Below are 115,343 nucleotides of genomic sequence, written 5' to 3'. Positions count from 1 at the left end.
AATCTCGGTGTCACTCCACTTCGAAAGCTGCTGCTGGGTAACGGTTTTGCCCGACCCGAAAGGTCCCGGAATTGCAGCAGTACCTCCCTTTGCGACAGGGAAAAGTCCGTCGAGGATTCTCTGTCCTGTGACCAGAGGCTTTTCAGGAGTAAGTTTTCTCTTTACCGGCCTTGGTCTCCTTACCGGCCATCTGTGCATCATTTGCAGTTCTGTCCCATCAGTTAAGGTACAGACGGTCTCCAAGACAGTGAAGTTTCCGCTCTTTATATCGGCGACTGTGCCCGACTTGTCAGGGGGCATCATGACCTTGTGTTCGAGGTTTACTGTTTCCTGAACAACACCAAGCACTTCTCCGCCTTTTACGAAATCTCCCTTTTTGGCAACAGGTTTGAATTCCCATAGTTTTTCGTGGTCAAGCCCATCTGCAGTGACACCTCTCTGGATGAACCCACCCGTCTTTTCAAGCAGGACATGAAGTGGCCTCTGAACCCCATCATAAATACTAGAAAGAAGACCTGGGCCAAGCTCTACTGCCAGAGACATACCTGTAGTTACACAGGGCTCTCCTGGTTTGACGCCTCCTGTCTCCTCGTAAACCTGGATGATGGTCTTGCCACCTACTATCTGGATGACTTCACCCATCAGCCCTTCGTTACCGACTTTGCAAAGGTCATACATCTTTGCATCCAAGCCGATAGCGGTGACGACAGGCCCAGCCACACGATAAATTTCACCTTTTACTTCCACAGATCAACACCTACCGCTTGTTTTATTTTATCTCTTAAACTCATTGAGCCTTCCCCAGTTCCTCCGAGGGCTACTACTGTTGGTTGGACAGACTCATTCAAGTTTCTCCTTAAAATTTCCGGCAGATTACTAATGTCATCATTATGCATTACAAGAATCCCGATACTCTTATCTTCAAGCACCGATTTTACCGCGGACTCACTGGATGGGACATCAACGATTTCATAAACTTTTCTGATACCCGCCAGCCTGAACCCCGTGACAAACTCGCTCTTTCCGATCACTGCCAACTCCATTAGATAACCACCAACTGGTCTTTAATTAGTGTATCACTGAGGTCAGCCTCCTTACCTCTGAAAATAATCCGGAGGTTGTTGACCTCGTTATTTTTATGGATAATATATTCCATAATAGGTACAATTGAGATCGGAGATACATGCGAATAAGTGGTTGCAGATTCAAGATAGTACCTTATGAGCCTGCTTTCAACGATAGTCAAAGAAGCTGTCTCCAGACCCGTTACAGTAGCAATTGCATCCCAGTACTGAGTTTTCCGAAGTTCATCGATAAACTGTTCGTAAGGGAGCGTTGCCAGTTTCTCGGGCTTAAGCTCAAGACCGCCTTCGATCATGAGAGGCATGATCTCATCAGATTTCTCGACTCCTGCTTTTTTCAGCCTGAAGAGGGTACCTAGGTTCTTGACATCGACTTCGAGTTTGATGAACCTTGCAAAGAGCTTACGGTCCTTGGACCTGGGTTTTCCAATTGCGGCAAACAGGCTTGAATAGTACATCTTGTCAAGCTCGTTTTCTATGTATGCCAGGTTATTTCCGTCAAACTCCTGCAGCAGGGGATAATAATCGGTCTCTTTCAGGGCATCAATGATTTCCTGATATGTGGCCTTGGCTGCAAGTTCTGACAGGAAGGTATAGGTAAACTCCCCGGCAGAAATCAGAGACTCCAGGATATCCTCAACGGATGCATTGTACAGTTTACCGCGGAGAAGCGTTTTTACATTCCAGATGTCATATCTTAAAAGATATGCCGCGATCAGGTAGTTTAATTCTCCTGAGGTGATCCTGAGCAACTTGTCATAGGTGAGCGCAAGATTCCTATTTAATGCGTGTTCTGCCAGATCGCCACCGCTGTATTTCATTGCCAGTTCGTCAACGTCGTTTTTGTATTCAGACTCTTGGATAAAGCGGGTGATTTCATCGATCCCCATGTTGAGAAGCCGCGGATACGTTTCTTTTGGAAGCAGCTTACTCTTCATCGCACGGACACGGGTTACGGCATAAGCATAGTTAGAAGTGCCTTTTTTCTTCTTATCGGATTTTCGTGAGGGTTTTTTCCCCCAGAGTCTCTCCAAAAGCCGCATCGAACATCACCCGTATAATATATCAGATATCTGCTTCAATGAACGCTCATACACGTTTTTCAGGATTGAATCGTATGTGTAATCTAACCTGACTGTCCCGTCTTCGTTTTCCAGAACAACGCCGCCGATACAGTCAATATTACCAGCATAAGTTAACGAAGATAATTTCCTGACGGTCTCTTCTGAAGCCTTAGAAGAATAAATTTTATCACCGCTAGCCTCATATTTGTCGATAATGTGCTTCAGTAACTTTTCATTTTTGGACGCCGGCATTGACTTGATGGACTCAACTGTCTGGCTATAAACATTATCTAGAAGTTCCTTGCGCTTGTTCAGCGTAATTCTTTTTACTTCCAGGTTTGCACTTGATATAACCTGCTGGTGCAGCTTTTGGAGGTCCTCTTCCACCTTAGCAAGGCTGTCCCCGAGCATCTTCTTCTGTACTTCTTTAGCCTCATTTGTGATCTCGGAGGCCTTTGCATCGGCTTCGGTATTTATACGGGAAACCTCAGCTCTCGCACCCTCCTGGATGTCTTTTATAACGATCTCTAGTCCCATGCTTACACCTCCAAATAAATTTAGAGCAAAAAAGTGCTCTAAAGCTTAGAGCAAAACTCTAAGCTGCTTAGAGTGCAACGATACCTAAGGGGAACTTAGAGCATATAAACACTCCAACTCCGCCTGGTAAGGGAAAAAAACACCCAGAGAAGCTAAGAGTAATGCTCTAAGAAATTTAAGAGCGGGTTACGCTCTTAAATTTAAGCAGAATTGATAAGCAATGCAACGACAAGACCGAAGATAACGATGGTTTCAGGAATGACAGTAAGGATAAGACCCTTACCGAATAACCCTTCGTTTTCTGCCATAGCGCCGATTGCTGCGGTACCGATTTCTTTTTCAGCCCATGCAGATGCAAGCCCAGTTACTGTGATTGCGAGTGCTGCACCGAGTGCCTTCATTCCGTCTGCGTCCAGGAAAGGTCCACTTATTAATTCTTCTCCTACCATGTTTTTATTCCTCCGTGTATTTTCTTATGTATCCGAATGGGTTGTATTTTCTGCCCCCACCTTCGTAGAATTTTCCGAAGAATTCTACATACTGCAACCTGAGTGCATGCAGTCCGGGAGCGATGATACTCAAGACAGTGTTAAGTGCGTGTCCGAGTATAAACACAAGTATTGCAGCTATTGCTACGAAACCGATCTTGGAGTGATCAGCCCAGATCATTTCAAAAGCAATATCATTGACCGTTGAAGCGATGTAAATCGAAGACAGACCGACTGCAATAATACGGGCATACGACAACGCATTACCCATAAGAGATGGCAATTCAATCGGACCTTTGATACCTTCACCCATGGTGAGCATCACAATTCCGAGAACAAGAACTACAGCACCGACATAAGCCAGTCCTGTGCCGCCAAGGTAGCCGATGGCTGCAAGAAGTACACCGAGTTCAATAACAAGCCAACTGCCTTTTTCAAGAACTGCATGCTTTACTCCGTGGTGCTTGGAGATGTTTGCAAATCCTAGCAGGAACCCGAGATTCAGTTGAAGCAGTCCTATCAGGACAGTTACTGCAATCATAGTCATTACCATGTGAGTTCTGTGAATCGGGAATGTAAATTCCTCGCCTCCGAGCCCTTCAAACAGAACAATAGTTTCCCAGCCCGGAATCAGGCCTGGGACCGATCCATGTTCCGTATGTAAACTCGCAAGAGAGAATCCCAAGAACTCGCCATAAATAATTCCGAATATAAATGTTGATATCTGACAATAGATCAGAATATTCATGAGATCGCCAACTGCATCTGACTTTATTGCTTTTTTGACAGCCAGTGCAATTGCTCCCAGTATCAGTGCATATCCGATGTCTCCGAGAATCAGCCCATACATCAGTGGGAAAGTGATTAGGATCACTGAGGATGGATCGAGTTCAGTATACTTGGGCCTGGAGTACAGGTCCATAATCTGCTGCATCGGCGCTGCAACTTTTGAGTTGTTGTACTCAACAGGGACATGCTCTTCTTCTTCCTCTTCTATCTCGAGGCTTGAGACATATGCCTTGCCGTTGGTGGCACTGTTGACCGCACTGACAACTTTATCATAATTCTCGGTGGGGGTCCAGCCTTCTATTATGAATGCGTTTGCAGATGTAGCTATTCTCAGAGGCAGTTCTGCCTTCTGACTCTCGATGCTCAAGATCTCGTCGCTGGCAAGGATGAAATCGGCATACTTGGTTTTCAAGGATTCGATTTCATTTCTTAAGGACTCGATCTTCCTGGTGACTTCGGCTTCTTTCTGTTCGATAAATCTTAACAGCTCGCTTGGGACACCACCTCTTTCCGGAACTCTGAGTTCTCTGAATCCAATGCCCTGAAGTAATTCGTAGACTTTGTCGGCATCGCTTTTGGCTACGAACAGTACAATAGCCTTTGATTGAGGGTCAAAGTATAGCTCGTAAGCTTTGGTGATGCTTGAAATCTGACTTCCATCCAGGTTTCCTTTTACCATGCCTGCGAAAACCTTAAGGCTCTCGTAACCACGGTAGTCATCAAAGTCCAGATTGATGGCAAGATAAGGCATGAGCTCCCTTTTCTGGGAATCCAGGTCTTTCAGCTCATTTTCAAGCTGGGCAATTGCATCGGTTTTGGTCGCAATTGCTCTGTCCAGTTCATCCAGCTTTGAATCAAGGTCGCGCAGAACAGAGTCAGTTTTCTGAACTACCGGTTCTTTGTGTACAATCCCCAAATAATTGGCGATAGAACGGATCTTCACAAGCTTTTTCGAGACTTCTTCTGCGTTTTTCAATGGCTTGCTGATCTTAAAACCAGACTCGTCTTCGACAAAATCTTCGATATGAAAGAGATTCGTATCATACAGTGAATCGATGGTTTGTTTCAATATGCTTTTATGCCCGACAATTACGGCCCTTGTCATTTCTTTAGGTCTACTCATTAAGGACCGCCCTCTCAAACTCCTGTACAAGGTAATTGACGGATTTGTCGATATTAGCTTGAGCTTTTTGGGACATGGCTAATGCGTTTTTTTCACCATCGTTGACGATCTTATCTCTTTCCTCCAGGATCTTTTCTTCACCTACTTTAAAAGAGTCTTGTGCAGCTTTATGTGCATCGATTTCGGCCTGTCGCAGGATTTCCCTGGCTTCGGCCCGGGCATCGGAAATGCGCTTGTTTTTGGAATCAATGGCTTCATCAACCATTGCTTTAGCGCTCTCTTCCGCCTTTTTTATTTCGGATAAGATTTCATTTTTAGCCATGTGAATCTCCGTCTCTCAAAATTTAATATATAAATTAATAATTAAAAATCCCTACTCCAATGGAGGTAGTTAACAAATCCTTTGCGAAAGAACTATATAACAGCTTCGGTTTTATCGAAGAGGACATTAATAATTATCACGATCAATCATTATGTACTGAATGTGCAGGAAATTTTTAAGAATTTTAAAAATATAAATATCAAAATATATGGTTAAAATCCAAAAGATTAAATAGAACAGTAAAAAATAATTAAATAGAAACAGTTGAATATAATTAATTGATAAAAAATGCCGAGTCCTGCCCGCATAAAGAAGGGCAAAGCCATGAAAGAACTTTTTTGAATTAATGTTTTAATAGGGGATTTTGAGTTCAGTCAAAAATAAATGTGAATTTACATCCTGAATTTAAGACTTTGTAAAATATATCCAATGTGTGTATTTAGCCTTAAAACGCACATATTCCCCTTTTTCACAGTTAAGATATTTAAAGTGATTTTAAATATGAAAAAAATGAATTTATTAAGTATGAGATATATAACTATATTTTAAAATATATACTGTACTTCTCCGATGATGTAAGTCTTTTCTCCCAACAATAGGTTATTTTTTGAGAGATACGGGTTTTTTAATGTTATATATTTTAATTCGTTATATATATACAAAAATCATAGAATGGAAATTCCTGTTCAAGCTCCTCTTTTACTTGTGAATATGTCCAGATAAGATTCCAGTATAATATTTCTGGTTCCATTTACTATTTTAAACAGAAATTGGAAAAATAAGGATAAAAATCTCTCCTGACACTCTAAACTTCAAAAAAATATTATAGAAGGATGTGCAGGGAAAAAGAGATAAAACTGAAGATTGTCAGGTAAGATAAAAAGCTGGAAAATGAATCCTGAATATACGAAAACTCCTTAAATACACTGAAAAATACAAAAAACCGAAATAATAAATCTCTTATAATGTTAAAAAAGATGAAAGAACCTGATAAAGGCAAAAAAACCAGAAATAAGGTCCCCTTTTGAGAGTATTAAAATAGAATTATTTAAGCCGGTAAGGAATTTTTGCTCCTTTGGGAATGGTATGTATGTACTCCTTCCGGAATTCCGGGTTTCGCATCATGCAATAGGCTGCGTCATCCTTTTTGTAAGCATTATGTTTCCCCATGCGCCTCCAGATGGTCTCCAGGGGCTCTTCGGAGACATTGCCAAAAGATAGTGGAGTATACGCACAGGGCATTACCTCTCCGTCCGAAGCGACATGCATCCAGCGCCTGCCAGCAAAGCATCCGAAAAGTTCAGGTCCCATAAAATAGGGAAAAGCCGTAACCCTCGGACCTTCAGGTTTGCTATTCGTGGATTTCTGGAAACTCTGAAGCCTCGAGACGTCCTTTTCGCTTATTACCTCGTCCTCGTGCTCAAGCCAGCGCCCTACCGCAATGATCTCATAAATTGACATTTCCTTCATTTCCAAATCGGCTGCAAGGGAGTAAAACTCCTCAAGGTCATCGATGTTATGCGGTGATACAACGACAAACATGTCAGTAAGGATTCCTGCAGCATTTGCATTCTTTATCCCGTCAATTGCATCTTTGTATGCCCCGGTTCGGCCTCTGATGCGGTCATGCTCGGCTTCAAAAGGACTATCAAGGCTAATCCTTGTGGCATACAGCCCTGCAACCTTAAGGGCCTTCGCTCTTTCTTCGGAGAGCTTGAAGCCTGAAGTAAAACATGTGGCAATTGCTCTTGTCTTGTTTACCCTGGCAACCATCTCAACGAGGTCATTTCTGAGCATCGTCTCCCCGCCATCAAAGGAAACCAGATAGGCTCCAAGGTCAAGGCTCTGGTCAATAGCGGAACAGATTTCATCCAGAGTCAGTTCCTTTTCAGGTTTTATGTCGGCTGCCCCGCAATGAATACACCTGTTTGGACAGCGAGCGGTAATCCCTATTGAAAATTGATCCGGAACGCGCTTCTTCCTTATGGCGGCAATTTCAGCACTTATAACCCTGCTGAAAACAGGGCCCGGGATAGGGGGAATCCAGGTAGAAAATATAATCTCTTCTTCGCTTATTGAAATTGGTTTTTCTTCCGCAAAGATGTTATTTATACGTTTCAGAAAGGGTTTTGCAAGGTGGGAAAGAGGGCCTTCTGCATCGAGCACCATCTTTTCATTTTCCGTGCTGGCGTTTACCTTAATCACCGGGCTATCATATACTCGCATGGATACACCTGATAAAGTTAGTGTCAAAAGCTGAAAACTTTAAGGGTTTAAGTAAGAAACTAAATGGTATCATTTGTGGCATTTTAGATCCAGGAATTTGACAGAGTTAATTCATTTTTCAGGATGAGCGGGACTAAATCAGATATTCTCAAGCATGTCTACAGTTATATAATCCGTTATCTGGAAAAGTTTATTCCTTGCCGAACATGCTCTGAATGTTCCCAGGGTTTCTTTTGCGGCACTAACGTGCTGCTTTACAGAACCTATGGACTTTTCTAAGGCTTCTTCCTTTGACATCTTCCTCATGTAAATGTGCGGCAAGGTTTCAGACGTGAATTTGGACTCCTTGCCCTCAACAACTTCTAAAAATTCAAGGATGTCATCAACAATCTGGTATGCAGTTCCCAGGGAATTTCCAAAGAAGCTAAAACGCTCCGCAAGAGCCTCATCAGCTCCTCCGGTATATGCTCCAATGGATGCACTGATTGCGAATAGAGAAGCTGTCTTTTTATATATGCATTTAAAATAATCGTCTTCTCCGAACTTATCGTCATCAAGCCTCAGGTCAAGAACTTCTCCTTCCGCCATATCCATTCCGGCTTTTCCGAAGTCCCTAATGACTTTTTCCCCATAAGGAGATATAAAAGCAATTGATTTTGCAATGAGATAGTCCCCACAGAGCAGGGCTCTGGAAGGCCCGAATTTTTCGGGGGCAGAGGGCAGGTTCCTTCGGATAAGTCCCTGATCAAGCAGGTCATCATGAATTAAAGAAGCCGAATGCATCATTTCAACAGCAAGGGCAGCATCAAGGCTCCGGGAATACGAGCCTGAACAGATCTCACTGGCCAGAAGCAGGATAATTGGCCTAATTCGTTTTCCACCGAAATGACAGACATGTTCAACCATTTTTTTTAAGCTGGAGTCCTCTATCCGGGCAATTGAGTCCTCGATCCCGGCTTCAACATATCTGTATTCTTCCCACTCTTCAATATTCATCAATATTACTCCGTATACTTTGACGGGCATCCGGTAATGATCTTATTTGCCTCAAACGTAGATTCGGAAATCATTGTTCCGCTGACGGTTACCTGTTTTCCTTCGGCAAGATTAGAAGGGAGGTCTCCTACATAGTTCACATGTATCTTAAGGTTTTCATCATTTTCGTCTTCCAGTTCAAATGATGTCACACCAGGAGCCTTTTCAAGGCTTCCTGCTTCTACGATTCCTACGGCATTCACATTCTTCCCGGTATAGCCCTGAGGGTCAGAGAGCAGCTCAGATACTGCAAGGTATCCTTCTGAAGAGTCGACTCCGTATAACCCTATAAGGAACACACCAGCAATAAAAGCAACTGCAAGCAGTGATTTCTTTTTTTTATTCATTTTAAAACCCCGTATGGCTCGATCATTACATTAATCTTTTGTTGAACTCCGCATACGTCTTGAGTAGTGAAAGGAGGTAGGCAAATATGAGTATCCAGCTGATTGCAAACGCCAGAATAAAAGGTTCCATTCTTATCACATCTCTTTGCTATCAGTTTCTTCATCCTGATTTTGAATCCAGGGCAAGGTAGAGAAGAAAGCTGGTTTTGAAATCTTGTGTCTAGCTCTATATAAGAGTATATATTCCTTCTCAGAGAAATAAGATTCCCGGGAAAGCAGGGAAAATTCTAATTTTATTCTCCACATTAAAAATAATAATAGTTATTTTTATCCTAAGTTTGAAATATTATTTCCAATGTATTATATTATCTTTCCTATATTTATAATGTCAGAAACTTTTCAAAGTAGATGCCCGAAGGAGAAGCGCTTTTCTTTTAAAAAGTAGCAAAAAACGATTAGTTTGCCTGGAATGTTCGCTTCAAACCTAATCAAATTTATCTCATTGTTCTACCTGTATTTTGTGAGTTTTACTCTAAAATATTCCTGTTAAAAAACCCATTTTTCAGGCTAGCAGGGTTAACAATAAAATAAAATGGCTCGTATAAAATTTGACTATACATCTCACGATATTTATCGTGACAATCGTGATAATTCGACTGATGCTTTCAATTCTTTTCTAAATGTTTCTTTTACACGGTTCAATAGTGTTAAAGGTTCAATAGTGTTAATTTTATTCAGCTTCAAGGCTCCTTTTGGCCACCAGTTAATCAGTTAGTCCTTATTTATATGTCCATTTATTTTATCCGAGAAGATCGCCCTCTAGGACTGTAAGAACACATTCTTATATTTGGATTTGAAAATACATATAAAAAGTCTCATATCTGCGTATAAATCCAGATTCTTTTCTTACCGGTGACAGGTGGCTTAGATCCCAGCACCGCGGGGGAGAAACCCGAAAAGTCATTTTCAGTTGTTCTGAATAATATTTATCAGCTGATTAATCAGACTATTGAGAATTAAGAAAGAAAATGGTAAGGGTTAATCCGGAAAGTTTTGAATTAAGAGAGGGATAATTAGGATTAAACCCGGGAGAATTTCATAAAAATGAGGCAAATTATGGTGAGTTATGGTGAGGGGAAAGAGAGATTTGCTGTACTTATTCTTAAGTGTGTGAAAAAAATGTATTATGTCAAGCGAAAACATTATATTTAACAAATACCTCTAAAGGTGTTGCAGTTTGCGTTGATGGTCTAGCGGCTATGACTTGGGCCTTCCAAGCCCAAAACCCGGGTTCGAATCCCGGTCGGCGCATTTAACCTTTTTCAATAGTTTTAAAGTTTCTTTTTTCTTATTTTACCACAACCAGAGACATTTTAGTGCGAGGGTTGCCCAGCTAGGTCAAAGGCGATGGGCTTAGGACCCATTTTCGTAGGAATTCGTGCGTTCGAATCGCACCCCTCGCATTTTCTTTTACTTGGATTTTTTCCTTAGATTGTTTTCCATTTAGATTGTTTTCCATTTAGATTGTTTTCCATTTAGATTGTTTTCTATTTACACTGATCCGTTTTTATTTCTTCCGATAAGGTTGAACATTCGGATTTCCAGACAATATCAGGGCTGCTGAAGAGTTTGATCTAAAGCCCTGTCTTCACTTTCCTGCCGGGGTTCCGGAGTTACCTAAAAGCCCGTACTTTGTCAGCATCTTTTCGACATAAAGCCAGAATATTCCGGCCAGGCAGCCGATAAATGCACCTACGATCACATCCGAAGGGTAATGAACTCCTATAAATATCCGACTCAAACTTACTGTAATGGCAAAAACCCAGACTAAAAGTTTGTATTTTCCTGCCCTCGGATGTAAAAATATAGCCAGAGCAAAGGACATGAGAGAATGCCCGCTCGGCATGGAGTATCCCGTGGTGCAGGTCACAAAGCGGACGTCTTCAGGTCTTGGGACTTCAAAAACAGGCTTCAAAGCCAGAGCCAGAGCCCAGGCCGATACGAGTAAGGCAAGGAAAAGGATCGTTTGCTCCCTCCCTTTATAATAGTAGAGTATAGCAATAATCAGGAAAAGAAAATAATCGAATTTAAGGCTTACAAATAACATGAAAGGGTCTAGAAAGGAAAAAGAGTTTAGAAACATCAGGACATAATAATCGAACTGAGAAAACATTGACAAGCAGGATCACTTCTTAGCTTTGCCGAATACCAGGGCTAAAACGGGTTATCTTAATTTAATTTGTTTATTTTCGGATTTCAACCTATCTATTTTCTAAAGAGCTAATTTTCTGCCTATGCTTTTCTCTTACATTTTCCTCTTACTTTCTACGGAGTTTTTCTTGCAAGGTATCTCTCTGAACCGGAATGTTCGACAAGCTTTCCGCCTTCAAGTTCGGATACTGATCCATGTCCGCAGCAGATGAGGCATTTCTTGCCTTTCTTTGAAAGCTCGCTTTCAAGTTCAAGTATCAGGGACATGAGGGCGTTTCGTTCTTCTCTTGCAAGGGTGCTGTCTACATTTACCGATGTCATGAGGTAATCGGCAAGGATATTGTACTCCGTCCTCTCCTGGCTCAGGCTCCTGAAGTTAATCACCGCGTCCTGGGGGAAGATAAGCCCTTCTTCAGGGCACAGGTAAAAGATTTCCCCATGCATGTGTCCTCCCAGACCCTGAAGGGCTTCAAACTCAAGGTCTCCTATCCTGAAGCGAGCAATAAGCGGAAAAGCTCCCCTTTTCTCGACTTCTTCGGCCTGAACCGGGATCTCGGGGAAAAGAATTACATTTGAAGGAGGGGTGAACCTTGAAAAGAGATTAATCATTTTTGTGTAGATCTCTTCTAAGATGCAGCCCTGGTTGCTGGATCCGTAAGCTCTACTGGTTTCCCGCGTGATTTTCAGGGTTTCCTTATTGAGGTAAGAAGGGGCGGCAAAATAGCCTGCAGCTCCGCAGTGGTCCGCGTCTGCATGGGTAATGTAGATCCTTTTAAGGAGGCTCAGGTCTCCAAGCCCGTAGTGCTGGAGCGCATTCACTACATCCGGCTGGTATATCCCGTATCCCGTATCGATCATGACCCTTTCGTCAGGAGTATCGAAAAGATAGATGTTTCCTCCGCAGGGCAGCTGGAAGCAGAAAAGTTCAATTCCGTCCTTTATCCTGACCCTTTGCACATCGGCATAAAAGCCTTCCCCTGAAGTCCGGCTGAGGGTTTCCCCGACTTTGAGGATGTTTTCAAAGACCTCAACAGGGTCTTTCCGCAGGTTTGAGAGCTCCTGGGCGATGTGGTTGATGTCGTGCAGAAATTTCATTAAAAAAGCATCTTCTGCGTTTCCGACATAGTTCCTTAATTTCTGGGCAAGTCGGAGGTAAAAAACAGTGTCATCGAGCTTTTCTCCTGTGGTGTCATACTCAACGATCTCAAGCCTGTACTTTGATTTGAGCCGGTTCAGGAGTGCATCTATAAGGCTGGCATCTTCGATGTTCAGGCTCACGACAAGCCTTTCGGGGTGCTGCCCCTGGTCATCAAAGTCGAGAAAAGTGATATTTGCCCCTGAAGAAGTAGTATGATTCAGGAAATCGAATAATGCTCCGGGGCAGTTCGGGAGATAGACATTGAATTTCAGAAACGCCACAGGTTGCAGGGAGGTTTGGAGGTACCCTATTCTTTCCAGCTCCTCAAGGATTTTCCGATAAGCCCGGGAAGCTGCCGTCACCTCGAAAAAAACGGTGTTCCTGTCGATCCTCCGGTCATACTGTATCCGGTTGATGTTTCCTTCATACCGCGTGATTATCTCGGCTGCTCTGTGCAGGGCTCCGGGCTTATCGGGCATGCAGGCGATAAAAGAGAAGTGTTCCATGAAACATCCCCTGATCAGGTAAAAACCGTTTTTCTGGTTAATTTAGATAAAATCCTGCCTTACTTTAAACTTTCCCGTTTCTGTAAAAAAGAAGGACTAAAGAAAAATAATAATTCGTTACTCAATAATAATTCATCATTCAATAATAGTTCAATGCTCAATAATAATAACGTCATTCAATAATAGTTCAGCACTCAATAATAATAACGTCGTTCAATTATAGTTCAGCACTCAAGCACAACAGCCCGGAGCCCAAGCGCTTCAAAAATCCCTTTGACCTCTGAAAGAGGGTTATCTTTCCTGTAAAAAAGATGGGATTTGCAGGCACAGTCCGTGCACCCGAAGCCCTGAACCGAATCTCCTCCGAGTCCGCGGGCAAGTTCGCACTCAAGCCGGGCAGAAGTGGCGGCACAAACTGCCCATGTCAGTCTGAATGAAGAATTCAGGTGTAGATAATCGACATGCCATCTGGGTTTTTTATCCTTCTTTAAAGAAAGGTCGATATGCCTTTTGACCCGCTTCATGCCTCCGGGTCCGAGCGCCGAGCCTGTGTAGATATGAAAACCTTCAGAAAACGAAAAAAAGCCTTTTTTCCCTACTTTAATTACGCAATCCAGGTTTTCGAATACCAGGCAGTAAACTCCTTTTTCGGAAAAATCCATTTTCGAAAAATCCATTTTCAAAGACCTCTGGTTTTAAGATCTCACTTCATCCCTGAAACCTGAAAATACTTTTCAAGCAGAGGCATAACCATTCCTTCTAGTTTCTCTTTTTCCTTCAAGGCTTTAACCCAGGAGGTCGGAACTGCTTCGATTCCGAGTCTTGCCCCGAGAATTCCGCCTGCAACACTACCCACTGAATCCGAGTCTCCGGTTATGTTCACCGCAGTCTGAACGGCTTTTTTGTAATCATCAGGATATCTCAGGATGCAGAAATAGGAAAGTGCAAAGGTTTCATCTGCATACCAGCCCTGACCGATTTTCTGGAGAGCCTCTTCGTCGCTTAAATTACTGTGAGCAATCTCATAAGAGCCTTTGAAGGCTTCCGTAAACTCGTCAGAAATGCCTTCTATTACCTTGAGAAGGGGTAAAAACATATCTTCAGGGGCCACCCCATCAAGAGCCAGTTTTACTGCATATGCTCCTGCAATGGATGCGGCGTCTGCGGTTGGATGGGAGTGAGTAATTCTGCCGGAAAGAGAGGCGGCTTTAATCAATTTTTCCGGATCATTCTGGAAAATGAAGCCAAGAATCCCTACCCTCATAAGGCTTCCACACGTTTTTGAATTTATTCCTGACATGCTCCAGGGAATCCCGTCCCTGAGATTGAGGGCTGCACCTCTGGTCGTCGCTCCTGCACCAAGGTCGGGTTCATCCAGCCACAGGATAAGTTCTTCTGCAATCTTATCCATAAGTCTGGGAAGTTCGAGTTCTGCTCCATTCAGAAGGCCACGGGCAAGCACAAGCATTAACTGAGTATCATCAGTCCAGGGGGACTCAGGAGGAAACTCAAGGATTCCATCTTCTCCGTATTTCCCCCTTATTTGTTCAAGGGTCAGGCGTTCTACGGGGCGGCCGAGGGCATCGGCACAGGCTGTGCCGAAGAGGTAGCCTCGGAGTTTGTTTTCGATATTCAGAGCGTCTTCCATATTTCTGATTATCATTGTGTCTATCAATACATAGTTGATGTTTTTATAATTAAGTTTCTAATGTAGCAAATGTTTACTTTTCTATAGACTGAAGTATATCTGCTCTAACTAATATCACTGAATTACCGAAAAGTTCGAGAGAAATCACTAAGGTTCTATCCGAAAAGTCAAAAGTGGCACGTTGTAAAAGTTACAATAGATCTAAATATCCGGGAATCTATTTCAGTTTTGCATATTGTATATTGTAAAAGTTATAGCAGATAACCACTTTTCGAATAGCCCCTAATCTAGTATATCGATTCCGAATTAATTGCATATTTGTTTCATATTGCAATTCCACCGGGAATCCTGTCTTCTCCTTCAACTTTATATTTCCACACAAATACCACAGGTTCCTCATTGAGTAAATTTATGTATTGATCGATCCTGTTCTTTAATTCCATTATTGATTTTACTCTTATTGCCTTTAAAAAGCCTCTACTCATTTTGCTTGTGAAACTTTCAATAATATTCAACCATGATGCATGTTTTAGGCCAATGCTCTCTCGTTATTATTCAACCCGCCCTGACCAGAACTGTGTTTCTGATGAAGGGAGGGGTGTTTGATGTTCGTTCCTGGAATAATGAGCTGCAGCTCTATCAGGAAATGCAGGTTCTTTAGAAGGCAAGGGTCCAATTGTTTTTGTCAGCTTGCAGGAAAACCGCTCAGGTATATCCGCAGATGCCCGATACGCCAGGACAGCCCCCAGGATCCGGAGGGCATGAACAAATCTTTCAAGCCATCCGTCAAAGCCTGCAAAGGCTGTGGAAACTTAATCTGGACTTTTCTTCTAGGAAGGGGCCGGCATATCTGCTCTGTCTCTGACAAGACCCCAGGAAACATGGCAGAATGCCCCCTTCAGGCATCTGAACGAAGACTGGATCAACTGAACCCAATTAGAGAAAATCTGCAAGAAATGGAAAAGGTGATGGAAAAAGCCTGTAGGGTCAGCCCTGAGAATTCAAGAAAAAATGATCCAATCGCGAACTTTGTAGATGATCTAATACTTTTTGGAGGTCTGAATGTTTCGTTCACCTCCCCGCAGGCAAGAAAAGATCGGGAAGAATATCAGGAAATTGTCAGCTGCATTGTGAAGGCTGCCAGGAAGCACGGCTATGAGATCCCGGAGGAAGAGGCATGAGTACCCCCGTGGTAATTTCCCGAAAAAAGATGGGGGAGGCTGTAATAAGAGATGTTCCCTGCTGTCCGGAGTGCAAAAGAACGAGTATACATAGAAGGATAAAATCAAAAATCTGGATCTGTGATAAATGCGGCTGGTCCGGGAAAAAACCTGGGAAAAAACCTTCAATCTATGTTGTGAATTTGCCGAAGGCCTTGAAGGAAAGGTTTGCTCGAGAAACAGAGCAAAAAGAGCAAAAAAACCCTGAGGGGGCAGAGGCATGAACGCCCGTGATGTCCTCCTGTCCCCTGTCTACATCACTGGAATGCTCCTTGCAATCCTCGCTTGTGGATTGGTGTACCTGTTCTTTGACTTAACGGAGGTAGAAGCATGAGCAGGAAACCCCATTATCCCAGGATCTGCAGGTCCGGAATAGATTCCCAAATCAGATTCAAGAGTTTATCAAATCCTGATACCAGGAGGGCTTTAAGGGGGAAATCTTATGTCTGCTAACAATCCTTGGGAGTCCTCAAAAACCATAAAAATATTTTCATGCCTGATATTGTTTTCAGGGTTGATATTTGGAATATCGTTATCAATGGCTGGATATTCCTATATTTTTTCAATTTTCTTGTCGGTTCTCACAATAGGTTCTGCTGTAACTCTGCCTGCTTGTCTGCTTTCAGGAGGGAGAGTATGAACTTCCTATATAGAGAATATACAGGGACTAATGCTTCCATAATTGGGTTCCTGGCTTTAGGGGGCTGTGCTGCAAGTCTGGTTCTTGCATTATATCCCTTCTCTCGTGAAATGCGTATAGGTTTGGCATTTGCGTATCTACTTTTGTTTTTTATTTGCGCAAAGATAGACGAGCATTTCCGGAAAAAACAATTTTCAGACCTTAAGCAGGGGGTGGGCCAGTGACCCTCAGCATAGACGACGAAAAACGTTTCTGGGAATTGCATAAAAAAGTATGTGGTTTTGAAGGGGAATTTGAAAAACACATATGTTTAGGCTCGGAAACATACTACTGTCCCAAATGCAATTCTCAATATTACATTGACGGGGGCTGTTTCTTTGGGGATGTAGTAACATCCATTGAAGCCGAAATAGAGGAGGACTCTCCAGAGTTTGCAATATTGCAGGAATTAAGGCCTGAAATCCTTGAGTTTGCCCTTGCAATAGAGCAGGTTCTGAAGGAAAAAGACGATTCCTGGAAGACAAAAAACATATATGGTCTTATTCTCGAATTACGCGCGGAACTTAAAGAAGTTTATGGCATTACAACGGAACTGGCTTTTGCTAATGAGGGTTTTCCTGATGTCTTAAACCGATTACAGGGTAAATTAGAGGAACTAGGGACATTTGCCGTGATGCTCTGGCACAGGACCAAGGAGGCACAGCAATGAACCAGCAAAAGGAATTTAGGGTATGCTGCAAAACCTGCCGGAACTATGCCTGTAACTCTAGAAATCATGGTGTGGGCTGCTGGGGCTGCCATAAATCCACTCATGATGAGGATAGCCAGGACTGCAGGACCTGTACAGACCTGTACAGAAAAATGTCCTCAATATGTTCCAGGGGGCTTCTGATGGTCAGCAGCCAGTTTGTAGCCTCAAAAAACGGAGAGTATTTTGAAAACTTTGTTGGAATTATGGTCCCAGGTCTTGAACTCACCAGAGGGGACATAGATGCAAAGCTGGATGATACTGATATTGAAATAAAAAGCTGTCAGTTCGAAGTCATCGACAACAGCCATAATTGCAGGTCCAGATCCGGCAGGTTCATGTTTAGAGACCACCAGCACGAGTTATTGAAGGAAAAATCAGGAGACTATATTTTTATAGTTCATCGAAATGGGAAGCCTCTATTATTTATCCAGGCCCCAGCTGCAGCTGTAAATCTTCCTCAATTTACCGGGACTAAAAGTCTCTCCTGGAGGACGCTATTCATGCAACTTGCCAGGAGGATCTAATATGTATCATTACGAAACCCTCCGGGCCCGGATCTGGGAGTTTATTGACCTGATTGAGCCCAAGAAAAAAACGGAGGGGGAGTAAATGATAGAAGAAAACGACAATGAAAAAGGGCTCACATTCAGAGATGAGATCCTCAGCAAATACCACAAAATACCGTTTGACCCGGAAATGGACCCCAAGGACCTGAATGAAGAATTAGCAGATATCCTGATCATGCATGCCGAGATCAGAGATATACTGAAGAAAAAACCGAATAAATGGAAAGTGGAAGACTTCAAGAAAGCAGCTGAAATCCTTGGAAAATATTTCGCAGATTGGGAACTAAATAAGATCCTTGAGGCCTGTGCTCAAGAGTCCTGGAAAAACCTGGATGAATCATTAAAATCAGAACCATGCGTCTTCGGTTAAGTGAGGAATCATGATAAATTGCCTCCATTTTCGTAACAGTTCTCAAAAACTGTATCCCATTGAGAGTTGGAACTGGGTATCGATTTCATGTAAAAAGGACAAAATTTAAGGCGACTTTTGGTGCAAAATCGATATCCTTCAGGCAAGAAAATTCCTTAACCGATGACCAATGAAATCAGAACTAAAAGAAAAATACTATTCAAGAGAAGAACAGTCTTCAGAATATGATTTCACTATAGATTTTGATATACATCCCTTCAGGATCTCAAAAACCGGCATAGAAAAATACTACAAATACGACAGGAAGGATGGCCAAGAGGTCGAAGGCTGGGAGATGGTAACCTGTACGCCCATAATCATTCACTCGATAGGTGAATGTGTGGATGATGAAGCTTACATGTACCAGATAAAATACAGGACCGTAATAGGCCAGGAGTTTTCGAAATGGGTAACTCCTGAAGTCCTGCTCACGTCAAGCATGAAAGAGCTGGTAAATTTAGGTCTTCAGTTTGTGGATGCTGATCAGAAAAATCTGAAATACTACTTTAAGCAGCTTTTAGGGTATGCCTACCAGATCCCAACAGAATTCACTGCTAGGACAAACGGCTGGAAAAAAGAAAACTCTATTTTTATCACAGGGTCCTATGCGCATATGGCACAAGGAAGAAAAGAAATCCTTGCTCTTACCGAAGAGATAGCAAGCGCATATGAAATTAAAGGAAATAAAAAAGAATGGATAGAAAACCTTACCCCTCTTCTCGAATATGACCTTATCCGGCTGAAGTGCTATGCAACCGTAGCAGCCATGCTTATCCGGTTCATTGGCGTGAAATCCTTCATAGTCCATAATTACTATGAGAGTAGCGGGCTTAAGTCCGTCTCCATGCAGCTGGCCAGCTCCCTGGTAGGCAACCCCCTTGAACTCATCAAGGATGCAGACAGCACCAAAGTAGGCATAGAAAAAACCCTGGAGTACAACACCGATACCCCTATCTATTTTGATGAAACCAGCAATAACGAAAAGTTCCGAGAAGCAATTTACATGATAGGGAATGAGCAGGGAAAAGGAAGGGGAAATAAGGAAGGAGGAATCGACAAAACTGGAAAATGGAAAACAGTGGTACAGACAACAGGAGAACAGCCTTTAACAAAAGCCAACAGCACTAACACAGGACAACAAATAAGAGTGCTGGAAATCTTCGAAGGAATTCCACGCCTAGACTCGGATTACATAGAGACGGTAAAGGATACGCTGGAAAATAATTACGGGTTATTTCTGGATGAAATAGTCCAGACTATTTTTAAAAGAAAGGACAAATTAAAACAGGTATATAAAAACCTGACTATGTTCTTTGATAAGTCAAATACCGTATTTGCCGACCGGTCCAAAACATATTTTGTTGCCCTTGCTGTAGGCGGTTTCATCCTGGAAGAAATCTTCGAGAAAAACGGGATCCCCACAAAAGACCCTCATAAGGTATGCAACAAGTACTATCAGAGAGTTGTAATTGAGGATCGCACAATACCATATTATTTGAGGGCACTTGACACAACTTATTCCTGGCACCTGAGAAACAAGAAGTTCTTTGAATACTCAAAGGAGCTGGACCCGGAAGAGATCTTTACCTATACAAGGGGATCTATAGAACTTTTTGGCTGGATTACAAAAGATGCCATATACTATGATCCGGACAAGTTGCATGATTATCTGGTATCCAAAGGTTTCAATTTTGAAAGGGTAATCCAGGACTGGAAAAACAATAATGTCTTAGAGCCCACAATGATGAAAACAGATACAGGCGAACTTAGATATAAGTCCTGGAAAAAATATACGGTAATAAACGGACAAAGAGTAAAAGGCGTAAAGATTCCATTTACCAGGTTACAGGAAGTTCTGGAAATAAGAGATGGTGAAATTTACGACATAAAGAACAGTGACGAAGTGAAGATAGAAGAGATTCATGTTTCATTGATAGAAGCTTGCAGTAAGTACTTAGCAGAGAATCAAAAATTTAAAAATGTATCATACTCTCCTGAAGACGTTGCAGACATGTTCATAAGATCGGAGGACAGAACAGAATTATTAATGTATGGAAGAGATAATATAGTAAAAGCCTTTAGAACCTGTAAAAACCGAAAATAAACTATTTTCTTTTTCATTTTTTCCTATTTTTCTTTTTTCTTGTTTTTTTCTTAATTTTAGAGACTTTTTATTATTTTCTGGTTTTTCGTTTTCCCTCTATATCGTGCAAAACAATAAAATTTTAATTATATTGATATATTTTTTCTATTTATGGGAAAAGGAAACATTGCAATAGATAAATCAATGATAAAAACGATAGTTGACGGCAAAATAATAATTCCTTTGCCAAAAGTTTTGGTTGGAAATCGATACTATCCCATGTTCTCTATATTCTCCCCTACTCAGTGTGATAGTTGTGGAAGTAAATTACATGTTAACTCTCATCACACTCGTTTTATTATATCACGTTACGGCACTATATCTCTGAGTCTTTTTAATTTTTTCTGGTTTTTCTTCAATCTCAAGACAACCACAAAATTTTATCCCAATTTGAGCAAATCAATTCACTCATTAAAAAATGTTGATTCATTCACACAAGCATCCACCAAAATTTTCCAAATTGTGGAACTATTTTTGTGGGAATTTCCGACAGCTACAGCTATAAGCCATCAAGTTTAAGAACTAATTATTCTCCAATTCTAGCATTATCCATATTGGAATCTTGCTCTCATTAAAGGTGAGAAACCTTTCCATTTTCCAGTGCTGAAACACCGTTTGTTGAAAAAAGTAAATAGATTGTAACAAAAATTAGTTAGTCCATTATCGGTTTTGAATGACCTCGCTTTGTCTACTATATCACATATCAAAGAAAATATCTGTTCCATTGTATTATCTTTCTCAGGTGTAAAACCTTTTTTCAAGAAGCTCACATTCTTGCTGAAAATCTCTTCGGCATAAGAAATCGCTTTATGAGACGCTTCAGAAAGTTCAAGATCAGAGTTAAATTCTCGTATCTTCTGAATATGCGCAACAGCACTGATAACCGTATCAGACAGTATCAATTGAGATATCTCATTGTAGGTAATCTTATCGTTATCTGGAATCTCTTCAATAGAACTGAATTCCTCATAATACCTCTTACTAACGTTTTTTAATTGATGAAACACACAAAAAGAATGAGTCACTTCAGGAAAGACCATTTTTACGGCTCCAATGATCGCTTTATCCTCATCAGAAACAATCTTTTTGATTTTATCTTCAGGAAATCGGTTCTTTATTCGTATAAAAAGAGGCATCAGAGCCTCAATTGTTGGTAACCTCTCAGTTACTTCAAAATCTAAAATGACCTTCTCTTTGGTAGCAACAACGTAAACAGATTTATATCGCATTTTTTTCCATTCTTTCTTTGTGAGTTTCGTTCCAATAAATTCTTCAAGCTTTTTTTTCCATCCATTCTTGATCCAATTCCCATCAACATACAATGTTTCTTCAAAGCTAACTCCTTGGTTCAAAAGTTCTTGCTTTGAAAGTTTTGCTAGTTTCTGTTCATATAACCACAATGAAGTGGGACAAGGAGCTCTTCCACAGACATTTATTACTCCTTCTGTATATGTTTCCCCAATTCGCCGAGAATTGTGCAGACTGCATCGTCCATCGTATCTGACATTTATTTGTGTATCATAATATTCAGAACTGTAATTTGCAGAACCCTGAACACCAATAACCTGATCATGATAATGTTTCTTACAAGTGGGACAAAGCCAGTATGTAACATTGAGAGATATAGTGCCGTAACGTGATATAATAAAACGAGTGTGATGAGAGTTAACATGTAATTTACTTCCACAACTATCACACTGAGTAGGGGAGAATATAGAGAACATAGGATAGTATCGATTTTCAACCAAAACTTTTGGCAAAGGAATTATTATTTTGCCGTCAACTATTGTTTTTATCATTGATTTATCTATTGCAATGTTTCCTTTTCCCATAAATAGAAAAAATATATCAATATAATTAAAATTTTATTGTTTTGCACGATATAGAGGGAAAACGAAAAACCAGAAAATAATAAAAAGTCTCTATAATTAAGGTATGATTAAACCTAATCATACCCTAATCATACCCTAATCACCCCTATTAAACGTTATCAGTTGACATGATTTTACCTAATCGTACCAAATTGAAGATATCAGAAAATATTTTTTGAAAAAACGTTTTTAGAACTATGCTCTATTCTTGAAATTTTAGAAAGATACTCTCATTTTTAGAGATAAATTCATCCAGGACTAGGACCTCAAGGTCTGGATCTGAAGGAAAATCTTCCTAGCCCGGGGTAAATTCTTCCTTGCAGCTGCACATAAAAACAGCATAAGTAACAGTTATACTCGTGAACCTAAGAAAGGCCTTCGAGGACCTGAAGCATCAGTACCAGGAAATTGAAGGAAAAAAAGGACAGCAAGAGATACTATAATATTAAAATTGAATAAAAATAAAAATATACTAGTACATCGATTCCAAATTATGGGAAGAATTGGACTTTGAAATCAGCACTGGTCAATGTTTTTTCTATGAGAAAACCACAAGCGGACAAGAATAAACACGAATTGAAAATATTTGTGTTCACTTGTTTTTATTCATGGTTTATTGAGGATATATGGAATCGATGTACTAGCATTACCTTAAAAAGAAATAATATAATATATATGTAAGTAATATTCATATATAGAGTAAGAACACAAGAATATATATATATACAGAAATTCATATTTTTTAGTATGCTCCAACTCGATAAAGAATCAAAGGCACTTGTGATCTGTATAATTGTACTCATTATATACACATTATTCAAGGGATATTCTGTAGGATTTATACAGTTGGGCTGAAAAACAATTTCGTTAAACCTTCCATTGTCTAATAAAAAAGGAAAAAGAAATTAGAGCTCAGGAATCTTGCGACGCAGGTTATAATATTTCTTGTCAGAAAAACCCGCGAGCTTGCAGGCTTCTTTCAAATTAATTCTTTCACGGTCCCGGATCTCATGAACAAGATTAACCAGTTCACGAGCCTTTTGAATCTCCGGGTCTTCGCTATCCGTATTTTTTTGAAGTATCACAGACGTATCACAGCTTTCCTGTATCACACCAGTATCATAGTTTTCCTGTATCACATCAGTACTCTGGATCTAGACCTCGACTTGGCTCCCGGGAAAGTCCTGGTCTTGTCAGTCTAAGTGCCGTTGGAATGGAAGCTCCGTTGGAAATGGAAGGAAAGTCCTGGTCCTGGCCTGCAGACCGGGAAAGTGGGCAAGGAAAGTGAAGTGGAAGTGAAGCTTCCTTGGAAGGCCTTCCTCCGGATCCAAGACTACAGCTGCAAGGTAGAGTTCCTTCCAGTGTCAAGGGCGGTTAACTTTTTTCCATTTTGGGCGGTTTAGAATTTGCCAACCTTTTAATATAAATTTTACTCAATTTTTCATAAACTTTTAGAAATTACTGGCATATATTTCCTGTTTTTATTCCCTGTTTCTTCCTTTCTTTCAGCCTGTAACTTTCCCCTTTGATGTTAATCGTAGTTGAATGGTGGAGAATCCTATCAAGTACAGCAGCCGCTATTACATGGTCCTTGAATATCTCTCCCCATTCTCCATATGATTTATTTGATGTCAAGATCGTTGAACTCTTTTCATACCGTCTTGAGATCAGCTGAAATAGGCAGTGAGCTCCTTCTTCGTCAAATGGGAGATACCCTATTTCGTCAATTATCAGCACTTTATATTTCATCAAGTCCCTTAGTTTCTTTTCAAGCATTCCTTCTCGATTTGCTATTTTCAACTTCTCGATAAGGTTTCCTGTATTGGTAAAGTAAACCGAAATCCCTGCTTTTGCTACTTCAATCCCAAGAGCGATTGCAAGATGAGACTTTCCAACTCCGGGAGGACCAAGGAAAACGACATTCTCTGAATTATGAACAAATCTCAAGGTTGCAAGGTCTTCGATTGCTTTTTTATCAATGGATTTCTGAAATTCAAAATCGAATTCCTCAAGAGTCTTTTTAACGGGAAAAACTGCACTTTTCATCCTTCTCTCAATTGCAACAGCTTCTCTGTGTTTCTTTTCCTGTTCAAACAAGTAATCAAGGACTTCCATTGTTGTCTTGTTGTCCCTTGCAGCAATTTCAAGGTAGTTATCCAGAAGCTCTTCGATAGAATTAAGTTTCAGGTATTGCAGGTTATTGTGAAGTCTCTCATAGGTGAAGTTGTTCATTCAAAACCACCTTCACTAAATATTTCATAGACATCAAGAGACCTTTTTTCAACTTCGGGATCTGAGAACTTCAACGGGATCTGTGAATCTTTTTTGCATTTTGAGTTCTCTTTAAGAATCTCACTCAGGAGACCCTGGAAATGTTCCTTTTTCCTTGAAACTCTGCAGTTTCCAGGAAGGATTTCATGTTCACAGACTTTCTCATAATCAACATAGACCTCGAATATTCCTTCAAGGATCTGAAGCTCTGCAGTTCTCCCTGCAAACCTGTAAGGAACAGAATACTTATTTCCAAGGAACGAAATATAACAGTCTCTGGAGACCTTTCTGGTCTCCTTATGGACAACTTTGTAAGGAGGAACCTGATCCAGAGGGCTCAGTTTCTCCTCCTTAAAGCGTTCAAGAGGGATTTGATAGGTTGTTCCGTGGACAGTTGAATTTACCCTTTCCAACCATCTGTGAACTTGGGCGTTCAGGTCTTCGAGAGAGGTAAACCTTCTTCCAAGGAAGAAATCCCTCTTGACGAAACCGACTGTATTTTCAATTTTCCCTTTTGTCTGAGGCCTGTAAGGCCTGCATAACCGTGGAATAAAACCAAAGCATTTGAAGAACTCCTCAAACTGTGGGTTCCATTCGGAATCTGATGATTTTAAGGCTCTTTTGATAACAACCTGTTTCATGTTATCATAGAGGATCTCCTGTGTAAATCCTCCAAAGTACTCAAAAGCGTTCAGATGACACTGAATAAGAGTGGGAGTGTCTATGCTCAGTGTAAATTCAACATATCTCATTCTGGAATATCCAAGAATCATGTTGAAGCAAAAGAGTTTCTTTACCTTTCCATCAACCTCAACTGTTCCCATCTCTGCCCAGTCAACCTGAGCCTGTACACCTGGTTTTGTTTCATAGCGGAGTACAGCAGGGACTCCCTGTTTAGGTCGGACTTCTCTTACGAAGTCCTTGACTATGGTTTTTCCTCCATCAAAACCCATTTCTTTGATTTCCCTATAAAGGCGAACAGCAGTATAAGGACCTTCTTTGAGTTTTTCTTGTATGTAAGGTTTGAAAGGATCAAGTTTACTCGGTTTTGGCGGACGTTTCTGAGGTTCTGGGGCAGTTTTCTTTTTAAGATATTTCCTCACAGTTTCCCTAGCATAACCTGTTCTTCTAGAGATCTCACTGATGCTGAAGCCTTGTGAATACAAATCTCGTATCAATAGCCATTCCTCCGTTTTCAGCATTATCTACAATCCTCGAACTTTTCACAAGGATTGAGAATTGGAAGTTTTTAAACCGCCGAAATTGGAAGATTCTTAACCGCCCTTGACATCCAGGAATTTCTTTCAGGAAGAAATGCATAGATAGTAAGACGATTGCACGCAAAAAAACATAAAAAATAAGATCAGTTACACTAATTTTAGATTAAAATGGGGCTTGAATCCCGGAGTACCTCGTTTTATCCTATGTGTCAGAAAACATGATCGTTCTATCTCATATAAGAATAAACTTGTTTCCTCCTGCTGGTAGCAGGATGAATGCAAAAAAACATAAAGAAACACATATGCACGTTTTAAGAGTGTCTATTGATAGTGTTTTTTAAGGAAATTTTTGAAAGGCTATTTTCCGGAAAATAATGTTAAATGTAGATTTTTCATAGATCAAATAATCTTAGAAGAAGTATAAGCCCAACAGCTGCTATATTTATTTGAAAAATCAATTTATAAGGAATGGTTTCCTTTGGAAAAAATCCCCGCAAAACCGATGACAATAAGCGATATGTCAAAATTAAACCATTTGACACAAAATAGTTGAACTGGATCTTCTATTACTTTTTATCGCTTTAGCTTGATACTGGGTTTATTAAGTGGTGCTTAAAAGAACAAATCGTTACCAAACCCCAACGTTTTATCTATCAATAGATCACCTAAGCTCATTAATAATGACCATTTTTAATGCTAGAAATATATTTTCCAATTTAACATAGCCGTTATCATGATCTTGTTTACAATCAATGAATTTTTGTTTTGTTCTATCGCAGTAAATTGGATCACTATGGAAACAACCTCCACGATGAGCTGTGCAATTTCTACGCCTGTACCAAATGCTTACACTCCCATCTTGCAGTATATTGGCTAAATTGCTAAAGTTATAAGAGATATAGGTTTGTCTAATAAGTTCAGTAACTAATTCTTCAGCGTCATCTCGAATAAATCTTGGCTTACCTTTCCTATTCTCAATTTGGTTACCATGAATATCAAGCAATGGTTGTCCTATATAATTTTTTGAGCGTGCAATCGTTTCTAAAAGGTTCCAACATCTGAAAATCTGAAAATCTGGTCTTTCTTCACGCAAAATATCAGTATAAAGTGACAGATATAATTGATATTGGGAATTGTTTCTAATTTTATTCATTCGCTGTCTAATTTGTTGAGGAATTTCACCAGATAGCATTCCGCCTACTAAGTTACCTCTATATGAGGGAATTGGGATAGTGGAAAGAGTTTTACCCTCTGCCAAATCTATGACTATTATACCGAAAATTGAACCATAGCTTGAACGTTGAATTGACAATAAATCCGATAAAGACTTAACTTCTTGTCCTATTAGCTTGGTAGCTTCCTCAATCGAAGGAGCAATAACCTTGGGAAAATCAGCGACAAAAACTGGCTGAGCGTTCAGAAATTGATCCTTTTTAGTCTTATCACACAAATGTTCTAAATTTAAATTAATCCCTTTAATAGATGAAAGAATTTTGTTGATTTCATCAAAATATGGTAAATAACCTGATGGAATAATTTGATAACGATCAAGTTTCATTTGTGTTTTAAGTAAACAGTCTTTAACAAAAACAAGGCCTCTGTATTCTTTCATGCCTTCTTCCTGTGACGAACATCCAAAACCACTTAAGAACTCTTCATTTCTTTTTTTAATTATTTCATTATATTTTATGGATAATTCTTGAGGTGTATGAGGAGTTTCATCGACTACTCTTATCTCAAATAATACAAGATCAAAATCATTAACGTTAGTATACATTGGATAAGAAATTGGTTGAGTCATAGGGTTATAAAATTTTAATTGACTAAGACCGTAAAATCCCTTTTTTAGAGAATTTTTTAAGTTGCATTTAAATTTAACAATGTTATCTTCTTGTGAAATTCTACTATCCTCTGTAAAATACCAATTTGTGTAATCGTCATCTATCTTAAATATGCTATATCTGACATTCGTGCAATCGTTAGGATTAAAATCACGTATAATAATTTCTAGATATTCTCCATCAACAATTGAACAACTAAAGGCCATTATATTTAATTTTGAAATCGAAATATTATCAGTGTACTCGTCCATAAATACCCCATCCTCTTTTAAACGTATTAGCCTATCAATTCAACCAGATCTTACTATGTTAGGACTTACGTGGTTGAACTGAGAAATCAATAGCATTAAACCCTTAACTGTATAAAACACAAATTTAACCATGAAGCCTATTGAATTTGATTTTGTACCTCAAATGCGTAAATCCTATATGTATAAGAACTCTATATAGCTTTCTTATTTTTTCGATAAGATCTTATGAATAACTAAAAGCCTCTTTGATGAAGCATAGGTAGAGTACCTTGGTCTCTGTAAATTTGCTCTGTGGATTATGCACAGGTTTTACCTTAAAACCTGTGTATGTAGGAAAGAGAAAAAGGAAGGAAGCATCTGTATTCACTCATTAGCCATTCCTCCATTTATTGAAAAATTCTTCCCACGAAAGAACCGGAGCAGATTTTAAAGCCCGTTCCGCTAAGGTACTCTAAGGGCTGTCTGCCTTTGGAGTCTTCCGGGGCCTGGGCCTGCAGGGATCTTCCCGGAAAGACTGCTGAAGCTGCCGATTGGAAGGCCTTCCTCCAGATCCAGGAAAAGAAAGTAGGAAGGCAAAGGAAGTGAAGCTTCCCTGGAAGGCCTTCCTCCGGATCCAGACCTGCAAGTTTCATTTTCAAGGGCTGTTTATCCTCTCTTTGTCCTTCTCTTATGCCCTCCGATATATCCGGCTTTACTTTTCTTCATCCGTTCTTTTTCGTCATTACAAGGGTTTTCTTGAGTTCCAGGGACGTTTATTTTTTTCCAGTTTATTGCCATTTTCTATCCCCGTCATATGTAATAATAAAAATATGCACTCATAAACAGCATGCCTAACAAAAAACTGAACCCTATAGACCATATCTGAAAAGTACTGATGCCTGCAATATAATGAGGCCAGGTCTTTTGTTTCGGGGCTGTTAATTTCCGGATCCTGGCATCCAGGCTAGAAATTAACCTATCCTTTTCCTCAATCCAGCTTGAGAGCTCTGAGATCTGCCTTACCTTTGCTTCTGTCCTGCTATTTGCAGCTAATATTTTATTTTCCATTTGTTTTATCTGCTCATCAAAGTTGGAGTCTCCATCTTCTTCCAGCAGTTTTTCAAAACCCTTAACTATCGCCTCAGTTGTCTTGTATCCTGTAGCTTCGATTTTCTGATACAAATTCATTGGAATTTCCGCATTGATCCGCTTTTTTTCATCGATAACGGTTGACATCTCTGTACTCATGTAACCTCTTTATGTATTTGGTCTGTATGGTCGATAGATATTGATTTTTCTATGTATGAAATGTTAAAGTCTGTAATTGATATACAACGTCAACCGATTCAGATTTCCGGTTATACAAAAAAACCACTTTTCCTGATATCGATTTCCTCATATCTCATATAAATATTGCCAGAATTAAAGACAATTAGGTATTCTCAAATCGTTGTCGGCTTCTTCCTTGTCCTCGGTTGATTAAGAGCCGGGGGGTTTGCCGTCGCGAGCGAATTTTTTTGTTTGCTTTAGTTGTCTTGTTTATTTTTGTCCTTGCCTTCTTTGCTTGTTTGACTGCTTCAGCATTCACTTTTTTTTGGTTTGAAGATATTCCAGCTGCTTGCAGTCTGTCTCTTGATACCTATTAGTCCGCCTATATCATTTTGGCTTAAACCCTGGTCCTGCAGGCTTTGGTATGGTCTTTGCAGCAATAGGGTTTTCGAGCTACATCTATATGCATTTGTAAATTATTATATGTATAGTGGTTCTCTATGACTTTGCACAGTAGAAAATGTAAGTTATATATATTACACCTAATACATATATAAAATATGTCAAGTATTTATCTAGATCAAGAATCTCTCAAACTGCTTGACTCGGTTACTGGACCGTTCAAACAGTTTAAAAGTAATTCAGAAGCCATAAGATTTGCTATAAAAAAGATGTATGGAGTTTCTCAAAATGAACCTAATTGAAGAAATTAAAGCAAGTGATAAAACAATGCTTATACTCGCGCTTTCTGCATTAGCTGGATTTGCAATAATGAAGGTATCTGCCGGATTCGACACAGGTGTATATATCGGTCTTGGAATTGCCCTTACCTCCGCAGCGTTGGCAGTTTATCACAGGACGAAAAATAAAAAAGTTAAAGCCGACCTTCAGCAAAGTGATATAAAGCCAGTGAAAATTAGCTAATCTGCTATCTTTATCTTATCTTTTTTTAAAAACATATCCTGAGAGCAATATTTAGAGACCTGATATAAACCTGCAAATTTACACGTATATTCTCTTTATTTTTAACCGTCATTTTTTATTTTAGTTAATAGCGTAATATTTGAAATATTTGTTTTACTATTTTTGATTCATTATGTCTTCAGAAATACTATCATCTTTTTCTTTAGATTGTAGTTGTAGGGGTTTTTCTTCCAGAACTGTAGATTATTATGTTAGCTGTATTCGGTATTTTTTGGAATTGCATTCTATAGATTCTGATTATGATGATTTGAAACGTTTTCTTGTTCATATCAGGGATGAAAAAAAGTATAGTGCTTCTACATGTAATGGGTATTTTTCGAGTTTGAATACTTTTTATGATTATCTGGTTTTCGAGGGTAGGATTGATAAAAATCTTGTTCCTTCATTTCGAAAGCGCTATATGCGTACTTATAAGAAGTTTTATGAAAGTGAATCTAGAAAATTGATTTCTGTTGAGGATATGGCTCTTCTTGTAGATGAGCCGGATGAACTTGTTTATAGGACCATTATTCTCTTCCTGGCTAAAACTGGCCTCCGGAGAAATGAGCTTATTACTCTGGACCGTGAGGACTTGGATCTTGACGGGTTGACAGTTTACCTTAAGCCTACGGCTAAAAGGTCTAACAGGACAGTGTTCTTTGACCTTGAGACTAAGGCCTTTTTAGAAGCTTATCTTAGTGAAAGGTCAGATAATGAAAAAGCTCTGTTTGTAGGGCTTCAGAATGGCTGTAGAATCAATAGAAATGTTATCTATAATGTTATTACCAGATCTGCTGAAAAAAACGGCCTTCATGTTCCTGGTGGTCATCTGGATCAGAAGTTTACTACCCACTGTACAAGACATTGGTTTACTACCTGGTTGAGGCGTTCAGGTATGGATATTTCCTTTATCAAAAAGTTACGCGGTGATTCGATGAATGAAGCTGTCGATATTTATAATCACATCGAATTGGATGAATTGAAGGCAGATTATTTAAAATGTATTCCGCAACTTGGAGTTAAACCTTAGCCTTTTTGTGTATCCTCTTCAAATTCAGGGGTAGCAACGTGAATTCCACGGGTTTGAGCGAAATTAAATTAATTGGATGAGATGTGGAATCACGTGTATGCACCCTATTTAAGCCGCAAACTTTACGAATTTATCGTTTAAGTATTTGTTCGGCTGGAAAATTTACCGCTAATTTTGAAGAGGATACGAAATCTTTGTATCCGGGGTTGTGATGCCCTAACTTTTTTATTTTTTAGAAAAGAATAAGTCTATTTATCAATTCAATCCATTCATTCCGTGTAATTTTTGCATCTTTTATTATTTTATTGATCATTCCACTTCCGATTTTTTCTGTCGGGTGCATTGGGACTATAGTGGTCCTTCCATCTGGATGCCGTAAAAATAAGTGACTACCCTTCTGCCTTATCTGCTCGAAACCTATATTTTCAAGTGCTTTTACAACTTTTTTTGCAGGAAGAGGTAATATTTTACTCATTCAAACCTCAACTTTAACTTTCTGTATTCCGATGAAATCAAGATGACTTTCTTCCTCTTTCTCGGCTTCAACTTCAAGGTAAAGTTCTATTGCCTCTTTTATTCTTCTGTTTAATTCGTCAAGCGTTTCAGCTTGTGTATGGCATCCTGGAAGTTCTGGAACTGAAGCCACGTAAATTCCATTTTCGTCCTGTTCGATTAAGACGGTAAACTCTTTCATTAGGTTTTGCCCCTTTTGGTTTTTAACTTTTTTATTAGATATATTTCAATGACTTTATTTATAGCTGTGTAGCATTCTCTTTCTACAGCAGACTTGGTTAATCTGGATCTTCAAGGCTTTCCTTTGGTTAGAGAATATAACTGTTAATGTTAGAGAATATAACTGTTAATGATACTGTTTTTATGTGCATCTGTTCAGGTAATGAAAAAGCTTTGTTTGTAGGGCTTCAGAATGGTCGTAGAATCAATAGAAATGTTATCTATACTGTTATTACCAGGTCTGCTGAAAAAAACGGCCTTCATGTTCCTGGTGGTCATCTGGATCAGAAGTTTACTACCCGCTGTACAAGACATTGGTTTACTACCTGGTTGAGGCGTTCAGGTATGGATATTTCCTTTATCAAAAAGTTACGCGGTGATTCGATGAATGAAGCTGTCGATATTTATAATCACATCGAATTGGATGAGTTGAAGGCAGCTTATTTAAAATGTATTCCCCAACTTGGAGTTAAACCTTAGCCCTTTTGTGTTAAAAAATTGGCTCCTGCAGCTGCCAGATGCTAGAGTTAAATTTATATAAAAAAAATATTTTCGGCATCTAAAGGATTATCCTTTTTGAGAAAAAAAGGTATGTATGCTCCGATGGGGATTTGAACCCCAGTCGCAGGAGTGAGAGTCCTGAATGATTGGCCGAGCTACACTATCGGAGCCTTTCGTTATTATATAAAACATTACTATTATGCTTTGCCTCTCAGGCAGCATATCTTCAAGTAATTTATAAAATATAAACCTTTCGACTGCTTTTTAAAAAAATTTGAAGCAACCGGGAGGGTGTTTACCTTTCCCGGCAGAGAACTATAGGATAAATTCCTTCTGTTCAATGGTTGCTTGCTTATCGTTTTTAGTTTGGCAGACCAGGTGATGACAGTTTCAAAAGCTACTTCTAAATGGTGATTATACGAACATGGCCTGAGGAATGGTGGGTTCCTGCACGTTTACGACCTTTTCGTAAGCTTTCATGAAGTCCGCCATGGTAATCTCTTTGCCGCGCCTGCGCAGGACAAAGATCCCGGCTTCTTTGACAATTACGCTGATCTCTGCTCCGCTCTTTCCTGTCAGAACCTTTGCAAGCTTCTCAAAGTCCACATCATCGGCAAGTTTCATCTTACGGGTGTGGATCTTCAGGATCTCAACCCTGCCCTTCTCGTCAGGAAGTGGGACTTCAATCGACCTGTCAAACCTGCCGGGCCTGAGAAGGGCGGGGTCAAGCAAGTCAATCCTGTTGGTTGCCGCAACTACTTTTACATTGCCTTTCGGGTCAAAGCCGTCCATCTCGGCAAGGAGCTGAAGCATTGTCCTGTTTACCTCGGCTGAACCGCTGGTCCCGTCATATGTTCTCATACTGCCTACTGCATCGATTTCGTCTATGAAGAGGATGCTTGGGGACTTGTCCCTTGCAAGCTGGAAGATGTCCTTGACGAGCCTTGAGCCTTCTCCGACGAACTTCTGGACGAGATCGGAACCTGACATCCGGATGAAGGTGGCTTTTGCCTGAGAGGCTATGGCTTTTGCAATCAGGGTCTTTCCCGTACCCGGAGCGCCGTGGAGCAGGACACCGGAAGGTGGTTCGATTCCCAGATCCTCGAAAAGCTCGGGTTCGGTAAGCGGGAGTTCCACGCTTTCCCGGACTTCCTGGAGCACGTCATCAAGCCCGCCAATCATGCTGTAGTCCACACCTGGGGAGTTGATCAGCTCCATAACCTGGGCTCTCACATCGGCAGCCCTGCTTACTATGGAGATAATCGAGTAAGCTCCGTTTACGGCAACCCTCATTCCGGGCTCTATTTTTCCGAGGCACTCTTCCGGGATCTGCGTGAGGACTTCCTGGTTGTTGCCGTGCTGCCTGATAAGGGCAATTTCCCCGTTTACCTCAAGGATGGTGGCAATGAAAAGTGGAGGTTCGGTAAGCTGTTCCAGGTGAGCTTTTAATTTATGAGACTTTTTATTATTTTCTGGTTTTTCGTTTTCCCTCTATATCGTGCAAAACAATAAAATTTTAATTATATTGATATATTTTTTCTATTTATGGGAAAAGGAAACATTGCAATAGATAAATCAATGATAAAAACGATAGTTGACGGCAAAATAATAATTCCTTTGCCAAAAGTTTTGGTTGGAAATCGATACTATCCCATGTTCTCTATATTCTCCCCTACTCAGTGTGATAGTTGTGGAAGTAAATTACATGTTAACTCTCATCACACTCGTTTTATTATATCACGTTACGGCACTATATCTCTCAATGTTACATACTGGCTTTGTCCCACTTGTAAGAAACATTATCATGATCAGGTTATTGGTGTTCAGGGTTCTGCAAATTACAGTTCTGAATATTATGATACACAAATAAATGTCAGATACGATGGACGATGCAGTCTGCACAATTCTCGGCGAATTGGGGAAACATATACAGAAGGAGTAATAAATGTCTGTGGAAGAGCTCCTTGTCCCACTTCATTGTGGTTATATGAACAGAAACTAGCAAAACTTTCAAAGCAAGAACTTTTGAACCAAGGAGTTAGCTTTGAAGAAACATTGTATGTTGATGGGAATTGGATCAAGAATGGATGGAAAAAAAAGCTTGAAGAATTTATTGGAACGAAACTCACAAAGAAAGAATGGAAAAAAATGCGATATAAATCTGTTTACGTTGTTGCTACCAAAGAGAAGGTCATTTTAGATTTTGAAGTAACTGAGAGGTTACCAACAATTGAGGCTCTGATGCCTCTTTTTATACGAATAAAGAACCGATTTCCTGAAGATAAAATCAAAAAGATTGTTTCTGATGAGGATAAAGCGATCATTGGAGCCGTAAAAATGGTCTTTCCTGAAGTGACTCATTCTTTTTGTGTGTTTCATCAATTAAAAAACGTTAGTAAGAGGTATTATGAGGAATTCAGTTCTATTGAAGAGATTCCAGATAACGATAAGATTACCTACAATGAGATATCTCAATTGATACTTTCTGATACGGTTATCAGTGCTGTTGCGCATATTCAGAAGATACGAGAATTTAACTCTGATCTTGAACTTTCTGAAGCGTCTCATAAAGCGATTTCTTATGCCGAAGAGATTTTCAGCAAGAATGTGAGCTTCTTGAAAAAAGGTTTTACACCTGAGACAGATAATACAATGGAACAGATATTTTCTTTGATATGTGATATAGTAGACAAAGCGAGGTCATTCAAAACCAATAATGGACTAACTAATTTTTGTTACAATCTATTTACTTTTTTCAACAAACGGTGTTTCAGCACTGGAAAATGGAAAGGTTTCTCACCTTTAATGAGAGCAAGATTCCAATATGGATAATGCTAGAATTGGAGAATAATTAGTTCTTAAACTTGATGGCTTATAGCTGTAGCTGTCGGAAATTCCCACAAAAATAGTTCCACAATTTGGAAAATTTTGGTGGATGCTTGTGTGAATGAATCAACATTTTTAAATGAGTGAATTGATTTGCTCAAATTGGGATAAAATTTTGTGGTTGTCTTGAGATTGAAGAAAAACCAGAAAAAATTAAAAAGACTCTAATTTATTGATCTCCTGAAGGTGCCTGCCCGTGGCTACGCTGGCTTCAAGGAGTCGTGCCTTCATGTTTTCGTTCTGGACTTTAAGTATCTCGATTTCGGTTAAGAGGGATTTCACATCCTCTGGACTGATCTCCCCGCACTCAAGCTGAAATTCCACCTTGGACTTGATATCTTCCAAGGAAGATCTTATAGCACTGTCGTCTGACATTTGAAACACCTGTTTTGTCAATAAAATTGATCTGGATATCCTGTTTTCAGGGTAATTGGGTTCTAAATATGTATTATATGGTTGTTGGGTTCTAAACGTGTAATATATAGTTGATTTGAAGGTGGAAGGTTACAGATTAATTCGGTTTACAGGTACGGGCTGCAACTGCAGAGTTCTGATAATTGCCCTGCAGACTTCTGTCCTGATCATACAATTCTTCAGGGATCTGCTTCTGCTCTTTCAGGGCTTTTACAAAAAAGCAAAAGCCTGAAAAAAGACGCCAGGAACAGAACATACTTTGTGACCATTGTCCTTCGGAGGGCAATTGCATGCTACCTTTACAGGACTTCATATATATGCCTTTTACAGGACAGCGTGCACACATCAAGGGTTAAAATGCAATTGAAGAGGTTCTTATCGTATTCACAGTATATATAAGATGCCGGGAATTATATCTAATGCCGGAAATAATTATGTTTACTTAAATATAAAAAGGATATATATAAGTTCCTGCAATACTTGCAGCCCATTGACGGCCCCTTTTAATTACTGTCTAATACTCACTTAACATACATCAGCTTTTTTGTTTCTTTCAGACTCTTTATTTTTTCCTTCCTCGTTATACCTGTTTGTCACTTTCGATGTCCCCGCATCTCTCCCTGATGAAACCCTGATTCAAGACGTAGAGGCTGAAAATTCCGCCACTTTTATATTTCTCTGCCCCATGAAAAAAGTACTATAATAACCTTTCGTTAGAAAGTTGAAGTATTCAGGGCTGAAAAGAGACAAACCGGCATAAATAGTTAAAACCAGTCCCTCACTTCATCACATTATAGATAATTTATCCGTTCTTCATTTCTAATCCTCCGTTCCAGATTATAAAAAGCATAAACTCGGCGACATGCCTAAAAAATTCAAAGGATAGATTTAATAATAAAAGCATAATATCATTCCACATGCGTGCATCAGAAGATTTTCTAAGAGTAGGTGCAACAGTTACATTTGTTGGCTTTATCATAGTATTGTTAGGAATTGCTCTCACAATGTTACAGCATCCCGCAAGCACTCAAATGGGCGGCCTTATTATGCTCGGTCCCATCCCGATAGTATTTGGCTCTGCTCCTGAAATTACAACAAATATGCTTGGACTTGGGTTATTGATAATGATTCTTTATCTATTCCTGTGGAAGACGAAACGTTGATCGGAAACTTACTTGTTTTGACTGGAATTTTCATAATACTCTTCGGGTTTTTAATGCTTATAATCGGAACAGCCATAGGCATGCGCGAGAATTCCGAACCTGGAAATGGATATTCAAATAGAAGGGACCGGTTCGGAATGGAAGCTGATTCGGGAAGTTCTTTCGGTTTTGAAGGCTCCGATAAAAAAGCTCATCATGCAGAAAAAGCTGAATCAAGGATAAAGGGTGGAGGAGTAATTATGCTCGGCCCGATCCCTATAATCTTCGGAAGCGATGGAGATAGTGCAAAGACAGCAATATTCCTTGCGATAATCCTGATGATTCTCAGTCTGCTTATTTTCAGAGGTATGATCTTCTAAATGATTATAGTCTAAACTAAACGATTCCAAATTTGTTTAACTCTACATTCGATTACTCATTTACTCTGTTATTCGTTTACTCTGTTATTCATTTACTCTGTTTTCAGTGGCAAAGAATCGAAACTGCCTGTTCCTTTCTACTACTTTCTATTATTATTTCGGGTAGCCTGGCTGCTACCTCTTGAAATGTACTGCTTAGTGAAATGTGCTACTAAATGTATTACCTCATGACTGTTATTGTTTCATGGCATGTTATTGGTGTATAGCACGTCATTGCTTCTTCTATCCCTGCCTACCTGTACCAAGCATTGCCTCTCCGTACCAGTCGTCTATTCTTTTGAAAAATGAGACCTTGAAGGATTCAGGGTGAAGAATCTCCGGGAGTAGGCAAATAAAGCGGACAAAACCTTATTAAGGTTAAGCCCGATTCAGGGCTTATGTTTACGATAATCACAGGCGCGCAGTTCGGTGACGAGGGAAAAGGCAAGATTGTCGACCTTCTTGCAAAAGACTATGACATTGTTGCCCGTTTCCAGGGTGGGAACAACGCAGGCCATACAGTCAGGGTAGGAGATGAGGTCTACAAACTGCACCTGATCCCCTCAGGCATCCTGCTTGATGCCAGGGTCCTTATCGGGCCTGGGGTTGTCCTGAACCCTGAAGTTTTAGCCGAAGAAACCGCAATGTTTGAGAAGCACGGGATAAAAGTAGATGCGGAGAAACTAGGGGTAGATGCAAAGACAAGCATCATTATGCCCTACCACATAGAAATGGACGGACTCAGGGAAGCCGCAAGGAAAACGAAAATAGGGACCACAAAGCGCGGAATCGGCTATGCGTATATCGACAAGGTAGCAAGGGACGAGATCCGCATGGCTGAACTTGTGGACAAAGAGCGTTTCCTTAAAAGACTTGAAGAACTTGCTCCTCAGAAAGAAAAAGAAATCGAGGCAATGGGGGGAGACCCGAAGATCGTCAGAGACCCGTTCCTCATTCAAAAATACCTGGAACTGGGTGAACAGTTTGCTTCTTATGTTACGGATGTTTCCAGGGAAATCAATCAGGCTCTTGACGAAGGAAAGCATGTCATGGCTGAAGCTGCCCAGGGTACTCATCTTGATGTGATACACGGGACCCAGAAATTCGTAACTTCTTCTTCAACAATTGCAGGTTCCGCATGCGCCAACCTCGGAGTGGGTCCGACAAGGGTGGGCAATGTTATTGCCATAGTAAAAGCCTATATCACGAGAGTAGGAGAAGGTCCCCTTCCAACAGAGCTTAGTGGAGAATTGGGAGAGAAGATACAGAAAGCCGGTGGAGAGTTCGGGACAACCACAGGCAGAGGCAGAAGATGTGGCTGGTTTGATCTTCCACTTCTTAAAAAGGCTATTGCACTTAACGGATATACGGAAATTTCCCTTACCAAGCTGGATGTGCTGACAGGGCTTGAACCTCTCAGGATCTGTGTCGGATACAAATATAAGGGAGAAGACCTGGACTATCCCCCGGAACTTACCGAAGACCTCTGGGAATGCAGTCCGGTCTATGAAGACCTTCCGGGCTGGGAAACTGATCTTACGGAAGTAAAAGCCTATAGTGAGCTCCCGGAAAATGCCCAAAACTATATCAAAAGGCTTGAAGAGCTTATGAAAGTCCCTATCAATTATATCTCTGTGGGGCCAGGAAGGGAACAAACCTTTAAAAAAGAATAATACCATCTAGTAAACCTTCCCGGCAGATTACCGAAAAATGTATATATTAACCAATAAATTTATCAACCCCATTTTCCAGTTTAGACTAAAATCATATTAACCGGCATTATCGGGCCTTCTGGCCCAAATTTTAAGAGTCCGTAGCCAGCTTAAAAACCAGCAATGGACCTCTCGGGAGAGCATAAGAGTTACCTCTTTTCGAGAATAAGAGTTACATTCCTGACAGATTCGGGGGAAGAATCGGCACTATCGCCCGAATCTGCGAGACTAATGGAATTCGCATAAGGAGGAGAGTATGACAACAGTATTTGATGTCCCTGCAACGGAAATGATCGAAAAGCTTGCAGGTATTCTTAAAGAAGATGATAAGATCGTTCCCCCTGAATGGGCAGGGAACGTGAAAACCGGGGTTCACAAAGAACTTCCCCCTACCAATGATGACTGGTGGTACATCAGGTGCGCAGCAGTCCTGAGAAAGATCTATACCGACGGACCAATCGGGATAGAGAGACTTCGTTCCGTATATGGAGGTAAGAAGGATAACGGTTCCAAGCCTTTCCACAAGGCAAAAGGCAGTGGTTCTGTTGCAAGAAAGACCGTACAGCAGCTTGAAGCTGCAGGCTTCCTGCAGAAAGTAAAGGACGGAAGAACAGTATCTGCAAAGGGACGTTCCATGATGGACAATGCAGCCCACGAACTTAAGCTTGAGCTGCTCGAAAAGATTCCGGAACTTGCAAAATACTGAGAATGAAGATCCTTCGGAAAGGGACCTGAATATTCGGATCCCCTTTCATATATATTATTAACAATAATTCCAGAAAACCGGTTTTTTCGGTGATTGCCATGTCTAATATGGATGACGAACTCGAAGAAATCCGAAAGAGACGACTTGCAGAAATCCAGAGACAGCAGGCACAGCAACAGCCTTCCGACGTACAGGCAGCTTATCAGCAGGAGCAGGCAAGGGCTGAAATGGAAGCTCAGAAACAAGCTATCCTGAGGCAGATCCTGACTCCTGAAGCAAGGGAACGCCTGACAACTCTTAAGATGTCAAGGCCGGCCCTTGGGGAACAGCTTGAGATGCAGCTTATTTCGCTTGCCCAGAGTGGAAGGCTCAAGGCTCAGATCGATGATGAGCAGCTGAAAACGCTCCTTATGCGGATGCAGCCTAAGAAACGCAAGACGTCCATAACCCGGGTTTAAACACAATGAAAGTCTCAGTCCTCTTTAGTGGAGGAAAGGACAGTTCACTCTCTGCCCTTTTGTTGGAACCGTTTTTTGAGGTCGAACTCGTAACATGTAATTTCGGATTGCTTCCGACAGGAGAAATCGCAGCAAAAACTGCTGAGGAGTTACATTTTCCTCACAGGGTTCTTTCTCTTGATCGAGAGATTCTGGAAAAGGCATATGAGCTGGTACTAAATGAAGGGTTTCCGAGAGGAGCTATTAATTATATTCATGGAAGAGCTGTCGAAACACTTGCTCTGGACCCGGCAGTTAAACTGATTGCCGACGGAACCAGGCGGGATGACAGAGTTCCGATGCTTTCGATCTCACAGGTGAGGAGCATTGAAGATCGACTGGGAGTACAGTATTTTTGCCCCCTTAAAGGCTGCGGCAAAAAGATTGTGGATTCTCTCGTCGGAGCTTACCTGAATATCGAACAGGGGCCGAGTGAGAGCACCCAGAAAGCAGATTACGAAACCGAACTCAGGGAGTTAATCCGACAAAGACAGGGAGAAGCTGCAATAAAAGAACTGTTTCCAGTTCATTTCCAGTCCCATGTGTTTTCCAGGAAGAAATTTCCTTAAAAAGGAAAGCAGGTGCGCTTGAAAACTGGAGGCTTCCCTGAAGGGGAATATTCTGGAATAAAGATTTATAGAATAATCGAGTTATATTCAACCCTCTATACTGCTGCAGATTAACTATCGACCATCATAGAATTTACAGGATATGGTTTAACTGACCTGCCGATTCGTTCAGGCATGGTAGAGCCGCAATTACGTAAGGGTTTAAATCACAATCAGCTAATTATCGGATATAACTGTAAATTAACATAACTGTAAATTAACATAATTAGATTACTTACAGGTCAACAGGTGTGATCCACTTGAGTCATAACATGAAAGGACAGAAGAAGCGTCTTGCAAAGGCGCACAAACAGAATACGCGAGTCCCGGTGTGGGTTATTGTGAAAACTAACCGGAAGGTAGTGAGTCATCCCAGGCGCAGACACTGGAGAAGAAGAAGCCTGGATGTGAAATAAGCGAGGATGGTGGGAAAAAATGGCAGACGACATGGTCAAAGAACAGATATATACTATTCCCCTCAGAGAGGTAAGGAAAGTCCCTGCATGGAAAAGAGCCAACAGGGCAGTTATTGAAGTAAGGGGTTTTCTCGTAAGACACATGAAAACCGAATCCGTGCAGGTTAAGCTGGACAAGTCCATCAATGAACATCTCTGGGAAAAGGGTTGTGAAAAGCCGCCTCTCTCAATCCGGGTACGGGCTGTGAAATTCGCAGATGGTGAAGTACAGGCAGAACTTGCCCAGTAAATATACCAGAGTAAGCGAAAAGTCAAAGAATATGATTCGAACAGTGGATATCTACGATACCTCGATCATCGGGGTATTTGCAACCTGTACCGAAGATGTTGTTCTCGTTCCCCCTCTGACAAAGCCAGAGGTCTGCGCCCTACTCGAAGAGGTGCTGGATGTAAGAGTCATTGAGACCCTTGTAAATGGAAGCATTGTAGTGGGAGCCCTTTCCAGGGGCAACTCGAACGGCTTTATGCTTCCATACGGAGCTAGGGCTGAGATGCAGAGGTTCACCGACATTCCCGTGGGCATCCTTCCGGACAGGCTAAATGCAGTCGGAAACATTGTGTTTGCAAACGATTCAGCAGCCCTTGTGCACCCTGACCTGTCAGATAAAGCTCTGGAAGCCATTGCCAGGACTCTTAAAGTGGATGTTTACAGGGGAACGATTGCCGGGATTAAAAATGTAGGTATGGCAGGAGTCGTTACGAACAAAGGGCTTCTGGTACACCCTAAAGTGACAGCTTCTGAAAGAGAGGTTCTGGAAAAGATCTTCGGATTTCCGGTAAACATAGGGACTACTAACTTTGGAACCCAGATGCTTGGTTCGGGTCTGCTTGCAAACTCAAAAAACTTTGTGGCAGGCTCTGAAACAACAGGCCCTGAACTCGGGAGAATTGAAGAAGCCCTTGGGTTCCTGGAGTAAGCATCATATCATCCATCTGTTCCAGAACTAAGTTACAGCAAGAGAGTGGTAATGATGAAGAGTTTTATTGTTAAAGGTAAATTTAAAGCAGGAAGTACCTGGGAAAAATTCACAAAGAAGATCGAAAGTCAGAACGAAAAGAATGCAACTGATAAGACATACTCGATCTTCGGAAGCAAGCACGGCGTTAAAAGAAGCCAGGTACAGATCGAAAGCGTTGCTGAGGAGTGAAGGATATGGCAGAAGTCAGTGAAGAGATTAGAAATCTGGCAGCCAGGCATCAGGAATTACAGAGGCAGGCTGAAGCGCTCAGGCAGGAGATGGGCATGATACAGACTTCCATCTCCAGCTGCGACCAGACCATTGTGACGATAAATGAGCTGAAAGCAGCCTCAGAAGCAGGCAAGCCTGCAGAAACAATGGTTCCGGTAGGTTTTGGTTCTTACGTTTATGCTGAAGTAAAAAATCCAGATCGAATTATTGTCAATCTCGGAGCAGAATTTAGCGCTGAGGAAACTGCAGAAGAAGCAATCGAAACTCTGAACCGCCGCAAAGAGCAGCTTACGAAAATTCTTGAACAGATGAATGCTTCACTGACTAGACTCACACAGGGAATGCAGACCCTTGAAGCAGAAGCTGCAAAACTTCAACCTGGCCAGGCCTGAAAAAAAGCTCTGGCTCAGGCATATAACTTATTCGGGAAACAACGGATTTGAGGATCTCGAAGATTTAATTGGGAGAATCAAAGCTTGTATTTGAGAATCGAATAATATCATTAACTTTAATTATTCCATCAACTCTAATTACCTAACTGATCTTAATTACTTTATTAAACCTTAATTCCTATTTTTTACTGAATTTTTCCGGGATGGATCCTGTGTTCAACAAATTTAAAGAGAAACTTGGGAGTTTTAAGAAAGCGCTCAGCAAAACGATTGATGAAAAGGCAGTAGAAGTCGAACCGGTAGTCGTTGAGCAGATGCCTCAAAGTGAAGAAAGCCTCGAAGAGGAAATTGAGCCGATAGTTGAGGAAGAGGCCCTTGAGGCTGCCCTGGAAGCAGAAAGTTCCGAAGCTGAAACGGAAGCCGCTTCTCCGGCTATTGCTCACGTTCCGATAGAGGATCTGAAGAAGGCTGAATACAGGAAAAAGCTTAAAGACCTGAAGAAGGTCGGAGAGAAAAAAGTAGAGGAAGAAAAGCCTCCTGAAGAGAAAAAGTCTTTTTTCAAAAAGGTCGTTCCGAAAGTCGGGTTTGCCCAGAAAGCTAAAGCCCTTGTATTTAACAGGGAAGTGTATCTGGACAATAAAGACCTGGAAGAGCCTCTCTGGGAGCTTGAAATGGGCCTCCTTGAAAGTGACCTTGCTCTCTCGGTTTCCGAAGCTATTGTCGAGTCCGTGAAAAACCAGCTCACAGGTACCACAAAACGGATCGGGAGCAATACAGGGGAGATAGTTGAGGCTGCCCTGAAGAAAGCAATCCTTGAAGTCGTATCTGCCAATACCTTTGATTTTGATGAATATGTGAAAAACAGGGAAAAACCAGTCCATATCGTTTTTGTAGGGATTAACGGGACCGGAAAAACCACTTCTATCTCAAAGATAACCAACAGGCTGCTTAAATCGGGATATTCCGTAGTTCTTGCTGCAGGAGATACATTCCGGGCAGGTGCTATTGACCAGCTTGGGATTCATGCAAACCGGCTCGGGGTAAAGATGATCAAACATCAGGCCGGAGCTGACCCCGCAGCTGTTATTTATGATGCAGTCCAGTATGCAAAAGCACATAAAATCGACTTTGTGCTTTCCGATACTGCAGGCCGTATGCACACGAACATGAACCTTATGGCCCAGATGGAGAAGATTTGTAGGGTAAGCACTCCGGACCTTATCATCTTCGTGGACGAAGCCGTAGCCGGAAACGATGCGGTAGAAAGGGCTGCCCAGTTTAATGAAGCTGTCCCTATTGACGGGTCCATCCTGACAAAAATCGATGCCGATGCCAAGGGAGGAGCTGCCATCTCCATTGCTTACATTACCGGGAAGCCGATCCTCTTTTTTGGAATCGGACAGGGATATGAAGATTTGAAAAAGTTCGATCCCGAATGGTTTGTGGACCAGCTTTTCAATCAGTGAACATTAAGGAGCAGCAGCTCTCAGTAATCCGAAAAATTCCCGGAAATGAAATTGCAGAAACAGAAATAGACCTTGCATTTAGAGTGCGCTTACATTTAAAGCGCACTTAAATTTGCAGGCATTGGTAGTTAATTATAGTTATATATTATGAAAACCTATATTTCTGCATGAACTGCCCAAGATGCAAAAGTTCCAATCACACAAAAAACGGTATAGTTTGTGGACGTCAACGCTACAAATGCCACGATTGTGGATATAACTATTCAGTCGAGCTAAAATCAACTGCTAGTTCTCCTTTAGTTAAGAGACAGGCTTTGCAACTTTATCTTGAAGGATTAGGATTTCGCTCAATAGGACGATTTTTAGGGGTAAGTCATGTTTCTGTCCAAAAATGGATAAAGAAATTTGGTCAGGAGATAGAGGAGCTAAAAAGCGAAAATGAGATCTCTATTGTTGAACTGGATGAGATGCACACTTACATCGGTAACAAAAAAAATATTGCTGGATCTGGATTGCTGTTGATAGAGTTGGGAAAAAGTTCATCAACTGCTCTTTTGGTAGCAGAGGAACGAAAACTGGACAACTACTCTGGGAAAAATTAAAGAAGAAAGAGATTGGAGAGGTGATGACTGATCACTGGAGGGCATATGCAGAGTTTATTCCTGAAAATATTCATACTCAATCCAAAGCAGAAACGTATACAGTTGAAGGATATAACGGCATATTAAGGCACTTTCTGGCAAGGTTGAGACGAAAGACAAAGTGTTATACGAAGAGTCTTGAAATGCTAAAGTACTCTGTTCTTCTATTGATGAAACACAGAAATAAAGAGTTATCTATATTTAATTAACAATACCAATTTGCAGTTAGTTCAGAACGTTTTTCGGGAATTCAACTACAAAAGCGGGTATTTTTAAGGCTCTTCGGGAATTATAATCCAGGCTATAATATAACCAGGTATTCCAATTCCTTCCAGAGCAAGGAGCACCCATAAAAGCCGGATAAGCGTAGGGTCCACATCAAGGTATTCGCCTATGCCTCCACATACTCCGGCAATGATCCTGTCCTTTTTTGATCTGTATAGTTTCTTCATATGACTACCTCTAGTTCAGGAAATCATTTTAAGTTCCCTGAAAAATATTCTTTTTCTAATTATACCGGGTTTTTCCTGATTTTTTCCCTTATTATGAATTGTCTATATGAGATTTATAAATGACTCCCTTAAGAACTCTCTTTTTTCTGAGTTTGCCGAAGTCCCTCTAAATTTCAGGTTTTAAACTTAATCTCCGAATCTGGACTGAGTATTTATTTCTCTAAATTAAAATGGGCTTTCTTTCAAAATGAGCTTTCTTTCAAAATGAGCTTTCTTTCAAAATGAGCTTTCTTTCAAAATGAGCTTTCTTTCAATCTCTGAATCAAACTGAATTTTTTATCTCTCTTTGATCAGGACTGACTTTTTTATCAGATACTTACCCATTCACTCATTATCTCTTCCTTAAACAGGTTTTCCCCGAGAGCCCGCACATACACCCTGAAAGTCTTGTCTCCGGGAACTCTAAGCCCTGTTGCAGTAAACTGGTAAGCTTCTTCCGGTTCTATATCTACGGGATCGCTTTCTACCTGGTCCCAAATCACACTTTCATCATCAGCCTGAAGGGCTACATAAATAGTGGTATTTTCAGCCATTTCGGAACCCACATTTCTGAGAGTTACATTAACGTCCACCCATCCTCCTTTTTTCGAGTACTCGCACTGAGCACTAAAATCCAGGTTAATAAGGGGTCTTCTGTACACAGGGATGACCTGGACGGGCTCATCCTTATATTCCTCAGGCATCTCCCCTATCTGCCAGTTGCTTCCTGTGGTTTCCAGATAGTAATAGTGATTGTTCTTATATTCAAAACTCCTGCCTTCTGTTTCAGGGTCGCACTTTATTCCGAGCGCCATATGCTCCGGGAGTTCGAGGAGAACGACATCGTAGCCCATCTCCTGCAGGATCGCTACGGAAAGGATGGAGGTGTCCTCACAGTCTCCTCCGTTATCATAGAGAGTCTCATATGGGAAACGGGGGTACTGGTCATATCCTGAACTTGCAAAGTCCGAAGTGTAGTTCAGGGACTGGATAAAAGAAACACAAAGTCCGGGTACCTTGTTTTCTTCAAGCCCGTACTCTTTTGAAAGGGAAAGAAGGGTATCTGCAATATTTTTGATCAGCCAGTCGTCATAGGGATCCGAAGCAAAAAGGTCATACTCCCTTTTGCGCGTCCTTGACTTATAAGCGTCATATAGCTTGTCGTCAAGCAGTAAACTAAGGCTCCACCTGTAGCCTTCATAGTTCCATGAGTAAGTTCGGGAAGATTTTCCTGGCGCTACGGCTTCTTCCGAGACTAGGCTGCTGGAAGGCTCAAGGTTTTCATCCGCTACTCCCTGCAGGTTATTCTGTATCCCTTTGTCGCCAGAATCTCCGGACCCCTCGGAAAAAGGCCAGAAGAAGTAAATCCCGACCAGATAAACGAGTAAGAAAAGAAAAATCAGTTTAATTCTAGCTTTTATGATCAACACCCACCCGGATATAACTCAATCAAACCTCATTTCCAGAGATCCTCTCTTAAGTGAGACTCTGCAGGATTCAATTCTATCAAATCTTCGGGATACGGTTCGAAAAAAGTCTGATGCATAAGGTAGTCGTTTTCAAACCGTACGATCCATGACCTGATTGTATTTATTGCAGGACAGAGGGTAGCCTTTCCTTCCCTGTACTTCTGGACCCAGTCAAGAAACAGGGTCTTCTCGCGGCTCGAAAGTTTATCTGAAAAATACCCCAATACATGCATCAACACATTGATTGTTGAGGTATATTTCGGGGCACTGGAAAGAGCATTGTACAGGTGTATCTCATATCCGGAAGCCAGCTCTTTGAAAGGCTTAGCTTCTCTGTTTGCGGCAATTTCTCCCAATTTACGGAGCTCTGCCTGGCTGTAAGCCATAAGAAGAAGTTTGTTCTCAGTGTGGAAGTCTATAAGATCCTTCATACTACCTTCAGTCTTAACTTCTCGAAAAGCTGCAAATATAAAAAGTTTTGTCAGGAAATGCTCTTTTATCCGGGAATTTCGTAATCTGCCTTCATCTTCAACAGGGAGGAAAGAGTATCTTTCCAGAACCGCACCTCCGAAGTATCCCGAAGTTTTCCCAACGACTCCTTTTCCATCTGCGGACGGGTAAACCTTTACGTCCTTGAACCCACAGGAAGGAGACCTGAATTTCAGGATGAAGCCGTCCACATTTTCTATAGAGTCAAGGAAACGAGTACAGAAAGTTTTCATATCCTCAGTGACATCCTTCCCGCTCGAAGGCTGAATAAGCCTGTGTTCGCTTCTCTCCAGGACTATTCTTACCGGGTTTCTTGGAACTCCAAGCCCGATCTCTACTTCTGGACAGACCGGCAGGAAATCAACATATTCCTTAAGCTTTGCCACTACATGACTCCTTATCATATCTCCATTATATCGGCAGTGGTCGAACTCAAGGCACCTGCTAACAACAACCTTCGGTCGAGAAAACTCTCTCATTTAACCCCCATACAAAAAGGAATTACTTGCATAAATTGCTTTTCAGGCAAAAAAGAGCATGAGGCTTATTCAAAAGAGTTGCGAGGTTATAATAGGGGTTATAAATACAGTATTTCCAAAAAGGGGGGATTTTTTCCGTTATCAGCAAGAGATATATAACAATGGGGTGAATAATTAGATAGTTTTTGGGGACGATTAAAGGGAATGAGTAGTGCTTTTCAGGATTTAATACCATTAACCTGAAATCGTGCTTCCGATAACGGAAAATTGTTGTATCCTAGAATATGAGGTGAGAACATAACAGAAACAGAATCCGAACAGATACGTATGCCTCTCATTGGAGATGATGCCCCTTCATTCACCGCAGTGACCACACAGGGAATGATCAATTTCCCTGAGGATTATAAAGGAAAGTGGGTCATCCTGTTCAGCCACCCTGCAGACTTCACGCCCGTATGTACTACGGAATTCATGACTTTTGCCAGTATGCAGGAAGAGTTCAGGGAAATGAACACTGAATTGATAGGACTCTCCATAGACAGCGTATTTTCTCATATTGCCTGGCTTAGGCGGATCGAAGAGAAAATCGAATACAAAGGAATGAAAAATCTCGAGGTCAAATTCCCGGTGATAGAAGACCTGAAAATGGAGGTAGCAAAAAAATATGGTATGCTCCAGCCAAAAACTTCGACCACACAGGCTGTAAGAGCCGTATTCATCATAGACCCCGAGGCCAAAATCAGGACAATACTCTACTATCCGCAGTCAACTGGCAGGAATATGCAGGAAATCAAGAGAATCGTAATTGCCCTGCAGAAGAATTCAGCCGAAAAAGTTGCAACCCCAGCTAACTGGCAGCCCGGCGACGATGTTATCATTCCGCCTCCCAATTCAATGGAAGCCGTAAAAGAAAGGCTTGGAACGGAAGAGGAAGGAAAGTGTTGCCTTGACTGGTTCCTCTGCCTGAAAAAAGATAGCAAAAAATAAGCTAAAAAATATTTTACTTTTTTTGATGAGAGTTCCCCAGAGATATGAATTTCCGCGGGGACTGAAAATAAAAGAACAATTTGGGGAGGAACCTCTTTCCCCCATAAGAGATTCCTCCTGGCGAACGGAGAAGTTCAGGAACTCCGCTTCACCATAATTTATTGTAATTTTTTCATCTTTACTGTTTATCTCAGCTTTTCGTTTACTTTTCGTCTATCGTGATTTCTCAGTTCGATGACGAATGTCGCTGGAAGATAAATTCGCAGCTGGGAAGAATACGGATAGACTACTCCAAGTTCGAATATTGTCACAACTGAAAGCTGGACACGAGATATGAAGTATGACCCCCGTTGACTCCAATCTTACATGTTCAGCTTAATTATTTGACTAAAATAATATTGAATACGCTGATATATAATATTTACTCATATTTATCATTAACATTCGTTATCTTTTCTAGATCCTTAAACTAGATGAACAGGATAAAGTCAAAGGCAGAGTAAAGTCAAAGGCAGAGTAAAGTCAAAGGCAGAGTAAAGTCAAACCTATATTCGGCAGGTCGACATTAGATTTTAAGTATTTATAATGATGGCGTTTTTCAAACATTATGTGCATATATGTCGGGTTCGAAACTGGTTAACATATGGCCCAAATCTCACGACATATATAAACAATGAGCCGTTTTTGCAATAATGTCTAGTATCAGGAATAATGTGTTTTCTAGCAAAAACGCTATCAGTAAAAATATTACGAGAAAAACAAGTTACCTGCCGAAAGCAGGGTCAAAGGCAGAGTAAAGTCAAAGGCAGGGTAAAGTCAAAAGGCAAAAACGAAGCCTTAAAACCAAATTTTATCTGAATGAATTTACGTTTCGAAATTTTCTGATGAAGATGCCGAATTAAAAAAGAAGGATGAATGATAGAAAAGTAAAGAGATAGAAAAGTAAAGAGAAGGAATCGGATTTATTTCTTTCCGAGTTCCTTTGAGCGTTCACTTGCTCTTATTACTGCATTCATAAAGGCAGCCCGGATTCCGGCTTCTTCAAGGGAGTGAATCCCCTGGATGGTAGTTCCGGCGGGAGATGTGACCATATCTTTGAGTTCTCCGGGGTGCATGCCTGTTTCAAGCGCCATTTTTGCGGCTCCGAGCACAGTCTGGGCTGCAAGAGTGAGGGCGCTTTTCCTATCCATCCCTTCAAGGACAGCCCCGTCAGCCATTGCTTCAATAACCGGGAAAATAAACGCAGGTCCACTGCCCGAAAGCCCTGTAACGGCATCCATCAGGGACTCCGGCACCTGGACTGCTGTGCCGACTGCAGAAAAGATCTCGAGGGCAGCTTTCAGGTCCTCAGGAGTTGCATTCTTTCCGGGAGCAATCCCTGAAGCAGCTTCAGAAACTGTGGCTGCTATGTTTGGCATTACACGCACAACCCTGGTACCTTCAAGGAGAGCGTCCTCGTATGTGGAAAGGGGCACTCCTGCAGCAATTGAGATCACGAGTTTTTCCGAAGTGATTTCATTCTTCAGATTTGAAAGCACCGAACTCAGGGTCTGGGGCTTTACTGCAAGGATAAGAATGTCCGATTCTCGGACGATAACAGCGTTGTCGGTTGACACCCGGATTCCCAGTTTTGCCTGCAGGTCTTTCAAAAAGGGCTCGTATACATCACTTGCACCTATATTTTCAGGTGTTACGATTCCTGCTTTTATGGTGCCCTGCATGAGAGCAGAGCCCATTTTTCCTGCCCCTATAAATCCTATTTTTTGATTTTCCATGTACGAAATCTCCTTATTTCCAGAAAATGATTGTATATTAACTGTAAATTTGAAAAGGACTATTTTTGAAACTCATCTGCGGAATGCTAATTTCAACGCACAACTGCATTTATTACCTGTTAAGGTTTCGAAAATTCATATCCTGTTAGAGTTGGAAACTCAATATTACCTGTTAAAGTTTCGGAAACTCAATAGCCCGGTTGAACTCTCTGGATAGATTACTGTTTTCCGGGATCAGACGAGATTCGGAAAATTTTCCTGAGCCCGATGAATTTAGTTTATCCCTTCCAGTATACCGATATTTTCTTTCTTAATTACATTATCATAATTATTATAGCCCAGAATATTGTCGATTTGATTTGTCTGGGCTCCTTTGATTTTAATCAGTTCTTTGGAAGTGTAGTTCGTGATTCCCTTTGCAAAGACCTTGCCTTCACATTCGAGCTTCACGACGTCTCCCCTGTCAAAAGTTCCCTCAATATCCACAATACCTGCCGGAAGGAGGCTGTTTTTTCCCAGCACCGCAGCTTTTGCTCCGGCGTCCACGCGGACAGTCCCTGAGGCTCTGGCAAGAATTATCCAGCGAGCGCGGTTTTTCTGAATATGCCTCTCTGCAAGGAAGAGCGTTCCGATCTCTTCTCCGGAAAGGATCTTAGTAACCACATCCTCTATTTCACTGTTTGCGATTACGACATAGCAGCCTGCCATGCTGCAGATTTTTGCAGCTTTTATCTTGGTTCGCATCCCCCCCACACCCTTGAAGTTTGTGGGGTCTCCCCCGTAGCTCTCGATTTCAGGTGTGATCTTTTTTATAAGGGTCAGCAGTTTTGCATCACTGTGCGTCTTTGGGTTCCTGTCAAAGAGCCCGTCAATGTCTGAAAGGATGATCAGGAGGTCAGCATCAATTTTGCTTGCAACCATTGCAGAGAGCTTGTCATTGTCCCCGAAGATTGCTTCAATCTCGTTTGTACATGTACAGTCGTTTTCGTTTATTATCGGGACGACTTCATACTCCAGAAGGGTTGAAATGCTGTTCCTCAGGTTAAGGTAGGTTACGCGATCGGAATAGAATTCATAGGTAAGAAGAATCTGGGCTACCTTCATCCCGTATTTGGAAAAAGCCCTGCTCCAGTCCTGCATCAGTATGCTCTGCCCAACAGCTGCGGCTGCCTGCCTAATGGGGATCTCGCGGGGTTTGGGGGCTATGCCCAGCTCGTTAAGCCCCACGCCTATTGCTCCCGAACTTACAAGAATTACTTCTTTTCCATGTTTTCGAAGTTCGTAGACCTGAGCTGCGATGCTTTCCATAAAGGCAGGGTCAATATTGCAGTTTTCTTTAGTGTGGTCGCAACCCTTTCTGGTTATCGAAGAAGTTCCAATCTTAATAACGATTTTATTAACATCACGGAAGAATTGTTCTCTATCTGTCAATGGAAGTGCCTCTGAAGGTTATTTGGAAGATGGCTGCAAGTAATCTCGATCGCAGCCAGGATTTCCAGTTTTTGCACTTAACCTGCGCTGGTATTTCAATTCAAGTATATAAACATATCATAAATATTCAGGGATGTGTTAATTCACATCCGCAAACTTAAGGTCAAGCTTCCTGTGAGTATAGGGTTTTGCGTTTTCTCCTGCATAGTCGGCAACGACTTGCCCTTTACCCATAAGGATATACTTGTAAATCAGCAGCCCTTCCATGCCAACAGGTCCACGGGAATGGATCTTATTCGTACTGATCCCTACTTCGGCACCTTTTCCGTAGCGGTAGCCGTCCGCAAACCGTGTAGAGGCATTTACCATTACGCTTGAGGAGTCAACTAGCCCTATGAATTCTTTTCTCCGAGAAGCATTTTCCGTTATTATCCCGTCTGTGTGGTGGGAGCCGAAGGTGTTTATGTGGGCAATTGCTTCTTTTATAGTATCTACGAGTTTTATCGAAAGGATAAGGTCGTTATATTCGAGGCTCCAGTCCTCTTCTGTAGCCTTTGAGAGGGGAGAGAGCCCTTTTTCTGCGAGCAGGATATAGCTATCTTTGTCACAGCGCAGTTCCACTCCTGCTTTTATGTACATCTCTGCCATTTTCGGCAGGAAAGCTTCCGCAATTTTGCGGTTTACCAGCAGGGTTTCAATGGCGTTGCATACTGCAGGGTACTGGACCTTGGCATCGAAACAAACTTTCCAGGCAGTATCCGGGTCTGCAAACTCATCTACATAGATATGGCAAATCCCGCTTGTGTGCCCGAGTACCGGGATTTTTGTATTGTCCTGAATGAACTTGACAAACTCATTAGAGCCTCTGGGGATCAGGAGGTCGACATACGCATCAAGGCTCAGAAGGCTCATGATCTCTTCTCTTGTTTCCATTAGCTGGAAGGCTCCTTTCGGCATTCCCTCGGTGGATTCTATGGCTTTGACAAGAATTTCGAAAATTGTGCGGTTCGACTCTCTGGCTTCGCTTCCGCCTTTGAAAATGGTTGCGTTTCCGCTCTTCAGACAGAGGGACATTACCTGAGGCACAACGTCAGGCCGGGATTCAAAAATCACTCCTATCAGGCCTATGGGGCAGCTAATCTGATAGAGGATCAGATCGTTGTCAAGCTCGAGTGTGGAAAGAGTCTCCCCAACAGGATCTTTGAGCTTTATTACATCCATGATTCCTGCGATCATCCCGTCAATCTTTGAGTCCGTGACCTTGAGCCTGTCCACAAGGGCCTGGGTAAGCTTCCCGACTTTTTTCAGTTCGGATGCATATTCAAGGTCTTTTGAGTTTGCTTCAAGAATAGCTTTTCTTTCTCTGTCCAGGGATTCTGCCATAGCCTCAAGCGCCCTATTTTTTACCTCTTCGCTTACACTGGAAAGCTCAATTGAAGCTTTTTTTGCCTTAACAACTTTAGTTTCAATATCTTCAGCCATATATTCACCGTCTTTATGTAATGACCCTAATCGAGATTATAAAATATAATTGAGATTATAAGATGTAATTGATTGAGATTTATAAGAGGAAGAACTCAGTCCATAGAATACTTGGGTTTTTTCATGCACGGAGATGAAAACAGAACACAGAGAGTTCTATGATAAATATTTTTGTATACTGTCTCGGTATATGATATGGCAAGGTTCTAAATAAAAGATCCCATTTAACGAAGTTATTTTTGCCCAATATGGCAGAATCAAATGAGTAAGTTTATATTATACTATTTTTATTTAATGTAAAATGATATTTTAAGTGAATATATATATTCATTTAAAGTCTTGATATCCCCTTATTTCAAAAAAAACCTGGAGAAAGGGCTCCATTCATACTTAATCCGGGAATCAAAAAATGAAGTTTACGAAATCTAATAATAAAATATTATATTGCTTGGCCAATAAAAAACTTCTCTTAAAAACTCAACTAAGGTGGATTTTAAGTAAAGTTCCCCTGTTGGTAAAATATTATTTCAAAACGAATATATATACGATGCATATAAGTATAGCATATGCGACTCTATTTCATGGGAGCGCATACTAAATCTTGAAAAAAGAGCTTGTGAAATACCCCTGTAATTTTTGAACATATTTTGCAATAAGGCGAAAGGCGGACAAAATATTAAGGCCACGGAAATGGCAATTTTTAACAGTCTCGATCTAATGAGGGTGCTGCATTCGGCTGGGAATTTATGGTCGTCCACTAAGCCGTTTCATACACAAAGTTTATTATAGGGGTAAATCCATATCGAAATGGGGATAACTTCTGTAGATTGGTGGTGTGTAAAAAATGAAATCATTTGCGTTAGTCCGGGCAGACGACTCGGATAAAGTAAAAATAGCATTACATGATCTAGAACGATACGGGCATATTCAATTTTCAGCGACTCCTAAATGTATAGAACCTAATTATGCTGATGAGCTTCTTGTAAGTGTAATGGGCGTATCACTGAGGTCAAAATGCAACTCTGCAGCCCTTGTTGAGTTGAATAATCACGCTGGAGCGGCTATTAGCAGGTTGAAGAAGATTCACCCCCCTGCACATATAATTATTATTAGTCCAAGGCATAAAATGTTTGAAGAACTGGCTGGCAAATTCCAAAAATATCCTGAATTCGATAGAACCTTCAATCATCAAAAGAGTTCACAAAGTATGGATATGATTCAGGAGAAAGGGGAATCATCCAATCCGATGCATAAAGAGTAATACTTTCTCTTTTCAGGCGAAAGTTACAATTACCTTTTATTTCTCTTTTTCTGAAATTTGTAGAGGAAAAGAGAACTCTCTTTTTTAGTTTACTAACCTTTCTTAGATACGGACTTTTAGCTATGGACTTTTTAGATAACGGATTTCTTAAATATATGAATTTTTAGCCTAATTTTTGTCTGGACTCGATCCAAATTTATGTAAGCTTCATCCGGTTTAAAAGCATCTTTCAATCCTGAATTCCATCTTTTTAAGCGCATATATGCCTTTCCCCAAATCTGAGAGGTCAGATAATTGTGATTTAATATATTACCTTGCATCTTATGTGCTTATGTTTAAGCGCATGAGTCGACATCAAGCGACATTTATGCGCTTAAAAATGCGGAACTAAGGTTCAATATTAGGTTCCGGGTCTTAGGTTGAATCTTTCTGAGTCTCATATATTATCTTCCTGATCGAAAGATACACCTGTCTTTGACCTTAGTTTGGAAACGTAAGTATACAGGCTTTCAACATCTTTAATTTCTTTTTGTGTTATTAGCCTCAGTTTATTCCGGATCTGGAGTTCAGGCTTTATTCCAAAGTTCCCAAAGTATTCCGAAAGTTTGGTGGCAAGTATGTCCCCTCTTCTATCCCAGTCCGTGAGTATAATAACCTCGCAGCCGAGTTTCGCTATCCTCTCTGAAAAATTAAAAAGAGAGTGGCGGGTTGCAAGCTCAAAGTTGCCATCAATGCCGAGCCGCTTCATGGAAAGAATGTCTCTTTTCCCTTCAACGATAATCACTGCTCCCTTTTTTGAGTATTCCGAAAGTTCCAGAAGCAGTTCTTCAATTCTTTCCAGCCTTTTTCTGTATATTTCAATATCAGTCACGTTATTTGCAACCTTTTAGTTTCATAGGAGATTCGCTAAACAGGGGATTCGCTAAAAGGGGATTAGTTAAACAGGAGATTAGTTAAACAGGAGATTAGTTAAACAGGAGATTTATGTAAAAACCTGCCTTGCAATTCTTTTTTCATTCCTTTAAACGGGCTCCCAGAACCGATACTGCCTGTTGATATGAGATTCCTTTTATCAGTAAAGACTTCTTGCTGCTTGTAGCTCCGCTGTTTATCAGGATTTCCGAACTGCTGATCCCGAAAAGTTCGGCAAGGCTCTCAATAAGCTGTTCATTTGCCTTTCCTTTCTGGGCGTTTTTAGTCAGTTTTACTGCAATCCTCTTTCGCCATTCATTATAGCCGCTGGGAACGGAAAGTGACCTGGAGCCTGGGGTAACTTCAATTTCAATAATTATGCCGGAGTCCAGAGTTTTTATTGCCTCTTCGAAGGACATATATGTCATCATTTTGAAAGTAAATATATAAATGAGTAACTGGTATCCCGACAAATTAGGGGAATAATGTTCGATCCTTAAAAATAGCCCGAAAATAATCTAGTAAACTTTTTCGAAGTAAGCTATAAAAACAGATTTATGTAAAATAGTGCTGTAGCCCGAGCGCACTAACTCCGAAAGTTCATCCTCTGGTTTTCCGCAGTCCCTTTCAGTTACCCTCGTGTCGGGCAGTGTCACACTATCGATGTACCGCATTGGGGTTGTCTGTACACTCACAGTCAGGATTTTCCATTCTCTTATGCAAGGACCTATACAATGCGACAGGCGGTTATATATATTTACTAACTTATATATGTGCCGGTAAAATCGAACCCCGGCATGGGCATCTCTGATTGGGCAACTTCTTAAAACATAAGAGAAACTATTCTGATAAGTTCCGACAAGGGAAAAATTTCCGGGCAACATTAAACGGGCTTAAGGAAAAGTTATATATGATGTATAATGTTTGGTCTTCCACTAACTGAGCACAGGCGTTTGATGAGCAGCAGAGGTGCGTATATATGTACGGCACTGAACAGGTAATTTCCGGAACAATTATCGCAGGCCCCGAACTGGACCCCATAGAGGGGTATATCTGTGTAAAAAACGGGATTATAACGGAAATTGGGGAAGAGCATACATATTCTGCAAATATAATAGCTCCCTGTTTTGTCAATGCCCATACCCATCTTGGAGATTCAGTTTGTAAAGACCCTCCTCTGGGAAAAACCTCCGGTTTTCGGGTCCAGAAAGATCTTGACTCCCTGGTAAAGCCGCCAGACGGATTGAAACACAGAATTCTCAGGGACACTTCTTATAAAACACTCATTCAGTACATTAGAAAGTCTCTTCTGGATATGATTGAGACCGGAACCTGTGCTTTTGCAGATTTTAGAGAAGGAGGGGTCGTAGGGCTTGCAGCCCTTAATAAAGCCCTTGAAGGGCTGAACCTGCATTCCCTTATATTTGGCAGACCCACAGAACCCCAGCTTCCTCTGGAAGTGGTGCTTGCCGAAGTAAGAAGGGTTTTATCGCACTCTGACGGGCTTGGAATGAGTGGAGCAAATGATCTCGACATGGAACTCTTGCAGGAGATGACAACCTGCACAAGGGATCGGAAAAAACTTTTTGCAATCCATGCAGGGGAAAAGAACAGAAGTGACATTGAAAAAGCCCTGTCCCTGGAGCCCGACCTGTTGATTCATCTAACACACGCCACAAAAAAAGACCTTGAGGATGTAGCTCAGACAGGAGCTCCGGTTGTTGTCTGCCCGAGGTCGAACTTCGTGACAGGATCAGGGATGGCGCCGATAGCTGAAATGCTTGAGGCTGAAATCCGTGTAGCAGCAGGAACAGATAATGTAATGCTGAACTCTGTAAATATGTTTGCTGAAATGGAATTCATGTCCAAGGTCTTTTCGATCGAGGATAGGCAAGTATTTAAAATTTGCACACTTAATGGTTCTTTTGTAATGGGGCCTGATTCTACGGGTTCTATAGAAAAGGGGAATAAAGCGAATTTAATGATCCTGAATGGAAGTTCAAACAATCTGGCAGGAATAAAAGACCCTATTAGTGGAATCACAAAGAGGGCAAGGCCCGACGATATATTAGCGGTGCTTCATTCGTAAAGCAAATGGAGAACGAGATATGACGAGCGAATTTTACCGGAACATAGTAATTGCAACAGACGGATCTGAGAATACCCAGAGAGCAATTTCTTACGGAATTGAGATTGCAAAACTCAGCGGCGCCACAGTCCACGCACTTTATGTAGTGGACACATCTTCTTTTTCGTCGATACCCATGAGCTCGGACGGCGGCTGGGAAGCAATGTTCGAAATCCTGAGAAAAGAGGGCCAGAGCGCAGTCTCTGCCGTCAAGCAGCAAGGAAAGGCTGCAGGGGTAGAAGACATAAGAGAAATTGTCTGGGAAGGGAATCCGAGTTCTGCGATTCTCGAGTTCGCAGAGAAAAACAATGTTGACCTGATAGTCATGGGAACGCTTGGAAAAACCGGACTTGACAGATTCCTCATGGGAAGTGTTGCAGAAAAGGTAGTCAGAAGTTCAGATGTTCCGGTAATGGTCGTCCGGAGTGGAGAAACAGGCTGATATTGCTATTGACTGGAAGCCTTTTGAAGAGAAACGATTGATCAAAAAATCCAGGATTCAGAGGACAATACAGGTGTAGATCAATATGCCAAAAAACATCTTCATAGAAGATATCATGGTAAGGGACGTTGCATGTGCGACCCTGCCAGGTTCCAGGGACGAGGTTCTTAAAATTCTTAAGAACAAACATATCTCGGGAGTCCCGGTACTCAAGGATTCCAAAGTAGTAGGAATAGTAACCCGGACAAACCTGTTACAAAACCCTGAAGAGGAACAGCTGGCCCTCCTTATGACACGAGACCCGATAACCATATCCCCTGGATCGGACCTGCAGACTGCTGCACGCCTGCTTCTGCAGCACGGTATCAGAAGGCTTCCGGTTGTCGATGACGGAAAACTTGTGGGGCTTGTCACGGTTGCAGATGTAGTGGGCACAATTGCGGATATGAATATCGATATTCCTATCAAGGACTATGTGGAAAAGGAAGTAGTTGCAATCTACAACGAGACCCCCTTGCCTGTTGTAGCCAGGATCATGGAACTTGCCGGGGTCAAGGCTGTGCCCGTACTTGATGCAGCTCTTGAACTCATAGGGATCATCTCGGACCGAGACGTAATCGCCGCGAGCGTTATTGAAGACAGCGTGGAAATGTCGGATATGTCCGCAGGGCAGGATGACGATGCCTGGACATGGGAGTCCATGAGGGATACCATGAGCATCTACTATAGCGTGTCAAGGATTAAGGTCCCTAACCTGATCGGAAACGATGTCATGATCCGGGAACCGATCACAGCTACCTACATTGCATCTGTCAGCGACTGCGCAAGAAAAATGAAACGTAATAGGATTGACCAGATACCGATTATTAATTCAAACCGCAAGCTTCAGGGCCTCTTAAGAGACCACGACCTTCTTAAGCCTCTGGTAGAATCGGAATAAGCCAGGCTAAATGCGGGTTGAATACAGTTTTGAGCCGGGTTAAAAATAGTTTAAACCCCAGCTCAAACTTATTTCAGTCTAAAAATAAAAACAGATCAAAAAACCGGAAAAACTCTCACTTTAAACCTGGTTTATTTCAGAATTCTAATGTGTAACGGTGATTTTTATACAAAGTATCTTTTTATTTAATACTTTTTTCCGGAGCCATAACATGGACAGGCCCTTTATTTTTATAAACTCCGCTATGTCAGCCGACGGCAAACTCTCAACAAAAGAGAGAAAACAGGTAAAGATCTCAGGAAAACTCGATTTTGAGAGGATGGATGAACTGCGGGCTCAGGCAGATGCAATCATGGTTGGGATAGGCACCGTACTTGCCGATGACCCCAGCCTGACGGTAAAATCTCCTGAAAGGAAAGCCGCCCGAAAAGCCGCCGGAAAAAGTGAAAATCCGGTAAGGATTATTATTGATAGTGCCGCAAGAACTCCTCTTGATGCCGATATCTTCAAAAAAGGTGAGGGGCTCAGGATAATTGCCGTTTCAAATTCAGCTCCCGCAGAGAAAATCAAAAGCCTGGAAGAAAAAGCTCGAGTCATTAAAACCGGAGACTTTAAAGTTAACCTTCCAGAACTTGCGGTACTATTAAAGGAAATGGGTATAAACACTTTAATGGTCGAAGGAGGTGCTACTCTGAACTGGGGAATGCTCTCCGCAGGCCTTGTTGATGAGGTCTATACTTTTGTTGGAAACCTCATTATCGGAGGAAAAACAGCCCCGACTTTCACGGACGGAGAAGGGTTCACGGAAGCCGAACTCCTCGGACTTGAACTGCTTTCGGCTGAAAAAATTGAGGATGGAATACTTCTTAAGTGGAAGATCAAAGGGAAAAAATAAGATTATTTCTTAACTTCTTTTTGACTTCGCTTGTGAAATCCACGTCATGTCGTTTTCAGTCCCGACAACGGCGGTTGGAAAAATCAATTATTCTCATTGAAATTGATAATAAGTTCACAAACATTATCGCCGCAACTTCTTCTTTTAGTATATGCGTGTTCCGAATGCGGAAGTATTCCTTCAATCAACCCTGCCTCATAGTTATCTATAGATAAGCAGGTCCTGTCATTCCATTTTGTTATATGTCCCCCCAACGACACTTCCGAGCATGAATTATTACTTTGTTCTTATCTTTCTGTACTATTTTACTTTTGATTCCGAAAATCCGGTGAACTGCCAGCAACACATAGGCACACCCTTCCAGATCTTTTTTTAAATCCAGCATCTCAAGAATTTCGGTTGACTGTCCAAGCCCAATATTGTACATAACTTCATTTAAGTTGTTTACACTATCGTTTCCACATTTTCCTGCATCACTTCAAGAGTGTTCGCATATATCGTTCCAATGCCACTGACGGATTTTTTCCATCTCAGGTGATAGGGGATGCCATCCAAATCAATCAATCTCTTCAGCAGGAAACTTTTAAAAGACATGCTGTTCTCTCCAGTTTGGGCCTTGAAATCCTTCTACAGGAAAAATGAAGTTATTTTTTAGTTCTATTAATAATGGGATTCAAGGAGCAAAGTTTTGGGATGAGTTCGTTAATTAATCAGTTCCGGGCTGAAGATTATGTTTCTCAAACCCTTTCTCAGTGTATACAAATACTTCAATCTTGCATTCCCCTTTAAGGAATTCCCTCATTTTACGGTCATAGGTCCTCTGGACATGTTTTAAGTTGTTCTTCCGGAAGTGAGCCTCCAAAGCTTCGAGAAACCCGATCATCTGCACCAGATAGGTTTCTTCATAAGCCTTTGTCTCCTGTGCAATTGCTTCACACGTAGAGTCATCGAGTTCCGAATGATAGCTCCCGTGTTCGTTTAAGCCGCTTATCTGCCGCCAGTCTACTTTTCCAGTTTCGTCGGCTTCCCTGTGCAGCATGTGGGGATACACCCTGCAGATTGAGGGGCGGCTTTCGTAAATCCTGCATCTCTTATTTTCCAGGAAAATGCAGGAACCGTCAGGTTTTGTTTTCAGGGCATAGCCGGAGACATAGAACCTTCCGTTCTGGTCGCAAAACTCGTAATACGGGGCAGGAGTGACGGCATACGGGTCGATTTGTTTTATTATTTCCAGATCCGAATCGAGAAGAAATACGTGGTCGTTAAACTCTTTAGTGCAGCAGCGGGCACAGAGTTCACACCTGAATCCCAGTTCTTTGATTATGCCGACAAATTTTGAGTCCGGAAAGTTCTTTAAGTCCCGCAGTTCTTCTCGCACTTCGGTAAGTCTGGTTTCAATTGGATTATTTTTTACGGAAATCACCTTTTAAGAAAAGAATTCTGAAACATTTGTTCTGCTATTTGCCAGTCCCTTTATCCCTTTTCTTGCTGTTCATCCTTTATCTGGCATCATTTGAGTGCCTTATCATCCGAGTACGGTACCATCGGAATATCGCATCACTTGGGTACCTTAATGTCTGAGTACAGCCCCAGCTGGGTGTCATATCACTTGCGTGCCTGTAAAGCTTAGAGGGATCTATATGCATCTTCCCTTGAAAGAATTATTTATATCTTGCGTATGTTTCCTATATTTTTGTGCCCGGATTCAGGGCAATGTCCGTAACATTTAATTACTAGCATTTCTCTTTATGATAAACTCAAGGCTTGATGAAACTCATATCTCTTACTTTCAGGCTTCAAGGAATCTCGGTATTCCAATTAAGATCATTGAAAGATTATCGATTTGACAGATCATCGAATCAAATACCTATGTTGCGGGATCGCTGCTGATGGGTAAATCCGCGGCAAACAGCAGTGGCCGGCGATAAAGCAGACATGGTATGTGAATAAAGTTAAAACAAATACAGACTAAATCCAGATCAAAATTAACGAGGAATGATAATGGGCAAAACCGGTAGCATTGATTGGGTAAAGGTAAAAGGCAGAAAAGGCAGAGTAATCAAGATCCAGAAATCGAAATCGCAGAAAGCACACCCTGGACCTGCACAGCGCTTCACATCTTCGGGTCACAAGAGGCGCTTCATTAGAAGATCTGCAAAAGCCCTCGTAAAATAACCTCAGGGCTTTCCCATTTTACCATTTTTAGTTCTATTTTTTAAGTTACTGACGGTCTTTTTTACACTAATTCTCAAAAAATTAATTTCTCTATAGGTTTCTCTATCTTTATCCGGAGCTTCGTTTTTTGATAGAGATGCACCACATGAATCCGTACTTCTTTTTGACGAACTACCGGGCCGGCTGGTGGAGGCTTTTGTGTTTTTTTCATGAATTGAGAAGCGGTCCCCGGAGTTAAGGAAGTATCTCTCTGGCTGTCGGGCCTGTTCCCTCACCGTGCGGCGCAGGAGAAATAAGTGATTCTCCCATGGGTTTCGGAATGGACCTACAAATTAATCTGAAACTATTATGACCGACGCTTCAATACAAATAAATTCAGAACCGACAGGATGCCTTAGTACTACTAAACAGTTTTTTAACCTGGTCTGGGTACCTGCTTGGGGGATTTATTCAAAATCAAAGCATGAGGGCAAGATATGCGATGCTTACTCCCAGGAGGCAGAGCATGACATTCAGAAAGATATTGAGGAAAAATGAAATGTTTTGCCCGTCCTCAAGCAGCCTGAAAGTTTCATAGGCAAAGGTAGAGAAAGTTGTAAAGGAGCCAAGCATTCCTATGTTTACCAGATAGACCACGGATTCCGGTTCCGAAGAAAAAGTTAAGAGTGCGAGCACTATGCTGCCCAGAAGGTTTACCGTAAGGGTTCCTGCCGGAATATTCTGGATTTTTGGCACGCGGCTTGAAATCGTATAACGGAGGGATGCCCCTATGAAACCACCCGTGCCTATCAAAAAAAGTTCTCCTATGCCTGAAGTAGGGAACATATCTCAGATCTCCCTGCTTGAGAGGGCTTTTATGACACTCCTGCCGAAGAACACGCCTGTAAGGGTAAGAAAGATATTTGCACTGATATTCCCGAGAGCCGGGATGAAAGGCAGGCTGAACGACTGGACTGCAAAAGTGGAAAAGGTCGTAAACGCTCCCATAAAGCCTGTCCCGAACGCAATTTTTCCTTTAGGGCCTATGAAGCCAAGGTATTCGGTATCGTACATTATCATGCCCAGCATGAAGCTCCCAATTACGTTTACGGACAGGATTCCAAGTTGCCCTTCCACAAGCTCACAGAGCAAAAATCGGCAAACTGCTCCTAGAAAGCCGCCGGCTCCTATTAAAAAAATCTTATCTATCTCTTTATCTTGGGAGGGCATTTTTTTCACTTTATATTACTGAAAATTGGAGTAAAGGACGGTTACGTCCTTCCCATTACCTCCTGTTAGTATAAAATTTTATTCATTTCATATAGCGAAGTAGTAAAAGAAGCCACCCGTATCTGTTTACATACCAGCTTCTTGATTCCAAGTTTACTCGATCAGAAAGACGTCCACTTCCTGTCCTTCTTCATAGCCTTCCAGGTTCTCAGGCACGAGAACATAGCCGTCAGCCTTTGCAACCGAACTCAGGACTCCTGCTCCTGCTCCCATAATTGGGCGTGCCCTGTCTCCTTCAAAGACAACGCGGATGAAATTAACGTATCCGATTTTTGAACTTATTTTTGCAGCCAGGCGCTTTCTAAGGACAATTCCCGGTACTTCAGGGATCGAACCCAGTTTCCGAATCCCGGGGCGGACAAAGAAATACAGGGCAACAAGCCCGGCAACCGGATATCCCGGAAGGCAAACTACGGGAACTTTTCCTATGACCCCAAGAGCTACAGGCTTTCCGGGACTGAGCGCGACCCCGTGCACAAGCAGTTCTCCCATAGACGTTACAACCTCCGGGGCATGGTCTCTTTTCCCGACTGAAGTCCCACCTGAAAGGAGGATAATATCGGCGTCCAGGTTAGATTCCATTGCTTCTTTTAAACTCTCCGGGCGGTCAGGCACAATCTCCGTGCATCGTGAAATCCCCCCCCACTTTTCCGCATAAAGGGCGGCCATCAGCCCGTTGGTCTCAAGCACCATTCCGGGAGGGGGGATCTCTCCGGCTCTTTTGCGGCTTATCAGTTCGTCTCCTGTGGGGATGACTGCGACCAGAGGTTTTCGGAAAACCTTCACCCTGTCGAGTCCGAGGGAGGCGAGTACGGCAGCGTCACAGGGGCGGAGGAGATGCCCCTCCTTAAAAACCAGCTCTTCTTTTCTTATATCCTCTCCAATCTGCCCCACGTTCCTCCCCGGATAGACCTGAGCCCTGATTTCAACCATGTCCCCGACAGTCACGGTGTCTTCAACCATTACGACCGCATCGGCACCTTCCGGGAGGGCGGCTCCGGTATGGACCCACATGGAGGTCCCTTCCTCAATGCTGTCCGACAGCTGTAAAAGCACGGGATTTGCGGGAGATGCACCCGGCGTATCAGCTGCCCTGACAGCGTATCCGTCCATCGCAGCCCGCCTGTAATGAGGTATATCTCTTCCGGAAACTACGGTTTCTGCAAGTACCCTGCCTGTACAGGCTTCAAGGGGCACTTCTTCTGCATGCCTTAGCGGGGAGATGTTTTCAAGGAAAAGCTGCAGAGCTTCATCAACGGAAGTACGTTCTTTAAATATCCTTCCCATACTCCTGCCCCCTGGAAAAAATCATCCCCCGGAAACAGGGGGCAGAATCCCGATTTCATCCGAGTCCTTAAGGAGAGTCTCAAGCCCTTCCAGGTGCCGGATATTGTTTCCGTTAATCAGAATATTTATTGAACCGCAAAGTATCAGAATCTCGCTTTTTTCATCGCCTTTTTCAAAAATAACATATTTTAAAGCGGGATATTTGTCGGTGAGGGATAAAAGGACATCAATAACCTTTTCTCCGGAAAGCGGGAGTTCCGGGGTGCCTGCGGCCTCACGTAGATTTGCAAATAACTTCACTTTTACTTCAGCCATGAGGAAGACTATTTCATCCTACTCCTTAAATATACCTATGCCTTATAAGAAGCAGCCATCACCTTAAGGTTTGGGAAACAATGCAGCAAAATCCATACAATGACTCGAATAACTCCGTAAACTCATCGAGGCTGTCCGTAAATTCATCAGGGCTCTCCGACACAAAGTACAGGCTTCTTGGGCTTCTGATCGTTTTCTTTGCCCTGGCCCTCAGGCTCTTTGAGCTTGGAGAGAGGGTTTTCCACCATGATGAGAGCGTACATGGCAGTTTCACTCTCAAGTTGCTCGAACAGGGTGAATATAGTTATAATCCTGCCTATCACGGCCCCTTTCTTTACCATTCTACTGCAGCCGTCTTTCACTTCCTTGGAATAAACGATGCAACAGCTCGCCTGATCCCTGTTTTTTTCGGAGTGGCAACTATTCTACTGCTCTTTTTGCTGAAAAAAGAACTGGGAAAGAACGGCGTGCTCTGGTCGATGTTTCTGCTTGCATTTTCTCCAAGTATGGTGTACTTTTCAAGGTTCTTCAGAAACGATATGATAATTGTGTTCTGCACCCTGGCGGCTGTTGCGGGCGCTTTCCGTTATCTCGACAACATCCACAGCTTCAAGCGCTTCCCTTACCTTTTCCTGACAGCGTCGTCCCTTGCCCTTGCCGTGACTGCAAAGGAAAACGCCTATGTAATCATACTTATATTCGGAGCTTATGCCGGGATGGGTTTACTATACTGGATTTATTCCGACTGGAAGAGAGAAAACCTGGGTTTGCAAAAGACCCTCCTCCGCAAAGTTTCGACTCTTTTACGCTTCCTCCCTGAAATTCTTCTCTCGGGAGCAGTTGCCATTTTCATTATAATGTTTTTTTATACCAGCCTTTTCAGGAACGACATTTCCCTTTTTTCAATCGTAGAAAGGGCTTTTCATCACTGGCTGGCAATGCACAGGATGGAGAGGATAGGAGGCCCCTTTTACTATTATATCCCAATTCTCCTGCGGTATGAGCTTCCGGTTGTAATCTTCGGGCTGGCAGGTTTTTCCTATTTCCTGAAAAGTAAAAGGGAGAATGCTTCATTTTTCTTTTTTCTCTGCTACTGGGCCTTTAGCAGCCTGCTGCTCTATTCCTATCTTCAGGAAAAAGTCCCCTGGCTCGTTGTGCATATCGTCCTGCCCTTCGGGATCCTGGCAGGAACTTATCTGGGAGAAACATTTCTCCGGAAGCCTGAATCAATTCCACAGGAACAGGAACTTCCGGAAGAACAGGCGTTTCCGAAAGGAGATCGGAGTCCTCTGACAGGTTCAACCTCTTTTCGGAAAAAACACTCCAGAAAAGTTTTCAATTTAACTGCAGGAATTCTGGCTCTTTCCCTGCTAATCTCTCTTGGTCAGTGTATCTCGGTAAATTACTACAGGAGTATGGATCCTGCAGAGCTGATGACTTATACACAGGCTTCTCTGGATATCCGGGAGCTTATGGAGAAGATAGAGGGATTCGACCGAAGGCCTGAGACCCTGAGGCTTTACGTGGTTGACCCGAATAAGCTTTACTGGCCCCTGCCCTGGTACCTGCGGGACTACAATAAAGTAGGATATGCTTCAAAACCCCCGTCCAGCAGTAAATACGAGGCCATTATTGTGCCCTCATCCTATGATATGTACAGGGAAATCTCAGCAGAAGAGTATTCCTCTTATAAGTTTACTCTGCGTCCGGGGAGAAATTTCACCCTCTATTACAAGAAGAAATTTGAAATGGGCGGATAAGCCCAGATTTTCTTTTCTAAATCTCTTTTTCCACGAGTTAAAAAACAGTCTTGAGTCAGGAAAATATTCTCTCAGCCGGGGAACATTTCTTCAGCATATTCCCTCTTCTACCCATTGCATTGTTTTTCTTGTTGTTTTTTCTCTGGATGACGGGTTGTTTCCGATCACGTGAGGTTCAGGAAGAAATATCTGAGAGCTTTATTCCTGGATTCGAAACAGGTCAACTGATTTCCCCGGCCAATCGGAATAGGGAGAAAAACAGATGAAAAAACCCGGAAAAAAGCGAAAAAAATACCGAAGAACACAAATAATATGTAAAAAGGGGAGAATTCTTAAATGGAGCTATTTATGGGCAAAATATTCTCTCTAACAAATAATCTTGCAGGAAGAAACTTCTCTCAAGGAAACAGCTATGAAGAGGAGGAAGAAAAGGAAAATGGAAATGAGAGGCATCCGGAAAAGGTTCCAGAAAGGGAAGAAGAATTATCCGATACTTTTGAAGAGTTTCTGGAAGACTTTATGCCATCCGAGAAGGAAGGCGAGAGATTTGAGAGTTGCCTCTGGATGACAATTGAAGACTTAATGACCAGAAATGTTGTCACAATAAAAGAAAATGCTCCTCTGGAAGAAGTCTTTTCGCTTTTTGGGAAATTCCCCTACCATACTTTTCCCGTAGTGAATGCGAATAATGAGCTTGTGGGGATCATTGACCTTGATGTTGTTCTAGAAATCTTGCTCTTGTGCCTGGTCCCCAGATCAAAACATACCCCCCTTACGGCTATAAGGTCTCTTGGTGGAAAAGCCAGAGATATAATGATCACACATCCGGTGACAATTTCTCTTGATGCTACACTCAAAGACGCTTCGGACCTGATGATGAAGCACAGGTTTGACCGCGTATGTGTCAGCAATAATGGAAAACTGGCAGGAATTATCTCCAAGAAAGATCTCGTAAAAGAGATTTGCAGGAGAAGAAAAAAGGTGAGCTTGGGCTAAAGCAAGAGAGGACAGTGGGGGACTAACAGCAGTGAGTGCTCTGTTTCAGATACTATTTCTTATTTTCAGTGTGAAAATCCTGGGGGAAGCGTCAGAAAGAGCAGGATTCCCTTCAATCATGGGGGAAATTCTTGCAGGTATCTTACTCGGAGTACTTTTTCTTGATGTAGAAACCGTGGTAATCGCTTTCTTTGCTCAGCTCGGGGCTATTTTCCTGCTTTTTACTGCAGGATATAAAGAAGTGAGCTTAAGGGAACTGAAACCCGCAGCATTAGTTGCTTTTGTCCCTACATTTTCTCAGATATTTTTTGCCTTTGTTTTCGGTTTCATGCTTGGAGAGATCTTTAATTTCAGTTTTCTTCAAAGCCTCTTCATAGCAGTTGCTTTTAGTCCGACAAGCATAGGAACAGTGCTCAATACTCTTATAGACCTGAACTATCTTTCCAGCAGACCCGGGACAATAATGCTTTTTTCGGCAATCCTTGACGATATTATAGGGATATCCCTGCTTTCTATCTTGATTACTTTTACCCGTTTCAATCTCATGCCTTCGGCTCTGGGCGTTCTTACAATTGCAGGAAAAATCCTGCTCTTTCTGCTGATCATGTACATCCTTGGAAAGTACTTTTTCCCCAGGATTTTTGTTTATGCCCAGAAAATGCACGAAAAAGAAGCAGTATTTTCCGTTGTGGTTATGGTAGCTCTTTTTTCTGCCTACCTTGCAGAGTTTTTCGACCTTCATGCAACAATAGGGGCATTTATCGGAGGGGTCTTAATTTCGGAAATTCCTCTTGCCAAAATTCAGGACGTACAGAGCAAAGTAGAAGGGCTGGCTTACGGGATCCTGGTCCCTCTTTTTTTTGCTTTTATAGGTTTTTCAATTGACCTTCAAGACCTGGTAAATGCAGGTATTTTTGTCCCCCTGGTTGTCCTCCTGGCCCTCTCCGGAAAACTGATAGGAGGCTTTATAGGGTCAAAAGCGATAGGGTTCGATTTTTATGAAAGCCTTATCTTCGGGATAGGGGTTATGCCGAGAGCAGGGATAGAACTTGTGGTGTTGAGCATAGGCAGGAGCGCAGGGATCATCGGACTGGAAGTATTCTCAGCGATGGTTTTTATGGTAATTATATCCCTCCTGGTTTCACCTCCGCTTCTAAAGTTTGCGATTCGAAATGAAAGAAAAAACAAAGCCGATAATGGGACCATAGAATGACAGTTTAGATCCGGAAAAAGATCAGAGCTCTCCCCTCTTTTTTAAAGCCAAGACCCGGATGAGCTTAGATAACCTTCCGATCAGTAATACTTCCTTGCATTCAGGTACTTTACAATCTCCATTGAGATGAGGGTGGTGGAAGCTAAAGCCGTTATGATTCCCAGCTCAGAAAGGGAAAGAGGGACTGTCCTGAAAGCAAATTGCAGGAAAGGGGTGTAAACCACCAGCAACTGCAGGATTACTGTGGTCAGGACTGCATAGACCAGAGCTTTGTTTGTAAAGAGCCCGAGAGAAAAAATCGAATACCTGTCAGAACGCCAGTTGAAAGCGTTGAACATCTCTGAAAAGACTACAAGTGTGAAGATCATGGTCTGTAGTTTCGGAATGGGAAAACCGCTGTTCAGAGCCCAGACTAAAACTATCAGGGCCTGAGTGGCAATAAGCCCTCCAATCCCAAGCCCGGCAGCAATTTCACGGCGGGTGATAAGTCCTTCTTCAACATCCCTTGGTTTCTGCCTCATAAGCCCCCTGTCAGGAGGTTCAACAGAAAGAGCCATGGGAGGGAGCCCGTCCGTAATCAGGTTGATCCAGAGGATCTGTACTGCAATCAAAGGTAGGATCTGCCAGCCCAGAATTGCTGTGAGGACGATCAGGACTTCTCCGATATGGGCTGTAAGTCCGTAGGCTATGAAGTTTTTGATGTTTTTAAATATGTTTCTTCCTTCTTCAACTGCCGAGACAATGGACGCAAAATTATCATCTGTCAGGATCATGCTGGAAGCTTCTTTGCTGACATCAGTGCCCGTAATGCCCATTGCTATGCCCATATCCGCAGCCTTCAGGGCAGGAGCATCGTTAACTCCGTCCCCGGTCATTGCCACAACATAGCCTTTCTTCTTTAGGGCTTCTACCACTCTCAGTTTATGAGTAGGGTAGACCCGCGCGTAAACCGAAACCTTTTCAACTTTCTCCTCAAACTCAATCTCGTCAAGGTTGTCAAGTTCCGAACCCGTAAGAGTGAGGTCGTTTTCCTTTAAAATCCCGAGTTCTCTTGCAATTGCAGCCGCTGTGATCTTATGATCCCCGGTTATCATTACTGTCTTGATGCCCGCCTCTTCACAGGTTTTGATAGCAGCTTTTACTTCTTCCCTCGGGGGATCTCTCATACCTATTAGCCCTGAAAAGATCATGTCCTTTTCAATTTCTTCTGCAGGGATTTCCCCGGAAGTAACTTTTTCGGGGGAGAAACCCTCTTCAAGCGGGCGGAAAGAAAGAGCCATAACTCTCAGGGCCTGATCAGCAAGTTCTTTAACCTGCTCGGAGATCTCCTGTATCTGCTCCTGAGTTAAAACTTTCGTTTCGCCGTCAAGCAAAATCTTCGTACAGGAGGCAAGGATTACCTCCGGAGCTCCTTTCGAAAAAGCCACAAGTTCGGAATCAAGAATGCTTCCGGGGCCGTCTTCCAGTTTGTTGAAGGTGGTCATTCTCTTAGTTTCGGAAGAAAAGGGTATTTCTGCAAGTCGCGGGTATTTTCGTTCTAGTTCGGAGTTTTCAAACCCTGCCTTTGCCGCAGCGACCACAAGAGCTGCTTCTGTCGGGTCTCCTGTAATTTTCCACACGTCTTCTTCTTTATGAAGGTTTGAATCGTTGCAAAGGGCAGCCCCAAGCAAAAGAGTCCGAAGATGTAAATCGTCCTCAGAGACCTCAGGGTCTTCTTTATCCGAGTCCTCTTTTAAAAATTTTCCTTCAGGATTATACCCGTTTCCCGTGACTTTGAGGTTCTGTTTATTAACATATATCTTTTCAACTGTCATTTTGTTCTGTGTAAGCGTGCCTGTCTTGTCAGAACAAATTACATCAGTAGCCCCGAGCGTTTCTACCGAAGGAAGTTTTCTCACAAGAGCATGTCTTTTGACCATACGCCTTACTCCAAGCCCCAGCCCTACTGTCACAACCGCAGGAAGGGCTTCAGGGATAGCGGCAACTGCAAGTGCAACACCCCAGAGAAACATGTCCAGCGGAGGGAAGCCGGAAAAAACCCCTAGCACTGCAACAAAAGCTACAATTACGAGAGTTGCCCCGCCAATCCATCTCCCGAATTTATCGAGGCTTTCTTGCAGAGGGGTTCTGGACCTTTCTATTGTCCCGAGAAGTCCGGCAAGTTCCCCAAAAGATGTTTTCATGCCTGTTGCCGTGACGACCCCCTTTCCTCTTCCGTAAGCAACTGAAGTCCCTGCATAGACCATGTTCTTCCTGTCAGCTTTGGAAGTGCTTGCGGGCAGAGCATCGGTAATTTTCTGGACAGGCACGGACTCACCGGTGAGCGAGGACTCGTCAACTTTAAGGTTGAACTCTTTAATTATCCTGGCATCAGCGGGGATGCGGTCTCCGGTCTGAAGCAGAATTATGTCTCCCGGGATTAGTTCGGTTGAAGGGATCTTTTTTTCAGCCCCGTTTCTTATTACGGTTGCCTCGGGAGACGTCAGGGACTTAAGGAGTTCAATTGCTTTTTCAGCTCTATACTCCTGTACAAAACCAAGAACTCCGGCAAGAAAAACAGTAAATAAAATCACCACCGAGTCAATGGTTTCCCCGAGTAAAGCCGAAACAATGGAAGCAACTATCAGGATGAAAATTAAGATACTTTTGAATTGTGAGAGAAAGAGTCGCAAGACCGAGACTTTTTCTTTTTCTTTAAGTTCGTTTTTCCCATACTCTTCCAGCCTTTTTTCAGCTTCTTCGGAGCTCAATCCTTCCTCTGAAGTCTTCAGCTCCTCAAGAACCGAGCTAATTTCCCGATCGTAGTACAAACCCTGACCCTCGTCTTTTTGTAACCCGATAGCTCTGTACTCGGTATGTACCGCGCTATAATATAAATGAGTTTAATGTATATATAGCGGTTAGACATATCGATATGCAAAGGGTTTTTTTGTAATATTTATAGTTCTACAAGACCTTTTCCTGTAAAAAAAGATTTGGAATCTATCTGTTTTTCCATATGGAAATTACAGGGTTTTAAAGCCCAATTCTCAAAAATTAGCTTAAAAATTAATGAATAGAGGGAAAAAATATCCATGAAGATAGTAATAATCGGAAGCGGACTTGCCGGTTTATCCGCAGGTTACAGGCTATGTAAATCTAACGAAGTAACCGTTTTTGAAAAAGATCCAGATATCGGGGGGATGGCAGCAAGTTACTGTCTGGAACAATCCGGGAAAAAATACTTTATTGAAAGGTACTACCACCATATATTCAGGACCGATTCGGAACTCCTTGCCCTCATAAGGGAACTCGGGCTTGAAAAGCAGATGCTGTGGCTGGAAGCAAAAGATGCCTATTTCGTGGATGGTAAGAACTATCCTATGAACACTCCTCTTGAGATCTTACACTTTAGCCCTCTATCCATTCTTGACCTGGCAAAACTTGGTCTGCTGGTTTTCAGGATCAGACTGATAAAAGACACGGTGCCCTATGACCAGATAAAGGCAAAGGACTGGATTCTCGATACTGCGGGAAAGTCGGTGTATGAAAACTTTTTTGCCCCTCTTATGAAAAGCAAATTCGGAGATAACGCCGAAAACGTTTCTGCCGCCTGGTTAATCGGGAGGGTGAAAATAAGGTCGGATAGGGGAAAAGAAGGGGAGAAACTGGGGTACATGAGAGGCGGCTTTAACTCTCTTCTGGAAGCCCTGGAAGGGGAAATAACTGCAAATGGGGGAGAGATTCGGACAAATAAGGAAGTAACTGAACTTGTGATCAAAAACAATGCCGTACAGGGAGTGGTGGTGGACGGGGAGTTTATAGCTTGCGATGCGGTTATTTCGACTGCAGAACCCGCGGTACTTGATGCGATCACCGGAGGCAAGCTAGAACTCCTGCATGATTCTTTAAAAAATATCCATTATCAAGGGACTGCGTGTGCTTTGATCGGGCTTGATAGGCCGCTTATGGAAGACGGGAATTACTGGATGAACATAAAAGCCGATGTGCCTTTTGGAGCCGTGATCGAACACACCAATTATATGCCTTTTGAAGACTATGGGGAACATCTGGTCTATGTGACTGCTTATTTTCAGGACGAAAAGAGTGCTCTCTGGACGCAAAAGGAAGAAAATGTCCTTGATTCTTACCTTCAAGGGCTTGAAAAAATGTTTCCCGGATTCTCAAGAACAAAGGTTCGCTGGACGAAGCTCTACCGCAGAATAGATACCGCCCCCGTATACGAGCAGGGCTATCTCAAAAATGTGCTTCCTTTTACTGCAGGCCCTTCTGGGCTTTATCTTGCAGGTATGTTCTCTTCAACCAATTATCCGGAAAGGAGTCTGAACGGTTCGGTAAAAGCCGGGTTTGAATCCGCAGAGCTGCTGATGAAAGAAAAAGGAAATTAAATTCCGGAAAAAGTGAGTTAAGAAATCCCGCAGGCATAGAATATATGGCATAGAATATATATTTCTATCCCGGAAGTTATGGTTCCGTGCTGGAAGTTATGGTTCCGTGTCGAAGTTTTGGTTCCATCAAGAAGGTTTGGTCTTCCACCCTTGTATGGTTGATATTGTGAGGAAAAAGAGAACGAAAATCTCTTACCTTTTCAACTATATTTGTTATTCGGTGTGAGTATTCTTTCAAATATTCCAAGATAAATATAATATCTAAAAAATAAAGTTTTGTGTATTAATGTGGATATTTAACTTTAAACAATCCCTCAGGACGAACTATTATATAGCCTAAGGGATAATATTGTTCTGTTTATGCCTGCAGAACTTCTTTCTGCATGGGCTCTGTCTTGCCGGATTTGTCACTCAAGGGGATTTGAGAGGGGCAGATGGGGGAGACAGGATCACTTAAAAAATGTTCTGAATTTCTGCCGCAAATCGGCTTTTGGGGGCACACAGGTCATGCCTGTAAGGGGCTGACAGAGGGGAACGGATGTTTTCCATTAAGGCTCTCAAATAAGAACCCGGATGCTGAATAGGGGCTGCCTGAGCTTCCGGGCAGGGGTATGGGCGGCATAACAGAGTAAAAGGAGTGGTAAAAGATGTTATTCATGGACGTTAGTACCTGGGACCCTTCGAATCGCGACAAGATCCTTGAACACTTCAAGAAACTGGAAATTCCAGATGGAATCGATATTATCAACCAGTGGGTTGACCTTTCCGGAAACCGCTATTATATCCTTTACGAAGCAGAAAGTGCTGAGGCTTACGGAGCCTTCAACCTGCCCTGGTCCGACATCTGCGTGATTGACAGTGTCCCGGTGATGGAAGCTTCTGAATTTATGCAGCTTCTGCCCAAGTACAAAAAGTAAGTTGAAAAGACCGGAATTCAGTTTGACCGACTTCAGTTTACCTAAAAGAATTCGGTGAGCCGGTTGATGATGGCTCACTGAAGATCTTTATTTCCTATTTTCAAACACGACTCCTCCAATAATTAGCTGGCTTTTTAACAGTTAACTTTACATCTGCCTTAACCTTCAGATTTTTCTACATCCAGATTTTAGCACCCAGGCTTTAACATTCAGATTTTTAGCATTATGGTTTTTGTTTCCAGATATTCGGAGAGGGATTCGGGTCCGTTTTCTCTTCCGAACCCACTTTCCTTAACTCCTCCGAAAGGAACTTCGGGGGCTACCTTCAGGTGTTGATTGATCCATATGATCCCTGCATTCAACTGTTCACATCCTTTCCGTGCCCTGTCTATATTTTTTGTCCAGATGGATGCCCCAAGCCCGTAACAGGTGCTGTTTGCTCCCACTATTGCCTCATCAAGGTTTTTTACAGTTACCACGGGGAGCAAAGGTCCAAAAACCTCTTCTTTCAAAAGCCTGGAGTCTCCGGGTACATCTGAAACAAGAGTGGGTTCAAAGAAGTACCCTTTCTCGGAATCTTTGAACTCAGGTACTTTCCCTCCGGTAATTATCCTGCCTGCATCTTTTTCCTCAATTTCGGCCGCAAGCTCTTTTATGTATTCCCACTGGGTGCGGTTGTTAAGCGGGCCCATACTGATATTTTTGTCCATCCCGTTTCCGAGCCTTAAGCTCTTTATTCCCGTTTCAAGTTTTTTTATGAACTCTTCGGCTACGGATTCGAAAACATACAGCCTCTTGACAGCAGTACAGGTCTGGCCGCAGTTATAAAACCTCCCTCTCAGGGCTCCGGCAGCAGCACTTTCAAGGTCAGCATCGTCACACACAAGCATAGGGTCACTTCCTCCCAGCTCCAGGGTAATCCTTTTCATCCCGCAGGCTGCAAGTTCAGCTACCCTTTTTCCGGTTCTGGCTTCTCCAGTAAAAGAAATTTTTCTTACCTCAGGACTGCGAACAAGGCTTTCCCCTACGGTCTCCCCAGGTCCTGTTACCACATTCAGCACACCTGCCGGCAGTCCGGCTTCCACAAAGATAGAAGCAAGAGTCAGGTTTGTAAGAGGGGTGTTACTTGCCGGCTTCAGTACCAGAGTATTTCCGGAAATCAAAACAGGGGCAATTTTCCAGCCCATAATCAGGGCAGGCATGTTCCAGGGAATTATGGCTGCACAGACCCCAAGAGGTTTTTTTACGGTAAATGCATACCCATTTCCCGGAACCGGAATGAAGTCACCTCGCTGGCTACCTGAAAGCCCGCAGTAATACTCAAGAACATGGGCAAAACCTTCGATTTCATTTCGGGCTTCTACAATAGGCTTTCCCTGTTCCTGTGTCAGCAGGGAAGCAAGCTCGTCTTTCCTCTGTCGGACAATTTCCGCAGCCCTGTAAAGCACTTCTCCTCTCTGCTGTGGAGATGCGGAAGCCCAGCCTGTGAAAGCGGACGAAGCAGCTTCGACCGCAACAGCCACGTCTTCTTCTGTACCCCGGGGGACCTGCTCGATAAGTTCTCCTGTTGCAGGGTTTTTAATCCCGAAGACCTCTCCTCCACATGCTTCTACAGCTTTTCCGTTGATCTGCATTTTCATAGCTACCACTATTTACAAAGCCCTATTTTAAGCTAACAAAGTGTTTTACAATTTTAGATTTAACGGTTTTAAAGATAAGTGCAACAGTATAGTGAGTAAAAAAATAACTTCCTTTTCGACAGGCATATAAGTATATTTACAAATTACATGGTTAACAGGATACAATGTACCAATAAGGATATAATGTGCCAATAAGGATACAATGTACCAATAAGGATATAATGTGCCAATAAGGATACAATGTACCAATAAGGATATAATGTGCCAATAAGGATACAATGTACCAATAAGGATACAATGTATCAGCAAGAATATAATGTACCATAAGGATGCAAGGTACCAATACAAAATCACTGGAAGAAGCAGAAAAATATTTGTATGGTTCCGATTTTAAAAGTCTCAGGGGGTTTAGAGACTTAAAATCTCTGATAAGGCTGGCCTCTGGATATAGGATTTGGACTCCAGATGTGCTTTTATCTGTAGATTAAGATATTTCAGGAATGTTATTTCGCAGGATCTAAGTAAGAAGTTTGCTTTGCAAACCGTATGTTTTCGGCAGCTAAACGAATGAATTTCACAGGCAGGTACAGAAAAAGTGTCAGATTACCTTCAAGTAATTTTATGGTTTTTTCTTATAGAGCTCCTGGGCTTGCTTTCTATTCCACTTGCTGAAAATGCCGGGAACAGACTGGCTGACGGAGGTATTTCGGCAGCAAAAACTCTGGGAATTCTGCTTGTAGCTTATTTTTCCTGGATATTTTCTTACATCTGGGGCTTTAACCGTGTTACAATTCTGATCTCTGTTCTTGTTCTTTGCCTACTGTCAATTGGCCTTTATCGGAAAAAGAGAATTTTCCCCGAGAGAAAGATTCTGCTAGTCAATGAACTCGTGTTCCTCACAGCGTTCTTTTTTTTCTTAATTATACGCGTTCATCTCCCGGAAATATATATGCATGAGAAATTTATGGATTCTGCCTTTTTAAATGCGGTAATAAGGACTTCCTCTTTTCCTCCTGCCGATCCCTGGTTTGCAGGCGGGTCTCTGGATTTTTACTATTATTTTGGGTACCTTTCCGTGGGTGTTCCGGGAGTACTCTGTGCTGTCAAACCTTCCATCCTTTTTAACCTGGCAGTTGCCCTTACTTTTGCTCTTTCCTTCAACCTCTTTTTTGGCATTGGGTATAACCTTACTCATGGGAAAATCCGATATGGGCTCCTTACGGCAGGGTTCGGGATGCTGCTTGGAAATTTGCAGGGACTTTTTGAATTCGTATCCATGTATGTCCTCAAGGAGCAGGTTTCAAGTATGTACTACTGGAGCAGTTCAAGGGTTATTCCTTTTACGATAAACGAGTTTCCATATTTCACTTTCATACATGGAGACCTGCACTCTCATATGCTTGCAATCCCGTTTCAGTTACTTGTGCTGGGGTTTCTCCTGAATATATATTTCAGGAAAAATGAACACTCAATTTTTGAAAATAGCCTGTCTTTTTTTACATTTTCAATAGCCCTGGGTTTTCTGTTCCCATCCAATTCCTGGGACTTTCCTGTGTATTTCGGCCTGACCCTTTTTGTTATCTTCGCATTCTATTACGGGCATTATATTCAAAAGAAAAATACTTCCTATTCCATTTCAGGTTTTTTCAGCACATTCATTCTTGTTTCGGTCTTCAGCTTCTTGCCGTACCTGCCTTTTTACCTTTCCTTCAGTCCTCAGGCAGCAGAGGGCTTCGATTTCGTTTTGCCGGAATCAAGGACAACGATTGATAAATTCCTTATCCTTTTCGGACTTTTCCTGTTTTTGGCTTTCTCTTTTCTTGTAATCCGTCTTGACTCTGGAAGAAAAATCGGATTTTTCATCCTTTTGATCGGAGGCTCAATCCTGCTTTCTATGGCATGGGCTATTCCCCTGCTTGCAGTCCTTCTGCCCTTGCTCACCCTTTCTCTGTTTATATTCCTGAAGGATCTTCCGGAAAGAAGTGCAACAGGTTTTGTATCTCTGCTAATCGCGACAGCCGCCTTCCTTGGTCTTCTCTGCGAAGTTGTTTTCCTTGACGACCCGATCTCAGGTGAATTTGCCCGCATGAACACGGTTTTCAAGTTCTATATTCATTTATGGATTTTCCTTGCTATTGCAGCCTCCTATTCTTATTATGCACTTCGTTCCTTTTCCTGGGGAGAGTCCGGGAATAGAGGGCTTTTGAAGGGGGCTTATGTAAAAAGAACGTGGGCAGCTGTACTTGTGCTGCTGGTTATTTCCTGTTCTTTTTTTCCTGTAGTCTCAACCTGTACAAGAATAAAAGAGATGAATGCCGAGCCTTCCCTTGATGGAATGGAATACATGAAGGAGCTGGACATGGGAGATTACAATGCCATAAATTGGATGCAGGAAAATATTACAGGATCTCCGGTAATTCTCGAAGCTGCTGCAGATGATGGTGGTTATGGTTATACGTCCAGGGTTTCTGCAAATACCGGGCTCCCTACAGTCATCGGGTGGGCAAGGCACGAAAGGTTCTGGGGAAGAGACCACAGAGAAGTGAAACAGAGGATAAAAGATGTCCGTTCTATTTATTCAACTGGCAATGAAAAGAAAGCTCTGGAGCTTATGGATAAATATAACGTAAGCTATGTGTATATCGGTAATCTTGAACGGCAGACGTATTCCGTAAAACTGGATAAATTCGAGGATGAAACCTGTTTTGAACCGGTTTACATGGGTACAGTCACAATATATAAATTAAAAGAGATATGTAAAAGATAAAATTCAAAAAAGAAGGTACGTAAAAGGTAAATTCAAGAAATGTACGTAAAGGGTAAATTCAAGAAATGTACGTAAAAAGGATATTATAATTATCTGTTTTCAGAGAAAACTGGCTAAGGAAAATAATCACGGTTTAGGTCCATTATCTAATTTATTTAATTATCTAAACATTGTTTCATAAATACTTTTCATAAATACGCTTCAAAACGGATTTTGCAAATTCATTACAAATACGGGATTTATTCGAGTATATGGAATTTGATGTAAAATCGAAGTCAACATAAAAGCCCGATTATTATCACAAACACTCAGAGGTTGTTCGTATAACCAGCGTCTCAGTAGTTCTACCCGCTTACAATGAAGCCGCCAGAATAGAAAATACGGTCTCGATAACAGCAGAGACTCTTTCAAAGATAACCGACTCTTTTGAGATCATCATAGCAGAGGATGGGAGCACGGACGGTACGGACCGGATAGCTTCCCGGCTTTCGGAACAGTACTCTTATGTCAAACACCTTCATTCCGATGAACGGCAGGGCAGGGGAAGAGCCCTGAACAGGGCTTTTAAGGCTGCCTCAGGAGAGGTACTCTGTTACATTGATGTGGATCTTGCAACAGATATGAGCTATCTGGAAAAACTGATCCGAGCTGTAAGTACGGAAGGCTATGACTTTGCCACCGGTTCGAGGATAATGCCCGAAAGTGATGCAAAAAGACCTTTCAAGCGGGAGTTTGCTAGCAGAGGGTACAACTCCCTCGTGCGGCTTTTTTTGCACTCAAAACTCTATGACCACCAGTGCGGATTTAAGGCTTTCAGAAGAGACGCCCTCTTTGAACTGCTCGACGAAATCGATAACCAGCACTGGTTCTGGGACACCGAACTCCTGGTCAGGGCTCAGTACCGGGGATACAGGGTTCTGGAGTTCCCCGTCTACTGGAGACACGGTGGGTCAAGCAAGGTCAATTTCGTAAAGGATATTCTTGGAATGGGGTCTGAGGTTTTCCGCCTCTGGTGGGAACTCTTTTTTCCGGGGCTTTTTTCTGGGAAAGGAAAGCTTTTTTTGGCAGCTTCTCTTGCCCTTCTGATCCTCGCCCTTGTTGCAACCTTTCTCGGGGCTTCCGATGTTCTGGATAATATAAAGCAGGTGTCTCTGAGCACCCTGGTTCTTGCTTCCCTTGTTTATTGCATTTCCTGGCCTCTCCGGGGGATTCGTTTCCAGCAGATCCTTAACAGGCTTGGAAACCACTACGGGCTTGGCTTTCTTACGGGAAGCATTTTCATCAGTCAGTCTGCAAATGTGATCCTTCCTGCCCGAATAGGAGACCTGAGCAGGATGTATATCCTGAAAAAGAGTAAGGACCTTGCCTTTACGACGAGTCTTTCCTCTCTGACCGTAGAAAGGGTCTTTGACATAATTGCAATTACCTCTATTGCCGCACTTGCCTCTTCAGGGGTAGCTTCCAGATTTGAACTTGCCGCCTGGATGGAGTCCCTTATCAGATTTTCAGGGTTTGCCATCCTCATTTTCTTTGTGGGTCTCTTTTCCTTGTCTTTCAGGGAAGGTCGCATAGCAAAGAGAGGAGGGAAAAAGGTTTCTGCAATTTCTTCTGGCGAACCTCTCCATAAAATAAAAGAGTTTATATCCGCTTTCATCCATCAGATGAGCATTGTTGCCGTCCGTCCCGGTGCCTTTCTTGCAGTGGTTGCTTCTTCCCTTTTTATATGGGGAATGGATATCTTTACCTGCTATCTGGTCCTGAAAGCCTTTCCGACAGCCGGGGTAGATATGTCTTCAGGATTCACGATCTCCCTTATCTTTCTGGCAGTAGCCCTCGGAAATATTGCAAAAACTTTTCCTGTTACTCCCGGGGCTATAGGGACGTATGAGGTAGCCCTTACCGCAGTTTTCGGGCTTGGAGGGATTAGACCGGAACTCGGGTTTACGGTCGCTGTGCTTGACCACATAATAAAGAACTCGGTAACATTGCTTGGAGGTGGAATTGCTCTTTCCGGGCTCGGCCTCCGGTGGAGAGAGGTCCTTTCAACGAGTCCCGATACACTGAAAGGAATGTGAAACCTTGAAGAAAAACCGGTAAAAAAGCGGTCGGTAATGTTCTTCCGGATCGGAATATCAGGAAAAGTAAACTTCTGTTTGGAAAGGCAACAATAAACGTGGGCAACAATAAACGTGGGCAACAACAAATATAAGGTAATTTAAAAATGAAAAGAAGTTACTTTAAGTTGGGAGAAATTACTGTAATTCCAGTGAAAGGAATAAACATAATTTTCATTTGAAAAAACAACTGGCAGCCTTAATCCTGGAATTGAACCAATGGCCGCATTTTTGCTTTAATAATTGGTTAAGTGCAAAAGTCTGAGTGGAAAAAATGTCCGAGAAAAAAATAATAGAAGTTCGGGATGCTTATTCTCTTCCTGAAGATGTACTCGAAACTGTTCACAAAGCCCTGCATGAAGATGTTGAAGAGATTGTCGGCTTATTCAAGGTTCTTGCAGATCCGACCCGTCTGAGAATTCTCAAAGCCCTCGAAGTCCAGAGCCTCTGCGTCTGCGTGCTTGTTGAAGCTACGGACCAGAAGCACTCTGCACTTTCTTATCACCTCAAACTCTTAAAGGAAGCAGGGCTCGTGGATTCGAGGAGAGAACGCAGTTTCCAGATCTACGACCTTACGGAGTTCGGAAACCTGCTCTTGAAGTACATCGAAAAGCACTTTGAAAAAAATTAAATTAAGAGATTGAGGGATTTTTTGCTGTTTAATAAGCTGGCACCCTTCAATACTCTCGAGTAATCACGCCTGTACGTGGATTCGCACGCCGGCAGGTAAAATTAGATTTTTTCGTTTGAAGCTACCGTGGTAAGTTTTGAGAATTTAACTCCCTTAAGGGCCATTATAGCTTCAGCGAGCTCTTTAATTTCTTCGCCGTCTCCATCCAGAACGATTACTTCAAAACAGTTGTCGTGGTCGAGGTGGATGTGTACGGAAGACTTTATCAGGTGAGAGTAGTGGTGCTGGATATCGGCAAGGGCGTTTGATAGTCCGCGTTTTGTGTGGTCGTATATGACAGCAACCGTCCCTACACGATGACCTTTTATGTCACCCATCCACTCATAGTAAGAAATATAACTCCTGATGGCGTCTCTTATGCCTTCCGAACGGGAAGAGTATCCTCTTTTTTCGATAATCTCATCAAATTTGCTAAGAAGGGTGTCTGGAAGGGAGACCCCTATCCTCATAAGTTCTGTTTCCATCGTATCACCAGGTAATTTGCAATTTATCCGAATGATAATACATTAAGTTAATGTAAGTATTACTATATATGTTTTATTCACTTGATCATTAATATAAAAGAGTAGTGCTCATATGTTATTTCGCTCCGCAGTATATTAATGTTTGGGAACTATAAAACTTAGAATATATGAAATGGGGGGGGCGTCCATATATTAATAAAAGAGACAAAAATAAATAAAAAATAAAAACAAAAGGAAAAGAATTCGCAAAAAATAAATACACAATACAATTTAAATAAAATAGGTAAGTCTGGGGAGAATGGATAAAATGTAAATCCTTTTTTCCTCTGTCCACCTTTCCCGATTATCGCCTGTCCACAAGCCTCTTTGGCCTTCCCTTGATTTTATACAACTCAAGCTCTCCCGGTCCCGTAAAGTTGAAAAGGATCTTGAAAGTGCCGTCTTCATAAGCCCTGGCAAGGGGAGGTTTGTACCTAAAAAATGAGTGGAGGAAGTTTTCCTTCACAATAGTACGGTCACAGGTCTCGGGGTTTTCGCATTCCAGACTTACCCTGAGTGCGTTTTCTCCTTCATCTTCTCCCCCGTAGAGAAAAGCTTCATACTCTCCTGTCAGGTAGTCCATGTTTCCACTCTGGAAGACGCCCCTTTCCACATCAACGCGGTTAAAAGGAGTTCCTTCAACCCAGGAGGTTTCTGCCTCTCGCTGGGGAGTGAGGATTTTCATGTGGGTCCTGCCACAGGAGCACGTTTTGCGCGTAAGGACGACAGTCGTGTCATCGGTATCGTAGTTTAAGAGCAGGTTCCCTGCCTTTGCCCCGACAGGCAAGAGAGTGCTCAGGATAACCCTTCCACAGTCTCCATCAGGTACGAAATTCTCCAGGCGCGGGTCGTAAACATCAAGATGGACAAAGTCCTCGGGAACATGCAGCCCCGTAATTTCGCTACATTCTCCGCACATAGTCCCTTCCGTGCTCCCGTAGGTATTATACACAGGGCAGCCCCAGATTTCCGAGAGATGGTTCCTTGACTCCTCAGCAAAGGCTTCGCCTCCGACGACCAGTTTGTTTACGCCTGACTGCTCTGGATCGATACCTTCAGCCTGCATTCTGCGGGCAAGGTTCAGGAGCTTGAATACACTGCCCACTATGCCTGTGGGCCTGTAGGCTTCAATAACACGCAGGGGGAAAGTGCACTTGCCCTCAGGGATAATGCTCATTCCAAGCTGCCTGGCAGCAAGGGTCATGGTGTTTGCCCCCACATTCATGCCGTAGGAGGCACAGACAACAACCCTGTCTCCGGGCCCGAAGCCCTGGGACCTGAAAATCCGGGCATATTTTTCTGCGTAGCGCTCCCAGTCCTCCCAGGTAAGGAAAAAGCTCTTTGGGGTTCCGCTCGTGCCGCTGGTCTCGTGAATGGTGAAAACATCTTCCCAGCCCACGCTCCTGAACATGAAATCCTTCCTCTCAGGAGGCTGGTTTTCCCGGATAGTTTTTCCGGAGATAATTGGAAGTTCAAGGAGGTCCTCATGGGCTTTGATATCTCCAGGGTTTACCCTGTGTTTTTCAAACCATTTCCTGTAAAAAGGAGAATTTTCTGCCGCATATTTTACCGTATACCGCACCCTTTCCTCTATGAGAGCATCTAGTTCTCCCCGGTACATGGTCTCGATTTCCGGATTAAAGTAAGATTTTGAGTTTTCCAATTTAAAACACCCCGGCTGCAACCCTTAACCATACAAAAAGTTATATACTGTATAAATCCCTGCTATTTCTGGTTTCAAATATGAATTTGGGCTTCAATTATGAAACAGTTTTGGGCAGGCATACAGCCGTGAGCAGGTCTTGAGCTTCGCTTCGGGAAAGTCCGTGGAAGCTTCTACTCATCCGGAAAGAAAAAAAGAAGAATTCACGTTTTTTAATCTATCAGGCTTCAAATGGTACAAGATACGCCATCGTCTCTTTTTTGGCCTTTTACCAGCTCACAATGTCTCAGGAGAGCAAACTGGTTTTCGGCTTCGCGGGAGGATATCTCGAATTTTTTGGCAATTTCTTCCTTTTTTACTCCTCCCCTGGAGACGATGAATTCATAAATGGCTTTTTGCAGTTCAGTCAGGCCTTCAGTCCCCTCAAGTCCGGCTTCTTCCCTGAAAATCTTTTTCGAACGGACAGCCCAGGGGTCACATGCCTGGATTTTATGGCGGCTCTCTATATAACAGTCCTCACAAAGGACCTTGCCATTTTCTTCGTAAATGTCTTCTCCTTCCAGTTTACATCCGCAGACCGAACACTCGGTTTTTTCTTCCGTAATCTTTTATCACTCTGAAGTTTAAATATCCATTTCATCCAGAATTTTGAGGACAACCAGTGATCCGTAAGCTACTGAAGGCCCTCCCCCCATCACTATTGCAGTGCTGACAGCCTCCAGAATCTCTTCCCGGGTCGCTCCAAGGTTTACGGCTTCGGGAACATGCTTCCAGAGGCAGGGCTCACAGCGCAGGGCAACTGCAATCCCTACCATCATCAGCTCTTTTGTCCGGGCACTTAAAGCTCCGTCTTTGACGACTTCGGAATGAAGCCCCATCATAGTTTTCATCACACCCGGGAGTTCCCCGGCCATTTCTTTCATCCTTTCGTTCATCTCGGTAATATCCATCAACCTCTCACCTCAGAATGCTTCAGAGTACATATCTAAACTCTATCTTAAATTTAAGAGTCAAAAGGCACCATATACGAGTCAAAAGGCACCATATACATTTCTTCTCTCATTTTTCTCTACTTCAAAAGTTCGCAGTGCCGCAGTATTGCAAGCTGGTTCCTGGTCTCCTGCAGAGTGAGCTTGAAAAGCTTCGAGATCTTTTCGGGGGTTGCTCCTCCTTTCTCCAGGATAAAGCCATAGATCTCTTTTTGCAGTTCGGTCAGGCCGTCGGTCCCTTCAAACCCGTGCTGTTTTCTGAAGAGTTTTTTAGAACGCACTGCCACAGGGTCTGCAAACTTTATTTTCTGGTGTCCTTCCAGGTAACAGTCCTCACATACCGTTTTTCCGTTCTCTTTGACGTATTCGCTTCCCGGTATTTCCTTTCCGCACCCCAGACATGTTACAAAATAAGCTACTGACTCGTCAATTTCTCTGTTCCCGGCTTTATTCATCTTTATATGGCCATGGAATTCCAAATAACCCACAATTTCGTAAACTGTTGACCTTGAGGTCCCATATTCGGCTTTTACTTTCTTTATAACGTCTCGAATATGAAATCTCTCGTCTATATGGGCTTCTTTTCTGCATTCAAGAATCCATAATTCTTCTTCATCCAACACAAGAGTCATTGACATTGAAGTCCCTTAGATTCTTATCCGGTCCAGAGTAATATTTTGAATATACACCGTTTTGATGCCTTACTTTTCCACTCTTTTACTCTTCTTCCATAGCTCATTAACAGCTTTTCTAATTAGATCCGTTTTGTCTCTCTATATTTCTACTCTAATTATATTAAAAGATATCGATAATTATATATATTATATCTCGAAAAATCCGCTGTTTGATAAATATTAAAAAAGTCCCAAATAAAGTTGAGATGTCCCTCGAAGAAGTCCAAAATTTACGGGTTTTATATAGATGGCTTGTTTGTTTTCTGAAGCTTACGTTCAAACCCGGCATTCGCACCCTCTTTCTTTGAGGATCCGGACCTGTTTTTCATAGGAATCAACAAATTCATCCTGCACGGCTTTTCCTGTAGCAAGGGCAGGGTCAAGAGGAGTATGGTGATTATATCCTCTTCTTCCCATTTCTTCCACAAGAGCCTCATGCCTCAGGTAGAGGGCCTTTAACTTTCCTTTCCAACGCAGTGTTTCTGGATGGTGGGCATAAGCTTTCTTGTCATTGGTAATTATGGACCACAGGGCGTGCAATTCGCGGTGTTCTCCGAGAAGGTGCTGCCTGCACATATTTTCAGGAGAGATGTCCCAGATTCTCATATGATGAACTTGAACGCATTTCAGAAAGGTCTTTCGGCAGGAAATTTTAATTTTTTTAAGCTTGAACTTATTAGGCCTAAGCGACTGTTTCTTATGCTAGATTCTGATACCTATTTACTTGCAGCAGGCAAAATCTGGTCTATGAAACGGTGGATATTGAGATATTCTGCCCTATTATTTGTTCTAGTGGCACTAATATGTTTTTTTCTGATACCTGTGTTTGCTCATGTTCCTACCTTTGGAGAGGGAGGCAAAAGCCCTGAAACCGCAACTCGAATCGAAAACCCTGCCAAGTCCAGAGTCCTTTACGGGCAGCTTTCAGAAGGAAACCTTCAGTACTACAGTTTTGAGGTAGAAGAAGGAGAAAGGATAGTAATTGGACTGATTGTCCCTGCTGTGGAGGAAAGCCGGACTTTTACTCCGGTTCTGATCTTTATGGGTCCCGGGCTTGCGGAGGAAGGAGAAGTACCGGAGACCTTAGAATTGCCTGAAGGATACGGGGGGAAGGTCTTTTCGGGAGAGATGCCTGAAAGCGCAACATACGAAGGTTTTACTCCAGCTGCCTTCTACTCCCTTGCCCGGGCAGACCTTCAGGCCCCGGAAAGCGGCACATACTATGTAGCAGTGAGTTCCATCAAGGAGGGAAGCAATTATGGGGTTATTCTGGGATACAAAGAACATTTTTCCCTTCTCGAGTGGTTGTTAATTCCTCTAACCCAGATCAAGACTTACCTCTGGGAAGGACAGAGCCTGCCTTTTATTTTCTTTCCACTGGGATTAACGCTTGCGGCAGGGATTCTGGTAATTTTACTTAAAAAAGAAGCTGCAGCCGGGTTTAATCCGGCACGTTGGGCAGGAATATTTGCAGGACTTTTCTTTCTGGGCACAGGCTTATCCTTCATATTCCAGATGTTTTTTTCACTGAGCAGGAGCTCGTATTCTCCCGAAGTAATCATTACGGTCTTTCTGGCTCTTGCCAGTATTTGGCTTGGGCTTACAGCCCTTATTCTTAGTCTGAAAGATGAAAAGTACGGTATAAAGTCGACCCGAAAACAGTTTTACTTTTTCGGGCTTGGGCTTGCAGGGCTTTTACTCTGGGCCGGCTGGTTTATAGGGCCTGTTCTGGCGTTTGAAGCGGCAGTTCTGCCCTGGAGGAGAAAAAGCTGAAATGAGGGCAGAGGCAACAAAAGCTATAATATAACCAAAGTACGAATAATAATACGTAGAAAATATAACCTGTGGATCAGATTAGGTTCCATAATTTTTAAAAATTTATTCAGTAACCGCATATAAGCGGCACCGGCTTATCAGGGGGAAAAAATATGGCAAAAACATCACTGGAATCAGGGCAACCTGCACCTGATTTTTGCCTTCCGGATCAGGAAGGGAATCGGACCTGTCTTGAAAAACTCAGAGGTAAATGGGTAGTCCTGTACTTTTATCCTAGGGACAACACTCCGGGCTGCAGTCTGGAAGCCAAAAATTTCAGCTGCCTGAAAAAAGATTTCGAAGCTGAAAATGCGGTTATTCTGGGGGTCAGCAGGGATAGTGAGGAATCTCACAGGAAATTTATAGAAAAAAAAGAACTCAAAATAAAACTGCTTTCTGACGAACATGCGGAAGTCCACGGAAAATATGATGTCCTGCACCCCAAACACTTCAGGGGCAAGGATGTTATAAGCGCTGTTCGGACAACTTTCCTTATCAACCCCGAAGGGATAATTTTAAAGGTCTGGGACAATGTTAAAGCCTCAGGACATGCCGAAAAGGTGCTTTCTGAACTACAAAAATTAAAAGAGACATGAAATAGGAATAAGTTATAAAGTAAATATCAGTAAAATTACATGCATCAAAAAAGTAAATATCAGTAAAATTACATGCATCAAAATTTGTTAATACGTGGTAAAAACCTGAGATTTAGTTCTAATCGAAAAATTAGATTAAAAATAAAGATAAAAGAAATAAGAATAGAATTTTTAAGAAGAAAAAATAACATTATCTTACTTTTATATCATCCAGCCTTTTAAAATAATTATAGCTGGTTAGGGCCCTTTCACAGTATTATACTGGAAAGGAGCTTTTCCAATCTTTTTTACTTAGTGACGTACTGCGGTCTCATGAGTCTGATACGTTTCGGCTCTTACAGTGAAATAGATCATATAAAGCGCTGCAAGCCCAACAAGTATGTAGATAATTCTCGAAAGAGTACTTCCTACCCCGAAAATAGCATCTACAAGGTTATATTCAAAGAGTCCTACAAGCCCCCAGTTTAATCCGCCCACTATAACAAGTATAAGGGCGATCAAGTCTACTGGATTCCTTACTGCCATAAGTATCACTCCCCTTTTACTTTATTTCCTGTTATTCCACGATGGGAAAAATATAAAAATCCCAATATTAAAATTGGATGTACCTGTATTTATATGTGACTAATTTTAAAATTGGAGCCTTTTAGAGAAGAAAATAAAAAATAAAATCATAATAGTTATTTTGGAACAGGGATTTTTTTATTTTTAGGGCCCTTTTCTAACCGGATATTATAAAAAGCAGCTTTGGATTTTAAATACTTTGTTAAAAAATAATTAATTATATGCCTGTCCTCTCGTCGAATCTGGTGGGCGGTTTTTTCACCTCCCGCCCAGGGTAAATAATCTTTCATGAAAGAATAATCCCTTCACGAAAGCCTACGGGCGAGTGTCAGAGAGCATCAAACACACCGGATACTAAATATATAGAAATTACATAAAAAATTAAGTTTACAAATACTTTACCAGCTTTATAGTCAGAATTTGCTTGATATTCATTTTCATATAGCTCAACGTATAATCTGTAAGCTATTGACTTTCGATTCCAGTTATCAATTAACACACAAAATGCTCCTACTAACATAATAAGAAAACTAGCTTTTGTTGCTAAATTAACAACCGCTGGATAACTCTTTATTATTAAGAAAGGAAGTATAATGCCGTCAAGACCTATGAAATACTTATAGTAATTATCCAAGGAAAAGTAATTCTGATTCATTATTGTACACCGTATAAAATCCTTTGATAAAATAAAAACATTAAGATAAATATTAATTTAATGCTTTTATGCGAATTCTGTTTACCCGCTGATTGTTAGGTTTAAAGGGCAGTCTCTGTAAAGAAATAGGTTTGTTTTAAGTCATATTTCCGGTAGCATGTGAAGCAGTTCTATTATCTGAGACAAACCCTAATTTAAACCTTAATAAGCCTGCATACATATCGATAAAAGTCAAAATTTTGGTATACAATATATACGAAAAAATGGTAGAATTCATCTGGATAAAATTGAGGGTTTCTACAGAGCTGAATATTTTGCAATATATAATTTGACGTTGAATTTCCTTTTGCAGCCCTCGTAACTCATATATCGGATTTTTCCTGTTACTTCTCTTTCCCTCCAGGCCCGGTCATGAAGGCCTCCGATACTCCAGGCAATTCCGGCATAACCATTGGGATCCCTTCCGTCCAGCTCATATCTGTCGTTCAGGCAGATTGCAACTTCAAGGGCTTTTTCGGGAGATTCGCTCCATTCAAGAATCTTTTTTGCCCAGTACATCCGCATATAGCTGTGCATCTTCCCGGTACGGAGCAATTCAATCTGGCTTGCATTCCAGAGGGGATCATGCGTCTTTCCGGCCTCGAATTCCTCAAATGTATAAATATACTTTCTCCGATCATTCCGGTGTGCATTCAGGGACTTCTTTGCCCAGTCGGGAAAACTCTCAAAGCTGTCATACCCAGGGTTGTAATAACAGAAGTTGTCTGCAATCTCCTTCCATACAAGGATCTCGTCCAGGAAAGCTTTCTTTGATTCGGGGTCACTTTTTGCTTTTTCCACCTCAAGCACGACCCTCTGCGCCGAGATCTGCCCAAAATGAAGGTAAGGGGAGAGGTTTGAGAGTGCATTCTTTGTCGGGTCGTTCCGTAACGTGTTATAAGAATCAAGCCTCGCTGCAAGAAAACTCTCCATTTCCTTCCTTGCAGCTTTTTCTCCGGGTTCGAAATGCTCGGGCTCAAAGAGCAAATCCTTATTTTCGTCGGAGATTTCCTCCGGAAACAGGGCCTTGATTTCGGTTTCTCGTGTCCTGAATAAAATTCCCGGCATACCGGTGCCTGATCGAATTTTCAAAGATTCGGAGTTCGGCTCAAGTTCCGGAAATTCTTCAAGAAACTCGGAGAGGTGTCCATAGAGTTTCGGGCGAAAAGTATGTGCAGCATACTCCTGTTTTGGAGAAGCTTCCCAGCAGGGCACTACATTGTGGGCATCAACCTCAAAAAACGGAATTTCTATTGCAGAAATAATTTTTCCTACCCATTCAGCCTTTATGCGAAGAGGGCTGAAATCAGTAATAAGAGTCCCTACCTCATACTCTTTCACAAATTCAGGAATTTTTTGTCCCGGGTCTCCTCGCAAAAAGTAGAAGGGAATCTTTTTCCGGGAAAGGGCTTCCTCAAGTTCCTGCAGCCCTTTGAGCATGAATTCATAATGTCTTCTCCCAGCTCCCAGAAACCCTTCAATCAGACAAAAAACCACAACAACAGGGACGTTCGCCTCCTGTGCTATTACCTGCGCAAAGAGCAGGGCCCAGTTGTCCTCAACCCTCTGGTCGCGGCTCATCCAGTAAGCAACAGACCCGTCCCCTGATTTCCCTGGTTTTAGAGTCCGGATGCGTTTAGGGTTCATAAGCAGTTTTGGAGTTCCGGGATATATAGAACTAACATTAGAATAATGAAAATGGAAATTATGCCCGGAAAGAGGTTCTGTTTTGTTATAAGTAGACAGCGCCTCAATGAGTGAAACAACTCAATAAGTTTAAAACTGTCTTGTTGTGACTAAAATTCAGTTCCAAAAAGATTGAAAATCAGATTCAAATAGATTAAAACTCAAAGACCTGCCCGTCATACCCCAGGGGCAAAAACATCGATTCGATGTGGTGCGGGCGGAAGAGGTGACTGAGGTGGGTCAAGACTACTTTTTTTGCGTCGAGCTTTTGAGCAAGAGCCATAGCCTCTTCCGAATTCATATGCTTTTTAATATGGATGTGCGGAGGAACTATTGCATCTGCGATAAGAAGATCCGGGTCTTTCATCAATTCCAGGCTTTTTTCAGGAATATCCGGGTTCGTATCCCCGGTGATCACAACCTTTGTACCCCCCTCACGGATAACAACGCCGGCAGGGTTTTCTACCGGAGGGTGGGAAACCTTAAAAAGAGTGAACTCAAGGCCGATTAAGTCGAATGGCTCATAGAGTTTTACATAGTGGTACCTGGGTTTCAGGAAAGAAACATACCGATCTATGTAGTCCAGGGTTTCTTGAATTCCATAGACGTCAACTTTATTCTGAACCCTATAAAACTCCCCGAAGCCTGCGTAGTGGTCGTAATGCCCATGTGTCCAGATCACCCCGTCTATACCCGAAAGTCTTTGCCTGAGGAACTGCTGCCTGAGGTCCGGACTGGTATCAATGAGAATTTTGCCCTGATCGGATTCCACGAGGATCGAAAAACGAAGACGCTGGCTCTTTCCGCCTTTACGGGCGTCTGCACATGCCGGGCAGTTGCAGCCAATTTTCGGAGTCCCAACAGCGTCCCCGGTCCCGAGCAGCGTTAGCCTCATGAAGAATTCTTCCCTCTGTATTCGTCGGATTTGAGGTCTGCTCTTTCATCAAAAGACTTTACGGCTTCCAGCAGGTCCTGCTGGGTGAGTATCTTGCGTTCTTCCAGAAGAGCGCTCAGGACAGCTTCCCTGATAACCATGCGCAGGTCGGAACCCGAATAACCTTCTGTCAATTCCGCAATCTCTTTCGTATCAAGGTCTCCCTCTATATGTCGGGTCACAATGTCCAGGATATTTTTACGCATCTCAAGGTCAGGCAGGGGGAAATGAACAATTTCGTCAAAACGCCTCCATGCCGCACTGTCAAGCATCCTGGGGTGGTTTGTTGCAGCAATCAGAAGGACTCCGTGCTCTACAAGGCTGATTTCGTCTATAGCTTTCAGGAGCGTATTGACCGCCCTCTTGATTGCGGCGTTTTCGTCTGAAGTCCTGGCTTTTGCAACAAAGTCCAGTTCATCTATGAAAAGAATACAGGGATTCAGTTTTTTGGCAAGCAGGAAAACCCGGTCTATGTTTTTTGCGGTCTCGCCGAGGTACTGGTCCGTAATCATTGAGAGCTTGACCTCTACAAAGGGTATGGAGAGCTGTTCGGAAAGGGCACGGGCAACTGAGGTTTTTCCGGTGCCCGGAGGTCCTACAAACAGGAGTTTTCCTATATCGTGCAACCCGATTTCCCACAGGTATTCCCTGTGCTGGATGGCTTTCATTATTTTTTCAATTTCGTCCTGCTGCTCTTCGGTGAGCACAAGGTCCCTGACTTTCTGTTTGACATCTTCAGGAGCGATAATGACAACGAGCTTGAGCATTTCTTCGCTCTTGTCCTCTTTCCTGATTTCAGCTATCAGGGATTCTATCCATTCCCTGTCGACTTCCTTCGGCCTGATCTTCGCTTTTGCGGCTGCATAGTTTGCAGCCTCAACCTTTCTGATTTCTCCGAAATAATAAGCAAGGACAGGATTGTTTTCAATTCTCTCCTGGTAGCCTTCCTGTTTTTCAAACCATTCTGCAGCAAGTTCAAATGCACTCAGACGAAGTTCAAAGTGAGCCCTATCAATGGTTATGAAAGGTACATTCCTTACACTTTTTTCGATATCTTTAATCCCATACAGTTTTTCGAGCCTGACAAATGAAGCTATTATGGGTTTGGGAACCGTTTTTTCTGTGCTGCTCCAGTAACTTTTCCGAATGTTCTTGGGAAGGTCGTTCACGTCCAGTTCTGGATAGCGGTTATAGATCTCTGCGGTCAAAAGCAGCTCTACTATGTCTAGTATAATCCCTGACATGTTTTTTTACCCGTTACGTATTGAGATGGACCCATTAGTATGTGGTGGGTGGTCAAGTCCTGTAATTTCCTTAATTCTTTGTTTAAGTTGCTAAAAATATTAATTGATTTTCTTCAAAGATATAATTTACGAAGCAGGCGACAGATCTTGTTGAGGGACAGAACGCCGACAGGAGGTGATAACTTTATCTATTAGAAAGGCTTTATCATTTACTCCGTCTCTTCATGAAATCGAGAGTATAATTTCAGAATACATCTCTACAAATCTGCAAGCATCTCGAGTTTCAGGGAGTATCTTCGGGAAGTGATTCGATCATTCCCATAAAGCAATCCAGTTCCGGTACATATTCCATATCCGCTTCTGAAATGCCAAGGCGTTATTAGAGAACTCATATATTAAATTTACTATTGTTCCGGGATAATATTTCCGGAAAATCTCTCTATCTAAGGAAATCCAGAATTATCCCTAGAGAGGACTACTGCATGAAAAGAGAACAGCTCTATTCAGGGAAAGCAAAGACCATCTATGCTACAGATAATCCCGACACCTTAATCGCCGAATTCCGAAACAGTCTGACCGCGTTCAACGGGGAGAAGAAAGGCGAGATGGAAAAGAAGGGTTACTACAATGCCCAGATCTCGAAAAAGATATTTGAGATGCTGGAAGCCAGCGGGATAAAAACACATTTTGTCAGCATGCTTTCTGACATTGAAATGCTTGTAAAGAAAGTTGAAATCATAAAGATCGAGGTCATCGTCAGAAACATTGCCGCGGGCTCCATTACAAAAAAATACCCGATGAAAGAAGGTACTATTTTCGAGTCCCCGGTTCTCGTCTTCGATTTCAAAAGCGATGAGTACGGAGACCCCATGCTGAATGACGACATCGCGGTTGCGCTTGGTATTGCAACCCGCGAAGAACTTGCTACCCTTCGGAAACTTGCGCTCAGGATCAACGAGCTGCTTGTGCCCTACCTTGATGAAAAAGGAATCCTGCTTCCCGACTTCAAGCTTGAGTTCGGAAGAAGGGACGGGGAAATAATCCTTTCCGATGAGATTTCCTGTGACACCTGCCGCTTCTGGGACAAGAAAACCGGGCAGTCCATGGATAAGGACGTCTTCAGGTTTGATAAGGGTGACATTTCCAAAGCTTATGAAGAAGTTGCCCGGCGCATCGTGCCCGAGATCTTTGAATAATATATGATCAAATATTGAGCTTGATCAGGTCTATTATGGAAGCTTGAACAGCCTGATTAAGGCTTTTAATACTTTTTTACTAATTTCAGCATAAAAGTGTTCTAAAGCACTTTCATTTTTTCTGCTTTTTGTTCAAAGAATTTCATGTTCGCTTTTAGTAATCAGGCGCTGTAGAATATCTATTTAAGCCAGCTTCAAGAGGCTGAAATTAAATAAGAGCCTATTCGAAAAGTCCTGCTGCTCTGAAAGTTATCCATGCGCATGCTAAATGTAGCATTGCGAGATAATTCTCAATCTTCTTTTCCCATTTAATTAGCATCCTTCTGAATCTATTCAGCCAAGAATGTGTCCTTTCCACAACCCACCTTCTTGCCCTGTAACCTGGTATATCTATTCTTATGTTTTCTTCTCCACGTTTCCTGATATGGGCAGTATATCCGTAATCATCAACCAATTGTCTGATATCAGGAAAATCATATCCTTTATCCATGCGGATATTCTGAGTTACTTTATGCGAAGGTCTTTCAATAATAATGGCATCAATCGTTCCTTTCACAAGCATTTTATCGTGACGATTGGCTCCATCCACGACAACAGAAAGCGGTATGCCTTTACCGTCTGTTAACAGACTTCTTTTTGTACCTATTTTGCCACGATCAGTAGGATTTGCTCCTGTTCCAGCTCCACCTAATGGTGCTTTTGTCATAGCTCCATCAATAGCTTGCCACTCCCACTCTAGCCCTTCTTCATCATCATAATCCATCAGACCTAATTGCCATATTTTCTCAAATAAGCCTGATCTTTGCCATTCCTGAAATCGATCATGGACAGTACCTGGCACTCCATAAAATCTTGGCAACGCTTTCCATTGGCAACCTGTACGAAGGAGGTAAAAAATGCCATTCATTATTTTCCGATCATCCTCTCGCGGTCTTCCAGCCTTCTTTTTAGGTTTGGGCAATGGCAGCAAAGCTTTTATTTTAGTCCACAATTCATAAGAGATCTCGTAGTCGTGTCCCGTTTTTCGTTCTGTCACTACAAAACATTACCCTAAATCGTAAGCAAAATACTTTTCGGATAGGCTCTAAGACGAGTTCGAGTTTTTCAGGAGAGCTCTTTTCGCTCTCCTGAACACCGTGTAATTACTATTAAGAATAAAGCTCTTTAATTCAAAGATTTCAAAGGTCTCCTCACATTTATGGTTTTAGAGTAAAGATCAACACGAGTGAGTTGACAATATGTATTTAATGTGTTCAAAATGCAGTTGTGCAACGGATTTATAATTATTTCTTAAAAAAGAAATCGAGCGTTTTCTGGAAACGGAAATCTGAAAGCATCTTTGCCTGCTGAATCCATTCTATTTTTGGAGTTTTCACCCTGCCTGCAAGGTCTGAAACTGCTGCTTCCAGGGATTCGAAGGTTCTGGGAGGATTTTGAAGTGCATTTCTCATGCCCTCCCTGACCACCCAGACTCCGAGAGGAGCCCAGTAATCGGGAGTAATTTCCCTCAGCACAAAGACCGAGGCCTGCCTTTTGATTTCTGTCAGGTACTCAAGTACGGGAAGCCTTGCTGCATAATAGCCCCCTGCCAGAGGGGAGTACCCTTTCTTTCCGTCAAGCCCTTCGCTGTCCTCTCCTATCCAGCTTGATTCCCCGGACCAGACAGTTTTTGGAAGCCAGATTTCGATGAGTTCAAAGGAATAAGCCCTTGGAAGGATGAGGACTTCAAAATGGTTTCCGAAATGTGTCCCGCTGAAAAGCTTGATATCAGAAACCCAGGGGAAATCTCTTATGCGGTCTGCAAGTTCCTTTCCGGCCATATCGTCCACAGCTGTGATAGACCAGCGGGTAGGCACTATTTTACGCTCTTTCCCGAGCAGGCCTATGGAGAAAAGGCGGGTGATATGTTCCGTGGAAACGTCGCTTTTTAAAAGTTCGGTAACAGCATCCTTTGCAAGAGCATCGGTATCATATACCAGATAATCCACCTTTTTCGGGACATCCGGGTTTTCGGCCAGCTCAAAGTTTTTCACAAGCCCGGAAGGGCCCATAGGCGTCAGGACTGCATCGAACTTGAGTTCCTGTTTGGGAGCTTTAAAAAACCAGGCTTCAGTATCCACTGGCTTTTTAGAAAGCGCCAGTTCCTGGGCTTTTACAAGAAGGGGATTTTCTTTTCCCCGTGCATCTTTTACATGAAGGTTCGTGTTTGCCCTGACCATACGGGAACGCATGGAAATGACGTCTTCTATCTTCATGTTTCCCCAGGCTGAAGGGTCTTCCAAAAGCAAAGCTTCGTTTTCCCTTGCTAAAGGAGGGATAAGGGGGCCTGCCGAAACCCTAGGGTAACCGTAGCTTCCTACAAAAAGAGCTGGGGGGGAAGCCCCAAATACGGAATCTCCTGAGATTGCAGGAGATATTGATTGCAGGGACCTGAACTTCTCAAGAATCGGGCAGCGGGGGCGCCCGCAAAGTCCTTTTCCCTTGCATTTTATACATAGTGAGTCTTTCACTTTTCGTTCATATCCTTACAGATGATGCAGGCTTTAGCTTCAGGCTCATTTTTGTATAGCCAGCCGGACTTCTGGACAAAACAGCAAATACTGCACATCCCCTTTACTTTTTCCTGAGAGGATAAACCGCCGTTTAAGAGTACGGCTGCAAATTTTCGGATTTCATTCTGTGTCTCCTCTGAGAAATCAACTTCAGCTCCGCGTTTTTCACTCACATACTGGGATACTGCAGCTCTTGAAAGCTCAAGGATATCCGCCACATCCTGCTGGGTGCATCCATGCTCAAAAATCATCACCCTTGAAAGCTCAGCTCTGATTGCAGGCAAGACTTTCTGTACCATTATTTCACATGTTGTTTTCATTGGAGACCAACACTTGCAAGGATAAATATATATAACGCACTTTTTGTACGATTTCCGAGCAGGACCTCATGTTCCGGCCATATATCTGGAAGAAAATGCATGCTATCGAAAAACTGTCAAAAAGATACGTACAACTCCGAATCTTAATTTATAGGCTGATAATCCTGTTCTCAGGCTATTTTTTCCGTTGGGGGACGGATTCAGAGTTTAATTTTTAATTTGTTCAGCAGAGAAACCCTTTTCCATGAGGACTTCTTTCATGCGGGCCAGGTGGTTGCCCTGAAGTTCGACAGTGTTTCCTTTTACTGTACCGCCGCATGCAAATTTTGATTTAAGATATGTGGAAAGTTCATGAAGGTCGATTTCACTTGCATCGAAACCTTCTACAACAGTGACTTCTTTTCCATATCTCCTTCTGTTTACTTTCACAGTAATTCTCTGTTGCTCTTTTGCAACCTCTTCGCAAATGCAAAGTTCTTTTGGAAGCCCGCATACCGGGCACATTCCGCTGCTCATTTGTTAGTATGTCCTCCAAATTTGTAATCATTGTATATGTAATTTACATCCGAAAATAACTAACTAGATATAAAGTACTTATCAATGATGGTATTAAAGCCTAATGGTATTTTTAAGGCACTTTATACTGAATTTCAGTTATATACTGAAATTCTCAGCAATCTAAAAGGCCAACCAGGACTTTGTATTTTTTTTCTTTTTTCTTTTTAGTAAATGACTTTAAAGAGGGGGATCTCTCAGTTTTGAACCAATAGGATTAACAGGCTTGAATAAAAAATGGAGCTTGTATTCGAAAAAATCTGAATATCCGGGTACATGCAGCTTCAAGAAGCAAAAGTGCCGGAAAACCAGATTCGTACCCTGAAGAATAAACCCCGAAAATTATGTTTTTACCGGAAAAAGCATTTTTCGGCCAGTAAAAAGCTAAATATAGCTTGAACCCCATCTTTTTATATAACCTATATGGTTACATATTTATGTACTTAATATATATATAAATATATCTGTATAATATCCGGAGATCAAATATATAGGGAGGTACCATATGAACGAGTTAGTTGGTTTTGTGAACGGAAACAGCGTAAGGCAAAAAGTGCTCTCTCTGCTTTCCTCAAAAGGGGAAATGGAAGGAAAGCGTATCTCTAAAACTCTTCGGGTAGTATATCCTACCATAGCAAAGACTCTCGAGGAACTGGAAGAAAAAGAGCTAATTACAAAAAAAGAAGATGTTTACTTTCTGACCGAAACCGGAATTAAGGTAGAAAAAATGGTTCAGCAAATCTAATTTATAAGTCAAATTTATATATTCAACTTCTACTTTTTCAGCTTCAAATTTCATTTTTTAGTAGCCGGTTACTTTTCAGATTTTCTGCACTCTTTTTCCTTATATCCGTTTTTGCAGAATACGTATTCTGTTTTGTCCTGAAATAATTTCGCTTTGAAACTTTTTTCCTCTTGTCCATGTTTTCACCACCCAAACAATCTCACTCCTATTCTGAACTTTGCCTCAACTGGTAATCTATTCCAGAATGCTTCCTGTGGCGATTCTAACTGTTCAAGTTTCAAAGCTCCATGTGGCCTCTTGTTATACCACTGTACGAATTCTTCAAATGATTCAAACTCTCCTCTAAACCTTTGATATGTATCGAACCATTTCTCTATTTTTCCGTTTGTCTGAGGATGTCTTACCCTTGCAAGTATTGGTTTGATTCCAAGTTCTTCAATGCATCTTTTAAAGTCACTATCCCATGAACCATCCTTATTAATCCTGTGAGCCCCGAATTCACTTCCATGATCCATAATGAGCTCTCTTAAAGGGTATATGTCCCAGTACTCTTTGACAAGTTCATCAATCACTTTAATGGTGTTCTCCGTGTTGCAATGAACGTACTCTCCACCTGCAATTATCATTCTTGATGAATCATCAAGAATGGCACAGACTTGCAGTCCTAACAGGGGATTCTCATGCCAATCGATGTGTGCAGCAGACATGCTGTGTTCGCGTTCGTATCTACACCATTTTCTTCTCTGTTTCTTTTTTCGGTTTTCCTTGGCAAGGTCCATGCTAAGTAGGTAGTTATGGATTCTGTTATGAGATATCTTACGATTATATTTGCCTTCGATGAGAATCTCAAGGTAACAGGCTCCAAACTTATAATCAGAGTAAGTTTGGTCAATCAATTCCTGATCAGAGGAGGATAAGGGGTTCTTTGGTCTTCCAAGATTAATGCCAACTTGAGGAAGCTGACCAGTTTCAACGTATTCTTTGTAGATCTGCTGAACTCGACGGGCTGAGATCCCCTGGATCTCAGCTATCGTCGAGGTAGATTCACCTTTCGATTTTTGAGCAATGATCCAACGTATCTTTTTTCCATTAAGTTTCACAAAAGATAAGGGATTACAACCGACATATTTAGCGCGAAATAATTTCGGGATAAAACAGCAGAATACGTATTCTGAATATCTTAAATTCTTTCTTTCTCCTGATGACTTTTTCTCAAATCCCTTCTTTCTTCTGATATCTTTTTCATATTTTTTAATTCATTCTCTCTTTTTCAAATCTCTTCTCACTTCTTACCTTCTTTCCGGATTTTATTCCCGAAAATCCGGGAAATCTGCAGGCAAAGCGTTTGCAGATGCTTGTTCCGGAGAAATGTTTTTCTCTGGCTTAAAGAAATATTTATCTAATCCCTGTCCCTTTATGTGCGCATAATCTATTATCGTTATATTGAAAAATCGCTATATCAAAAACCCTGAAATTTCACGGAAGTTACAAAAGAAATTAGAGCTTCGGCATTCAAAATGAGGCTTAAGAATCAGAGGCAAGGCAATGTTACCTGAAGAAGATCTGAAGATTATTCGAAAAGAACTTGGGAGAGAGCCTACCCTGGTAGAGCAGGGCTGTTTTTTAAATCTGTGGAGCGAACACTGTTCATACCGCTCGAGCGCCCCTCTCCTTAAAACTTTCACAAGCACTGGCGAAAATGTACTGATCGGTCCCGGAGACGATGCTGCAATCATTAAATTCGAAGACGGATATGTGCTTGCCATAGGCATGGAAAGCCACAACCACCCTTCATATGTAGACCCCTACAACGGGGCAGCTACCGGAATTGGAGGAATCGTGAGGGACATCATATCTATGGGGGCCCGTCCGATCGCTCTTATGGACCCCCTCTATTTCGGGCCTCTGGACACCCCGAAAAACCTTTTCCTTTTCGAACAGATCATTAAAGGAATCGCAGGGTACGGGAATTGCATAGGAGTGCCAGTTGTAAACGGAGAGACTTTTTTTGATCGCCGTTACAGCGGAAACCCGCTGGTAAACGTTGTTGCAGTCGGGCTCTGTAAGGAAGAAAATGTTACCACCTCCCGCTCCCAGAAAGCCGAAAACAAGCTCATTCTTGCAGGTTCAAGCACCGGAAAAGACGGATTAGGAGGCGCTTCCTTTGCTTCCAGAGACCTGTCCGAATCCGCTGAAGCCGAAGACCGCCCGAGCGTTCAGGTCGGGGACCCCTACACTGAAAAGCTTGTCATGGAAATGACCCTCGAAGCCATAGAAAAAGGCTATGTGAAATCCTGCAAAGACCTTGGGGCTGCAGGGCTTGGGGGAGCAAGCTCGGAACTGGCTGCAAAAGGAGGCCTTGGAGCCCGCATTATTGCAGATGCGGTCCCTCAGCGCGAACCCAATATGAATGCCTACGAAATCCTGCTTGCCGAGTCTCAGGAACGCATGCTTTTTGAAGTAGCTCCTGAAGATGTCGATGCAGTCCTTGCCCTGGTCCAGAAATATGACCTGAACGGGGCTGTGGTCGGATACCTTACGAAAGAGCCCACCTATACCGTTGAGTTCGGAGGGGAAATCGTTGCCGATATTCCAATAGCTTTTCTGACGGGAGGCGCCCCTACCTGCGAAAAGCCCTCAGAAGCCCCCACTCTGAGGGAGGAAGGCAAAAAACCAGAAACTCCGGAAGACCTGAAAGTGGCTTTCCTGAAAGTCCTGTCTTCCTACAACATTGCCTCAAAGGAATGGATCTACAGGCAGTACGACCATGAGGTCCAGCTCAGAACCGTTGTCAAGCCCGGAGAAGATTCCGGAGTGCTAAGAATCACCGGTACAAAAGGAATTGCACTTACCTGCGGCTGCCAGCCCAGAGCCACCCTGCTTGACCCCTACAACGGAGGAAAGACTGCAATTATTGAAAACTCCATGAATCTTGCAGTAAAAGGGGCAGAACCTCTGGCAATCGTAAATTGCCTTAACTTCGGAAACCCGGAGCGCCCTGAAACATACTGGCAGTTCGAAAACGCCGTTCTCGGGCTTGGAGATGAAGCCAGAAAGCTTTCAATCCCGGTTGTCGGAGGAAATGTTTCTCTCTATAACGAGAGCGATGAGTTCAAGACTGCAATCCCTCCCACCCCATCGATAGGCATGATCGGGAAAGTGGATCTCGAAATTCCTCTCCCTTCAGGCTTCTTTGCAAAAGACGGAGATAGCATTATCCTTGTAGGGGAGACAACTCCTGAAATGGGAGGCTCCGAATACTATGCCTGCATGGATTCAGGAAACGCCGGAATGGTTCCCGCAGTTCCGGAGAATGCCCCTGAGCTTATAAAAGCCATAATCGAAGCTGTTAAAAGCGGAAAGCTGAGCTCTGCACATGACCTCTCCCTCGGAGGAATCGGGGCAGGGCTTGCAAGGATGTGCAGGAGCATGGGTGCAAAAGTAGACCTCAGTGAACTTGCAGGAGAAACCCAGGCAGACGAATTACTGTTTTCAGAAGCTCCCGCAAGGGCCCTGCTTGCAATCTCCGAGCCTGAAGCCGTACGGGAAATCCTTAAAGACGTGCCCCATGCAGTAATCGGTAAAGTGGGCGGTGAGACCCTTGAAATCAAAGGAAAGAATTTCGAGCTTTCCGTTTCCTTAAAAGAAATCGCAGAAGCTTACGGCAGCCTCACTCGATTCATGATGGGATGATCGCTTCATCCCTTTTCTTTCCCTAGTTTCATCTCCCGAGTTCCGTCTCCCGAGTTCCGTCTCGGGAGGACGGTGTCCTTTTCACTCGCTGCGCTCGTTCAAGAGGACTACTTGATGGTTTTTGCCTGAAATGAGTGGTTTTTCCGGGCTTAAGGAAAATATTCTCTCAGCCTTGGGGCATATTCAGTATATTATCTCCTTATCTCTCTTGATTGCGGTCCTGGCTTGTAAGTTGTTTTTTATCTGGTTGGTAGGCAGGGTCCAATCCGTTGCGGAGCAGGCAGAGAAAACTGAGATATTCCTTTTCCGGGATCCGGAGCAGGATCCCTAATTAATCTGGAACAGATTTCTTTGAGCATTGTCAATAATTCGTTATTAGGCAAAAGGCTGGATGAAACAATAGTTTTTAGTAGGTTTCCGCACAACAGTACTTTGTTATGAAAGCCGTGTGCATGTGTTTGGGAGTGCATTTGCCTTACAGTCCGAAGTGGTACTGGCCCGTAGAGGGTTTTTCCGGAGTGCCTGAAATGGACCGGTATTTTGATCGGAACCACATCTTTTCAAGGCTCTTGAAAACAGGCCGGGAACTTCTGCGCCTTAATGATTTTTTTCTGGAATCCATTGAAGGTGGGGGGAGCTATGCCTTTGACCTTTCAGGGCCTTTCCTTGAACAATGCAGGTGGGACCCTGAGCTTCTGGAATCCATGAGGGAGCTTGCAGAGAGTAAAAAGGTAGAGTTTACGGGAAGCTGTCGTTACCATTCCCTGAGTGCCCTTTACCCCGATCTCTCCTGGTTCAGGGAGGAAGTAATGGTTTACAGGGAGATGCTCAGGGAACTGCTGGGAGTAAACCCCGTGACTTTTGTGAACACTGAACTTCTGTATACCGAAAGAGTGGAAAGCATACTTGCTGATATGGGTTTCAGGTGCCTTATTGCCGAAGGGTCGAGAAACATTATGGATGGATGCGATCCTGTCCGAGTTTTTGAAAACGGACTCCCTATCCTTTTAAGGCACATAAACCTCAGTGAAGATCTTGAACTGCGTTTTTCGGAAAAAAGCTGGGAAGGTTATCCTCTGATCCCGGATAAGTTTGCAGACTGGATTGAAGGCATAGAAGGGGATGTCCTTACTCTTTATTTAAATTATACAAGCCTCTGCCTTCACCACAGGAACAAGAGCATGATCGCCGATTTCATAAGGGCTTTTCCGGAAACTCTTAAAAGCCGGGGTATTGAAATGATTACCCCTTCGGAAGCAGTAAACAGATTCAATCCTGTGAAACTTCCTACTCTCGGAAGCGAACAGACCATCCGTTATGGCATGCATAATGCTGTCGGAAACCATGCCCAGCAGCTTTATCTTAGGGAGCTGGTAAGGATTGGGGAAGAACTTGCTGAAATTAAAGAAAAACCGAACTACCAGAAATTGAAGCAGGTTTTTGGCCACCTCCAGCAGAGTGAAATCCTGTTTTCAATGGGTCCCGAAAACACTCGGGAAGGGTACGAAAGGGCTGTAAACTACTATTCCATTCTCTCGGATTTAAGAAGAGCTGTTCTGGAGGAAAGGGTATGACCTCTGTTTGCATGTATTTCCAGGTGCATCAACCTTTCAGGCTGCGCAGGTTCTGGCCTGATGACAGGTCTGGCTTTTTCCGCTATTTCGATGAAAGAAGCAACAAGGAGATCTTTGAAAGAGTATCCCGTAAATGCTACACCCCTGCAAACAGAGTTCTTCTGGACTCCATTGACGAGCATAAAGGAGAGTTCAGATTTTCCCTTTCGATTACCGGCACACTGCTTGAACAATGCGAACTCTGGGGAGAAGAGGTGCTGGAAAGTTTTCGCGAACTCGCAGAAACAGGGGCTGTGGAGTTTCTGGACGAGACCTTCTATCACTCTCTTTCAAGCCTTTTTGAAGACAAAACCGAGTTTATCGAAGAGGTGAAGGAACACAGAAAAATTGTTTCCGATCTCCTCGGAGTCAAACCTCAGGTCTTCAGGAACACTGAACTTCTTTATAATAACTCCATAGCAAAAATCGCTTCCGAGCTTGGGTACAGTGCGATCCTTACGGAAGGCGCAGACCACATGCTTGATGGCAGGTCTCCGAACGTGCCCTACAGGGCAAAAGGTTCGGGACTTCCCATTCTCTTCAGGAACTACAAACTGAGTGACGATATTGGTTATCGGTTCTCGGCAAGGTGGTGGGAAGGGTATCCCCTCACTGCGGAAAAATGGGCATTGTGGGCTTCAGGGGTTAAGGAGGATTGCATCAATATCTTTATGGACTACGAAACTTTCGGAGAACACCAGTGGGAAGAAACCGGAATTTTTGAATTCCTGAAAAAACTACCTGAAGAAGTCCTCAAAAACGGCATGGAATTCAGCACTCCTTCAGAGGTTGCCCGAAAATATTCCCCTGTAGCTGAGATCGATATCGGAGACTTTTCCACGATTTCCTGGGCTGATATGGAACGCGATACCAGCGCCTGGCTTGGAAACGATATGCAAAGGCGTTGTTTTGAGGAAATAAAGTTGCTTGAGCCTTTTGTGAAAAAAACAGGAGACCCCGAAATCCTGCGTATATGGAAGCATCTGTTGACTTCGGACCACTATTACTATATGTGCACCAAGTGGCTCGGGGACGGAGACGTGCATTCTTATTTCAGCGTCCACTCAACCCCCTTCGAGGCAGCAGTAAACTTTATGGCAGTACTCATGGACTTCAAGGCTCGTGTATTCAGGAGCTTAACGCAATGACTTAATGAAATGTATGCATATAATTCATGGGAGTTTGAGTCACATGGTTAGGGACTTATGCATGTTTGCAGGATTTAATGAAGATTCGCAGATTGTATGGTTCAAGATTACATATTCGAAAGAGCCCGGCTCTTTATCCGTAATAACTGATTTACTTGAAAAAGAGAATGCTTTCATTAAGTTCGGACATATTGATAATATTACGCAGACGACTGGAGAATACTCCATATTTACGGAGCTTAAGAAAGATGTGGATATGGCAAATCTTGCTCAAAAAATAGGAGAATTGGAAGTTGTAAATGCAGTGGAATTTGGGATTTCGGAGTTCGGGATGATATACTCTGTTGATTTTCCTCTGAATGTCATAGGAGTCAGGGGAGTTATGGCAAGGGCACTCGCAATTGTTGACATCATTAAAACTCTTAATCAGAGTGTGCCGCATGCAGAAGGGCTTCTTACCCTGTCCGGACTTCGGGGAGGGAGTCATGCCGCAAAATATTTCAAGAGTATAATGCCTATTAATGACAGCAACTTCGCAAGCATGATTGCAGAGCTATACAGAGCTGTTGGCTGGGGAATTCTGGAAATCGAATGCGACCCCAAAACCTATGAAGGAAGAATTATTGTTAAAGACTCGTTTATAGCCGATGTTTACGGAGCTTCGGACCAGCCTGTCTGTGCCTTTATGAGCGGCTACTTTGCGGGTTACCTTACCGAATATTTCGGGAAGAACATAAGTGTGAGGGAAGTCAGCTGTAAAGCCACAGGAAAGGAGGTCTGCGAGCATGTGATCTCCCTGGCTCCTTCCCGTGAAAACCAGGAATATCAGCTTAGAGGGGACACCCGGTGATCCGACAACCGAATGTCATTCTCGGAAATGACGAAATGCTTGTGACAATGGGGCGAAAGGGAGAGATTTTAGGCTTATTTTATCCCCGCAGAGACCATGCCCAGCACGTAGAGGAGTCCCTTGCCTGTATCCATACAGGGGATAGGCTTCTCTGGACAAACGATAACGACTGGCACTCTATTCAGAACTATATCGAGGATACCAATATCGTATCCACCAAACTCTACCACGACTCCGGGATAAGGATCTCGATTCTTGACCTTGTGCACCCCGAAGTGCCTGTCCTTATCCGCAGGTTTAAAGTGCAGTCTCAGCAAAAAATGTCCGGCAAATTTTTTTACTATTCGAATTTTAACGTAGGGGAGACTTCCAAGAAAAACTCCGCATTTTGCGATGCCGAAGCTCGCCTGCTTGCACAGTACTGGCAAAATTACTATATAGGAATCTATGCCCTGCCGGAGTTTACGGAATGGCAGATCGGAAAGGCAATGGACACTATCTGGTGGACAAACTCCAAATACGATATGGAGGATGGAAAGCTCCAGCGGAATAAAGAAGATATCGGAAATATCAACAACGCTGCCGGCTGGGACCTCGATCTGGAAGCTGACGGGGCAAATGAGTTTGTTATCTTTATGGGGGCTGCATCTTCCCGGAGCCTCCTGTATAAGAGGATGCATGAGTTGTCTAAATTGCCTCTGGAGCATATCTTTGAAAAGACACGGGAACACTGGGTAATGTGGCTGTCAAAAAAACATGTGCTTAAGATGCCTGGGCTTGAAGGGCATAATAACCTGCGCCAGGAACTCTTCAATGCCTATAACAGGTCTCTTCTCATGCTTTATCTTCTGAACGACCGCGAATACGGATCTTTTGTGGCTGCTCCTGAGTTTGACTCCAATTTTGAGAAATGCGGGGGATACGGGTTTTGCTGGAACAGGGACACCTCGGAGCTGGTGCTCGCCCTCAAGCATTCCGGATATCCCGATTATTGTGACCGATTTTTCAAGTGGTGCATCCGGACTCAGCTCCCTAACGGTTCCTGGTTCCAGCGCTACTGGCTCAATGGAGACATAGCTCCTTCCTGGGGTAATTTTGACTATTCAACTCAGATCGACGAGACCGGGGCCACGCTTCATGCCATGGACATATATTACAGGATCCTCGAAGGCCTCAAAAAAGTTGAATTTCTGGAAGAAGTCTGGGTCTCCGTGCTCAGGGCTGCCGAATACCTGATGAAGAGGACCAAGTCCGGGCTGCATGAAAGCTGTATGGATCTGTGGGAGACCTATTACGGAGTTTTCACCTATACCAATGCCTCGATCTACTCAGGGCTTATGGGAGCCTCTCACCTCGCAGAAGAAAACGGAGAGTTGGGCATGGCAAGGCGCTGGAAGAAGAGGGCTGAATTCATCAAACAGGCTACGATTGACCGTTTCTGGCTTCAGGAAGGCTACTTTGCAAAGGGAATCATCAACGAAAAGCTGGATAAAACAATTGATGCAAGCATCCTTGGAGCCTATATGCCCTTTGGGATGATCTCTCCGAAAGACCCTGTGGAAAGGGACATGATTCTTTTCCTGATAGAAAATATCCAGAAAAAGCTCTCAATTCCTATCAATGGAGGCTATGGAATCAAACGTTACGAAAATGACAGTTACATCGACGGAAATCCCTGGGTGGTAACAACTCTCTGGCTTTCGGAGGCTATGTTTGCCTTTATCCTTGACCTTCCCAATGGAAAAGAAGGACCATATGTCGAAGATTTGAAAAAGCTGACCATTGAGGGGGTCAAATGCCTGAGATGGGCTATGGCCGGGTCAACAAGCACGGGGCTTCTCCCCGAACAGGTGGATAAATCTTCAGGGAAACCAGCCTGGGCAATTCCCCTTGGCTGGAGTGGGTCTCTCATGCTTGACAATATCCTTCTCCTTGATAAAATTTGCAGAAGAAACACAGGAGATCATGAATAAAGCAGGCTAATGAGTGGTATAAGGCTGAAGGATGAAAGGTAATCCCTGGAAAAAAGGAAAGTGAAGGAACCTAATTCTTCAGGCAGGTGAGGATTTGCCCTTAGGGCTTTCCTCAAAGTAATATGAAAGGCTGCCTGTGACGAGCCGTCTTTTTTATCGAATTTCAGGCTATGGAATTTTTGAAGTGACCCTTTGAAGTGACCCGCATTCACTCTTCTCTGATTTCTTCGACCCCGCCCATGTAAGGCCTGAGAACTTCCGGAATCTCCACACTGCCGTCCTCACGCTGGTAGTTCTCAAGGATAGCAACGACGGTCCTGCCTACAGCCAGGCCTGAGCCGTTAAGCGTGTGGACAAACTGCGGACCTTCAGGGGTCCTGAAGCGGATATTTGCTCTCCTTGCCTGGAAGTTTTCGAAATTCGAGCACGAGGAGATCTCCCGGTACTTTTCCTGTGTGGGGACCCATACCTCAATGTCGTAGGTCTTGGCAGCCGAAAAGCCCAGGTCGCCAGTGCAAAGGGTTACTAAGCGATAGGGTAGCTTGAGAAGTTTTAGAATCTCTTCGGCATCGAGGGTGAGTTTTTCCAGTTCTTCATAGGAGGTTTCAGGTTTTACGAACTTGACAAGTTCAACCTTGTTGAACTGGTGCTGTCGAATGATGCCTCTTGTATCCTGCCCGTGTTTTCCTGCTTCCCGCCTGAAGCAGGCGGTATATGCTGTAAGGGATACCGGTAGGTTCTCCATATACTCGTCCATGAAGAGGTTGGTCACCGGGACTTCTGCAGTCGGGGCAAGATAATAGCCGTCAGCGCAGCACAAGTACATATCTTCCTTGAACTTTGGCAGCTGCCCTGTGCCGGTCATGGCTTTTTCATTGATTAGCACAGGCGGGAAAACTTCGAGATACCCCTGCCTGGTGTGTACATCAAGCATGAAGTTTATGAGGGCTCTTTCAAGCTTTGCACCAAGCCCTTTATAGACCGTAAAGCCCTGCCCTGCTATCTTTGCTCCTCGTTCAAAGTCGAGTATATCCAGCGCCTCTCCGATTTCCCAGTGAGGCTTTGGAGTAAAAGTAAATTTCTTCTTCTCTCCAACTACCCTTACAACAGGATTGTCATTTTCATCTTTGCCTACAGGCGTTGTCTCGGAGGGGATATTAGGGATGCTGAGCATTATCTCATTTATTTTTGACTTATAGTCACGTATTTTATCATCGATTTCTTTAATACGGTTGTTTATGTCCTGCATCTCATTTATCTTGGATAAGGTGTCCTTATTTTCCTTCTTAAGCTGCGCTATCTCGCGGGTGACCACGTTGCGTTTATGCTTGAGGCTGTCGCCTTCGGTGAGGCATTTCCTCCAGGCCACGTCATACTCAAGAAGGCTATCTATAAGCTCTGTGCCCATATTTCTGTTAACAAGGGCACGCCCAACTATGTCGGGGTTATTTCGTACAAATTTGAGTTCCAGCATGTTAAGCCCGAATTATCCTGCATGTTAGCTAATATATATTTTGCTATTTTTCAGGCAGAATGCCTGTCCTGAAAAACAGATAACTGTCCAAATAAAAAAATATTATCGAAAAAGGGAAAGAGAGAAAATCCGGGAATTAGCTCATACAGGCAAGAATCTTACCGTACGGGCTTTTCTCAAAGTAATCGACAAGTTGACTGGTTTCTTCCCCGGAATTCCCTGACTCCGAACCAAGAAGCAAACTTGAAAGGCTTACTCTGTTCATGTACACAACTTTTGGCTCTCCCTGAATACTTCCCAGTTCCGCAGCCTTATCAATTGCGTCATAGAGGTTTCCAAAGCCGTCCACAAGCCCGAGCTCCTTTGCTTTCGTTCCTGTATATATGCGCCCGTCAGCAAGCTCTTTTACTTCACTCCGGCTCATATTACGCCCTTCTGCAACCTGGCCTACAAAATCGTCATAACTTTCCATTACAACGCTATCCGCGTATTCTTTTTCTTCGTCCGTAAGTCCTCTCCAGGAACTTCCCATATCCTTGAATTCTCCGGATTTTGAAATGTAATACTCTACACCTTCCCTTTCGTAGTAAGAAGACATATTCTCAAAAGTCCAGATAACTCCTATCGATCCCGTGCTTGTGGAGGGGTTCGCGTATATGTAATCTGCAGGCGCAGAGATATAATATGCGGCACTTGCCGCAAGGTCTCCCATGGATACAACAACAGGGATGCCCTTTTCCTGGGCTTTCTCAATCTCTATTGAAATCTCCTGAGCGGCTGCAGGAGATCCCCCAGGGCTGTTAATCCTGAGTACGATTGCCTTGACATTTTCATCCGCTACAGCGGAGTGGATATTTTCAGAAATTTCTTCCGAGGTTGCATAACCGAGGCCTGAGGGGACGTTTCCGGTGAGCATGGAGCCCTGTACGTAAATCACCGCGATCTTCTCAGAAGTTCCGAAATCTCCTCCGAAACCAAGCCCGTAGAATATAGCAGCCATACTGACCGCAATAACAGCAATAAGGGCCAGTAAAACCAAAAAATAGGACCTGTTGCTGCGTTTGTTTTTCTGTATGGAAGGCGAAGGGCCTGAGCTCTTGCTAGATTTCTCGCTTTCAATCCTTTTCTTCTCCGGTTCCCGGGGAGGAATTCCCGAAGCATCCTTTTTTTCCTCTTCCTGCCTTTCAGGAGCAGAATCGGAATCTGGAGAGTCTTCTCCGACGGTAATCTCTGAAATGCCTTCCTCAGGGATAATAGCCTCTTTTTTCTCGTAAGCACTATTTCTCGAAAGGTCGTCTCCAGGTGCTTCTTCCGGATTCATGCTTTTTGAATCCGTACCTTCTGGGTTCACATTTTCATCATTCATATCTGACAGGACCGTATTTCTTGGATTTATTCTTTAGTTCCCGGTCTATGCTTTTTACTGCTGAAAACTCCAGTTAAAAGGCAGGCAAATTCTCTGGTCGGAAAACTGCCAGAAATCTATTTTTAAGAAGCCTGCAAATAAAAGAGTCAATTCAACAGGTCTGAATTGTCAGAGCAAGTATTTATGTTTCTCTGCATTCCACCTTTCTTTATATAGGAGTATCAACTATCCCTCAAATAAGTTTCCTTGCAAACACAATAAGCGAAATATTTTTCAGAATTGCAGTCGTCCAGAAGGGATACACTCATAAAAATCTATGGAGATAAGAATGTCAGACTCATCCAGTAAACCCGTACTTGTCACCTGCGGCCTGCCTTATGCCAACGGCAAGGCCCATATAGGGCATCTCCGAACCTATGTGCCCGCCGATATTTTTGCCCGTTCCCTGCGGAAGGAAGGGAGGGAAGTTACCTTTGTCTGCGGCTCGGATACCCACGGCACTCCAATTGTCGTAAACGCCGAGGAGCTGGGGATCACCCCTAAAGAACTTGTAGAGATCTATCATAAGCACTTTGACGAAACTTTCAAGCAGCTCGGAGTTTACTTTGATGCTTTCGGGACAACCGATGACCCTGAAAATCATAACCGGACTCTGGATATTGTAAACAGGCTGATTGAAAAGGACTATGTGTACCCGAAAATTATAGAAATAGCCTACTGCCCTGCATGTAACCGCTTCCTTCCTGACCGCTATGTGGAAGGAGCCTGCCCGCACTGTGGCGAAACAGCCCGGGGTGATGAATGCGACCAGGGATGCGGAAAACACCTTGAGCCCGGAGAACTTCAGAACCCTGTATGCACTATCTGCGGAGGACCTGCAGAGTACCGGCATCAGGAACACTTCTTTTTCAAACTTTCCGAGTTCGGCGACTACCTGATGGATTACCTTTCAAACGACCTGGGAGGCACCACCAATGCTCGAAACTACGCACTTGGCTGGGTAAAACAGGGACTTACGGACTGGTGCATCACAAGGAACCTGGAATGGGGAGTTAGATTTCCGGGACATGAAGACCTTGTGGTTTACGTCTGGGTAGACGCTCCCATAGGATACATCGCTTTTACCGAGGAATGGGCTGCACAGGCAGGAGACTCCTGGGAAAAGTTCTGGAAGGGAGAAGGGGAAATCGTCCACTTTATCGGGGGGGACATTACCTACCACCACTGCATCTTCTGGCCTGCCATGCTTAACGGGGCGGACTATTCCGTGCCTACGGCTGTTGTAGCCTCAGGTATGGTTAAAATCGAAGACAAAAAGTTTTCCAAGACTCGTGGCTATGTTGTCTGGGTAGGGGAAGACTATCTTGACCACGGCTTCCATCCCGACCTCCTGAGGTATTACCTTGCAAGCTACACCTCCCATACCAAGGAACTTAACTTCTCCTGGCGCGTGCTCCAGGAAAAGATCAACGCCGAACTGGTGGCCGTACTCGGCAACTTCCTGTACAGGACCATGCTCTTTGCTTTCAAGAACTATGGAGAAGTCCCCGAAGGAAAACTCGAACCTGAAGTAAGCGCAGAAATCGAAGAAGCCCTGAAAGAAGTAAAAGAGGCAATGGCTGAGTACGAGTTTAAGAAAGCCGTGGATTCTGCCATGGCCCTTGCGTCTTTCGGGAACACATACTTCCAGTCCCACGAGCCCTGGAAACTAATAAAAGAAGACAGATCCGCATGTGGACAGGTTATCTATAATTGCCTCCACCTGGCAAAAGCCCTGAGCCTCATATTCGAACCCGTGCTCCCGCAGACCATGGAAACAGCCTGGAAAGGGCTCGGGCAGGAAAGCGATATCCATGCCTCACGGTACGAAGAAGCCCTTGTGCCCCTGAAGGCAGGCACAAAACTTGCAAAGCCTGAGCTTCTCTTTACCAAACTCGAAGACGACAGGATCGGAGAGATGGAAGAGATTGCAAACCAGAGGGTGAAAGCCGCAAACGCAAAAAAATCCGCAGCAAAGGGAGGCGAGAAAGAGCCTTCTAAGTCTGAAGGGATGGGGCCTTCGGAAGAGGCAAAAGTAGCCGAAAAGGCGGCAAAAGCTGAAGAAAAGGTGCCAATCGAAACCCTTCCCCAGATTGAGTATGAAGACTTTGCCAAGCTTGACATCAGGGTAGGGAAGGTGCTCTTTGTCGAACCTGTAAAGAAGTCCAGAAAACTCCTGAGGGTTGAAGTGGATATCGGAGAAGAAAAGCCAAGGCAGCTTGTAGCAGGCATGGCTTCGTACTACACTTCCGAAGAGCTCGTAGGCAAATATGTAGTTGTGCTTGCCAACCTTAAACCCGCCAAACTTTGCGGGGTTGAGTCAAACGGCATGATGCTCGCAGCCGATGACGGCGGGGCGATTGTAGCAGCTCTTATGCCGGACAAAGAAATCAAGCCGGGTTCCAGAATTAGGTAAGAATTGAATCCAGGAAAAGTAAAATTCGGGAAGCTGAAAAAATTATTTGGCTCTTCGCTGCTTCATACGGGCCGAAAATAATTGTTCGGTTAGAAAGTATCCAGGCAAAAAAAGAGAAACATCACGTTTAAATGTGATTTTCAACCATAAGTATTTCTAAATTTTAGATATGATACTTTGACATTCAGGATAGTTGATTTGCCATACTGGATAGTTGGTTTGACATTCAGGTTAGTTGATTTGACATTCCGGATAGTTGATAATCAGGAGATGAATCTAAGTTACCCACCCGAAACAGCGAAGAGCCGAAGTAAATGAATTATGGAATTGTGTCTCTATGACTGACATAGAAATAATGGACCTTACTCCGGAAAACATTGCTGAGTATGGTGTTTGCGGATACAAAGATTTAAAAAAGCACCTTGAGTTAAGAAGGAAAATTGACTGGTTTAAAGAATACTATCCGAAAGGGCTCAGGATAAAAGTAATCATCTCAAGAGAAGGCGGTTACCAGGGTATGCTTGAATATATCCCGGGAAAATATGCACACCGCCCGGTAGATGCAGAAGGATATATGTTTATCCATTGCATTTTTGTCGGATTCAAAAACGAGTTTAAAGGGAAAGGATATGCGTCTTCTTTGATCGAGGAGTGCATTAAGGATGCAAAAGAAGCAAACATGCAGGGCGTTGCGGTTGTTACAAGAAATGGCCCATTTATGGCCAGGAAAGATATTTTCTTAAAAAAGGAGTTTATTCCTGTCGATGAGGCTAAACCTGATTTTGAATTGATGGTTTTAAAATTCAACCCGAAAGCCCCGGATCCGAAGTTTAAAAACATCTCAGCGAATGTGGAGAAATATGAGGAAGGCCTGACCATCATACGCTCCGCCCAGTGTCCTTATTCAGTAAAAAACGTGGATGCTATTTTGGAAACTGCCAGAAACAAATTGAAAATAAAGGCTAACCTAATCGACCTTAAGGATTCGGAGGAAGCTCAACAAACACCCTGTGCTTTCGGAACATTTTGTATTATTTATAATGGGAAGGTCATCAGTCATCATCCAATCAGTAATACAAGATTTGAAAATATTATGAAAAAAATGTATTCCCTTTAATTCTGAATAGGTTTTCAGTCACAGGAAAAATATAATCGTTGTTCCACTTCTCTTTATCACATTTTGGATAAAAAGACTATATGTATTTGCAGTATTGTCTCTCCAGTCCTCAAGAATTATAAGATAATGAAAAAGATTCTGAACGCTGTAATCGGCTATATTGGACATTCCATTTTTACTGCTGATGATATTTACTGCTGACACAACAGCATTAATGGGTAAAAATGCTTTCAGTTCTTTTTTCCCAGCACCATCTCAAGGTAGGAAGTCCTGATAGAGTCCTTTTCATCAACTCCAAACTGGGACAAAAATTCAAACAACTTCTCCCTGGAGCTTTCAAGATCTTTTTCATCTTCCACATCAAGTTCTACTTCCAGGAATTCTCCCAGTCCCTCGACTGCATCAAGGCAGACGATTACTTCTCCTGCTCTGAATATTTCTCGTTTTTTGCGGACTGCTCCGGCTTCCGAGAACCCCAGGGCACGAAATATTTTCGCCGTTGTAGCCTCATCTACAGGAGTTTCGAGTTCTTCTCGGGTTTTGGAGACTTTATCAAGCTTAGGCCCTTTATAGGTTAAAACAGCCTGCCCGCCCAGAGAGCGGATCCTGAGGGCTTCATCGGTGTTTGCAAAGTCCCGATATGGAGCTGAAAAATAAGTGTCCGATTGTTCTTCAACTCCAATTTTATTTGCCCCGATTTTCTCAAGGAGAGGGCGGATCTTTGAGTGATCCGCTCTTACCTTGACTTCCACTTCAATCATAGTTTCCAGACATCTCCGGTTATGTTCAGGATTCAATCCGTTATTTATTAACTAAACCGTAAATTTATTAAATTTCCAGGAAGGAAAAGTCCTGGCCCTATCATTCTTCTGCCGGAACAAACTTGGTGCCGTAGTAGATCATACCGCGTTCGCCGTCTTCTCCGAGCTTTCTGAACACGGACCTGACCCGCGTTCCTATCTGGATTTTCTCAGGGTCGCCAACCACCTGGGAGGTCAGGCGGGGCCCTTCATCCAGCTTGATGATCGCAAGGGTATATGGAGCCTGGCCTTCAAAACCTTCCGCAGCTGTGTGAATTAGCGTATAGGTTACTATTTCGCCTGTGCCTTTAAATTTATAGGGTTCAATCTGACCCGATCGCCTGCAGTTCACGCAAAAATTACGGGGGGGGTAGAAATAGTTTCCACATTCATCACAACGGGTACCTTCAAGGTTGTACCTACTGCCGAGATTTCTCCAGAATCTTGGAACGGAAGACATCGGATATCACCTCTCCCTCGATAAGATATGTATTACTGCCGTTGCTCCTGACCCTCCTACGTTATGGGTCATTCCGTACTCTGCCCCTGCTACCTGGCGTTTGCCTGCATCCCCGCGCAGCTGGGTTACGATTTCCACAGCCTGTTTTATGCCTGTTGCTCCAACAGGATGTCCGCAGGCTTTCAGGCCGCCGGAGGTGTTGACAGGAATCCTGCCGCCAATAGCGGTT

General features: G+C 42.7%; 117 protein-coding genes, 3 tRNA genes and 3 pseudogenes (2 of these 123 only partly in view). 54 read left to right on the top strand and 69 right to left on the bottom strand.

All coding sequences use genetic code 11. The features are described from left to right. The 11 genes from MA_RS21695 to MA_RS29860 form a co-directional block, all read right to left on the bottom strand. A protein-coding gene (locus MA_RS21695) for an ATP synthase subunit A (protein ID WP_011024046.1) crosses the window boundary here: on the bottom strand, positions 1-747 show its 5' portion. The gene continues 990 nt to the left of window position 1, outside the view; only the first 747 of its 1,737 coding nucleotides appear in the window; the start codon lies at positions 745-747; the stop codon falls past the left edge of the window. Beyond that, complete coding sequence (locus MA_RS21690; RefSeq protein ID WP_011024045.1) at positions 738-1,043, bottom strand: V-type ATP synthase subunit F; 306 nt, start codon at positions 1,041-1,043, stop codon at positions 738-740. The genes MA_RS21695 and MA_RS21690 overlap by 10 nt, the downstream gene beginning before the upstream one ends. Beyond that, positions 1,043-2,125 (bottom strand): V-type ATP synthase subunit C, encoded by a 1,083-nt coding sequence (locus MA_RS21685; RefSeq protein WP_011024044.1) that lies wholly within the window; start codon positions 2,123-2,125, stop codon positions 1,043-1,045. The genes MA_RS21690 and MA_RS21685 overlap by 1 nt, the downstream gene beginning before the upstream one ends. 6 nt (positions 2,126-2,131) lie before the next feature. Continuing rightward, a complete protein-coding gene (locus MA_RS21680; RefSeq protein ID WP_011024043.1) occupies positions 2,132-2,683 on the bottom strand; it encodes a V-type ATP synthase subunit E in 552 nt (183 codons plus the stop codon). Positions 2,684-2,883: 200 nt separating this feature from the next. After that, positions 2,884-3,132 (bottom strand): hypothetical protein, encoded by a 249-nt coding sequence (locus tag MA_RS21675; protein ID WP_011024042.1) that lies wholly within the window; start codon positions 3,130-3,132, stop codon positions 2,884-2,886. 4 nt (positions 3,133-3,136) lie between these two features. After that, positions 3,137-5,083: a V-type ATP synthase subunit I gene (locus tag MA_RS21670; protein ID WP_193589509.1), complete on the bottom strand. Its 1,947-nt coding sequence runs from the start codon at positions 5,081-5,083 to the stop codon at positions 3,137-3,139. After that, complete coding sequence (gene ahaH, locus MA_RS21665) at positions 5,076-5,405, bottom strand: ATP synthase archaeal subunit H (RefSeq protein ID WP_011024040.1); 330 nt, start codon at positions 5,403-5,405, stop codon at positions 5,076-5,078. The genes MA_RS21670 and ahaH overlap by 8 nt, the downstream gene beginning before the upstream one ends. Positions 5,406-6,449: 1,044 nt before the next feature. Then, positions 6,450-7,631 (bottom strand): radical SAM protein, encoded by a 1,182-nt coding sequence (locus MA_RS21660; protein WP_048065913.1) that lies wholly within the window; start codon positions 7,629-7,631, stop codon positions 6,450-6,452. Positions 7,632-7,769: 138 nt separating this feature from the next. Continuing rightward, on the bottom strand, positions 7,770-8,657 hold the full coding sequence (locus MA_RS21655) for a geranylfarnesyl diphosphate synthase (RefSeq protein WP_011024038.1): 888 nt from the start codon (positions 8,655-8,657) through the stop codon (positions 7,770-7,772). Beyond that, a complete protein-coding gene (locus tag MA_RS21650; RefSeq protein ID WP_011024037.1) occupies positions 8,633-9,013 on the bottom strand; it encodes a cytochrome c maturation protein CcmE in 381 nt (126 codons plus the stop codon). Before MA_RS21650 ends, MA_RS21655 begins: the two co-directional genes overlap by 25 nt. Before the next feature lie 25 nt (positions 9,014-9,038). Continuing rightward, complete coding sequence (locus MA_RS29860; protein WP_083755967.1) at positions 9,039-9,143, bottom strand: CcmD family protein; 105 nt, start codon at positions 9,141-9,143, stop codon at positions 9,039-9,041. A 1,109-nt stretch (positions 9,144-10,252) separates the two neighbouring features. Between MA_RS29860 and MA_RS21645 the strand changes: the two genes are divergently transcribed. Then, positions 10,253-10,324: transfer RNA gene (locus MA_RS21645), tRNA-Gly, on the top strand. A 67-nt stretch (positions 10,325-10,391) separates the two neighbouring features. Continuing rightward, positions 10,392-10,476: transfer RNA gene (locus MA_RS21640), tRNA-Leu, on the top strand. A gap of 185 nt (positions 10,477-10,661) precedes the next feature. Here MA_RS21640 and MA_RS21635 read toward each other — a convergent pair. From MA_RS21635 to MA_RS21615, 5 genes and pseudogenes are all read right to left on the bottom strand, one after another. Further along, a complete protein-coding gene (locus MA_RS21635; RefSeq protein WP_157860377.1) occupies positions 10,662-11,120 on the bottom strand; it encodes a phosphatase PAP2 family protein in 459 nt (152 codons plus the stop codon). A 218-nt stretch (positions 11,121-11,338) separates the two neighbouring features. Continuing rightward, on the bottom strand, positions 11,339-12,868 hold the full coding sequence (locus tag MA_RS21630; RefSeq protein ID WP_048065911.1) for an MBL fold metallo-hydrolase: 1,530 nt from the start codon (positions 12,866-12,868) through the stop codon (positions 11,339-11,341). A gap of 224 nt (positions 12,869-13,092) precedes the next feature. Continuing rightward, the gene (locus MA_RS21625) at positions 13,093-13,545 is read right to left on the bottom strand and encodes a GIY-YIG nuclease family protein (RefSeq protein ID WP_226990683.1); all 453 of its coding nucleotides are present in this window, start codon (positions 13,543-13,545) and stop codon (positions 13,093-13,095) included. A gap of 26 nt (positions 13,546-13,571) precedes the next feature. Continuing rightward, positions 13,572-14,531 carry an ADP-ribosylglycohydrolase family protein gene (locus MA_RS21620; protein ID WP_048065910.1) on the bottom strand — a complete coding sequence of 320 codons (960 nt, stop codon included), beginning with the start codon at positions 14,529-14,531 and terminating at the stop codon, positions 13,572-13,574. Between the two features lie 308 nt (positions 14,532-14,839). Beyond that, positions 14,840-15,046, bottom strand: a pseudogene (locus MA_RS21615) (IS630 family transposase); the annotation flags it as partial. Between the two features lie 75 nt (positions 15,047-15,121). Here MA_RS21615 and MA_RS21610 point away from each other — a divergent pair. From MA_RS21610 to MA_RS29040, 8 genes are all read left to right on the top strand, one after another. After that, positions 15,122-15,697: a hypothetical protein gene (locus tag MA_RS21610; protein WP_048065908.1), complete on the top strand. Its 576-nt coding sequence runs from the start codon at positions 15,122-15,124 to the stop codon at positions 15,695-15,697. Further along, complete coding sequence (locus tag MA_RS21605) at positions 15,694-15,960, top strand: hypothetical protein (RefSeq protein ID WP_011024030.1); 267 nt, start codon at positions 15,694-15,696, stop codon at positions 15,958-15,960. Before MA_RS21610 ends, MA_RS21605 begins: the two co-directional genes overlap by 4 nt. Positions 15,961-16,195: 235 nt before the next feature. Next, positions 16,196-16,600: a hypothetical protein gene (locus MA_RS27660; RefSeq protein WP_011024029.1), complete on the top strand. Its 405-nt coding sequence runs from the start codon at positions 16,196-16,198 to the stop codon at positions 16,598-16,600. Next, positions 16,597-17,085, top strand: coding sequence for a hypothetical protein (locus MA_RS21595; RefSeq protein WP_011024028.1), 489 nt, complete (start codon positions 16,597-16,599; stop codon positions 17,083-17,085). Before MA_RS27660 ends, MA_RS21595 begins: the two co-directional genes overlap by 4 nt. After that, positions 17,082-17,651: a hypothetical protein gene (locus tag MA_RS21590; RefSeq protein ID WP_011024027.1), complete on the top strand. Its 570-nt coding sequence runs from the start codon at positions 17,082-17,084 to the stop codon at positions 17,649-17,651. The genes MA_RS21595 and MA_RS21590 overlap by 4 nt, the downstream gene beginning before the upstream one ends. 85 nt (positions 17,652-17,736) lie before the next feature. Further along, complete coding sequence (locus MA_RS21585; protein WP_011024026.1) at positions 17,737-18,063, top strand: hypothetical protein; 327 nt, start codon at positions 17,737-17,739, stop codon at positions 18,061-18,063. Positions 18,064-18,232: 169 nt separating this feature from the next. Next, positions 18,233-20,206, top strand: coding sequence for a DUF927 domain-containing protein (locus tag MA_RS21580; protein ID WP_011024025.1), 1,974 nt, complete (start codon positions 18,233-18,235; stop codon positions 20,204-20,206). A gap of 150 nt (positions 20,207-20,356) precedes the next feature. Next, the gene (locus MA_RS29040; protein ID WP_011024024.1) at positions 20,357-20,764 is read left to right on the top strand and encodes a hypothetical protein; all 408 of its coding nucleotides are present in this window, start codon (positions 20,357-20,359) and stop codon (positions 20,762-20,764) included. A gap of 26 nt (positions 20,765-20,790) precedes the next feature. On the opposite strand, the gene MA_RS21575 is transcribed toward MA_RS29040, so the two are convergent. The 8 genes from MA_RS21575 to MA_RS21540 form a co-directional block, all read right to left on the bottom strand. Then, entirely contained in the window at positions 20,791-22,077 is a 1,287-nt protein-coding gene (locus MA_RS21575; protein ID WP_011024023.1) for a transposase, read from the bottom strand. Between the two features lie 944 nt (positions 22,078-23,021). After that, a complete protein-coding gene (locus MA_RS21570) occupies positions 23,022-23,255 on the bottom strand; it encodes a hypothetical protein (protein ID WP_011024022.1) in 234 nt (77 codons plus the stop codon). 319 nt (positions 23,256-23,574) lie between these two features. Then, the gene (gene istB / locus MA_RS21560; protein ID WP_011020063.1) at positions 23,575-24,348 is read right to left on the bottom strand and encodes an IS21-like element ISMac3 family helper ATPase IstB; all 774 of its coding nucleotides are present in this window, start codon (positions 24,346-24,348) and stop codon (positions 23,575-23,577) included. Next, positions 24,345-25,589, bottom strand: a complete 1,245-nt coding sequence (gene istA / locus MA_RS21555; protein WP_011020064.1) for an IS21-like element ISMac3 family transposase — start codon at positions 25,587-25,589, stop codon at positions 24,345-24,347. Before istA ends, istB begins: the two co-directional genes overlap by 4 nt. 679 nt (positions 25,590-26,268) lie before the next feature. Beyond that, positions 26,269-27,699, bottom strand: a complete 1,431-nt coding sequence (locus MA_RS21550; protein ID WP_011024021.1) for a hypothetical protein — start codon at positions 27,697-27,699, stop codon at positions 26,269-26,271. Positions 27,700-28,085: 386 nt separating this feature from the next. Next, positions 28,086-28,331, bottom strand: a complete 246-nt coding sequence (locus tag MA_RS21545) for a hypothetical protein (protein WP_048065904.1) — start codon at positions 28,329-28,331, stop codon at positions 28,086-28,088. A 13-nt stretch (positions 28,332-28,344) separates the two neighbouring features. Then, positions 28,345-28,476 (bottom strand): hypothetical protein, encoded by a 132-nt coding sequence (locus tag MA_RS29575; RefSeq protein WP_282679178.1) that lies wholly within the window; start codon positions 28,474-28,476, stop codon positions 28,345-28,347. Between the two features lie 12 nt (positions 28,477-28,488). Next, positions 28,489-28,926 carry a hypothetical protein gene (locus MA_RS21540; RefSeq protein ID WP_011024019.1) on the bottom strand — a complete coding sequence of 146 codons (438 nt, stop codon included), beginning with the start codon at positions 28,924-28,926 and terminating at the stop codon, positions 28,489-28,491. 711 nt (positions 28,927-29,637) lie between these two features. Here MA_RS21540 and MA_RS21535 point away from each other — a divergent pair. The 3 genes and pseudogenes from MA_RS21535 to MA_RS21530 all read left to right on the top strand — a co-directional run bounded on the left by MA_RS21535 (position 29,638) and on the right by MA_RS21530 (position 30,940). Further along, a complete protein-coding gene (locus MA_RS21535; RefSeq protein ID WP_226990682.1) occupies positions 29,638-29,871 on the top strand; it encodes a hypothetical protein in 234 nt (77 codons plus the stop codon). Between the two features lie 172 nt (positions 29,872-30,043). Next, positions 30,044-30,277 (top strand): annotated as a pseudogene (locus tag MA_RS29035) (phage integrase N-terminal SAM-like domain-containing protein); the annotation flags it as partial. Between the two features lie 54 nt (positions 30,278-30,331). Continuing rightward, a complete protein-coding gene (locus MA_RS21530) occupies positions 30,332-30,940 on the top strand; it encodes a tyrosine-type recombinase/integrase (protein WP_226990905.1) in 609 nt (202 codons plus the stop codon). Between the two features lie 232 nt (positions 30,941-31,172). On the opposite strand, the gene MA_RS21525 is transcribed toward MA_RS21530, so the two are convergent. Together MA_RS21525 and MA_RS21520 are read right to left on the bottom strand one after the other, a co-directional pair. After that, entirely contained in the window at positions 31,173-31,415 is a 243-nt protein-coding gene (locus tag MA_RS21525; protein WP_011024016.1) for a type II toxin-antitoxin system HicA family toxin, read from the bottom strand. Continuing rightward, a complete protein-coding gene (locus MA_RS21520) occupies positions 31,416-31,634 on the bottom strand; it encodes a type II toxin-antitoxin system HicB family antitoxin (RefSeq protein WP_011024015.1) in 219 nt (72 codons plus the stop codon). A 146-nt stretch (positions 31,635-31,780) separates the two neighbouring features. On the opposite strand from MA_RS21520, the gene MA_RS21515 reads away from it, so the two are divergent. Then, positions 31,781-32,152 (top strand): tyrosine-type recombinase/integrase, encoded by a 372-nt coding sequence (locus tag MA_RS21515; protein ID WP_011024014.1) that lies wholly within the window; start codon positions 31,781-31,783, stop codon positions 32,150-32,152. A gap of 116 nt (positions 32,153-32,268) precedes the next feature. Here the strand turns inward: MA_RS21515 and MA_RS21510 are convergent. Continuing rightward, a tRNA-Glu gene (locus MA_RS21510) sits at positions 32,269-32,343 on the bottom strand. Positions 32,344-32,587: 244 nt separating this feature from the next. Then, positions 32,588-33,649: pseudogene (locus MA_RS21505) on the bottom strand (proteasome-activating nucleotidase); the annotation flags it as partial. A 69-nt stretch (positions 33,650-33,718) separates the two neighbouring features. On the opposite strand from MA_RS21505, the gene MA_RS21500 reads away from it, so the two are divergent. Continuing rightward, the gene (locus MA_RS21500) at positions 33,719-35,005 is read left to right on the top strand and encodes a transposase (protein ID WP_011021010.1); all 1,287 of its coding nucleotides are present in this window, start codon (positions 33,719-33,721) and stop codon (positions 35,003-35,005) included. 207 nt (positions 35,006-35,212) lie between these two features. Here MA_RS21500 and MA_RS21495 read toward each other — a convergent pair whose 3' ends face one another. Beyond that, positions 35,213-35,434, bottom strand: a complete 222-nt coding sequence (locus tag MA_RS21495; RefSeq protein ID WP_048065903.1) for a hypothetical protein — start codon at positions 35,432-35,434, stop codon at positions 35,213-35,215. Positions 35,435-35,570: 136 nt separating this feature from the next. After that, on the bottom strand, positions 35,571-35,786 hold the full coding sequence (locus tag MA_RS27650; RefSeq protein WP_162013103.1) for a hypothetical protein: 216 nt from the start codon (positions 35,784-35,786) through the stop codon (positions 35,571-35,573). A 604-nt stretch (positions 35,787-36,390) separates the two neighbouring features. Between MA_RS27650 and MA_RS21490 the strand changes: the two genes are divergently transcribed. The 13 genes from MA_RS21490 to MA_RS26065 all read left to right on the top strand — a co-directional run bounded on the left by MA_RS21490 (position 36,391) and on the right by MA_RS26065 (position 44,931). Beyond that, positions 36,391-36,636 (top strand): TIGR00304 family membrane protein, encoded by a 246-nt coding sequence (locus tag MA_RS21490; protein ID WP_011024011.1) that lies wholly within the window; start codon positions 36,391-36,393, stop codon positions 36,634-36,636. Beyond that, positions 36,618-36,995 carry a TIGR00304 family membrane protein gene (locus MA_RS21485; RefSeq protein ID WP_011024010.1) on the top strand — a complete coding sequence of 126 codons (378 nt, stop codon included), beginning with the start codon at positions 36,618-36,620 and terminating at the stop codon, positions 36,993-36,995. Before MA_RS21490 ends, MA_RS21485 begins: the two co-directional genes overlap by 19 nt. 437 nt (positions 36,996-37,432) lie before the next feature. Beyond that, positions 37,433-38,707 carry an adenylosuccinate synthase gene (locus MA_RS21480; protein WP_011024009.1) on the top strand — a complete coding sequence of 425 codons (1,275 nt, stop codon included), beginning with the start codon at positions 37,433-37,435 and terminating at the stop codon, positions 38,705-38,707. 295 nt (positions 38,708-39,002) lie between these two features. After that, complete coding sequence (locus MA_RS21475; RefSeq protein WP_011024008.1) at positions 39,003-39,452, top strand: 30S ribosomal protein S19e; 450 nt, start codon at positions 39,003-39,005, stop codon at positions 39,450-39,452. Positions 39,453-39,541: 89 nt separating this feature from the next. Beyond that, positions 39,542-39,910 carry a DNA-binding protein gene (locus MA_RS21470; RefSeq protein ID WP_011024007.1) on the top strand — a complete coding sequence of 123 codons (369 nt, stop codon included), beginning with the start codon at positions 39,542-39,544 and terminating at the stop codon, positions 39,908-39,910. A 5-nt stretch (positions 39,911-39,915) separates the two neighbouring features. After that, positions 39,916-40,518 carry an alpha hydrolase gene (locus tag MA_RS21465; protein WP_011024006.1) on the top strand — a complete coding sequence of 201 codons (603 nt, stop codon included), beginning with the start codon at positions 39,916-39,918 and terminating at the stop codon, positions 40,516-40,518. Positions 40,519-40,817: 299 nt separating this feature from the next. After that, entirely contained in the window at positions 40,818-40,973 is a 156-nt protein-coding gene (locus MA_RS26070) for a 50S ribosomal protein L39e (RefSeq protein ID WP_011024005.1), read from the top strand. A gap of 19 nt (positions 40,974-40,992) precedes the next feature. Continuing rightward, complete coding sequence (locus tag MA_RS21460; RefSeq protein ID WP_011024004.1) at positions 40,993-41,262, top strand: 50S ribosomal protein L31e; 270 nt, start codon at positions 40,993-40,995, stop codon at positions 41,260-41,262. Positions 41,263-41,293: 31 nt separating this feature from the next. Further along, positions 41,294-41,950, top strand: a complete 657-nt coding sequence (locus MA_RS21455) for a translation initiation factor IF-6 (protein WP_011024003.1) — start codon at positions 41,294-41,296, stop codon at positions 41,948-41,950. 54 nt (positions 41,951-42,004) lie between these two features. Further along, positions 42,005-42,181: a 50S ribosomal protein L18Ae gene (gene rpl18a / locus MA_RS21450; protein WP_248698120.1), complete on the top strand. Its 177-nt coding sequence runs from the start codon at positions 42,005-42,007 to the stop codon at positions 42,179-42,181. 5 nt (positions 42,182-42,186) lie between these two features. Beyond that, positions 42,187-42,615, top strand: a complete 429-nt coding sequence (gene pfdA, locus MA_RS21445) for a prefoldin subunit alpha (RefSeq protein ID WP_011024001.1) — start codon at positions 42,187-42,189, stop codon at positions 42,613-42,615. Between the two features lie 212 nt (positions 42,616-42,827). Next, the gene (gene ftsY, locus MA_RS21440) at positions 42,828-44,081 is read left to right on the top strand and encodes a signal recognition particle-docking protein FtsY (protein WP_011024000.1); all 1,254 of its coding nucleotides are present in this window, start codon (positions 42,828-42,830) and stop codon (positions 44,079-44,081) included. A 167-nt stretch (positions 44,082-44,248) separates the two neighbouring features. Further along, positions 44,249-44,931 (top strand): IS1-like element ISMac16 family transposase gene (locus MA_RS26065; protein ID WP_085984858.1). Its coding sequence is split into 2 segments (ribosomal slippage): positions 44,249-44,569 and positions 44,572-44,931, totalling 681 coding nucleotides; the frame shifts between segments, so codons are not numbered across the junction. 63 nt (positions 44,932-44,994) lie between these two features. Here the strand turns inward: MA_RS26065 and MA_RS21425 are convergent. The 3 genes from MA_RS21425 to MA_RS21415 all read right to left on the bottom strand — a co-directional run bounded on the left by MA_RS21425 (position 44,995) and on the right by MA_RS21415 (position 47,650). Further along, positions 44,995-45,174 (bottom strand): PspC domain-containing protein, encoded by a 180-nt coding sequence (locus MA_RS21425; RefSeq protein ID WP_011023998.1) that lies wholly within the window; start codon positions 45,172-45,174, stop codon positions 44,995-44,997. Positions 45,175-45,542: 368 nt separating this feature from the next. Continuing rightward, complete coding sequence (locus MA_RS21420; protein WP_011023997.1) at positions 45,543-46,643, bottom strand: hypothetical protein; 1,101 nt, start codon at positions 46,641-46,643, stop codon at positions 45,543-45,545. Between the two features lie 26 nt (positions 46,644-46,669). Then, on the bottom strand, positions 46,670-47,650 hold the full coding sequence (locus tag MA_RS21415) for a YbgA family protein (RefSeq protein WP_011023996.1): 981 nt from the start codon (positions 47,648-47,650) through the stop codon (positions 46,670-46,672). Between the two features lie 321 nt (positions 47,651-47,971). On the opposite strand from MA_RS21415, the gene MA_RS21410 reads away from it, so the two are divergent. Continuing rightward, positions 47,972-48,637, top strand: coding sequence for a peroxiredoxin (locus MA_RS21410; protein WP_281085444.1), 666 nt, complete (start codon positions 47,972-47,974; stop codon positions 48,635-48,637). 962 nt (positions 48,638-49,599) lie between these two features. Here the strand turns inward: MA_RS21410 and proC are convergent. The 3 genes from proC to MA_RS21395 all read right to left on the bottom strand — a co-directional run bounded on the left by proC (position 49,600) and on the right by MA_RS21395 (position 53,325). Further along, complete coding sequence (proC, locus tag MA_RS21405) at positions 49,600-50,412, bottom strand: pyrroline-5-carboxylate reductase (RefSeq protein WP_011023994.1); 813 nt, start codon at positions 50,410-50,412, stop codon at positions 49,600-49,602. Between the two features lie 273 nt (positions 50,413-50,685). Beyond that, entirely contained in the window at positions 50,686-51,843 is a 1,158-nt protein-coding gene (gene proB / locus MA_RS21400) for a glutamate 5-kinase (protein ID WP_011023993.1), read from the bottom strand. A gap of 138 nt (positions 51,844-51,981) precedes the next feature. After that, a complete protein-coding gene (locus MA_RS21395) occupies positions 51,982-53,325 on the bottom strand; it encodes a glutamate-5-semialdehyde dehydrogenase (protein ID WP_011023992.1) in 1,344 nt (447 codons plus the stop codon). Positions 53,326-54,169: 844 nt separating this feature from the next. Between MA_RS21395 and MA_RS21385 the strand changes: the two genes are divergently transcribed. Then, positions 54,170-54,586, top strand: coding sequence for a DUF356 domain-containing protein (locus tag MA_RS21385; RefSeq protein WP_011023991.1), 417 nt, complete (start codon positions 54,170-54,172; stop codon positions 54,584-54,586). Between the two features lie 436 nt (positions 54,587-55,022). Here the strand turns inward: MA_RS21385 and MA_RS21380 are convergent, their stop codons facing one another. The 3 genes from MA_RS21380 to MA_RS27645 form a co-directional block, all read right to left on the bottom strand. Continuing rightward, complete coding sequence (locus tag MA_RS21380) at positions 55,023-55,457, bottom strand: toprim domain-containing protein (RefSeq protein WP_011023990.1); 435 nt, start codon at positions 55,455-55,457, stop codon at positions 55,023-55,025. Positions 55,458-55,599: 142 nt separating this feature from the next. Further along, the gene (locus MA_RS21375; protein WP_048066569.1) at positions 55,600-55,926 is read right to left on the bottom strand and encodes a DUF167 domain-containing protein; all 327 of its coding nucleotides are present in this window, start codon (positions 55,924-55,926) and stop codon (positions 55,600-55,602) included. Between the two features lie 90 nt (positions 55,927-56,016). Beyond that, the gene (locus tag MA_RS27645; RefSeq protein WP_157860373.1) at positions 56,017-56,193 is read right to left on the bottom strand and encodes a hypothetical protein; all 177 of its coding nucleotides are present in this window, start codon (positions 56,191-56,193) and stop codon (positions 56,017-56,019) included. A 284-nt stretch (positions 56,194-56,477) separates the two neighbouring features. Here MA_RS27645 and MA_RS21370 point away from each other — a divergent pair, with 284 nt between their 5' ends. The 4 genes from MA_RS21370 to MA_RS21355 all read left to right on the top strand — a co-directional run bounded on the left by MA_RS21370 (position 56,478) and on the right by MA_RS21355 (position 59,903). Further along, positions 56,478-57,587, top strand: a complete 1,110-nt coding sequence (locus MA_RS21370) for an amidohydrolase family protein (protein ID WP_011023987.1) — start codon at positions 56,478-56,480, stop codon at positions 57,585-57,587. Positions 57,588-57,606: 19 nt separating this feature from the next. Beyond that, positions 57,607-58,068 (top strand): universal stress protein, encoded by a 462-nt coding sequence (locus tag MA_RS21365; RefSeq protein ID WP_011023986.1) that lies wholly within the window; start codon positions 57,607-57,609, stop codon positions 58,066-58,068. A gap of 85 nt (positions 58,069-58,153) precedes the next feature. Then, entirely contained in the window at positions 58,154-59,008 is an 855-nt protein-coding gene (locus MA_RS21360; protein WP_011023985.1) for a CBS domain-containing protein, read from the top strand. 211 nt (positions 59,009-59,219) lie between these two features. Further along, on the top strand, positions 59,220-59,903 hold the full coding sequence (locus MA_RS21355) for a 2,5-diamino-6-(ribosylamino)-4(3H)-pyrimidinone 5'-phosphate reductase (RefSeq protein WP_011023984.1): 684 nt from the start codon (positions 59,220-59,222) through the stop codon (positions 59,901-59,903). Positions 59,904-60,347: 444 nt separating this feature from the next. Here MA_RS21355 and MA_RS27640 read toward each other — a convergent pair whose 3' ends face one another. Continuing rightward, positions 60,348-60,497: a hypothetical protein gene (locus MA_RS27640; protein WP_157860372.1), complete on the bottom strand. Its 150-nt coding sequence runs from the start codon at positions 60,495-60,497 to the stop codon at positions 60,348-60,350. Positions 60,498-60,609: 112 nt separating this feature from the next. After that, a complete protein-coding gene (locus MA_RS21345; protein WP_011023983.1) occupies positions 60,610-61,326 on the bottom strand; it encodes a YkgJ family cysteine cluster protein in 717 nt (238 codons plus the stop codon). 578 nt (positions 61,327-61,904) lie between these two features. Between MA_RS21345 and MA_RS27635 the strand changes: the two genes are divergently transcribed. Next, the gene (locus tag MA_RS27635) at positions 61,905-62,078 is read left to right on the top strand and encodes a DUF5350 domain-containing protein (protein ID WP_157860371.1); all 174 of its coding nucleotides are present in this window, start codon (positions 61,905-61,907) and stop codon (positions 62,076-62,078) included. Positions 62,079-62,080: 2 nt separating this feature from the next. On the opposite strand, the gene MA_RS28005 is transcribed toward MA_RS27635, so the two are convergent. The 5 genes from MA_RS28005 to MA_RS21325 form a co-directional block, all read right to left on the bottom strand. Next, complete coding sequence (locus MA_RS28005) at positions 62,081-62,353, bottom strand: hypothetical protein (protein WP_011023982.1); 273 nt, start codon at positions 62,351-62,353, stop codon at positions 62,081-62,083. A 181-nt stretch (positions 62,354-62,534) separates the two neighbouring features. Beyond that, on the bottom strand, positions 62,535-62,903 hold the full coding sequence (gene crcB, locus MA_RS21340) for a fluoride efflux transporter CrcB (protein ID WP_048065899.1): 369 nt from the start codon (positions 62,901-62,903) through the stop codon (positions 62,535-62,537). 3 nt (positions 62,904-62,906) lie between these two features. After that, positions 62,907-63,287, bottom strand: coding sequence for a fluoride efflux transporter CrcB (gene crcB, locus MA_RS21335; protein WP_048066568.1), 381 nt, complete (start codon positions 63,285-63,287; stop codon positions 62,907-62,909). 153 nt (positions 63,288-63,440) lie between these two features. Then, positions 63,441-64,634 (bottom strand): molybdopterin molybdotransferase MoeA, encoded by a 1,194-nt coding sequence (gene glp / locus MA_RS21330; protein ID WP_011023979.1) that lies wholly within the window; start codon positions 64,632-64,634, stop codon positions 63,441-63,443. Between the two features lie 21 nt (positions 64,635-64,655). After that, positions 64,656-64,949 (bottom strand): ubiquitin-like small modifier protein 1, encoded by a 294-nt coding sequence (locus tag MA_RS21325; protein ID WP_011023978.1) that lies wholly within the window; start codon positions 64,947-64,949, stop codon positions 64,656-64,658. An 80-nt stretch (positions 64,950-65,029) separates the two neighbouring features. On the opposite strand from MA_RS21325, the gene MA_RS21320 reads away from it, so the two are divergent. The 3 genes from MA_RS21320 (at position 65,030) to MA_RS21305 (ending at position 68,918) form a co-directional block, all read left to right on the top strand. Further along, the gene (locus tag MA_RS21320) at positions 65,030-66,709 is read left to right on the top strand and encodes a flippase activity-associated protein Agl23 (RefSeq protein WP_011023977.1); all 1,680 of its coding nucleotides are present in this window, start codon (positions 65,030-65,032) and stop codon (positions 66,707-66,709) included. A 336-nt stretch (positions 66,710-67,045) separates the two neighbouring features. After that, positions 67,046-67,705, top strand: a complete 660-nt coding sequence (locus tag MA_RS21310) for a CBS domain-containing protein (protein ID WP_011023976.1) — start codon at positions 67,046-67,048, stop codon at positions 67,703-67,705. A 31-nt stretch (positions 67,706-67,736) separates the two neighbouring features. Next, positions 67,737-68,918: a cation:proton antiporter gene (locus tag MA_RS21305; protein WP_011023975.1), complete on the top strand. Its 1,182-nt coding sequence runs from the start codon at positions 67,737-67,739 to the stop codon at positions 68,916-68,918. A gap of 80 nt (positions 68,919-68,998) precedes the next feature. On the opposite strand, the gene MA_RS21300 is transcribed toward MA_RS21305, so the two are convergent. Then, positions 68,999-71,728, bottom strand: a complete 2,730-nt coding sequence (locus MA_RS21300) for a calcium-translocating P-type ATPase, SERCA-type (protein ID WP_011023974.1) — start codon at positions 71,726-71,728, stop codon at positions 68,999-69,001. Between the two features lie 264 nt (positions 71,729-71,992). Between MA_RS21300 and MA_RS21295 the strand changes: the two genes are divergently transcribed. Continuing rightward, positions 71,993-73,306 (top strand): NAD(P)/FAD-dependent oxidoreductase, encoded by a 1,314-nt coding sequence (locus MA_RS21295; RefSeq protein ID WP_011023973.1) that lies wholly within the window; start codon positions 71,993-71,995, stop codon positions 73,304-73,306. Between the two features lie 647 nt (positions 73,307-73,953). After that, positions 73,954-74,223 (top strand): DUF3303 domain-containing protein, encoded by a 270-nt coding sequence (locus MA_RS21290; protein WP_048065897.1) that lies wholly within the window; start codon positions 73,954-73,956, stop codon positions 74,221-74,223. A 209-nt stretch (positions 74,224-74,432) separates the two neighbouring features. On the opposite strand, the gene MA_RS21285 is transcribed toward MA_RS21290, so the two are convergent. Continuing rightward, positions 74,433-75,863 carry an aldehyde dehydrogenase family protein gene (locus tag MA_RS21285; protein WP_193589538.1) on the bottom strand — a complete coding sequence of 477 codons (1,431 nt, stop codon included), beginning with the start codon at positions 75,861-75,863 and terminating at the stop codon, positions 74,433-74,435. A gap of 595 nt (positions 75,864-76,458) precedes the next feature. On the opposite strand from MA_RS21285, the gene MA_RS21280 reads away from it, so the two are divergent. The 3 genes from MA_RS21280 to MA_RS21270 all read left to right on the top strand — a co-directional run bounded on the left by MA_RS21280 (position 76,459) and on the right by MA_RS21270 (position 81,375). Next, the gene (locus MA_RS21280) at positions 76,459-78,630 is read left to right on the top strand and encodes a DUF2298 domain-containing protein (protein ID WP_048065896.1); all 2,172 of its coding nucleotides are present in this window, start codon (positions 76,459-76,461) and stop codon (positions 78,628-78,630) included. Positions 78,631-78,953: 323 nt separating this feature from the next. Next, entirely contained in the window at positions 78,954-80,705 is a 1,752-nt protein-coding gene (locus tag MA_RS21275) for a flippase-like domain-containing protein (RefSeq protein WP_048065895.1), read from the top strand. Between the two features lie 313 nt (positions 80,706-81,018). After that, on the top strand, positions 81,019-81,375 hold the full coding sequence (locus tag MA_RS21270; RefSeq protein WP_048065894.1) for an ArsR/SmtB family transcription factor: 357 nt from the start codon (positions 81,019-81,021) through the stop codon (positions 81,373-81,375). A gap of 101 nt (positions 81,376-81,476) precedes the next feature. Here MA_RS21270 and nikR read toward each other — a convergent pair whose 3' ends face one another. The 5 genes from nikR to MA_RS21240 all read right to left on the bottom strand — a co-directional run bounded on the left by nikR (position 81,477) and on the right by MA_RS21240 (position 85,870). Then, a complete protein-coding gene (gene nikR / locus MA_RS21265) occupies positions 81,477-81,899 on the bottom strand; it encodes a nickel-responsive transcriptional regulator NikR (RefSeq protein WP_011023967.1) in 423 nt (140 codons plus the stop codon). 343 nt (positions 81,900-82,242) lie between these two features. After that, positions 82,243-83,601, bottom strand: coding sequence for a coenzyme F390 synthetase (ftsA, locus tag MA_RS21260; protein WP_083755965.1), 1,359 nt, complete (start codon positions 83,599-83,601; stop codon positions 82,243-82,245). Positions 83,602-84,224: 623 nt separating this feature from the next. Then, positions 84,225-84,551, bottom strand: coding sequence for a carboxymuconolactone decarboxylase family protein (locus MA_RS21250; protein WP_226990680.1), 327 nt, complete (start codon positions 84,549-84,551; stop codon positions 84,225-84,227). A 119-nt stretch (positions 84,552-84,670) separates the two neighbouring features. Continuing rightward, positions 84,671-85,222: a hypothetical protein gene (locus MA_RS21245; protein WP_048066566.1), complete on the bottom strand. Its 552-nt coding sequence runs from the start codon at positions 85,220-85,222 to the stop codon at positions 84,671-84,673. 318 nt (positions 85,223-85,540) lie between these two features. Further along, positions 85,541-85,870, bottom strand: coding sequence for a pyrimidine dimer DNA glycosylase/endonuclease V (locus tag MA_RS21240; protein ID WP_048065892.1), 330 nt, complete (start codon positions 85,868-85,870; stop codon positions 85,541-85,543). 216 nt (positions 85,871-86,086) lie between these two features. Here MA_RS21240 and MA_RS21235 point away from each other — a divergent pair, with 216 nt between their 5' ends. Both MA_RS21235 and MA_RS21230 read left to right on the top strand, forming a co-directional pair. Further along, positions 86,087-87,037, top strand: a complete 951-nt coding sequence (locus MA_RS21235; RefSeq protein ID WP_226990679.1) for a hypothetical protein — start codon at positions 86,087-86,089, stop codon at positions 87,035-87,037. Positions 87,038-87,192: 155 nt separating this feature from the next. Beyond that, positions 87,193-87,675: a peroxiredoxin gene (locus tag MA_RS21230; protein WP_011023960.1), complete on the top strand. Its 483-nt coding sequence runs from the start codon at positions 87,193-87,195 to the stop codon at positions 87,673-87,675. Between the two features lie 291 nt (positions 87,676-87,966). On the opposite strand, the gene MA_RS21225 is transcribed toward MA_RS21230, so the two are convergent. From MA_RS21225 to MA_RS21205, 6 genes are all read right to left on the bottom strand, one after another. Further along, positions 87,967-88,200 carry a DUF378 domain-containing protein gene (locus MA_RS21225; RefSeq protein WP_048065891.1) on the bottom strand — a complete coding sequence of 78 codons (234 nt, stop codon included), beginning with the start codon at positions 88,198-88,200 and terminating at the stop codon, positions 87,967-87,969. 155 nt (positions 88,201-88,355) lie between these two features. Continuing rightward, on the bottom strand, positions 88,356-88,529 hold the full coding sequence (locus MA_RS27625) for a hypothetical protein (protein WP_157860369.1): 174 nt from the start codon (positions 88,527-88,529) through the stop codon (positions 88,356-88,358). 38 nt (positions 88,530-88,567) lie between these two features. After that, on the bottom strand, positions 88,568-88,894 hold the full coding sequence (locus tag MA_RS21220) for a hypothetical protein (RefSeq protein WP_048065890.1): 327 nt from the start codon (positions 88,892-88,894) through the stop codon (positions 88,568-88,570). Between the two features lie 297 nt (positions 88,895-89,191). Further along, positions 89,192-90,580, bottom strand: a complete 1,389-nt coding sequence (locus MA_RS21215) for a deoxyribodipyrimidine photo-lyase (protein ID WP_011023958.1) — start codon at positions 90,578-90,580, stop codon at positions 89,192-89,194. A gap of 193 nt (positions 90,581-90,773) precedes the next feature. Beyond that, a complete protein-coding gene (locus MA_RS21210; RefSeq protein WP_011023957.1) occupies positions 90,774-91,514 on the bottom strand; it encodes an MBL fold metallo-hydrolase in 741 nt (246 codons plus the stop codon). Continuing rightward, positions 91,511-92,797: an ATP-binding protein gene (locus tag MA_RS21205; protein WP_011023956.1), complete on the bottom strand. Its 1,287-nt coding sequence runs from the start codon at positions 92,795-92,797 to the stop codon at positions 91,511-91,513. Before MA_RS21205 ends, MA_RS21210 begins: the two co-directional genes overlap by 4 nt. A gap of 482 nt (positions 92,798-93,279) precedes the next feature. Here MA_RS21205 and purC point away from each other — a divergent pair, with 482 nt between their 5' ends. Next, the gene (purC, locus tag MA_RS21200; protein WP_048065889.1) at positions 93,280-93,993 is read left to right on the top strand and encodes a phosphoribosylaminoimidazolesuccinocarboxamide synthase; all 714 of its coding nucleotides are present in this window, start codon (positions 93,280-93,282) and stop codon (positions 93,991-93,993) included. Positions 93,994-94,213: 220 nt separating this feature from the next. On the opposite strand, the gene MA_RS21195 is transcribed toward purC, so the two are convergent. From MA_RS21195 to yciH, 4 genes are all read right to left on the bottom strand, one after another. Continuing rightward, positions 94,214-95,029 (bottom strand): IS5 family transposase, encoded by an 816-nt coding sequence (locus MA_RS21195; protein ID WP_011023954.1) that lies wholly within the window; start codon positions 95,027-95,029, stop codon positions 94,214-94,216. 247 nt (positions 95,030-95,276) lie between these two features. Further along, positions 95,277-96,503 (bottom strand): Nre family DNA repair protein, encoded by a 1,227-nt coding sequence (locus MA_RS21190; RefSeq protein ID WP_011023953.1) that lies wholly within the window; start codon positions 96,501-96,503, stop codon positions 95,277-95,279. Further along, entirely contained in the window at positions 96,500-96,865 is a 366-nt protein-coding gene (locus MA_RS21185; RefSeq protein ID WP_011023952.1) for a transcriptional regulator, read from the bottom strand. The genes MA_RS21190 and MA_RS21185 overlap by 4 nt, the downstream gene beginning before the upstream one ends. 207 nt (positions 96,866-97,072) lie before the next feature. Then, complete coding sequence (gene yciH / locus MA_RS21180; RefSeq protein ID WP_011023951.1) at positions 97,073-97,381, bottom strand: stress response translation initiation inhibitor YciH; 309 nt, start codon at positions 97,379-97,381, stop codon at positions 97,073-97,075. 544 nt (positions 97,382-97,925) lie between these two features. On the opposite strand from yciH, the gene MA_RS21175 reads away from it, so the two are divergent. After that, positions 97,926-98,165 (top strand): winged helix-turn-helix domain-containing protein, encoded by a 240-nt coding sequence (locus tag MA_RS21175; RefSeq protein WP_011023950.1) that lies wholly within the window; start codon positions 97,926-97,928, stop codon positions 98,163-98,165. 182 nt (positions 98,166-98,347) lie between these two features. On the opposite strand, the gene MA_RS21170 is transcribed toward MA_RS21175, so the two are convergent. Next, positions 98,348-99,265: an IS481-like element ISMac4 family transposase gene (locus tag MA_RS21170; RefSeq protein ID WP_011020628.1), complete on the bottom strand. Its 918-nt coding sequence runs from the start codon at positions 99,263-99,265 to the stop codon at positions 98,348-98,350. Between the two features lie 445 nt (positions 99,266-99,710). Between MA_RS21170 and purL the strand changes: the two genes are divergently transcribed. The 5 genes from purL to MA_RS21140 all read left to right on the top strand — a co-directional run bounded on the left by purL (position 99,711) and on the right by MA_RS21140 (position 107,442). Continuing rightward, on the top strand, positions 99,711-101,858 hold the full coding sequence (purL, locus tag MA_RS21165; protein ID WP_011023948.1) for a phosphoribosylformylglycinamidine synthase subunit PurL: 2,148 nt from the start codon (positions 99,711-99,713) through the stop codon (positions 101,856-101,858). 464 nt (positions 101,859-102,322) lie between these two features. After that, a complete protein-coding gene (locus MA_RS21155; RefSeq protein ID WP_226990904.1) occupies positions 102,323-103,432 on the top strand; it encodes a glycoside hydrolase family 57 protein in 1,110 nt (369 codons plus the stop codon). After that, complete coding sequence (locus MA_RS21150) at positions 103,429-104,619, top strand: glycoside hydrolase family 57 protein (RefSeq protein WP_011023945.1); 1,191 nt, start codon at positions 103,429-103,431, stop codon at positions 104,617-104,619. Before MA_RS21155 ends, MA_RS21150 begins: the two co-directional genes overlap by 4 nt. 43 nt (positions 104,620-104,662) lie before the next feature. Then, the gene (locus MA_RS21145; protein ID WP_048065887.1) at positions 104,663-105,469 is read left to right on the top strand and encodes a V4R domain-containing protein; all 807 of its coding nucleotides are present in this window, start codon (positions 104,663-104,665) and stop codon (positions 105,467-105,469) included. Beyond that, positions 105,466-107,442: a glycoside hydrolase family 15 protein gene (locus tag MA_RS21140; protein WP_048065886.1), complete on the top strand. Its 1,977-nt coding sequence runs from the start codon at positions 105,466-105,468 to the stop codon at positions 107,440-107,442. Before MA_RS21145 ends, MA_RS21140 begins: the two co-directional genes overlap by 4 nt. Positions 107,443-107,650: 208 nt before the next feature. Here the strand turns inward: MA_RS21140 and serS are convergent, their stop codons facing one another. Together serS and sppA are read right to left on the bottom strand one after the other, a co-directional pair. Further along, a complete protein-coding gene (serS, locus tag MA_RS21130; RefSeq protein ID WP_011023941.1) occupies positions 107,651-108,916 on the bottom strand; it encodes a serine--tRNA ligase in 1,266 nt (421 codons plus the stop codon). A 136-nt stretch (positions 108,917-109,052) separates the two neighbouring features. Further along, positions 109,053-110,282: a signal peptide peptidase SppA gene (sppA, locus tag MA_RS21125; RefSeq protein WP_048065885.1), complete on the bottom strand. Its 1,230-nt coding sequence runs from the start codon at positions 110,280-110,282 to the stop codon at positions 109,053-109,055. Between the two features lie 328 nt (positions 110,283-110,610). Between sppA and metG the strand changes: the two genes are divergently transcribed. Next, positions 110,611-112,737 (top strand): methionine--tRNA ligase, encoded by a 2,127-nt coding sequence (gene metG, locus MA_RS21120; protein WP_048065884.1) that lies wholly within the window; start codon positions 110,611-110,613, stop codon positions 112,735-112,737. A gap of 337 nt (positions 112,738-113,074) precedes the next feature. Next, positions 113,075-113,854 carry a GNAT family N-acetyltransferase gene (locus MA_RS21115; RefSeq protein ID WP_011023938.1) on the top strand — a complete coding sequence of 260 codons (780 nt, stop codon included), beginning with the start codon at positions 113,075-113,077 and terminating at the stop codon, positions 113,852-113,854. Positions 113,855-114,084: 230 nt separating this feature from the next. Here MA_RS21115 and cyaB read toward each other — a convergent pair whose 3' ends face one another. From cyaB to MA_RS21100, 3 genes are all read right to left on the bottom strand, one after another. After that, positions 114,085-114,615, bottom strand: a complete 531-nt coding sequence (gene cyaB / locus MA_RS21110; RefSeq protein WP_011023937.1) for a class IV adenylate cyclase — start codon at positions 114,613-114,615, stop codon at positions 114,085-114,087. 100 nt (positions 114,616-114,715) lie between these two features. Next, positions 114,716-115,114: a Zn-ribbon domain-containing OB-fold protein gene (locus MA_RS21105; RefSeq protein ID WP_011023936.1), complete on the bottom strand. Its 399-nt coding sequence runs from the start codon at positions 115,112-115,114 to the stop codon at positions 114,716-114,718. Positions 115,115-115,120: 6 nt separating this feature from the next. Continuing rightward, positions 115,121-115,343: the end of a thiolase domain-containing protein gene (locus MA_RS21100; protein ID WP_011023935.1), read on the bottom strand. 950 nt of this gene lie beyond the right edge of the window; the window shows 223 of its 1,173 coding nt (coding positions 951-1,173); its start codon lies beyond the right edge, outside the window; its stop codon occupies positions 115,121-115,123.

The organism is Methanosarcina acetivorans C2A (assembly GCF_000007345.1).
Lineage (GTDB): Archaea > Halobacteriota > Methanosarcinia > Methanosarcinales > Methanosarcinaceae > Methanosarcina > Methanosarcina acetivorans.
Note: the sequence above shows the minus strand (reverse complement) of the source record. Positions and strands in the feature narration are given on the sequence as shown.

Coding starts and splice junctions, on each gene's coding strand:
- MA_RS21685 (WP_011024044.1), bottom strand. CDS start 2,125: ATGCGGCTTTTGGAGAGACTCTGGGGGAAAAAACCCTCACGAAAATCC.
- MA_RS27640 (WP_157860372.1), bottom strand. CDS start 60,497: ATGTCTTTTAAAAGTTTCCTGCTGAAGAGATTGATTGATTTGGATGGC.
- MA_RS21230 (WP_011023960.1), top strand. CDS start 87,193: ATGGCAAAAACATCACTGGAATCAGGGCAACCTGCACCTGATTTTTGC.
- MA_RS21175 (WP_011023950.1), top strand. CDS start 97,926: ATGAACGAGTTAGTTGGTTTTGTGAACGGAAACAGCGTAAGGCAAAAA.
- MA_RS21650 (WP_011024037.1), bottom strand. CDS start 9,013: ATGAATAAAAAAAAGAAATCACTGCTTGCAGTTGCTTTTATTGCTGGT.
- MA_RS21105 (WP_011023936.1), bottom strand. CDS start 115,114: ATGTCTTCCGTTCCAAGATTCTGGAGAAATCTCGGCAGTAGGTACAAC.
- MA_RS21185 (WP_011023952.1), bottom strand. CDS start 96,865: ATGAAAACAACATGTGAAATAATGGTACAGAAAGTCTTGCCTGCAATC.
- MA_RS21670 (WP_193589509.1), bottom strand. CDS start 5,083: ATGAGTAGACCTAAAGAAATGACAAGGGCCGTAATTGTCGGGCATAAA.
- MA_RS21395 (WP_011023992.1), bottom strand. CDS start 53,325: ATGGCTGAAGATATTGAAACTAAAGTTGTTAAGGCAAAAAAAGCTTCA.
- MA_RS21205 (WP_011023956.1), bottom strand. CDS start 92,797: ATGTCAGGGATTATACTAGACATAGTAGAGCTGCTTTTGACCGCAGAG.
- MA_RS21515 (WP_011024014.1), top strand. CDS start 31,781: ATGTTAGAGAATATAACTGTTAATGATACTGTTTTTATGTGCATCTGT.
- MA_RS21610 (WP_048065908.1), top strand. CDS start 15,122: ATGTTCGTTCCTGGAATAATGAGCTGCAGCTCTATCAGGAAATGCAGG.
- MA_RS27635 (WP_157860371.1), top strand. CDS start 61,905: ATGGGCAAAACCGGTAGCATTGATTGGGTAAAGGTAAAAGGCAGAAAA.
- MA_RS21220 (WP_048065890.1), bottom strand. CDS start 88,894: ATGAATCAGAATTACTTTTCCTTGGATAATTACTATAAGTATTTCATA.
- proC (WP_011023994.1), bottom strand. CDS start 50,412: ATGGAAAATCAAAAAATAGGATTTATAGGGGCAGGAAAAATGGGCTCT.
- nikR (WP_011023967.1), bottom strand. CDS start 81,899: ATGGAAACAGAACTTATGAGGATAGGGGTCTCCCTTCCAGACACCCTT.
- pfdA (WP_011024001.1), top strand. CDS start 42,187: ATGGCAGAAGTCAGTGAAGAGATTAGAAATCTGGCAGCCAGGCATCAG.
- MA_RS21535 (WP_226990682.1), top strand. CDS start 29,638: ATGAACCTAATTGAAGAAATTAAAGCAAGTGATAAAACAATGCTTATA.
- purC (WP_048065889.1), top strand. CDS start 93,280: ATGAAAAGAGAACAGCTCTATTCAGGGAAAGCAAAGACCATCTATGCT.
- cyaB (WP_011023937.1), bottom strand. CDS start 114,615: ATGATTGAAGTGGAAGTCAAGGTAAGAGCGGATCACTCAAAGATCCGC.
- MA_RS21655 (WP_011024038.1), bottom strand. CDS start 8,657: ATGCCCGTCAAAGTATACGGAGTAATATTGATGAATATTGAAGAGTGG.
- metG (WP_048065884.1), top strand. CDS start 110,611: ATGTCAGACTCATCCAGTAAACCCGTACTTGTCACCTGCGGCCTGCCT.
- MA_RS21530 (WP_226990905.1), top strand. CDS start 30,332: ATGCGTACTTATAAGAAGTTTTATGAAAGTGAATCTAGAAAATTGATT.
- MA_RS21635 (WP_157860377.1), bottom strand. CDS start 11,120: ATGTTATTTGTAAGCCTTAAATTCGATTATTTTCTTTTCCTGATTATT.
- yciH (WP_011023951.1), bottom strand. CDS start 97,381: ATGAGCAGCGGAATGTGCCCGGTATGCGGGCTTCCAAAAGAACTTTGC.
- MA_RS21620 (WP_048065910.1), bottom strand. CDS start 14,531: ATGATAATCAGAAATATGGAAGACGCTCTGAATATCGAAAACAAACTC.
- MA_RS21310 (WP_011023976.1), top strand. CDS start 67,046: ATGGAGCTATTTATGGGCAAAATATTCTCTCTAACAAATAATCTTGCA.
- MA_RS21540 (WP_011024019.1), bottom strand. CDS start 28,926: ATGAGTACAGAGATGTCAACCGTTATCGATGAAAAAAAGCGGATCAAT.
- MA_RS21240 (WP_048065892.1), bottom strand. CDS start 85,870: ATGAGAATCTGGGACATCTCTCCTGAAAATATGTGCAGGCAGCACCTT.
- MA_RS21690 (WP_011024045.1), bottom strand. CDS start 1,043: ATGGAGTTGGCAGTGATCGGAAAGAGCGAGTTTGTCACGGGGTTCAGG.
- MA_RS21245 (WP_048066566.1), bottom strand. CDS start 85,222: ATGACTCTTGTGTTGGATGAAGAAGAATTATGGATTCTTGAATGCAGA.
- MA_RS21575 (WP_011024023.1), bottom strand. CDS start 22,077: ATGGGAAAAGGAAACATTGCAATAGATAAATCAATGATAAAAACAATA.
- MA_RS21150 (WP_011023945.1), top strand. CDS start 103,429: ATGACCTCTGTTTGCATGTATTTCCAGGTGCATCAACCTTTCAGGCTG.
- crcB (WP_048066568.1), bottom strand. CDS start 63,287: ATGCCCTCCCAAGATAAAGAGATAGATAAGATTTTTTTAATAGGAGCC.
- istA (WP_011020064.1), bottom strand. CDS start 25,589: ATGCTGAAAACGGAGGAATGGCTATTGATACGAGATTTGTATTCACAA.
- crcB (WP_048065899.1), bottom strand. CDS start 62,903: ATGTTCCCTACTTCAGGCATAGGAGAACTTTTTTTGATAGGCACGGGT.
- MA_RS29040 (WP_011024024.1), top strand. CDS start 20,357: ATGGGAAAAGGAAACATTGCAATAGATAAATCAATGATAAAAACGATA.
- serS (WP_011023941.1), bottom strand. CDS start 108,916: ATGCTGGAACTCAAATTTGTACGAAATAACCCCGACATAGTTGGGCGT.
- MA_RS21475 (WP_011024008.1), top strand. CDS start 39,003: ATGACAACAGTATTTGATGTCCCTGCAACGGAAATGATCGAAAAGCTT.
- MA_RS21295 (WP_011023973.1), top strand. CDS start 71,993: ATGAAGATAGTAATAATCGGAAGCGGACTTGCCGGTTTATCCGCAGGT.
- MA_RS21580 (WP_011024025.1), top strand. CDS start 18,233: ATGAAATCAGAACTAAAAGAAAAATACTATTCAAGAGAAGAACAGTCT.
- MA_RS21605 (WP_011024030.1), top strand. CDS start 15,694: ATGAGTACCCCCGTGGTAATTTCCCGAAAAAAGATGGGGGAGGCTGTA.
- MA_RS27650 (WP_162013103.1), bottom strand. CDS start 35,786: ATGAAGTCCTGTAAAGGTAGCATGCAATTGCCCTCCGAAGGACAATGG.
- MA_RS21625 (WP_226990683.1), bottom strand. CDS start 13,545: ATGGATTTTTCGAAAATGGATTTTTCCGAAAAAGGAGTTTACTGCCTG.
- MA_RS21115 (WP_011023938.1), top strand. CDS start 113,075: ATGACTGACATAGAAATAATGGACCTTACTCCGGAAAACATTGCTGAG.
- MA_RS21385 (WP_011023991.1), top strand. CDS start 54,170: ATGAAATCATTTGCGTTAGTCCGGGCAGACGACTCGGATAAAGTAAAA.
- MA_RS21215 (WP_011023958.1), bottom strand. CDS start 90,580: ATGAACCCTAAACGCATCCGGACTCTAAAACCAGGGAAATCAGGGGAC.
- MA_RS21660 (WP_048065913.1), bottom strand. CDS start 7,631: ATGCGAGTATATGATAGCCCGGTGATTAAGGTAAACGCCAGCACGGAA.
- MA_RS21490 (WP_011024011.1), top strand. CDS start 36,391: ATGCGTGCATCAGAAGATTTTCTAAGAGTAGGTGCAACAGTTACATTT.
- MA_RS21480 (WP_011024009.1), top strand. CDS start 37,433: ATGTTTACGATAATCACAGGCGCGCAGTTCGGTGACGAGGGAAAAGGC.
- sppA (WP_048065885.1), bottom strand. CDS start 110,282: ATGAATGATGAAAATGTGAACCCAGAAGGTACGGATTCAAAAAGCATG.
- MA_RS21375 (WP_048066569.1), bottom strand. CDS start 55,926: ATGACATATATGTCCTTCGAAGAGGCAATAAAAACTCTGGACTCCGGC.
- MA_RS21585 (WP_011024026.1), top strand. CDS start 17,737: ATGATAGAAGAAAACGACAATGAAAAAGGGCTCACATTCAGAGATGAG.
- MA_RS27625 (WP_157860369.1), bottom strand. CDS start 88,529: ATGAAAGATTATTTACCCTGGGCGGGAGGTGAAAAAACCGCCCACCAG.
- MA_RS21320 (WP_011023977.1), top strand. CDS start 65,030: ATGCAGCAAAATCCATACAATGACTCGAATAACTCCGTAAACTCATCG.
- MA_RS21270 (WP_048065894.1), top strand. CDS start 81,019: ATGTCCGAGAAAAAAATAATAGAAGTTCGGGATGCTTATTCTCTTCCT.
- glp (WP_011023979.1), bottom strand. CDS start 64,634: ATGGGAAGGATATTTAAAGAACGTACTTCCGTTGATGAAGCTCTGCAG.
- ahaH (WP_011024040.1), bottom strand. CDS start 5,405: ATGGCTAAAAATGAAATCTTATCCGAAATAAAAAAGGCGGAAGAGAGC.
- MA_RS21355 (WP_011023984.1), top strand. CDS start 59,220: ATGGACAGGCCCTTTATTTTTATAAACTCCGCTATGTCAGCCGACGGC.
- MA_RS21495 (WP_048065903.1), bottom strand. CDS start 35,434: ATGTCAGACGACAGTGCTATAAGATCTTCCTTGGAAGATATCAAGTCC.
- MA_RS21590 (WP_011024027.1), top strand. CDS start 17,082: ATGAACCAGCAAAAGGAATTTAGGGTATGCTGCAAAACCTGCCGGAAC.
- MA_RS29575 (WP_282679178.1), bottom strand. CDS start 28,476: ATGGCAATAAACTGGAAAAAAATAAACGTCCCTGGAACTCAAGAAAAC.
- MA_RS21455 (WP_011024003.1), top strand. CDS start 41,294: ATGATTCGAACAGTGGATATCTACGATACCTCGATCATCGGGGTATTT.
- MA_RS21545 (WP_048065904.1), bottom strand. CDS start 28,331: ATGAAACTTGCAGGTCTGGATCCGGAGGAAGGCCTTCCAGGGAAGCTT.
- MA_RS21680 (WP_011024043.1), bottom strand. CDS start 2,683: ATGGGACTAGAGATCGTTATAAAAGACATCCAGGAGGGTGCGAGAGCT.
- purL (WP_011023948.1), top strand. CDS start 99,711: ATGTTACCTGAAGAAGATCTGAAGATTATTCGAAAAGAACTTGGGAGA.
- MA_RS21145 (WP_048065887.1), top strand. CDS start 104,663: ATGGTTAGGGACTTATGCATGTTTGCAGGATTTAATGAAGATTCGCAG.
- MA_RS21360 (WP_011023985.1), top strand. CDS start 58,154: ATGCCAAAAAACATCTTCATAGAAGATATCATGGTAAGGGACGTTGCA.
- MA_RS21500 (WP_011021010.1), top strand. CDS start 33,719: ATGGGAAAAGGAAACATTGCAATAGATAAATCAATGATAAAAACGATA.
- MA_RS21630 (WP_048065911.1), bottom strand. CDS start 12,868: ATGGAACACTTCTCTTTTATCGCCTGCATGCCCGATAAGCCCGGAGCC.
- MA_RS21250 (WP_226990680.1), bottom strand. CDS start 84,551: ATGGATATTACCGAGATGAACGAAAGGATGAAAGAAATGGCCGGGGAA.
- istB (WP_011020063.1), bottom strand. CDS start 24,348: ATGAACAACTTCACCTATGAGAGACTTCACAATAACCTGCAATACCTG.
- MA_RS29860 (WP_083755967.1), bottom strand. CDS start 9,143: ATGGAACCTTTTATTCTGGCGTTTGCAATCAGCTGGATACTCATATTT.
- MA_RS21370 (WP_011023987.1), top strand. CDS start 56,478: ATGTACGGCACTGAACAGGTAATTTCCGGAACAATTATCGCAGGCCCC.
- MA_RS21210 (WP_011023957.1), bottom strand. CDS start 91,514: ATGAGGCTAACGCTGCTCGGGACCGGGGACGCTGTTGGGACTCCGAAA.
- MA_RS21675 (WP_011024042.1), bottom strand. CDS start 3,132: ATGGTAGGAGAAGAATTAATAAGTGGACCTTTCCTGGACGCAGACGGA.
- MA_RS21290 (WP_048065897.1), top strand. CDS start 73,954: ATGTTATTCATGGACGTTAGTACCTGGGACCCTTCGAATCGCGACAAG.
- MA_RS21225 (WP_048065891.1), bottom strand. CDS start 88,200: ATGGCAGTAAGGAATCCAGTAGACTTGATCGCCCTTATACTTGTTATA.
- rpl18a (WP_248698120.1), top strand. CDS start 42,005: ATGAAGAGTTTTATTGTTAAAGGTAAATTTAAAGCAGGAAGTACCTGG.
- MA_RS21365 (WP_011023986.1), top strand. CDS start 57,607: ATGACGAGCGAATTTTACCGGAACATAGTAATTGCAACAGACGGATCT.
- MA_RS21520 (WP_011024015.1), bottom strand. CDS start 31,634: ATGAAAGAGTTTACCGTCTTAATCGAACAGGACGAAAATGGAATTTAC.
- MA_RS21415 (WP_011023996.1), bottom strand. CDS start 47,650: ATGAGAGAGTTTTCTCGACCGAAGGTTGTTGTTAGCAGGTGCCTTGAG.
- MA_RS21465 (WP_011024006.1), top strand. CDS start 39,916: ATGAAAGTCTCAGTCCTCTTTAGTGGAGGAAAGGACAGTTCACTCTCT.
- MA_RS21425 (WP_011023998.1), bottom strand. CDS start 45,174: ATGAAGAAACTATACAGATCAAAAAAGGACAGGATCATTGCCGGAGTA.
- MA_RS21285 (WP_193589538.1), bottom strand. CDS start 75,863: ATGAAAATGCAGATCAACGGAAAAGCTGTAGAAGCATGTGGAGGAGAG.
- MA_RS21525 (WP_011024016.1), bottom strand. CDS start 31,415: ATGAGTAAAATATTACCTCTTCCTGCAAAAAAAGTTGTAAAAGCACTT.
- MA_RS21325 (WP_011023978.1), bottom strand. CDS start 64,949: ATGGCTGAAGTAAAAGTGAAGTTATTTGCAAATCTACGTGAGGCCGCA.
- MA_RS21460 (WP_011024004.1), top strand. CDS start 40,993: ATGGCAGACGACATGGTCAAAGAACAGATATATACTATTCCCCTCAGA.
- MA_RS21550 (WP_011024021.1), bottom strand. CDS start 27,699: ATGGACGAGTACACTGATAATATTTCGATTTCAAAATTAAATATAATG.